Genomic DNA, 109,842 nt, shown 5'->3' with positions numbered 1-109,842 from the left:
CCGGCCTGGCGGAGGCGGCGGATCGGCATGGCTTCATCGTCGCCGCGCCCGACGCCGGCATTCCGATCGATCAAGGGTTCGTCTGGAACATCCCCGGCGTGCCGACCGTCACCGGCGCGGTCCCCGGTCCCGGCGATGCAGACGACGTCGCCTATCTGACGGGAGCCATCGATTATCTGGCCGACCAGGGATGCGTCGATGACGGCCGCGTCTATGCGACGGGCCTGTCGGGCGGCGGGCGGATGGCTTCCTGGCTGGGTTGCGTCGCCGCCGACCGTTTCGCCGCCATCGCCCCGGTCGTCGGCTTGCGCGCCGGCAATCCCAGAAAGGACCGTCCGCAGGAGCCGGATCCCGCCACCTGCCGCCCTTCGCGCCCCATGCCGGTCATCGCCTTCGCCGGCGACGCCGACACCACCAATCCGATTCAGGGCGGCGGCGCAGGCTATTGGAGCTACACCATGCACGCCGCCGAACAGCGCTGGGCCCAGTTGAACGGCTGCACCCAGGTGCGCGACACCCGCTGGATCGCCGACAAGGTCTATGAAGAGGGCTACGCCGTCTGCCGCGACGGCACCGACGTGGTGGGCCGCATCACGGCCGGCGGCGGCCACAGCTGGGTCGCCGACAACGACGCCCTGTGGGCCTTCTTCGCCGCCCGCACCCGCCCCCAGCGCTGAGCGCTGAGCGCTCCACGCACCACACCAGCGCCCGGCCTCAAGCAGCGCTCCGCGCAATAGGCCAACAAAAAAGACCCGGCGGTTTCCCGCCGGGCCTTTCCGATCTTCAGCAAATGCCGAAAGTCAGATCTTACTTGATCTGGACCTTGGCGCCGGCTTCCGTCAGCTTCTTGGCGACTTCGTCGGCTTGTTGCTTGGAGACGTTCTCGACGACGTTCTGCGGAGCGCCTTCGACCAGGTCCTTGGCTTCCTTCAGACCCAGGTCCGAACGGACGCCGCGGACTTCCTTGATCACGTTGATCTTCTTGTCGCCGCCGTCGACCAGGACGACGGTAAATTCGGTTTGCTCTTCGGCAGCTTCAGCCGGAGCGCCGCCGCCGGCGGCCGGAGCAGCCATGGCGACCGGAGCAGCGGCGCTGACGCCCCACTTTTCTTCCAGCAGCTTGGAGAGTTCAGCAGCTTCGAGGACGGTCAGAGCGGACAGGTCTTCGACGATCTTGGCGAGGTCAGCCATTGTCAGTTTTCCTTCGGAGGATTGGTTTTAGAGAGTGATGCAGAGATGAAAGGCTGGGCCGCTTACGCGGCTTCCTTGGTGGCGTAGGCGTTGAACACGCGAGCCAGCTGACCGGCGGGTGCTTGCAGCACGCCGGCGATACGGGTCGCAGGCGCGTTGAGCAGGCCGATGAGTTGACCGCGAACCTCGTCGAGCGTCGGGAGCTTGGACAGTGCGTCCACGCCCTTCTGGTCAACGACGGTCGAGCCCATGAAGCCGCCGACGATCTTGAAGCGATCGTTGGCCTTGGCAAACTCGGTGGCGACCTTGGCGGCCGTACCGGGGTTCTCGGAATAGGCGATGCCCACGGGACCCTTGAAAAGGTTGTGGTATTCGCTGCCTTCCTCGGCTTCGAGCGCCTTCAGCGCCAGGCGGTTCTTGACCACCTTGAACGCGCCGCCTTCTTTACGAAGACGGCCACGCAGATCTTCCATTTCCGCAACGGTCAGACCCAGGTTGTGGGTCACGACCACGCTGCCGGCGTCGGCGAAAACGCCCTTGAGCGATTCGATAGACTCGGCTTTTTGAGCGCGATCCATTGCGGTCTCCAGTCTTGGTATTCGCCGCCGGGCTTATTCCCGACGACGGATTGGCCAAAGCGCGTCGCATCGCTGCGAAACGTCGGGCCGGTCTTATTGTCCGAAGGATGCGTCTGACGGCGTCCATCCCGGAATGCGGGCTGACAGCGCAAGGTCGCGTCCCCATCTCCCCACGGCGTCAGAGGGCTCTCTGACAGTTATGGCCTGGGTGACCCCCACGCCCCGAAGTTCTCGGACAGGACCGTCAGAAGATGAACCTCCGACGGGAAGCGGCGCTCTTACAGGCGCCGCCGTTGGAAATCAACCCGGCTTAACGCCGGCTAGGCTTGGCCCCGGTCTGCTCGCCCTCGCCGCAATCGAACCGGGCGCAATATTTGCTCTCGAACTCCTCCAGAAGGTTCGTCATCGCTGCGGTCTCGACCTCCTGTGAGGCCATGCTCAAGGGTATCGTCTTGGCCGCGACAGAGCGCCCGACAGCCGTGCGATAAAATGCGATCTGAGCGACGAGTTCTTCTTCTGTGAAGACGGAGCCGTAGACCGGGGCCAAGTCATCCATGAACCGCTCGATCATTCTGCTCGCCATGGACGGCATGTTGGTGCGCACCCAAATCGCTTCTTCGCCGCCCTTCTTATCCAGTTCGCCCATCTGCGCGACGATGAAGCGCTCGAACTCCTTCATGAAGTTCGGGCCGACGGACAGGTCGACCAGTTCGCGCGCCAGGGCGCTGCGGCGCGCCAGGCCGGCGTCCTGCAGCGCCGGCTCGACGCGCGTGACGACGACCGTTTCGGACTGAGCCGCCTGCGCGTGCGCGCCTGTCGCGCTCAGACCCAGCGCCAGACCCAGCGACGCGGCCAGCGCCCGTTTTCGTGTGATGATCATGATGGCCTCCCCCGCCCTCTTATCGGAAGGCTCAAGCCCGCAGACCAGTCGAATTCGACCGACGGTTGCTTAATCTTCCAGCGGCGTGGCGTCGAAGTCGCGGATCAGCGCGGCCAGATCGGGCTCATGAACCAGATCCGCCGCCTCGCTCAGACTCATCCAGCGGCGCTCGCGCTGATGCGCTTCGGGCCAGGCGCCCATCTGGATCAGCACTTCCAGCGGATAGACCGACACCACGCACTGGCGCACGCCGCCGTCTTTCAAACCCTTGGCGTAGCGGAAGACGCCGATGGACTGGGTGTCGACATCCCCCTTGACCCCCGCCTCCTCCATCGCCTCCTGGGCGGCGGCCTCGGGATCGCTCTTGCCGACCATCCGCCCGCCCTTGGGGATCACCCAGCGTCGCGTTTCGCGCGAGGTGATCATCAGGATGCGACGCTCGCCGTCCTCCAGCCGCCACGGCAGGGCCGCGACCTGCCGGGTCTCGGAGCGGGTGGTGCGTTTCGACCGGGCCTGAGCCACGCCTCAGCCCTCGCCCATCGCGTGAGCGGTCCTGACGATTTGTGCTGGCGCTCGCCCAATCTTCACGTCTGGTTCCAGGTCTGCCGGTCGCGGCCGCCCTCGAAACGGGATCGCGAAGCCTGCGTCAAGTTGTCAGACCACGGACGGTCCCATTTATTTCTCGCCGGGCGCCTTGGCCTTCGGATCGCCCAGCACGTCCTGACGATAAAGCATGGTGATCAGGGTGTGCAGCACCAGCGCCAGCGGCGTGGCGAACAGCACGCCCAGCGGCCCGAACAGGGTGCCGATGCCCACGACGGCGAAGATGCCCAGCACGACGGGCAGGTTGGCCACGTTCTTCTGCACCATCGGCGTGATGAAGTTGCTCTCCAGCTGAGACACAACGACATAGAGCGCCAGCGTCATCAGGGCCGTTTGCCACCCTTGCGTGGCGCCGACCAGCACAGCCGGCACGGTGGAGACGATGGGTCCCACGATCGGCACGAACTGCGCCAGTCCCGTCAGCAGACCCAGCCCCAGCGCCGACGGCACGCCGATGATGGCCAAACCGACCCCGGTCAGCGTCCCGACCAGAACCATCGAGAACAGCTGCGCCTTCAGCCAACCCTTCAACGCCTTGCCACAGCTGTTCAGCACTTCGCGCATTCGCGGCCGCCGATCCATGGGCAGCATGGACAGCAACCCCTCACGCGACTTGGCGGGTTCGATCGCCAGGAAGACGCCCGCGACCACGACCAGAACCAGGGTGGTGACGCCCGATGCGAAACCCAGGGCGAACTTCTGAGCGACCTGCAGCGCTTGACCGGCGCGCCCGCCCAGCCCCTGCAGTTGTTCCAACAGCTGCGCGGCATAGGGCTGGGCCTGGATCCAGGACTGAACCTGCTCCCACCCTTGCGGCACCACGGCGGACAGGGCCACGACCTGTTCGGTGATCTGGGTTCCAAACAAGGTCAGCACGCCTGCCAGCACCGCAATCACAATCAGCAGCGACAGAAAGACGGCCAGCGGATCCGGCGCCTTCAGCCAGCGCACGATGGGATCGGCCAGGGCGCGCAGGATCACCGACACCACGATGGCCCCGAAGATCAGCAGCCACAAAGTCTGCAAGGTAACGATCAGCTGGACCGCGAAATAGGCCGCCACCAGCACGATGGCGCCGAACGCGAGGCGCCCCTTCCACGGGTCGTGGCCGCCCACACCAGGCTTGTCGCCCATCAGTTTTCCCAGTCCGAACATATCGCCCCCTTCAAGGTCGCGACAGGAACGCGGGTCGAGCGTGGCCGTTCGCCGCACACGATAAAAAAGTCAGTGGTCGTCGGAGGATCGCTGATCATAGGCCGTTTGCGCAGCCGCAACTTCCGGCATCCGGGTCTCGGCCCAGTCGATCATGGACTGCATCGCCGCCATCAGGGTCCGGCCCAGCGGCGTGACCGCATAGGTCACCGACACCGGCACGGTGGCCACGACCGAGCGCGACACCAGCCCGTCGCGCTCCAGCGACTTCAGCGTCTGGCTCAGCATCTTCTGCGACACCCCATCGACCCGCTGCTTCAGGGCGTTGAAGCGGATCGGCCCCTCGCCCAGCACGATCAGGATCAGGGTGCTCCATTTGTCGGCGATGCGGTCCAGCAGTTGCCGCGTCGGACAGTTCGCTGCGAACACATCGCCGCGCAGCCAGGTTTCTTGAAGGTGACCAGGTGTCTGAGAGGTGCCGTCTTGCATGGGCGCACCCCATAGCGCACCTGGTATCCATTGGATACCTACAGGAGCCTTCCATGAAAGTCGCAGTCCTCGGCGCCAGCGGTCGCGCCGGCTCGGAAATCACCAAGGAACTGGCCGCGCGCGGTCACACGGTCACCGCCACCGCCCGCAAGCCGGAAGCGATCCCGGCCGTCACCGGCGTCACTCCTGTCGCCGGCGACGCCTCGGACGCCGCCGCGCTCGCCGACTTAATCAAGGGTTCGGACGCGGTCATCAGCGCCCTGCACTTTGATGTTCCCGCCGCGACGATCCTTGACGCGTTGAAGACCGCCGGCGTCCCGCGCCTGCTCGTCACCGGCGGCGCCGCCAGCCTGGAGGTCGCGCCCGGCGTCCTCTTGTTCGACACGCCGCAGTTCCCGGCGGAATGGAAGCCCATCGCCAAGGGCGGGCTGACCTTCCTGGACGACCTGCGTCAGGAAACGGACATCGACTGGACCTTCTTCTCCCCCGCCGCCCTGATCGAGGAAACGCCGCGCCTGGGCCGCTATCGCACCGGGACCGACCAACTGGTCGTGGACGCCAAGGGCGATAGCAAGATCGGCTTCTCCGACTACGCCGTCGCCATGGTCGACGAGCTGGAGAACCCCAAGCACAGCCGCGCCCGCTTCACGGCGGCTTATTGATTCCTATTTGGCCGCCTGGCCCAGCGCCGCGTTGGCCATGGCGGCCTTCACCTCACGCCTTTGTTCTGGCGTGCATTCCAGACGATTACAGAGCTGGTCTCCCATGTCGGCCATAAGCTCCGGCATGATGGCCTGGATCGCCGCACCGATCCGAGGCGTCGCCGCATAGCTCTTGCTCATCATCGAGCGGCCGACATCGCTCTGATAAAAATCGACCAGCGCTTGCAGTTCTTCCAGCGTGAAGATGTCGGCATAGATTGGCGCGATGGCCTCGAACATGCGGGGCAGCATGCTCGCGGTCGCCTCCGCCATCACTTCGCGAAATTCGGCCGCCTGCTCAGCCGACATCGTCTCCGATCGCGGCATCATCATCGCCGTCATCTGACCCAGCGAAGCGCCCATCTGTTCGCCCTGGATCAGGGCGATGAACTTGTTGGCCAAGGCCAGCTTCTCGGCCGACACATCGTTTGTCCCGGCCGTGGCCGCAGGCGCGGTCATCAACGCAAGGGCCAGCACCAGCCCGCCGAATAGTTGTTTCATGTCATCCCCCGATAGACGCGCATCCTGACGGCAGTGACGATCTCCGGGCAAGAAAAAACGGCGGGGATCGCTCCCCGCCATTCTTCAGTGTGGCTTGTCTTTCGACTTAGGCGCCCAGCGAGGCTGGGTCGACCTTGAAGCCCGGGCCCATCGTCGAGGATAGGCTGATGCGCTTCACATAGGTGCCCTTGGCGCCCGACGGCTTGGAACGCACCAGGGCGTCCACGATGGCCTTCACGTTGGCTTCCAGGGCGTCCTGGGTGAACGAGACCTTGCCGATGCCGGCGTGGACGATGCCCGCCTTCTCGACGCGGAACTCGACGGCACCGCCCTTGGCGTCCTTGACGGCCTGGGCCACGTTCGGGGTCACGGTGCCGACCTTGGGATTCGGCATCAGGCCGCGCGGGCCCAGCACCTTACCCAGACGGCCGACTAGGGCCATCATGTCCGGCGACGCGATCACGCGGTCGAACTCCATGAAGCCGCCGGCGATCTTTTCGTACAGATCTTCGGCGCCGACGTGTTCGGCGCCGGCTGCGGTGGCTTCGGCGGCCTTGGCGTCCTTGGCGAAGACGGCGACGCGAACGTCACGGCCGGTGCCTGACGGCAGGTTGACGACGCCACGGACCTGTTGGTCGGCGTGACGCGGGTCGACGCCCAGGTTGACCGAGATTTCCAGCGACTCGTCGAACTTGGCCTTGGCGTTTTCCTTGGCCAGCTTGATGGCGTCGGAGAACGGCAGCAGGTCCTGGGTCACGCCGGTGCGGGCCTTGAAGGCCTTGGTTTGCTTGGCCATGGTTTAGCCCTCCACCACTTCGAGGCCCATCGCGCGGGCGGAGCCTTCGATGATCTTGGCCGCCGCGTCGAGGTCGTTGGCGTTCAGATCCTTCATCTTCTTTTCGGCGATCTCGCGCAGTTGCGCCTGCGTGATCTTGCCGGCGACTTCACGGCCGACCAGCTTCGAACCCGACTTCAGGCCCGTAGCCTGCTTCAGGTACCAGGTCGCCGGCGGCGTCTTGGTGATGAAGGTGAACGACTTGTCCTGATAGACGGTGATCACGGTCGGAAGCGGGGTGCCCTTGGCTTCCTTCTCGGTGCGCGCGTTGAACTCCTTGCAGAAGCCCATGATGTTCACGCCGCGCTGACCCAGAGCCGGGCCGATCGGGGGCGAAGGCGTGGCCGAACCGGCCGGCACTTGCAGCTTGATATAGCCGAGAATCTTCTTGGCCATTGGTCTCTCCTATGAATGACCCCGGACGTGATCCGGGACCGGTGAGCCGTGGTGCGGCATGGCTGCCTCCCACGGATTTGACGCCCCACGAACCGAAGGCCCGCCGAGCGAAGGCGCGCGTGTAACAGAGGGGGGATGGAATGGCAACGCACCGCCCCGCCCTCGCCGCAGAAACGAAAAAGCCGCGCCCTTTCGGACGCGGCTTAAATCTCGACAGGGGCGTGAGCCTCAGCCCGCGACCTTCTCCACCTGGGCGTATTCCAGTTCGACCGGCGTGGCGCGACCGAAGATGGACACGGCGACGCGCAGGCGGGCGTGTTCTTCGTCCACGCTCTCGACCGAACCGTCGAAGCTGGCGAACGGGCCGTCGATGACCTTGACCTTCTCGCCGATGTCGAAGCGGATGGTGGGCTTGGGACGCTCGACGCCCTCTTCCACGGCGCCGATGATGTTCTGAACTTCACGCTCGGAGACCGGCAGGGGCTTGGTCCCGCCCGCGGCGCCCAGGAAGCCCGTGACCTTCGGCGTATTCTTGACCAGGTGATAGGCCTGGTCGGTCATTTCCATCTTCACCAGCACATAGCCGGGGAAGAACTTGCGTTCCGAGTTCACCTTGCGGCCGCGACGGATCTCGACGACGTCCTCGGTCGGAACCAGGATTTCGGAGAAGGCGTCTTCCAGGCCCTGTTGCTTGGCCTGATCGCGCAGCTGCTCGGCGACCTTCTTTTCGAAGTTCGAGTAGGCGTTGACGATGTACCACTTGTGGCGCGGATTGGCGGGCTTTGCGGGCGCTGCATCGGTCATGGGCGCGTCTTTCTCAGGATCCGAGAGCGATGATGTAGCGGAAGGCGTAGCCCAGGCCGGTGTCCACGATCCAGAAGAAGATCGAGGCGATGATGACCATGATGAAGACCATCACCGAGGTGATCCAGGTCTCCTTGCGGCTGGGCCAGACGATCTTGCGGCCTTCGGCGCGCACCTGGCTCAGGAACTGGCCGGGGCTGGTGCGGGGCTTCTTGGGCTCGGGCGAATCGACCGTGATGGCGGCGGCGCCGGCCGCCTGAGGCTTGGCGCCCATCTGGGGCTTCGCGCTGCCTTGAGGCCGCTTGCCGGGAGTTTTGGCCTTGGCCATCAGTTGCTCTTCACACAATTGTTCCTGTCGCCCCAGATGGGAAGTCCCATCCGGAAGCGACAGGGGGGATTGGCAGGAGTTGGGGGACTCGAACCCACGACCCCCGGTTTTGGAGACCGGTGCTCTACCAGCTGAGCTAAACTCCTAGACTACCGCGCAAACCCGAGAGGTCCGTGCGTTCGCCAGAGGGGGGCGTATGCCCGACACCGCCCGCCATTTCAAGGGCGATGTGACACTTGCGATCAGTCTTCCAGATGCGCGGCGATGGCGTCCCGCTCGTCCTCGGCCTTCACCAGTTCCTTGAAGATCAGCTTGTCGATACGGCGGTCGTCCATATCCACGACCTCGACCTCGAATCGACCCACCTGCAGCACTTCGCCCTCGTCCGGGACGCGCGAGATCTGGTGCAGAATCAGGCCGGCGACGGTGTGGAAGCCTTCATGCTCGCCGAAGTCCTCGCCCAGGGTGTCGGCGAGATCGTCGAGGTCGGTCTGGCCGTCCACCAGCCAGGTGCCATCCGCGCGTTGATGGATCCAGGCCTGCTCTTCGTCATGGCCCTCGTCGAAGTCGCCGGCGATCATCTCCAGGATGTCGGTCGCCGTCACCACGCCTTCGAAGGCGCCGTATTCGTCGACGATGAAGGCCATGTGGACCCGCGAGCCCTTCAGGATTTCCAGCGCCTTCAGCACCGAGGTCGACTGAGGAATGAAGGCCGGCTCGGCGACAAGCGGCTCCACATCGATCTTGCCGGTCGTCAGCAGAGCGTCCAGCAGGTCCTTCTTGTGCACCAGGCCGAGCGGATTATCGACGTCGTTCTCGCGCGCCACGACGATGCGCGAATAGGGGCAGGTGCGGATTTCCTCGCGCACCACCTCCTCGGGGTCGTCAAGGGCGATCCAGAACACCTCGTGGCGCGGCGTCATGGCCACCCGCACCGGACGGTCGCCCAGGCGCATGATCTCCTCGATCATCTCCTGCTCTTCCGGTTCGATCAGGCCGGCCGAGGTGCCCTCGGCCAAAATGGTGGCCACCTCTTCCTGGGTCACGTCCGATCCGTCGCGATCCTTGACGCCCAGCAGCTTCAGAATGCCCGAGGTCGAGGCGGTCAGCAGCAGGACGAAGGGCTTCAGCACGATCGCCAGCGTCGAGATCGGCTTGGCCATCTTGGACGCCACCGTCTCGGGAAAGATCAGCGCCAGGCGCTTGGGCACCAGTTCGCCGATGATCAGCGAGACATAGGTGATGCACACGACCACCACGGCGGTCGCGAAGAATTCGGTGTATTGCGCCAGCGCCGGGAAGGCGGCTTCCAGAATGCGATCAAGTTCGCCCGCGATGGTCGCCTGACCATAGGCGCCCGCCAGAATGCCGATCAGGGTGATGCCCACCTGAACGGCGGACAGGAACTGGGTCGGTTCTTCCGACAGCTTCAGCGCCGCCCTGGCCCCCCGGTCTCCTCGTTCCGCCCTCGCCTGCAGCTTGGATTTCCGAGAGGAGACGACCGCCAATTCAGTCATGGCGAACAAGCCGTTGAGCACCACCAGGAGCAGAACGACAGCAATAGCGATGAGTAACATCTAGGGGGTTTTGGGGACCGACGCGGCGCGACAGACGGCGTCCGCAGCGCTACACTAGGGCAGGATCGCGACCAGCGCCATGTTTTCCTTTGCGCTCAGCCCGCCGGCCCGGCTTCGACCGAGCCGTAAGCGCCCGAAACCGGCCGGCCATTGGCGTCATACTGGGTCGCACAGGCGCTCATGCCCAGCACGGTGCCGATGAAGATACCCAGTCGAATGGCGCGTCGCATTTGGTTACCGAAAGATTAACGTCCGATCCGAACGTAAATCCCGGTCAACGGTTGCAGGCAATCGTGCTCGCCTTGGGCGCGAACAAAAAGGGGGACGCCGCGAAGCGTCCCCCATTCTTCGTCCTTGATCAGACCTCGCCGATCACACCTTGATCGGCAGCGCCGTGCGGATGTGGACATCCTTCAGCTGGCGCTCCTCGGCCTCGGTCGGCGCGTTCATCAGTAGATCCTCGCCCTGCTGGTTCAGCGGGAAGGCGATGACCTCGCGTATGGCCGTCTCGCCGGCCAGCAGCATGACGATGCGGTCGATGCCGGGGGCCAGGCCGCCGTGCGGCGGGGCGCCGAAGCGGAAGGCGTTCAGCATGCCGCCGAACTGCTCCTCGACCACCGAGGCGTCATAGCCGGCGATCTCGAACGCCTTCAGCATGATCTCGGCCTTGTGGTTCCGGATCGCGCCCGAGCACAGCTCATAGCCGTTGCAGACGATGTCGTACTGATAGGCGCGGATGGTCAGCGGATCCTGGTTCTCCAGGGCCTCCAGTCCGCCCTGCGGCATGGAGAAGGGGTTGTGGCTGAAGTCGACCTTCTTCTCGTCTTCCGACCATTCGAACATGGGGAAGTCGACGATCCAGCAGAATTTGAACTGGTCTTCGTCCACCAGCTTCAGCTCCGTGCCGACGCGAGTGCGAGCCAGGCCGGCGAACTTGGCGAAGGTCGCAGGCAGGCCGGCGACGAAGAAGGCGGCGTCGCCCTGGCCCAGACCGAGCGACGACATCAGGGCCTTGGTCGGTTCCTGACCCAGGTTCTTGGCGATCGGGCCGCCCCAGGCGCCCTGGTCCTCGGACCAGAAGATATAACCCAGGCCCGGCTGGCCCTCGCCCTGCGCCCAGCTGTTCATGCGGTCGCAGAAGGCGCGCGAACCGCCCGTGGGGGCCGGAATGGCCCAGACCGCGTTCTTGTCGTCCGCACCCAGGATCTTGGCGAACAGGCCGAAGCCGCCGTCGCGGAAATGGTCCGACACCACCTGCATCTTGATCGGGTTGCGCAGGTCCGGCTTGTCCGAACCGTACCAGGCCATCGACTGGGCGTAGGTCAGGCGCTCGAAACCCTTGTGCTCGAACGTCTCGCCGAAGTCGTTGGTGAAGGTATGGACGCCGTCGATGGCCGAGACCGGCTTGCCGTCGCCGAACTCCTCGAACACGCCGTGCATCAGCGGCTCGATGGCGGCGAAGACGTCTTCCTGGGTCACGAAGCTCATCTCGACGTCGAGCTGATAAAACTCCAGCGACCGGTCGGCGCGCAGGTCTTCGTCACGGAAGCACGGCGCGATCTGGAAGTAGCGGTCGAAGCCCGAGACCATCAGCAGCTGCTTGAACTGCTGCGGCGCCTGGGGCAGCGCATAGAACTTGCCCGGATGCAGTCGCGACGGCACCAGGAAGTCGCGCGCGCCTTCCGGCGACGAGGCCGTCAGGATCGGCGTCTGATACTCCAGGAAGCCCTGATCGACCATGCGACGGCGGATCGAGGAAATCACCTTGGAGCGCAGCACGATGTTCTTGTGCAGTCGCTCGCGGCGCAGATCCAGGAAGCGGTTGGCCAGGCGGATATCCTCGGGATATTCCTGATCCCCAAAGACCGGCATCGGCAGTTCGGCGGCTTCGGACAGCACCTCGACGCCCTGGACGCGCACCTCGACCTCGCCGGTCGGCAGGTTGGGGTTCACCACCGAGGCGTCGCGCGCGACCACCTCGCCATCGACCTTGATCACGCTCTCGGCGCGCAGACGCTCCACGGCGGCGAAGCCCGGCGTCTCGGGGTGCAGAACCAGCTGCGTCAGGCCGTAGTGGTCGCGCAGGTCGATGAACAGCAAACCGCCGTGGTCGCGCTTGCGGTGAACCCAGCCCGACAGGCGAACAGCGGAACCGGCGTCAGAGGCGCGCAGGGCGCCGCAGGTGTGGGAGCGATAGGCGTGCATGAAACGAACCGTCTGGAGTCTCTGGGCGGTGGAATCCGACGCCGTCGGCGCCCGAAATCGAAGCGGCGTAGGGCGCATCATCGCCCCGGAAAGTCAAGGTTTCAGCCGTTGCAAAGCCTGCCGCCGCGCATGATATCTGGCGCTTCCATCCCGCCCGAGGCCGCCATGTTCATCGTCACCATCACCTACACCCAGCCCATCGAAGCCATCGAGGCGCGGACGGTCGAGCATCGCGCGTGGCTGGATCAGCATGTCGCCAGCGGCCTGATCATCGCCGCCGGGCCGATGGTGCCGCGCACCGGCGGCATTCTGGTGGTGCGCAGCGGCGGGACCAAGCAAGAGCTGGAGACCCTGCTGAAGGACGATCCGTTCCAGGTTGACGGCCTGGCCGATTACACGGTGACCGAGTTCAAGGCCGGCAAGCTGAACCCCGCCCTGGCCGAATTCGCCTGATTCATCCACAGGGGCGCGGTTCGCTCCCCGCAACCAACAGAGCGGGCCTGACGCGGTTAACGCCGGGCTCTGCTATGAAAGACGCATGTCCGCGCTGAGCGCCCTGCCCCCGACGACGACCGACCAGCTGCGTCTGCCGCTGGAGCGGCCGGTTGCGGGCGAGGCCTTCGTGACCTCCGACAGCAACGCCGAGGCCGTGCGCGTCCTGGCCCGCTGGCCCGATGGCGTGGGCGCGGTGCTGGCGCTGCACGGCCCCCCGGGATCGGGCAAGAGCCGCCTCGCCGCCGACTGGGCCGAGCGGGTCGGCGCCGTGCCGCTGAACGGCGCCGAGGCCGCGCTGATCGATCCGCTGGAACTGGAAGGCCGGCCGGTCCTGCTGGACCGTGCTGCGGACGCCGACGACGAAAGCCTGTTTCATCTGATCAACCTGGCCAACTCCGGCGGCGGCGCCCTGCTGCTGGTGTCGCGCTCGACCCCGCGTCAGTGGTCGGTCGATCTGCCCGATCTGCGTTCGCGGCTGGACGCCGTGCGCGCCGTGGCCATCGCCGCGCCCGACGACGCGGTCCTGTCGGCCATCCTGCGCGCCCGCTTCGCCGAACGCAGCATCACCCCGTCCGACGACGTGATCGACTATCTGGTCCGCCGCCTGGACCGCTCGGCCGAGACCGCCGCCGCGGTGGTCGAACGTCTGGACGCCCTCCACCGCCCCGTCACCCGCGTTCTGGCGCGTCAGGTGCTGGACGCCATGGACGCCGCCGCCGACTGACCCGCGACATTTTCTCGGCGCCCGCTTGCGGCCGTCACACGCGCGCGCGAGAACCGGTTCATGACCGACGCCGCGATCCATGACGACACCCGAGGCGAAGAGGTTCCCGCCTCTCGCGCCCCCCAACTGGCGCTGAGCGAAGAGCTGATGGCCTCGCCCAGCCGGTTCTTCAATCGCGAAACCTCGTGGCTGGCGTTCAACGAACGCGTGCTGGAAGAAGCGGCCAACGCCAACCACCCGCTGCTGGAGCGGCTGCGGTTCCTGTCCATCTCGGCCAATAACCTGGACGAGTTCTTCATGACCCGCGTCGCCGGCCTGAAGGGTCAGTTGCGCGAACGGCTGCGCGTCCTGTCCGCCGACGGCCTGACGCCCGCCGAACAGCTGGAGCGGATCAACATCGCCGCCGGCGAGCTGATGGCCGAACAGCAGCTGCGCTGGCGTCAGCTGAAGAAGGAGCTGACCGTCGCCGGCATCGAGATCGTCGATCGCCAAAAGATCACCAAAACCGAGCGCGAGCGTCTGGAACCCGAGTTCCTGAACCAACTCTTCGCCGTCCTGACGCCGCTCGCCATCGACCCGGCCCACCCCTTCCCCTTCCTGCCCAACCTGGGCTTCTCCCTGGCGCTGAAGCTGAAGCGCAAGGGCGAGACCAAGACCTTCTACGCCTTGGTGCCGGTGCCGACCCAGGTGCGCCGGTTCTGGGAACTGCCGACCGACGGACGCTCCACGCCGGGGCACAAGCGGTTCATCACGCTGGAAAACGTGCTGCTGCTGTTCATCGATCACCTGTTCCCCGGCTGCGAGGTTCAGGAAAAAGGCGTCCTGCGCCTGATCCGCGACTCGGACATCGAGATCGAGGAAGAGGCCGAGGACCTCGTGCTGGAGTTCGAGGAGGCGCTGAAGCAGCGTCGCCTGGGCTCGGTGGTGCGGGTCAAGATCGAGGCGTCCATGCCTGTCGATCTGCGCGACTTCATCGTCAGCGAGCTGGAGGCCGCGCCCCAGGACGTGGTTCTGGTCGACGGCATGCTTGGTCTGGCCCAGCTGTCGGACCTGATCCCCGGCGGCCACCCGGACCTGAAGTTCAAGGGCTATGAACCCCGCTATCCCGAACGCGTCCGCGACAATGGCGGCGACGTGTTCGCGGCCATCCGCGAGAAGGACCTGCTGATCCACCACCCGTTCGAGAGCTTCGACGTGGTGGTTCAGTTCCTGCGTCAGGCGGCGCGCGACCCCAACGTCATCGCCATCAAACAGACGCTGTATCGCACGTCCAAGGACAGCCCCATCGTAGCCGCCCTGATCGAGGCGGCCGAGAACGGCAAGAACGTCACCGCCCTGGTCGAACTGAAGGCCCGCTTCGACGAAGAGGCCAATCTGCGCTGGGCGCGGGCGATGGAGCGGGCCGGCGTCCACGTCGTCTTCGGCTTCGTCGAATACAAGACCCACGCCAAGGTCAGCGTCGTCGTCCGGCGCGAGGGCGAGGGCCTGCGCACCTACTGCCACTTCGGCACCGGCAACTATCACCCCGTGACGGCCAAGGTTTACACCGATCTGTCGCTGTTCTCCTGCGACCCCGTCCTGGGGCGCGATGCGACGCGGGTGTTCAACTACATCACCGGCTATGCGACGCCGGACCACCTCGAAGCCCTGGTCGTCTCGCCGCTGAACATGAAGGCCACGCTGATCGAACTGATCGGCAAGGAAATGTCGGCCGCCGCCATGGGCAAGCCCGCCGCCATCTGGGTCAAGCTGAACGCCCTGGTCGACGTCGAGATCATCGACGCCCTGTACCGGGCCAGCCAGTGGGGCGTGCGGATCGATCTGGTCGTGCGCGGCATCTGCTGCCTGCGTCCCGGCGTGCCGGGCCTGTCGGAGAATATCCGGGTCAAGTCGATCGTCGGCCGCTTCCTGGAACACAGCCGCATCGTCTGTTTCGCAAATGGCAAGGACCTGCCGCATGACAAGGCTAAGGTCTTCATCTCCTCGGCCGACTGGATGACGCGCAACCTGGATCGCCGGGTCGAGCTGATGACGCCGATCCGAAACGCCACCGTCCACGATCAGGTGCTGGACCAGATCATGGTCGCCAATCTGAAGGACGATGCACAAAGCTGGGTGCTGGACGCCGAAGGGCGCTATACACGCGTCACCCCCGCCGATCCTGAGCGGCCCTTCTCGGCCCACAAATACTTCATGACCAACCCCAGCCTGTCCGGGCGCGGCCGCAAGGCCAAGAGCCTGCCCGCCGTCCTGCGCTACGAGCGTCCAGGCCGCTGATGCCCGACATCATGCTTACCGACCGCGACATCGCCGCGATCGACATCGGTTCAAACTCGGTTCGTCTGGTCCTGTACCGGCTGGAAGGCCGCGCGATCTGGACCGTCTATAATGAGAAGGTTCTGGCCGGCCTGGGCCGCGACCTGCCGACGACCCGCAAGCTGTCGCCCGAGGGCGTGGTCATGGCGATGACGGCGCTGCGCCGTTTCGCCGCCGTTCTGGAGGGCGTGCGGCCTGACGCGACCCTGATCGCCGCCACCGCCGCCGTGCGCGAAGCCTTGGACGGGCCGGAGTTCTGCGAGCGCGTCGCCGCCGAGACCGGCCTCCAGATCCGCGTCCTGTCGGGTGAGGAAGAGGCCAAATACGCGGCCATGGGCGTCTTGGCCGGCGCGCCCCTGGCTCACGGCGTCTCGGCCGACATGGGCGGCGCCAGTCTGGAGCTGACCCGGCTGAACGGAGACGGCGTCGAGAACGGTCTGACCCTGCCGTTGGGTCCGTTTGCCTTGGCTGACGGCAAGGCCTTCGACGCCGAGCGCATCAAGGCCCGTATCGATCAGGCCCTGAAACCGGTCGCAGCCCAGTTCAAGAGCGAGCGCCTCTACGCCGTGGGCGGCGCCTGGCGCACCTTGGCCCAGGTCCATATGGGTTTGAAATCCTATCCGCTGAAAGTCGTGCATCAGTATCAGATGTCGGCCGATGAGGCTTTGGAGACCGCGCGTCTGGTCGCGCAACAGTCGGCGGCCAGCCTGGCCAAACTGCCCGGCGTGTCGAAGAAGCGCGCCGAGACCCTGCCCTACGCCGGCCTGGTGCTCGAGGCCTTGATCAAACATCTGGGTCTCAAACAGATCGAGATGTCGGCGTGGGGCGTGCGCGAGGGCCTGCTGTTCGAGACGCTGGATGAGGCGACGCGGACGGCCGATCCGCTTCTGGCCGGCTGCACCGCCCTGGGCGGTCGTCAGGGCGTGGCCCCCGCCCTGCCCGGCGCGCTGAACGGCTGGATTTCCGAAATCGTCGCCGCCCTGCCCGAGGTGTTCGGCGAGAAACGCGACGCCGTGCTGGTCAGCGCCGCCTGCCGTCTGGCGGATCTGGGCGCGCGACTGCACCCGGATCACCGGCTGGAGCTAGTCTTCGACCAGGTGCTGCGCGCGCCCGTCGCCGGCATCAGCCACACGGAACGCGCCTTTTTGGCCAGCGCGATGAACGCCCGCTACGGCGGCGCGCCCGCCACGCCTCAGCCCGAGGTCATCGACCGCCTGCTCGACGCCGCCGCCGCCAAGCGCGCCCGCGCCATCGGCCTGGCGATCCGTCTCGCCTGCGATCTGTCCGGGCGCTCGCCCCAGCTGATGGCCAACGCCGCCGCCAAGGTCAAAGGCGGCGACCTGCGGCTGACGGCGACCGAAGGCTACGCCGACGTCCTCCTGGGCGAACAGACCAAGAAGCGCGCCAAGGCCCTCGCCGAGGCGATGGACCTGGGGCTGAAGATTTAGGCGACGCGTCTCCTTCCCACTTGGCGGGGAGGTGGCGCGGCGCTTCTTCAGCGCCGTGACGGAGGGGTTCTAAGCCGCAGCGCAGGCGGCTGTGAGACTTCAAGAGCCCCTCCACCGCTCAGCCTGGTATCGGGCTCGCCTTTGGCGAGACCCCGGGGCGGTCCCTTTCTCCATTGCATGGGGAGGAGACGTTCTCCCTACTCGATCTCGACGACTTCCACCCGCGCGCCGTTCAGCACCAGGGCGATCTCCCCGCGCTTCAGCTTCAGCGCGTCCTCACCGAAGATCTGGCGGCGCCAGCCCTTCATGGCGTCAATGTCGGCATCGTCGCTGATGGCGATCTTTTCCAGGTCCGACACGGTGGCGATCAGCTTGGAGGCCACGCCGGCGTTGTCGCTCTTGGCCTTCAGCAGCACCTTCAACAGCTCCACGACCGACGGCGGCGCCGGCTGGCGGTGGGCGGGGCGCTCCATCTCGGGCGCAAAGGCCTCGGGATCGGCCAGAACCCGCTTCAACTCCTCGGCCAGTTCCAGACCCAGCCGTGACCCGCCGAAACCCTTCGGCACCGAGCGCAGGCGATTGAAGGCCTCGACATCCGTCGGGGTCTGTTGGGCGATCTCGTCGATGCCCTCGTCCTTCAGGATGCGGCCGCGCGGCTGGTCGCGCTCCTGCGCCGCCCGCTCGCGCCAGACGGCGACGGCCTTGAACGCCGCCAGATATTTGGCCGAGAACTTCTTGGGCTTCAGCCGCTTCCAGGCGTTTTCAGGATTGGTGTCGTAGAGGGCCGGATCGGTCAGGCTCTCCATCTCCGACATCACCCACTCCAGCCGGCCTTCCTTCTGCAGCCGGTCGCGCAGCTTGGGATACAGCGCCGCCAGATGGGTCACGTCGCCCAGCGCATAGACCAGCTGGTTGTCCGACAACGGCCGGCGCGCCCAGTCGGTGAAGCGGCTGCCCTTGTCCACCTCGATGCGCAGCATCTGCCGCACCAGCGAATCATAAGCGACCTGCTCGCCGAACCCGGCGGCCATGGCGGCGACCTGAGTGTCGAACATCGGCTTGGGCATGGCCCCAAGGCGCACGAAGATTTCCACGTCCTGGCGACAGGCGTGGAAGACCTTCACGATCTTCTCGTCGCGCAGCAGGTCCAAGAACGGCTCCAGATCCAGCCCCTCCGCCATCGGGTCGATGATGGCGGCGTGATCGGCCGAGGCCGCCTGGATCAGGCAGAGCTTCGGCCAATAGGTCGTTTCCCGCATGAACTCGGTGTCGACCGTGATGAAGGGAGCGTTGGCTACGCGGGCGCAGAAATCGGCCAGCGCCTCGGTGGTGGTGATCGGCGTCATTCCGATGCTATAGCCCCGCGCATCCTACCTGTGGCAAGAGCCGCGCTGCATTTCCGCCCCGATTCAGGCCCGAGATCCCATGAGCGACACCCAAAAGCCTCTCGAAAACGGTCTGACCTACGCCGATGCGGGCGTGGATATCGACGCGGGCGAAATGCTGGTCGAACATATCAAGCCGCTGGCGAAATCGACGGCGCGCCCCGGATCGGAGCCCTCACTGGGCGGATTCGGCGCCCTGTTCGACCTCAAGGCCGCCGGCTTCGAAGATCCGTTGATCGTCACGACGACGGACGGTGTCGGCACCAAGCTGAAGATCGCGATCGAGACCGGTCGTCATGACGGCGTCGGCGTCGACCTGGTCGCAATGTGCGTCAACGACCTGTTGGCCCAGGGCGCCGAGCCCCTACTGTTCCTCGACTATTACGCCACCGGCCGGCTTGAGATCGACGCCGCCCGCCGCGTGGTCGCCGGCATCGCCGAGGGCTGCCGTCAGGCCAGCTGCGCCCTTGTCGGCGGCGAGACCGCCGAAATGCCGGGCATGTACACCGAAGGCGACTATGATCTGGCCGGCTTCAGCCTGGGCGCCGTCGAGCGCGGCCACGCCCTGCCCTATCTGGATCGTCAGGCGGCCGGCGACGTCATCATCGGCCTGGCCTCCACCGGCCCGCACTCCAACGGCTATTCGCTGGTGCGCAAGGTGGTCGAGAAGTCCGGCCTGGCCTGGGGCGACGACGCCCCCTTCGCCAAGGACCGTTCGCTGGCCCAGGCCCTGATGGAGCCGACCCGCATCTATGTGAAGCCGGTGCTGCCGATCATGAAGGCGGGCCTGGTCAAGGGCGCGGCCCACATCACCGGCGGCGGCCTGATCGAAAACCCGCCCCGCTGCATCGCCGAGGGTCTGCAGGCCCGCTTCGACTGGAACGCCTGGCCCATGCCCGCCGTCTTCCAGTGGCTGGCTGAAACCGGCGGCATCAGCGACCACGAGATGCGCCGCACCTTCAACTGCGGCGTCGGCTTCATCCTGATCGTCGCGCCCGAGAACGCCGAGCCAGTTTTGGCCGCCCTGCTCAACGCCGGCGAAGTCGCCTTCGTCTGCGGACAACTGGAAGCGGCCTAAACCGCTCCCAGTTCGCGCGGGGCTTACCGCGCCCCGCCGTTCGCCGTCTCGGCGTAGAAGCGCGACAGGTCGGCGTGTAGCTTCACCAGGGCGTCGTGGCTAAGGTACATCATGTGCCCGCCCTCATAGTAGGTGAACTCCAGGTTCGGCCGCAGGCTGGGCTCCAGCATCATCTGGGCCAGGTCGAACTCGGTCGAGAAGAAGGGCGTGGCGGCGTCGTAATAGCCGTTCAGAGACATCACCTTCAGATACGGATTGCGCCGCATCGCCGTGGCCAGATCAATGGCCGTGTTCGGCGTCGTCTGCGGCCCGCCCACCGGCGGACGGTGGCTCCAGTTCCAGTTGAAGCCCGGCAGACCGCGCGCCGACATCCGGTATTCAACGTCGGTCTTGTAGTTCAGTTGGTTTGCCACATAGTCGCGGAAGATGCCGAAATAGGCCCCCGTCACGGCCGAGCTGGACGGATCATCCTCCGGCTCGCCGCCCGCCGCATCCTCGTCCAGACCCATGTAGCGGGTGTCCAGCCGCCCGATCGTCTGGCGCCGGTCGCGCAGCAGTTCCTTGCGGAAGGCGCCGAGGTCCACGCGCATATTGGCGTTGTCGATGAAGGTGGTCGACAGGCCGGTCAGTTCGCTCATCTGGCGCACGATATCGGCGCGCTCGGCGTCAGAGATCATGTGCCCCTTGGCCAGAGCTGATGCATATGGCCCCAACGCGAAGTCACGCGCGTGCTGAACCTGTTCCTCGACCGTCGCGGCCGGGTTCGCCAGCTTGCGATGATACCAGGCCGTCGCCGCATAGGTCGGCAACAGGGTGACGAAGTTCTGCGGATACCCAGGCTGACGCACGCCGTAGTTCATGATCGACGACAGCAGCACCACGCCGTTCAGCGACATCCCGCGATCTTCAAGCTGGAACGCCACCGCACCGGTGCGCAGCGTGCCATAGGATTCGCCGATGATGTATTTCGGGCTGGACCAACGGCTGAACTTGGTCGTGTAGCGCATGATGGCGCGGGCGAAGGCGTCGGCGTCTCCGTCCACGCCCCAGAAGGTCGAGCCCGGCGTCTCGCCCAACGGACGCGAGAAGCCCGCGCCAACCATGTCGATGAAGACCAGATCCGTCTGATCCAGCAGAGTCTGGTCGTTCGGGCCGAAGGCGAAGGGCGCCGGCCGCACCACGGTCGGCTCATCGGTCTGGACCCGCATCGGCCCAAACGAGCCCATATGCAGCCACACGGTCGGCGAGCCTGGTCCGCCGTTGTAGAGATAGGTCACCGGCCGCGTCCCGACCGGCTGACCCTCCAGTGTATAGGCGGTGTAGAACAGGCTGGCGGTCGGCATCCCCGCGTCATCGCGGATCGTCAGGGTGCCCGCCGTCGCCTTGTAGCGCAGGGTCTTTCCGTGCGCATTGACCGAATGGGCCGTCGTGACCTCGGTCTCCTCGACCGGTGCGCGCGCCCAGTCCTTTTCGATCGCCTCGGCGTTGGCGTTGCGGAACCGGTCGGTTGCGGAGCGCATCGCGGCGCCCCCGCCATTGTTGCTGCTGCTGTTGGTCCCGCTTTCCTGGGTCAGCGCCGCCGCGGGCGCGCCCAGCATCGCGGCGATGGCCGCGAGGCAGATCAGTCTTTTCATGCGATAGTCCCCTGTACACGCCAACCCACGACCCCTCGCCATGCGGTCGGCGTTACACGCTAACGCCCGAATCCAGCCGACAACAAGGGTGGATCGCGTTTGAACTTGCCAAGCGTCGCCCGCGCCGTCATGCGAGGCGCCATGTCGCCCCAAGCCGCCCCGCCCGTCCGCGTCGCCGTCCTGATCTCGGGGGCGGGCTCCAACATGGCGGCTCTGATCGACGCCGGTCAGGCGCCGGACAGCGGCTATGAGGTCGTGCTGGTGCTGTCGAACATCGAGGGCGCGGGCGGTCTGGCGATTGCGGCGGCCAAGGGCGTGGCGTCGGCGACCGTGGCGCATAAATCGTACGGCAAGGACCGTGAGGCGCATGAGCGGGCGGTGGACGCCGTCCTGCGTGACGCCGGCGTCGAGGTGGTGGCGCTGGCCGGCTATATGCGCGTTCTGACGCCCTGGCTGGTCGGCGGCTGGCGCGAGCGGATGCTGAACATCCACCCCAGTCTGCTGCCCCTCTATCCGGGTCTGGACACCCACGCCCGTGCGATCGCCGCCGGCGACGCCGAGGCCGGCTGCACGGTCCATTTGGTGACCGAAGGCGTGGATGAAGGTCCGATCTTGGGCCAGGCGCGCGTGCCGATCGTCGAAGGCGACACGGCCGAGGCCCTGGCCGAACGCGTCAAGACCGCCGAGCATCAGCTTTACCCGCGGGCGCTGGCCGACTTCTGCCGAGACCTGCCTCGCCGTTAGCGGCGCGAAGATTACAAAAACGTCATGCGACAGACCGCCGCACCGGCGCAATGGTGCGCCGACCTCAATCGGGACCCTCTGTATCCATGACTCGCATTCGTCTGATGGCCGCCTGCTCGGCCTGTATCGTCGTCGCCCTCACCGGCGGCGCGGCCTCGGCCCAGGACGCTTCGGCCCAGAACGCTTCGGACCAGCATTCGCACGGCATGCCTGGCGCGGCCCACAGCCCCTTCGGCGCCTGGGGCTTCGATCTGGCCGGTCGCAACACCTCGGTGAAACCCGGCGACGACTTCAACGAATACGCAAACGGCACCTATCTGCGCACGACGGAGATTCCGGCCGACAAGTCGCGCTTCGGCCCGTTCGACGTCCTGTATGAGAACGCCCAGTCCCAGCTGAAGTCGATCATCGAGACCAGCGCCGCCAATCCCGCCAACGAGAACGCCCGCAAGGTCGGCGCCCTGTACGCCAGCTTCATGGACGAGGCGAAGATCGAGCAGCTGGGCGCAACGCCGCTGGCCGCCGACCTCGCCGCCGTCAAGGCGGTCACCGACCACGCCGGCATGGCGCGCCTTATGGGCGAGAGCCATTCGGGCTTCGGCGGCTCCCTGTTCGGCATCGACGTGTTCGAGGACCTTAGGAACCCCAATCTGAACTCGGCCTATCTGGGTCAGGGATCGCTGGGCCTGCCGGACCGCGACTACTATCTGAAGCCCGACTTCGCCGCCCAGCGTGAGGCCTATCTGGCCTATCTGACGACCACCTTGACCGCCATCGGCTGGGCCGATCCGGCCAAGACCGCCGCCGACATCCTGGCCTTCGAAACCAAGGTCGCCGACAAGCAGTGGACGACGGTCGAGCGTCGCCAGATCGATAAGCTGTACAACCCGGCCAAGGCCTCGGACCTGGCGACCCTGGCTCCCGGCTTCGACTGGGCCGGCTTCCTGGCCGGCGCCCAGGTGTCGGATGTCGACACCCTGGTCCTGATGGAAAACACCGCCATCCCCGCCATCGCCCAGGTGTTCGCCGACACCCCGATCGAGACGCTGAAGGCCTGGCAGGCGTTCAATGTCGTCGATCAGGCCAGCCCCTATCTGTCCAAGGCCTTCGTCGACGCGCGCTTCGACTTCCGCGGCAAGACGCTGCGCGGTCAGCCCGAGAACCGTCCGCGCTGGAACCGGGGCGTGGCCCTGGTCGATGGTCAGCTGGGCGAGGTCCTGGCTCAGGAATACGTCCGCCTGCACTTCCCCGCCTCCTCCAAGGCCCAGATGGAGGCCCTGGTCGGCAACATCCGCGACGCCATGACCGAGCGGCTGAAGACCCTGGACTGGATGAGCGAGCCCACGCGCGAGCAGGCCCTGTACAAAATGTCCAAGTTCGGGGTGAAGATCGGCTATCCCGACAAGTGGCGCTCGTATGACGGGCTGGAGCTGAAGGCCGACGACCTGTACGGCAACGTCGAACGCTCTTCGGCCTTCGAATGGGCCTACAAGCGCGGCAAGATCGGCAAGCCGGTCGATCCGCTGGAATGGGGCATGACGCCCCAGACGGTGAACGCCTACTATAACCCGCCGCGCAACGAGATCGTCTTCCCGGCCGCCATCCTGCAGGCGCCCTTCTTCGATCCGAACGCGGACCCGGCCGTCAACTACGGCGGCATCGGCGCGGTCATCGGCCACGAGATCACCCATGGCTTCGACGATCAGGGCCGCAAGTCGGACGGCGACGGCGTGCTGCGCGACTGGTGGACGCCGGAAGACGCTGCCCGCTTCGAGGCGCGCGCCAAGGTGCTGGGCGACATCTATGACAAGCTGGAGCCGATCCCCGGCGTGCACGTCAACGGCGACCTGACGATGGGCGAGAATATCGCCGACCTGGGCGGCCTGCTGCTGGCGCTGGACGCCTATCACAAGTCTCTGAACAGCCAGCCGGCGCCGGTCATCGACGGGCTGACGGGCGATCAGCGCGTCTTCCTGGGCTGGGCGCAGGTCTGGCGCGAGAAGTCGCGCGAGGCGGCTCTGAAGGAGCAGCTGACCACCGACCCGCACTCGCCCGGCCCGGTGCGCGCCGCCACCTCGCCGCGCAACATCGACGCCTGGTACGCGGCCTTCGGCGTGTCCCCGGACCAGAAGGAATATATCGCGCCCGAGGCCCGCGCCCGCATCTGGTAAGGGCGCCGGACGTCAGACGTAGAAAAGGCCCGGAGCGAACGCTCCGGGCCTTTTTGTCATCCGGGCTTTCGCCCCAGTGACTTAGCCTGATTTAGCGGGGCTTGGTCGCCGCGCCGGCGACGGCGCCGATGGCGGCGCCGGCCACGGTCGAACCCGTGTTGCCGCCGATGACCTGACCGGCGACGGCGCCGCCCAGGGCGCCCGTGGCGGCGCGTTGTTCCATCGTCTGGCCGCAGGCGGCCAGCAGGGCCACGACGCCGATGACGGGGGCCAGTTTGATCATGGTCTTCATGGGTCTTCTCCGGGAGACGAACGAGATAATGACCACCAAACGACAAGGCCCGCGTCCGGTTCCGGGCGCGGGCCTATATAGTCACGCTATGCGAGAGCTGACGCTCTCGCATAGCTCCTCTTTTTTGCGCTACGCTCGGAACGCGGTTCCTTGCGACTTGAGCGCTTGGTGCTCGTGCTACGCTCGGGACGCGGTCCCTCGCGACTTGAGCGCTTAGCCGACGATCTGGTCGTCGGTGAAGAACTGGGCGATTTCGATCTTGGCGTTGTCCTGGCTGTCCGAACCGTGGACCGAGTTTTCACCGATCGACAGGGCGAACTGCTTGCGGATGGTGCCTTCGGCGGCCTGCTCCGGGTTGGTGGCGCCCATGACTTCACGATAGGCGGCGACGGCGTTGTCGCCTTCCAGCACCTGAACGACGACCGGCTCGGCCGTCATCTGCTCGACCAGTTCGCCGTAGAACGGGCGCTCGGCGTGCACTTCGTAGAATTTCTTGGCCTGTTCAGTCGTCAGCTTGACGCGGCGCTGGGCCACGATGCGCAGGCCGGCGCCTTCGATCACGGCGTTGATCGCGCCGGTCAGGTTGCGGCGCGTGGCGTCGGGCTTGATGATCGAGAAGGTACGTTCGGTCATGGGAATTGACTTCTTGTTGGGAGATTGAGTGTCGCGGGCTTATAGCGACCACCTCCCACGTTTCCAACCGTCCCTTTTTGCATCCCTGACGCACGCCGCATGGCGACCTGCCGATTGAGGGACGCCGACCAATCGAAGAACCTTCGCTGCAATGCTCCAGATCACCGACCTGACCTTCAACGCCTGGGGCCGCAAGTTTCTCGTGGACGCCTCCGTCAGCCTGCCGCCCGGCTCCAAGGTCGGTCTGGTCGGCCGCAACGGCATCGGCAAGTCGACCCTGTTCAAGCTGATCCTGGGCGAGCTTCACGCCGCCGGCGACGAGATCAGCCTGCCCAAGACCGCCCGTATCGGCTCGGTCGATCAGGAGCATCCGGCGACCCCCGTCAGCGTCATCGACACTATCCTAGAGGCCGACGTCGAACGCCATACCCTGCTGGGCCGGCTCGAGACCGCAGAGCCGGAAGAGATGGGCGAGATCTGGTCGCGCCTGATCGAGATCGACGCCGACGCCGCGCCCGCGCGCGCCGCCGAAATCCTGGTCGGCCTGGGCTTCGATCAGGAAAACCAGGCCCGGCCGATGTCGGAGTTCTCGGGCGGCTGGCGGATGCGCGTCGCTTTGGCGGCGGCCCTGTTCGCCGAGCCGGACATGCTGCTGCTGGACGAACCGACCAACTACCTCGACCTGGAAGGCGCCCTGTGGCTGGAGGCGCGGCTGAAGAAATACCCGCACACCGCCCTGATCATCTCCCACGACCGCGAGATGCTGAACGAGGTCTGCACCCACATCCTGCACCTCGCGAACCACACCCTGACCCTCTACACCGGCAACTACGACGCCTTCGAAAAGGCCCGCGCGGAAAAGGCCCGGCTGCAGTTGTCGGCCAAGGCCAAGCAGGACGCCGAACGCGCTCACCTTCAGGCCTTCGTCGATCGCTTCAAGGCCAAGGCCTCCAAGGCCGCCCAGGCCCAGTCGCGCATGAAGCGGCTTGAGAAGATGCAGCCCGTGGCCACCACGATCGAGGAGCGCGTCGCCCCCTTCACCCTGCCCTCTCCGCCGCGCCCGCTGGCCCCGCCGCTGATCCGGCTGGAGCGGGCCAATGTCGGCTATGAGCCGGGCAAGCCGATCCTGCGCAATCTGAACCTCCGCATGGATCTTGACGACCGGATCGGCCTGCTCGGCGTCAACGGCGCCGGCAAGTCCACCTTCGCCAAGATGATCGCCGGCGCTCTGGACGTGTCCGAGGGCGAACTTCACCGCGACAGGAAGATGCGCGTCGGCTGGTTTCACCAGCACCAGATCGAGGCGATGGATCCGACCGACACGCCGCTGGAGATCATCCGCCGCGCCATGCCCGACGCGCCCGAAAGCGCCCGCCGCTCCAAACTGGCCCAGTTCGGCCTGGGCTATGAGAAGCAGGAGACCACGGTCGATAGCCTGTCGGGCGGCGAGCGCGCGCGCCTGCTGCTGAACATGGTGGCGATGGATGCGCCCCACGTCCTGATCCTGGACGAACCGACCAACCACCTGGACATCGACAGCCGCCGCGCCTTGCTGGATGCGCTGAACGACTACAACGGCGCCGTCATCCTGATCACCCACGACCGCTCGCTGATGGAAATGGTGGCGGATCGCCTGTGGCTGGCCGCCGACGGCACGGTCAAGCCGTTCGACGGCGACATGGACGACTACGCCAAGTTCGTCCTCGACCGCGCCAAACAGGCCATCGCCAAGCCCAGCCAGATCAAGAAGGAAGAGGCCAAAGCGAGCTCAGGCGCCCCTCAAGCAGAGAGCGCCAATTCTTCAAAAGGCGGGGGCGCGAACGATAGGGGCAACAAGAAGCGATCCGGCCCTTCGCCCTCAACCCTGCGTCACGCGGTCAAGAAGGCGGAGGAGACCATGACCCGCCTGACGGCCGAGATCGCCCGCATCGACGACGACATGGCCACCGCCTCGGTCAGCAATCCCAAGGCCCTGGAAGGCCTGACCCGCGCCCGCGCCAAGACGGAGGCTGATCTCGCCGCCGCCGAAGCCGCCTGGGTTGCCGCCGAAGAAGCCCTGGCCGAGGTCGCATGAAACCGATCGAATTCTCCAGGGAAGAACGCGCGGCGATCACCGCCAAACTGCGCGACTATTTCGCCCGCGAACTGGATCAGGAACTCGGCCAGCTTCCGGCCGAGATGCTGCTGGACTTCATCGGCAAGGAGATCGGCGGCGCCTTCTACAATCGCGGCGTCCACGACGCCCAGCAACTGGTCCAGCAGAAGGCCGAGGACATTGTCGAGGCGCTCTATGGCCTCGAACGCGCGGCCCCCACGCGCTGACCGGCCCGTATCGCTGAACGGGTCGGCGCAAACGAAAACCGCCCGGCGCATTCACGCCGGGCGGTCGGATCGGTCGGCGGTTAGGCCGGAAGGTCTTCGGCCAGGATCGCCATTTCAAACATGAACGAGCCTTCCTCGTCCTCGTCCTCGAAGACGATGCCGATGAACTCGTCGCCGACATAGACCTCGGCCGAGTCATTCTGCTTGGGGCGGGCCTTCACGATGATGCCGCCGGTGTTGAAGGTGCGCTTGAGGTGGGCCTCGATGCGCTTCAGGTCGGTGTCTTTCACGGGGGGGCCTCATGGTCTGAACGTTGGCGGCGGACCCTAGAGACATCGGTGGTTCAGGGAAACTGGCGTCGCGCATTTTCCCGTCTCAGAGATACTTCATCCACCATTGCGAACTGCGCCGCTTGACCCCGCCGAACCAGCGGCAGGCGAACCAGCAGGGCACGGCGACCACGGCCGCCAGCAACCACACCCAGCCAACGCCGGGCACGCCGAAGCCCTCGCCCTGATTGGCGCCGAACAGCATCAGGGCCGCCAGGTTCAGCAGATGCAGCCCGTAGAGGTGGATCAGATAGAAGAACAGCGGCGCTCCGCCAAAGACCGCCAACACGCCGACCAACCGATCGGGCGCCTTTTCCAGCCCCGCCAGGATCAGCGCCCCGACGGCCAGCGTCAGCAGCAGGAAGTCGGCCGACGGCGGATATTTGGTCAGGTTCAGCACGCTCATCACCGTCTGGATCGGCGTCGCCTGCACGGCCCACGGCGCATCCCCATAGACATCGATCGCCCGCAGCACGATGAATAGAGCCAGCGCGCCCACTCCGATCAGCACCAGCCGCCTCAGCCGCGTCCTCTGCTCGCCTGCGAACCACGGGCCGATGGCATAGCCCAGGGCCGCCACCCCGATCCAAGGCAGCAGCGGATAGGACGTCCTCGCCTGACCGCCCCAAGGTAAGTCTATAAATCCGCGATCATGCAGCACAGCCCAGATCGCATGGCCCGGCTGTCCCGCCGCGATGGTGATCGGGTCCAGCAGATTGTGACCCAACACGATGACCAGCCCAACGGCGATCAGCACCGGGCGCTGCAGATGCACCAGGGCCGCCAGCGCGATCATCGACAGGCCAATGACCCAGATCACCTGCAGGTAGATCAACTCGGGCGTGATCGAGAAGGTCCAGGCGAAGTTGACCACCGTCAACTCCAGCACGACCAGAAACAAACCGCGCTTCAGCAGAAAGGCCGATGCCGCGCCGGCGCCGTTCCCGCCGCCCGCCTGCTTGTTTCCGTACAGCCAGGCCCCCAACCCCGTCAGGGCCACGAACACCGGCGCGCACAAATGGGCCGACAGCCGGGTGAAGAACAACGCCGGCGAGGTCGTCTCCACATTCATCGGGTCCGAGACCTGGGCGTGGATGAAGAAGAACTCCCGCGCGTGATCGACCAGCATCAGCAGGATGACCAGGCCTCGCAGGGCGTCGATGGATCGGATCCGACCGACCGCACGGCGGGGCGCGGCAGTCGAAGAATCGGAGGCGGGAACAAGCGTTGCAGCGGTTGACATCATCAGGCGGAAGCGGATAGCCGATACAGTATAACATTTCAAACGGAGCCTGCCTTGTCCCTCCTTCTGAGCTGCGCCGGCGCGTGCCTGCTGGTCGCCGCCAACGCCCCCGCCCCCGTCGCTGTCGCGGCGGTCGAGCCTGAAACGGTAGGGGAGATCGTCGTTCTGGGCCGCCGCTCGGCGCCGCGTGACCTGACCCTGGGCGCAGGACCGATCACCGAGGCCATGTCGCCGTCCAGCCGCGCTATCGAGAACGATCTGATCAAGGCCGTGGGCGCGACGCGCCTGGCCGATGCGCTGGAACTAGTCAGCTGCGTCAGTCAGCAGAACAATCGCGGCGGCGTCATGGACAACTTCGCCATTCGCGGCTTCCTGGGCACGCCCGACGGCGGGGCGGAATATTATGTCGACGGCTTTCTGGCCAATCGCGGCATGGCCCCGCCTCGTGACCCGGCCACATCCGAGCGGATCGAAGTGCTGAAGGGGCCGTCCGGCGCGCTGTTCGGCGACATCGATCCGGCCGGACGCATCAATATCGTGTCCAAGACACCGCGCTTTGCCACCGCCGCCGCCTTTACCGCCACGGTGGGATCGTTCGGCCTGCGTCGCGGCGAACTGGACCTGACCGGTCCGGTCAACGACACCCTGGCCGGACGGCTTGTGGTGGCGGGCGAGACCTCAAACGGCTGGCGCGACTATGTCGGCCTGGACCGCACCGTGGTGGCGCCGTCCCTGACCTGGCGTCCAAACGATGATCTGCGCCTGACCTATGTGGGCGAGTTCACCACCTTCACCGCCCTGTTCGACCGAGGAATGCCGGCGATCAACGGCGACGCGCTGTTCCTGCCGCCCTCGAACTACTACGGCGAGCCCGGCGACGGCGTGACCCGGTTCCGGAACGAACGGCATCAGATCACCGGCGAGTACCGGATCAATGACGACTGGAGCCTGAACGGCGGCGTCGCCTGGCGCGGCGGCTCGCTAAAGGGTCTGTCGAGCGACCATTCGCGCCTGGTCGGCGATCAGTTGTGGCGCCAGCGCCGCGGACGCGACTTCTCGGTCGAGGACCTGTCGGCCCGGCTGGAGCTGAACGGCGTGCTCCAGACGGAACTGGGCGTTCACAACCTCGGTTTCGGGGTGAAGGCCTATCAGCTGACCTATGGCGAGAAGTGGCTGCGCATCAATCCGACTGCGGCCAATCCCTATCCGATCAATGTCCTCAATCCCGTCTATGGCGCGGTCACGCCGCCGACGCCCCTGCCTTTTACCGACAATCTGGAAACGCGCGACGTCGTCACCCTGTACGCCCAGGATCTGTGGGAGGTGAACGACCGCCTCAGCCTGCTGGCCGGGCTGCGGTTCGACGACTACGATCAGACCATCCGAAACAACCGCACCGGCGCCGTCGGCGAGGCCCGCGACACGCCCCTGAAATACCGTTTCGCCGCCCGCTATCGCCTGACCGACAACCTGACCGCCCACGCCAGCTATGGTCAGTCGTTCGTGCTGAACTCGGGCACGGGCCGCGACGGCTCCAGCTTCGCACCCGAGGATGGCAAGGGCTATGAGATCGGCCTGGCCGGCGCCTGGGACGGTCTGGACCTCGCCGCCACCGTCTTCGACATCGAGAAGTCGAACATTCTGACGACCGATCCGGTCGATCCCAATTTCCTGGCCCCGGTCGGCAAGCTGACGACGCACGGGATCGAACTGGACGGCGCCTTGAAGATCGACGACGCCTGGCAGGTGGTCGCCAACTACGGCTGGACCGACGCCAGGGCCGACGACCGCGCCTTCGCCACCGACGCCGTGCTGAACGTTCCCGAACATTCCGGCTCGCTGTTCGTCATCGGTCGCTTCCCCACGACCCACGGCACGACCTGGTCGTTCATGACCGGCGCGGCCTACGTTGGTGATCGGGCCGGCGGCCTGGCGCTCGGCGCGCCCGAACTGCCCGCCTACTGGAAGGCCAAGGCGGCGCTGGACTATGGCCTGACGCCCCAGGTCACCGCCCGCGTCGAGGTCGACAACCTGTTTGACGCGCGTTACGCCGCCAGCTCCTACAGCGCCCTGTGGATCTACCCCGGCGCCCCGCGCAGCGTCCGCGCCTCGCTCAGGATCGCCTTGTGAGACGTCGGCTCAGATGACGAAGTCGTACACCACATCGGCCAGTGTGTGATCCATGGTGCGGGCCGGTTCGGCGTTGGTCGGGCAGTTGACCAGCCGGGCCGGCACCCCCGCCACGGTGCAGCCGGACGGCACGGCCTTCAGCACCACCGAGCCGGACGCCACCTTGGCGTAGTCGCCGACGTGGATATTGCCCAGCACCTTGGCCCCGGCGCCCAGCAGGACGCCTTTGCCGATCTTGGGATGGCGATCGCCGCGTTCGGCGCCCGTCCCGCCCAGGGTCACCCCGTGCAGCATCGACACGTCGTCGCCAACCACCGCCGTCTCCCCGATCACGATGCCCGTGCCGTGATCCAGAAACAGCCCCTTGCCCATCTGCGCGGCCGGATGGATGTCCAGCTGGAACAGTTCGGAGATCCGGCTCTGGAAATGGAAGGCCAGCGTCTCGCGCCCCTGCCCCCACAGCCAATGCGCCACGCGCCAGCCCTGCAAGGCCTGGAAGCCTTTGAAATACAGGAAGGGCTGCAACAGGTTGCGGATCGCCGGGTCGCGTTCGGCCACGGCTTGAAGGTCCGCCTCCGCCGCCTCGACCATCGACGGATCGGCCTTGAACGCCGACAGGCAGACCTCGCGCACCGACATGGCGCTCATCTCGCCGTCCGCCAGCTTGCGCGCGATCTGGAAGCTCAGCGCGCCAGCCAGGTCGTCGTGCGACAGGATCACCGCATTCATCTGCGAGCCCAGTTGCGGCTCCTCGCGCGACGCCGCCTCGGCCGAGGCGCGCAGCTGACGCCACACGCTGTCGATTTCGGTTTCCGCAACGACTTCCAGCTTGGCCATGACCGGCTCCTTCGGCGACATCATACGCGCCCCAGCAAGGCGCGCGCCAGCGCCTCGGGCAGTTCGCCGTTCATCGCCATATGATAGGCCTTGTAGGCCGTCGCCACCGTCAGGCTGTCACGCACCGTTCCCCGCCCGATCTCGTCCAGCAGATCCACGAACGGCACACGCACCACGGCGATGATCTCGGTCGGGTCCGGGTCGGTCGGCGCGGGCGACAGGCCCCAGGCGATCCAGGTCATGGCGATCTCGTCGGTGATGGAGTTCGACATCTCGACCTTCAGCGCCGGCAGCCAGTGTTCGGCCTGCAACCCCGCCTCTTCGGCCAGTTCGCGCCGGATGCCGTCGAACGGATCTTCGTCCAGCGGCGCGCCGCCCTCGGGCATTTCCCAGCTGTAGTTGGCGTGGGCGAAGCGCTGCTGGCCCACCAGAGTCACCGTCCCGTCCTCGTGCACGGGCAGGACGCCCGTCCCGACGTTCTTGAACCGCACGACGGCATAGTCGGCCTTCATCCCGGTCGGCGCCGTCGCCGGATGCCGGGTCAGCGCCATCCAAGGGCTGTCGAACACCGTCTCGGTTCCGTCGCTGCGCCAGGCCGGCGGTTTCGCCAGCCCCTCGGCCCATTTCGGTTCGTCGGATTTGCGCATGGGCCACCTATGGCGAAGACGCGGATGAAAGCCTAGCTAGACGGCATGGTCGCGCTCAACGAACCCCTGCCCCCGCCCGTTCCGTCGAAAGATTTCCGGGACCGCCTGGCCCAGCGGCGCTCCGCCCCGGCCCAGGCCCTGGTCGCACCCGGCCCGTCCGAGGCGGAGCTGGACGAGATCCTGACCCTGGGCGCCCGCACGCCCGACCACGGCAAGCTGTTCCCGTGGCGGTTCGTGGTCCTGGGTCCCCAATCGCGCGCCGACATCGCCGCGCGCCTCGCCGTGCTGGTCGAACTGCGCAACGGCCCGGCCAAGGATCAGGCGGTCCTGGCCAAGCTGACCGCCGCACCCGTCACCATCCTGGTCGTCTCGACACCGGTCGAAGGGTCCAAGCCGATCTGGGAGCAGCACCTGTCAGCGGGCGCGGTCTGCATGAACCTGGAACACGCGGCTTCCAGCTTCGGCTATTCGTCCAGCTGGATCACCGACTGGTACAGCTACGACCCGCAAGGCGTCGCCCTGTTCGGCCTGACCGAGGGCGAGAGCGTCGCCGGCTTCATCCACATCGGCACGCTGAAGGAACCCGCGCTGGAACGGCCGCGTCCCGACCTGGCCGCCAAGGTCACACGCCTGCCGTAAGCGGGTGACATAAGGTCGCCCTACGTCGGTTTGCCCTCGACCGACCCCGCCTTCCTCCCCCAAGGCCTTCGTATGGATTCCCTGTTGCAAGCCGTGGGCGATTTCATCGCCCGCAACCATATGTGGGCCGGCGTCATGCTGGGTCTGGTCGTGTTCGTCGAGTCGCTGGCCGTCGTCGGCGCCTTCGTGCCCGCCACCGGCCTGCTGGTCGCGGCGGGCGGCCTGATCGCGGCCGGCGTGCTGGATCCCGTCAACGTCATCGTCGGTTGCGTCATCGGCGCGGTCATCGGCGACGCCATCTCCTACTGGGCCGGACGTCGGCTGGGCGTGCGCTTCCTCCAGCGCCCGATGTTCAAGGCGCACCGTCGCCGCATCGCCTGGACGCGTCTGTACTGCCGCCGCTACGGCGTCATGTCGATCTTCGTGGGCCGCTTTTTCGGGCCCTTGCGCGCCTTCGTGCCCCTGACGCTGGGCATGCTCAGGATGCGTCAGCGCGCCTTCCAGTTCGGCAATGTCACATCCGGGATCGTCTGGGTGATGGCCATGCTAGCGCCGGGCTATCTCGCCGCCCAGGGCCTGGCGAAGATGGAAGTGCTCAGCGAGGCCCACGGCCCCACCCTGCTGATCGGCGGCCTCGCCGTCACCATCCTGATCGTCGCCGTGGTCTATCGCCTGGTGAAGGCTCGCATGAGCCGCAAGTCCGCCGTCATGCGCGGGGCGCTACAGGGCCGCTGACCTCCTCTTCCGGTCGATGCACCAGCGAGACCAGCACCACCGAGATGATCATCAGCAGGAACCAGCTGCCCAGCTTGGCCAGGGACACCATCTCCCACCCGTCGGCCTGCCCCGGATAGACCCAGGCCCGCCCCAGCGTGCCCAGGTTCTCGGCGAACCAGATGAACAGGGCCACCAGGAAATAGCCCAGCAGCAACGGCATCGACCGCCGCTTCCGGTCCGCCGTGAAATAGAACCACCCCCGCCCGAACAACACGGCGGTCGCGATGAACAGCGCGACGCGCACGTCCGGCAGCCAGTGATGGGCGAAGAAGTTGACGTAGATCGCCGCCGCCAGCACCCAGGTCGTCCACAGCGGCGGATACCCCCGCACCCGGATATGGAAGATCCGCTGCACCCGCGCGATATAGCTGCCGACCGCCGCATACATGAAGCCGGAGAACAGCGGCACCGCCCCAATCCGCAGCAGACTCTCCTCGGGATAGACCCACGACCCGTGCGCCGTCTTGAACAGCTCCATGATCGTCCCCGCCACATGGAACAGGAAGATCACCCGCGCCTCTTCCCAGCTCTCCAGCCGGAAGATCAGCATCGCCGCCTGGATCACCACCGCCCCGACCGCCAGAAAGTCGTAGCGCGACACCGGCGCCCCCTCCGGCCAAAGCAAACACGTCCCCAGGATCAGGGCCAGCATCAGCCCTCCGAACAGACACGCCCACCCCTGCTTCAGTCCGAACCACAGGAACTCATAGGCCTGGCGCCGCGCCCGCGACCCATCCGCCCACGCCTCCGCCCGCGTCATCAGACGACGGCCCCAGGCTTCGAGCGGAAGTGCGTGGTTCATCGCACTACCCGTGACGGGCCAGCGCGAAACTTCAAGAGCGGACCGCTCCAACGCCGCAGCGTTTCAACCGAACGAAAGGAACCTGGTGACGAATTTCCTCTTCGACATCAGTCTTTAACGCCTGCTGCCTTAGACTTATCGGCCAGTAGGAGAAGCTTATGTCTTGTATCGGCTGTAAGGATGGGGCGGGTTTTGACCTGCCGATCACCATGGCGTTCCAGCCGATCGTCGATGTGACGAGCCACACGGTCTTCGCCTACGAGGCGCTGGTGCGCGGCAAGGACGGCCGGGGCGCGGGTCAGGTTCTGTCGCACATCTCGCCCGACAACCGTTATGCCTTCGACCAACTGTGCCGCACGACCGCCATCGATCTCGCGGCCGGTCTGGATATGACGGGGGACGGCGCCAGCCTGTCGATCAACTTCCTGCCCAACGCCGTCTATGAGCCGCGCGCCTGTATTCGCGCCACCCTGGCGGCGGCGATGCGCACCAACTTCCCGGTGGATCGGATCATCTTCGAGTTCACCGAGAGCGAGGTGATGGACACCGACCACATCCTCAACATCCTGCGGTCCTATCGCGCCATGGGGTTCAAGACCGCCATCGACGACTTTGGCGCCGGCTATGCGGGTCTGGGCCTGCTCACCCTGTTCCAGCCCGACATCGTCAAACTAGACATGGCCCTGGTTCGCGACATCGACACCAACACGGTCAAGCGCACCATCGTGCGCAACACGTTGAACATGCTTCGGGACCTGGGCATCCAGCCGGTCTGCGAGGGCATCGAAACCCTGGCCGAACACGATGTCCTCCGCGATCTCGGCGTCGATCTGATGCAGGGCTATCTGCTGGCGAAGCCGGCCCTGGAAGCCCTCTCGCCTGTCGCCTGGCCTGATCAGGTCGCGCCTGCGGCCCTAAGCGCCTGATCGCCGAGCGCCTGATCGCTACGCGCCGCCGCTAAACGGCGGACGCGCGCTTTCTGACTATCCCCGCCCGCGATAGGTCGGCACGCCTTGGTCCGGCAGCCACAGCCCCTCGGGCGGCGCGCAGGTCTGCCAGAAGACGTCGATCGGGATGCCGCCGCGCGGATACCAGTACCCGCCGATCCTCAACCATTTGGGCTCAAGCAGGTCGGCCAGCTTGCGGCCGATCGCGACGGTGCAGTCCTCGTGGAAGGCGCCGTGGTTGCGGAAACTGGTCAGATACAGCTTCAGGCTCTTGGACTCGACCAGCCAATCGCCCGGCGCATAGTCGATGACGATGTGGGCGAAATCCGGCTGGCCCGTCACCGGGCACAGGCTGGTGAACTCCGGCGCCGTGAACCGGGCCAGATACAGCGTGTCCGCATGTGGGTTGGGCACCCGCTCCAGCACCGCCGTCTCTGGACTGGTCGGAGCGGCGGTCTGGGCGCCGAGCTGGCTGAGGTTGTCGGTATAGTGGGTCATGCCGGGCATTTAGGCGCTTGCGACGCGTATGAAAATCCTCCCCCACTCCACTTCCCTCTCCCATTGGGAGAGGGCTTGAGCGCACGGCGGCGTCAGCCGGCGTCATTGCGCGAAAGGGTGAGGGTTGGATTCTATGATCCTAACCCAAGCGCCCGACCCTCATCCGGCCCTCCGGGCCACCTTCTCCCAACGGGAGAAGGGGAGAAGACCAGCTAGCCATCCTATTTCCCGATGACTTCTCCCGCCCGTTCAACGCCTTGGCGCAGACCAGCGTCAATCGACCGATCCCCCATCCGAACCCTCGTATGATGGCCGGTTTTCACCCGACGCCGACCACTGCCCGCTTTCACCCCGCCTCCGACCCGAGATTAGACGAATTAGACTCATTTTTTCGCGCCACCGTCTGAAATCCCCGCGATTGCCTTCCCCGGCGACAGCCCGCTAAGCGTAGCGAAAGAAAACCAAAGGAGACGCCCGTGGCCATTCCCGCTTCGCTACAAAAAGGTCTGATCCTGCCGATCATTTCGGCGCCGATGTTCCTGGTGTCAGGACCGGATCTGGTGGTCGAGGCCTGCAATGCGGGCGTGATCGGCACCTTCCCGTCGCTGAACCAGCGCACGACCGAGGGCTATCGCGACTGGATTCACGAGATCAAGGGCCGGCTGAAGCCCGAGGCCGCGGCCTTCGGCGTCAACCACATCGTCCACCCGACCAACCCCCGGCTGATGGCCGACATGATGGTGTCGGTCGAGGAGAAGGTGCCGCTGATCATCACCTCCCTGGGGGCCGTGCGCGACGTGGTCGATGCGGTCCACGGCTACGGCGGTCAGGTCTTCCACGACATCGCCAACATTCGTCATGCGCGAAAGGCGGCCGAGGCGGGCGTCGACGGCCTGATCCTAGTCGCCAACGGCGCGGGCGGCCATGCGGGCATCATCAACCCCTTCGCCCTGGTCAATGAGGTTCGCAGCTTCTTCAAGGGCACCATCATCCTATCGGGCGCGCTCTCGACGGGTCAGGACGTGGCGGCGGCAATGATGCTGGGCGCCGACTTCGCCTATATGGGCACGCGCTTCATCAACACGACCGAGGCCATGGCCGCCGACGCCTACAAGCAGATGGTCATCGACAGCGGCGCAACTGACATCGTCCACACGCCCGCCGTGTCCGGCATCCCCGCCAACTTCATGAGCAAGTCGCTGATCGAAAACGGCATCGATCCGAAGACCCTGCCCGAACACAAGCTGGACATGGGCGACGAGGCCAAGGCCTGGAAAACGGTCTGGTCCGCCGGCCAGGGCGCGGGCGCCATCCACGACGTCCTGCCGACCGCCGAACTGGTCGCGCGCCTGCGACAAGAGTTCGCTCAGGCCACGGAGGAATTCGCCATCAAGGCCGGAGCACGCTAAAGGCGGCGCCAATCCGCACCTCGCGCGTTGGAGCCCCCCATGATCCGCACGACCATCCTCGCCGCCCTGTCCGTATCCGCGCTCGCCGTCGCCCTGCCGGCCGCCGCCCAGTCGGCGCCTGCCGCGCGCGACGCCTGGTCCTTCGAACTGGGCGCAGGCACGGACAACCGCTCCAAGGATGCGTCCAAGTCCGGCAACGACGGCTACGCCTTCGGCTCGGCGACCTGGGAAAGTGCGGATGGCCTGTTCTACGTCGGCCCCGGCTTCCAGACGATCCAAGCCGGTGGCTCCAACGTCGAGGCCGAGTTCGTGGTCGGCTATCAACCCGAGGCCTTCGGCTATCGGTTCGACTTCAACGTCGCCTACAAGAACCGCCTCGACGCCGAGGCCGGCTATGATCAGGACGCCTGGGAGATCACCGGCAACGCCAGCCGCTCGATCGGCCCGGCCAGCGCGCGACTGCAGGTCCAGTATTCGCCCGACGCCGCCGGCTCGACCGACAGCTTCACCTGGGTCGAGGGCCGCCTGGGCTGGGACTTCACGCCCCAGCTGAACGGCACGGTCGCCGTCGGTCGCCGCGAACAGAACGGCGCGCCCGACTACACCGGCTGGAACGCCGGTGTGACCTACGCCCTCACCGACGCCCTGGAGCTGGACCTGCGCTACTACGATACTGACGCCCACACCTTCGGCGAACAGTATGAGGACGCTTTGGTCGCCAAGGTGGCCTACGCCTTCTGATCGTCAGGTCCTTGCGTAACGGTTGTCGGGCGCCCATCTAGGTCTGGTCGATCTCTCTGCGTAACGCCGCTGCTCCCTTTGCATCACGCACCGAGGTCCAAAAGCCGATCCCATTCAGACCCGACAGGCCGACCAGGGATCCCTCCCTGCGGTCAACGCCAGACGGAGGTCTCCAAATGGCTACCGGCACTGTAAAATGGTACAACCCCACCAAAGGCTACGGCTTCATCGCGCCAGATGACGGCGGCAAGGACGTTTTCGTCCACGCCTCGGCCGTCGAAACCTCGAGCGTCGGCTCGCTGAACGAAGGCCAGAAGATTTCCTACGAAATCGAGCGCGATTCGCGCTCCGGCAAAGAGTCCGCCGGTCGCCTTACGGCGGCGGAGTAGGACACGCTTCTGAACGCTCACGCCATCGCCTTCGACGGCGAGGTGACGAAGCTTCTGCCTCTGGGCGGCCGCAAGGTCCGCCTCGACAACGGCCACATCGTCACGGTCCTGCCGACCTTGGGCGCGCCGAACGGCGTGTCCCTGCTGGGCGACCGCGTCGTGGTCGAAATCGCCTTCAATCAGCTAAAGGGCTGGCGCCTCGCGCGCCAGCCCTGATGCCTATTTTCGCCAAGGACGCCCGCATGACCCCGCTCGCCGACATGATCCCCGCGATGACCGACGCCGACCTGACGACGCTGCGCGCCAACGCCGCCCGCCTGGTCGAACACGGCGCCTCGACCCAGGTCATGGCCGCCAGCGACATTATCCCGGTCATTGACACCGAAATGGCCCGCCGCGCGGCCCTGCCCAAACCCGCAAAGGCTCCGGTCAAGCGCGCCGCCCCCAAGAAGAAGCTGCCGCCGGTCACCGGCCACCAGACCGCCCTTCCCTCAAGCTGAGATCAGCCCAGGGCCTGATCCAGATCCGCGATCAGGTCCTCGACGTTCTCGACCCCGACCGATAGCCGGATCAGGTTGTCGGTCACGCCGCCCGCCTCGCGCACCTCCTTGGGCACGCTGGCGTGGGTCATGATCGCCGGGTGGTTCACCAGGCTTTCGACCCCGCCTAGCGACTCCGCCAAGGTGAAGACCTGAACCCGCTCCAACACCCGCTTCGTGCGCTCCAGATCGCCCTCCAGGATCACCGTCACCATCCCGCCGAACCCGCCGTGCATTTGGCGCGCGGCCAACTCATGCTGCGGGTGGGCGATCAGGCCGGGATAGATCACCTTGGCGATCCCCGCGCGCGTCTCAAGCCAGCGCGCGATGGTCAGCGCGTTCTCGCAGTGCGCCTTCATCCGCAGCGCCAGGGTCTTCAAGCCCCGGTTGGCCAGGAAGGCGTCGAACGGCCCCATGATCCCGCCGACCGAGTTCTGCAGGAACTTGATACGCGTCGCCAGCGCGGCGTCGGCCGTCACCAGCACGCCGCCGATGATGTCCGAATGGCCGTTCAGGTATTTGGTCGCGGAGTGCATCACCACGTCCGCCCCCAGGCTCAGCGGCTGCTGGCAGAAGGGGGTGGCGAAGGTGTTGTCCACGACCAACAGCAACCCATGCGCCTTGGCCACCTTCGACAGGGCGGCGATGTCAGCCAGCTTCATCAGGGGATTGGTGGGCGTCTCGACCCACAGCATCTTGGTCTTCGGGGTGATCGCCGCCTCGACCGCCGCGATGTCGCTCAGGTCCACATAGGCGAAGTCCAAGCCCATGGTCCGCCTGCGCACCCGCTCGAACAGTCGCCACGAGCCGCCGTACAGGTCGTCGCCGGTGACGATGTGGTCGCCCGCATCCAGCAACTCCAGCGCCGTCGAGGTCGCCGCCATGCCCGAGCCGAAACCGAACCCGTGCGTGCCGCCCTCCAGGTCCGCAATACAGGCCTCGAACGCCTCGCGCGTCGGGTTCTTGCCCCGCGCATACTCATAACCCTTGTTCACGCCCGGGCTTTCCTGGGCGTAGGTCGAGGTGGCGTAGATCGGCGTCATCACCGCACCCGTCGTCGGGTCAGGATGTTGCCCCGCATGGATGGCGCGGGTCGAAAAGCCCTGGCTGTTCTTCTTTTCGCTCATGGACTTACCGGTTCAGGCTGAGGTGGTTGATCAGGTCGGTGCGTGTGATCAGACCGACGAACCGCTCGCCGTCCAGCACGATGGCCACGCGGTCGCGATCGAAGACGGGGATCAGCGCGTCCAGCGGCTCATTGACCTGAAGCGTGTCCAGATCGCGCGTCATGGCCGAGGCCACGGGCTTGGCGAACCGTTCCTTCCGCGTAATCTCGTCGGTGTTCATGATGCGGATCAGGTCGCTTTCGTCCAGGATCCCGACCAGCCGGCCGTCTTCGATGATCGGCAGTTGCGATACGTCGGCGCCCTTCATCCGCTTGAAGGCGGTGTCCAGGGTGTCGCCCGGCCCGGCGACGACGACGTCGCCCTTCTCGTATTTGCGATTGATCAGATCCGACAGGTCGCCGTGGATTTCCCGCTCGCCCAGGCCCTGATCCGCCAGCCAGGCGTCGTTATAGACCTTCGACAGATACTTGGCCCCGGTGTCGCAGACGAAGGTCACGCAGGTCTTCGCTTCCGTCTGCTCGCGGCACCAGCGCAGCGCCGAGGCGATCAGGGTGCCGGACGACGAGCCGGCCAGGATGCCTTCCTTCAGCAGCAGTTCGCGCGCCGTGGCGATCGCCTCGGCGTCGGGGATCGAATAGGCCTTGTCGATCAGGCTCATGTCCGCCGTGTCGGGCACGAAGTTCTGACCGATTCCCTCGACGGTGTAGCTGCCTTCCGGTCCCGGCACGCCGTCGTTGACGATGCCGGCCAGGGTCGAGCCGACCGGATCGGCCAGGATGATCTGGGCCTTCGAGCCCACGCTCTTCAGAAACTGCGCTGTGCCGGTGATCGTGCCGCCCGAACCGATGCCGGCGACGAAGGCGTCGATGTCGCCGCCCGTCTGCTCCCAGATTTCCGGACCCGTCGTCTTCACATGGGCCTCGGCGTTGGCGGCGTTGGCGAACTGGTTGACGTAGAAGCCGCCGGGAATGCCCTGGGCCAAACGCTCGGCCATGTCGGTGTAATATTCCGGGTGGCCATGCGGCACGTCCGAACGCGTCAGACGAACATCGGCGCCCATCGCCCTGAGATGCTGGATCTTTTCCTTGGACATCTTGTCCGGGATGACCAGAAGCACCTTATATCCCCTGGCCCGACCGACCAGCGTCAGCGCCAGGCCCGTATTGCCCGCCGTCGCCTCCACGATGGTGCCGCCCTCCTTCAGGAAGCCTTCGCGCTCGGCGGCGTCCAGCATCGAGATGGCGATCCGGTCCTTGATCGAACCGCCGGGGTTCTGGGACTCCAGCTTCAGCAGCAGGCGGCACGGGCCGGTGTCGATCTTCGTCACCTCCACCATCGGCGTCTTGCCGATCAGATCCAGCGGCGACGAGACGGTCGCGCTCAGGGCGGGGGCGGTCAGAGACATCGAAAACTCCATTCGGGGCGGGCGGAAGCTGAAGCCCCGCCTTCACGCGGTCAACTCACGCAAGATTTGACCCCTCAAGATTTACTCAAGGGCGCGGTTCCGCGCTACGAAAGACATAATGACCAAATCATCCAAGAGGCCGCCCGCCGGTCTCCCCGACAAAGATACCCTCGTCGCCTTCCTGCGCGAGGCCGGATCGGCCGAGAAGACCGACATCGCGCGCCATTTCGGTCTGAAGGGCGGCGACCGCCGGGCCCTGCGCGAAATGATCCGCGAACTGGAAGCCGAAGGGCGACTGGGCAAACGCGGTCGCAAGGGCTTTTCCGAAGCCGGCGCCCTGCCCCCCGTCGGCGTCGCCGATGTGATCGAACGCGACGGCGACGGCGAACTGTATGTGCGCCTGGTCGAGGCCAGTCCCGACGCCCCGCGCGCCCTGCTGATGCCCGACAAGTCCAAGGCCGCCCCTGGCCTGGGCGATCGCGTGCTGGTGAAGTTCCAGCGCGGCGCCGAGGGTTGGGAAGCCCGGCTGATCAAGAAGCTGGACGTGGGGACCAACCGCGTCCTGGGCGTCATCCGCAAGTCGGCGCGTGAGACCCGCGTCGAGCCGGTCGACCGCCGGTCCAAGGACGTGCTGCTGGTGCCCCAGGCCCAGTCCGGCGACCTGCGTGACGGCGACCTGGTTCTGGCCGCCATTGAGAAAGGCGACCACCGCTACGGTCCCAAGCGCGGCAAGATCCTGGAGCACATCGGCAAGGAGGATGATCCCCGCGCCGCCTCCCTGATCGCCATCCACGCCCACGGTGTCCCGACGGGCTTCTCCGAAGCGGTCGAACGCGAGGCCGAGGATCAGGCCCTGCCGACGCTGAAGGGCCGCGAGGACCTGCGCGAGGTCCCCTTCATCACCATCGACCCCGCCGATGCGCGCGACCACGACGACGCCGTCTATGCGGCGCGCGATGAGGATCCGAAGAATGAGAGCGGCTGGATCGTCTGGGTCGCCATCGCCGACGTCGCCGCCTACGTCCGCCCCGGCAGCCAACTAGACCGAGAGGCGCGCGACAAGGGCAACTCGACCTATTTTCCCGATCGCGTCGAACCGATGCTGCCGGAAGTGCTGTCAAACGGTCTGTGCAGCCTGAAGGAGGGCGAGAACCGCGCCTGTCTCGCCGTGCGAATGGTCTTCGACAAGGACGGCGGAAAGACCGGCCACAGGTTCGTGCGCGGTTTGATGCGGTCGCACGCCAAGCTCAGCTATGAGCAGGCGCAGGCCGCCATCGACGGGCAGACTGACGACACGACCGGCCCGATCATGGAGGCGATCCTCTATCCGCTGTGGAACGCCTATCACGCCATGCTGAAAGGCCGGCTGAAGCGCAGTCCGCTGCAGATCGAATCGGCCGAACGCCGCATCCGCATGGCCCCGGATGGCGGCATCGCATCTATCGAGAAACGAGCCTCGCTGGAGGCGCATCGGCTGATCGAAGAGATGATGATCCAGGCCAACGTCTGCGCCGCCGAAACGCTGGAGCAGAAGAAGACGCCGCTGATCTATCGCGTGCATGACGCGCCCAGTCAGGAGAAGATCTTCAACCTGGCTGACTTCCTGTCGACCATCGGCAAGCCCTGGAACAAGGGCGAGCCGGGTACGACCAAGCGGTTCAACAAGCTGCTGGACGAGACGCGCGACACCGAACACGCCGACGTGGTCAACGAGGTTGTCCTGCGCAGCCAGATGCAGGCGATCTACTCTCCGGAGAACATCGGCCACTTCGGCCTGAACCTGGATCGCTACGCCCACTTTACCTCGCCGATCCGGCGCTATTCCGACCTGATCGTCCACCGCGGCCTGATCCGGGCGCTGAACCTGGGCAAGGATGGGCTGACGGATCGCGAGATCGCCGAACTGCCGGCCATCGCCGAGGGCGTGACCATGACCGAGCGCCGGTCGATGGCCGCAGAGCGCGACGCCATGGACCGCTACATTGCCGCCTATTTGGAGGAGCACGTCGGCGCGACCTTCGCCGGACGGATCACCGGCGTGACGCGGTTCGGCCTGTTCATTCGTCTGGAGGACACGGGCGCGGACGGCCTGGTGCCTGTCTCGACGCTCGGCAGCGAATACTTCACCCATGACGATCGCGCCCACGCCTTGGTCGGCGAACGCACCGGCAAACGGTTCACCCTGGGCCGCATGGTCGAGGTCAAGCTGCGCGAAGCCACGCCCGTCACCGGCGGTCTGGTGTTCGAAATGCTCAGCGAACCCGAACCCCGCGATCCCAACGCCCCGGCTCCACGCTACGGAATGCGCGGACGCGGCGGCGACGGTCCGCCGATGCGCGGCAAGAACCGGCCAGGCGGCCCCAAGCCCCGCAACGGCTCCAAACCCTCCGGCGGCCTGAAGGGCGTCAGGAAGGGCAAGCGGAAGTGACCCCATTCGACGCTGCTCAGGATCTGGCCGACGCTCCGCGTGTCGGCGGGGCTCAGCGGCCGAAGGATGCGGCTACGCTGATCCTGACGCGCGGCGGCGAGCGGCCCGAGGTGTTGATGGGGCGGCGCGCGCCGGGCCATGTCTTCATGGCTTCGAAATGGGTGTTTCCGGGCGGGCGGATCGATCGCAGCGACTTCAGCGCCGCCGCGACGGGTGAGTTGTCGGGCGAGGTTGCGCGGCGGCTGGAAGGCGAACTGCCCGCTCGGCGTGCGCGGGCCCTGGCGCTGACGGCGGTGCGCGAGACGTTCGAGGAGACTGGGCTGATTCTGGGGCGGCCCGCGCCCCGCGCCTCCGTCGCCGGTCCGTGGCGTGAGTATCGCCAGGCGGGCGCCCTGCCCGATCTGTCGGTTCTGTCCTATATCGCGCGCGCCATTACGCCGCCCGGCCGGACCCGGCGGTTCGACGCCCGGTTCTTCATGGCCCGGGCCGAGGCCCTGCTGAGCCCGGAGCCGACCACAGGGTCGGGCGAATTGGACGAAATCGCCTGGCTGCCGTTGGACGAGGCGCGCGCATTGGACCTGCCGGCCATCACACGGTTCGTGCTGGGTGAACTGGCCGAGCGGTTGGAACACCCGAACCGCCCCCTGCCCTTCGTGCGGATGGTACGGGGTCGGCACACGGTGGAACACAGGGACTGACATGGCCGGAACGACGATCACCCTGCGCCTGACGATCGCCGACCCCGTCGCGGGCGTCGCCTACAGTCTTCAGGACAAGGCGAACGTGCCGGTCGAGCCGTGCATCGCCGCCGAAGGCCCGATCAGCTTTGACGCGCCCGTCACCCTGTCCGACGATGGGCGCCTGACCGGCCCCTTCGTGCGGCGCGAGGGCGCGACGCGGCGGTTCGTCTATATCGCGATCGGCACGTCGGCAGGCCAGCACGCCAGCGAATGGAGCCGACGCGCCAAGATCGACGCCCACGACATTCCCGCCGACCTCTTGGCCCAGGCGCGCCAAGGTGAGGTGCTGGAAGTGGTCTTGCCCGGCCGCGCCAAGGACGGCGGCCCCGCCTGCGCGACCGTGCGGCCGATCCAGACCTGGCGCGTCGTTTGATCCTTCAGTCGGCGATCGGCCTGGCCAGGTCGAACTCGACGCGGAAATGCCGGTTCGGACGACGCAGTTCATAGGCGAACATGCGATCGGGATGGACCTCCATCGCCCAGACATTGGTGGTCGAGACGGCCGCGTCGTTTTCGTTGAACAGGGCGATCGATTCGGCGTCGACCGGGAATTCCTGACGCTCGGTCGTCCCGGCGTTGGCCGTGTCTCCGCCATACCAGTGCAGTACGTCGGTCGTCCCATCCGCGTGTCGGTGATCGTGCTTCAGTCGAAGGCCCGCGTCCGTCTTGGTCACGACCCAGGTCCGCGAACGATCCAACCCCACGGCGAAGGGAATACGCACTTCGTCCGGCGAGCAGTCGCGGACATGCATGACCAACCGCTCGCTGGCGAACCTGGCGTCGGCGGCGTCGGTGGTGACGACACGACCTTCGAATCGTTGGCCGCACAGGACGTTCAAGCGCGCCAGGAAATCGTCCTGGGACTGAGCCGGATCGGCCGTTGCGACGCCCACGCATGACACGGACATCAGGGCCGCGGCGGCCAGCAGGGATGCGATTTTCATGCGGTCAGACTATATGTGCGTTGCGCCTCATCAACGTGGCATCGCGCCCGTTGACTTTGGGGCGATCCTGAGTATGTTCCGCGCCTCTTATTTTAAGCGGCTTTCGCCGTCGCAGAGGTAATTCCGATGGCCAAACCGGCTTCCATCAAGATCCGCCTGAACTCCACGGCCGACACCGGCTTCTTCTATGTCACCAAGAAGAACGCCCGCACCATGACCGAAAAAATGGTCGTCAAGAAGTACGACCCCGTCGTGCGCAAGCACGTCGAGTTCAAGGAAGGCAAGATCAAGTAAGTCCTTGATCGGCTGAGATTTGAAAACGCCCGGCTGGTCTCCAGCCGGGCGTTTTTCGTTGTCTGGACGCCAGCGTCACGCCGCCTTGGCGATGACCTTGTTGCGGCCGGCGGCCTTGGCCTCATAGACCCCCTCGTCGGCGCGCTTCAGCAGGCCTTCGGGCGTATCGCCGTCACCGGTCGTGGCGGCCACGCCGATCGAGATGGTGATGGTGATCTGCTCCTTGCCGCCCATCACGCGGAACGGCGCGGAGGCGACGTCTCGGCGAATCCGTTCGGCGACGCGGCCGGCGTCTTCCAGGCTGGCGCCCGGCATGACCACCACGAACTCCTCCCCGCCCATGCGGCACGGCAGGTCCACGGCCCGGACATTGGTGGCCAGGCGCACGGCGAACTCCACCAGCACCTCGTCGCCAGCATCGTGGCCGAAGCTGTCGTTGACCGACTTGAAGTGGTCGATGTCCAAAACCAGCACGGCCACCTGGGCGCCGCCCTGGGCCGCACGACCCACGAGCGCCTGCAACTGGCCGGTCATGTAGCGCCGATTATGCAGGCCGGTCAGGGCGTCGGTGACGGCCATTTCCATGCTGCTGTCCAGCTTTTGGCGCAGGAAGTCGGTGTAGCGTTTTCGCCGGATCTGGGTGCGAACCCGCGCCGACAGTTCTTCGGTATCGACAGGGCGCGGCAGGATGTCAGCGGCGCCCAGTTCCAGCGCCTTGATCATGCGCGGCCGTTCGGTCGGCTCCACGATCGCCAGAATCGGCGCGCGGCGCGCATCGCCCGACTTGGCTTGGGCGACGATCCGAAGGCCGTCGAAGCTGGCGGCGGCGACGTTGACGATGATCAGGTCCAGCGCGCCCTTGGCCGCGACCAGCGCCGCCTCGGGATCGGTTTCGATGGCGACGCGATGTTCGCCGCCCAGTTCCTGGGCGATCTTCTCGGCCTGACGCTGGTCGTCATCGACGATCAGAACCCGCCCGCCCTCGCTACGCAGCCGCGCGGCATTATCTGAATCGACGCCCAGGCGACGGCCGCTTTCCTCGCGCTCGCGCAACTCGTCCATAACGTGCTTCAGCCGCGTCAGCGACTTGACCCGTGCGAAAAGGATGACGTCGTCGATGGGCTTGGTCAGGAAATCGTCGGCGCCGGCCTCAAGCCCCTTGATCCGATCCTCGCGCCCGTCCAGCGCCGTGACTAGCACGACGGGAATATGGCGCGTCTCGGCCTGGGCCTTCAGCCGTCGGCAGGTCTCAAACCCGTCCATGCCAGGCATCATGACGTCGAGCAGGATTAGGTCCGGCTGGTGCTCGGCGGCGATGGCCAAGGCCGACGCGCCGTCGTTGCAGGTCAGCACATCGTAGTATTCGATGGTCAGCTTGGCTTCGAGCAGGCGGACGTTCACGTCCACATCGTCGACGACGAGGATACGGGCGCTCATCCGAGGTGCTGCCGGATAGTTTCGAGGAAATGCATCACCGAGATGGGCTTGGAGATATAGGCCTCGCAGCCGCCCTGACGGATCCGCTCCTCATCGCCCTTCATGGCGAAGGCGGTGACGGCGATGACGGGGATGTGGTTCAGTTCCTCGTCGTCCTTCAGCCATTTGGTGACTTCCAGGCCCGAGATTTCCGGCAACTGGATATCCATCAGGATCAGGTCGGGATGATGGGCGCGCGCCAGGGCGAGCGCCTGCAGGCCCTCGCGGGTCTGCAGGGTCTCATAGCCCTGGGAATCGAGCAGATCATGAAAAAGCTTCATGTTCAGCTCGTTATCCTCGACGATGAGGACTTTCTTGGACATCATCACCTGACCTGCGCGCCCCTCGAACGCGGGACGCCTCGTTGGTCGCATTCGTAGGCGCCCAGTCTTAAGTTGGGGTGAAGCCAACCTTACGGAGACCTTAAGCGTGGCCATCAAGGCCATCTGTCGCGACTGCCTGTGGACCGGCGAAGATCCCGCCGGGCCGCGCGAGCGCCGCTGTCCGGCGTGCGGATCGCGGCGCGTGGTCGCAGACGCCGAACTGGACCAGCTGTCGATCGCCCACATGGACTGCGACGCCTTCTACGCCTCGGTGGAGAAGCGCGACCGGCCAGAACTGCGCGATAAGCCGGTCATCGTCGGCGGCGGAAAGCGCGGCGTAGTCTCCACCGCCTGCTATGTCGCGCGCCAGTATGGCGTCGGCTCGGCCATGCCGATGTTCAAGGCGCTGAAGGCCTGTCCCGATGCCGTGGTGATCCGGCCGGATTTCACCAAATACGTCTTCGAATCGCAGCGCATTCTGGGGGCGTTGGGGCAGCTAACGCCTTTGATCCAGCCGTTGTCGCTGGATGAGGCCTGGGTCGATCTGTCGGGCACGGAACGGCTGAACGGTGGCCCGCCGGCGCTGCAGTTGATCCGCTTTCAGAAGCAGATCGAGGAAGAGACCGGCCTGACCGTCTCCATCGGCCTGGCCCCCAACCGCTTCCTGGCCAAAATGGCGTCGGAGATGGACAAGCCGCGCGGTTTCTCAGTGGTCGGGGCCGCCAACGCCCAGGCCCTGCTGGCGCCGCGCCCCGTCACCGCCTTGCCCGGCGTCGGGCCGGTGTTCGGCAAGGCATTGCGCAGCGATGGCTATTCGACCATCGGCGATCTGGCGCGGGCCGACGTGCGCGACCTGGTCAAACGTTACGGCGAATCCGGTCTGCGCCTGCACGATCTGGCCCATGCCCGCGACGCGCGCGCCGTGAATCCCGAACGCGATCGCAAGGGGATGAGCGCCGAAACCACCTTCAACGAAGACCTGACGTCGGCCGAGGCGCTGGAGGCCGAGCTGTGGCCACTGTGCGAGAAACTGGCGTCCAAGGCCCGGCGCGACGGTGTCGCCAGCCGAGTGCTGGTGCTCAAGCTGCGCCGCACCGACTTCAAGATCGTGACTCGACGAGTCACCCTGCCCGACCCGGTGCAGACCGCGCGCGCCCTGTTCGCCGCGGGGCGCGATCTGCTGAAACCTGAGCTGGGCCGCCCCTATCGCCTGATCGGCATCGGCATGTCGGACGTGCAGGACGCCGAGGACGCGCCCGCCGGCCTGTTTCAGACCACCGAGACGCGCGCCTTGAAGACAGAGCGCGCCATCGATGTGCTGCGCGAAAAGTTCGGCAAGGATGCGGTGGTGGCGGGCCGCGCGCTGAAGCCGTAGGACAGGGCATGGATCTCGCCAAACGCGCCTATGACCATGGCTTTCGCCTGGACCCGATCGTCCGCAGCCTGCTGGACACGGACTTCTACAAGCTGCTGATGCTGCAGATGATATGGCGCGAGCATCGCGACGTGCCGGTCGTCTTCCAGGTCATCAACCGCACCAAGACTGTGCGTCTGGCCGACGAGATCGATATCGACGCGCTGCACGAACAGCTGGATCACGCTCGCACCTTACGTTTCACCAACAAGGAACTGGTCTGGCTGGCGGGCAACAGCTTCTATGGCGTGAAGCAGATCTTCTCGCCCGACTTCATCGCCTGGCTGACCGATTATCGCCTGCCGGACTACGACCTTTCGGTTCAGGATGGGCAGTATGTGCTGACCTTTTCGGGCGCCTGGGCCGAGGTGACGCTGTGGGAGATCCCGGCGCTGGCGATCCTGAACGAGCTGCGCTGCCGGGTCGGGATGCGGCGGCTCGGCCGGTTTGAGCTGGATATCCTGTATTCGCGCGCCAAGACGCGGCTGTGGTCCAAGGTCGAGCGGCTTCGCGCTCTGCCCGACCTCGCCCTATCGGATTTCGGCACGCGGCGGCGGCATGGCTTCCTGTGGCAACTCTGGTGTATTCAGGCGTTGAAAGAGGGGCTGGGCAAATCCTTCATCGGCACGTCCAACGTCCTGCATGCAATGGAGAACGATCTGGAGGCCATCGGCACCAACGGCCACGAACTGCCGATGGTTCTGGCGGCTCTGGCGCCCGACGACGCGGCGCTGGCCCAGGTTCCGTATGCGGTGCTGGACGAATGGCGCAGGCACTATGCGGGCAATCTGCTGATCGTCCTGCCCGACGCCTTCGGCACCGAGGCGTTTCTGGAGCAGGCGCCCGACTGGGTCGCCAACTGGACCGGTTTCCGACCCGATTCCGCCCCGCCCATCCCGGCCGGCGAGCGGTTGATCGACTGGTGGAAATCGCATGGGCGCGATCCGAGGGAGAAACTGCTGATCTTTTCCGACGGCATGGACATCGACGGGATCGAGGCGACGCACGCCCATTTCCACGGCCGCGCGCGTCTCAGCTTCGGCTGGGGCACCAATCTGACCAACGATTTCCGTGACTGTTCGCCCGCCTTCGCGCCCGAACTGAAGCCGATCTCCCTGGTCTGCAAGGTGGTCGAGGCCGGCGGTCGCCCCGCCGTCAAACTGTCGGACAATCCGGCGAAAGCGGTCGGTGATCCTGTCGAGATCGAACGCTATCGCCGCGTCTTCGGCGTGCGCGGTCTGACCACCCAACCCGTCATGGTCTGAAACCCGCCCTTAAGCCCGTCGTGCGACAAGGCGGGCATGAGCGCCTTTTTCGACAAGATGCGCCGCCGCGCCGGCCGCTATCTCGATGTTCGTCCTGCCGACGTGCGACCTGCGCGCGGCGTCCTCAGCCTGTCGTTCGACGACATCCCGGCATCGGCCTGGACCGAGGCCGGACCGATCCTGGCTCAGCACGGAATCAAGGCGACCTACTATGTCTGCGGCGGACTGTCGGGCGGTCGCAATCTGGACCTGCCCCAGTTTGAGGTGGAGCACCTGCAAGCCCTCCATGAGGCCGGGCACGAAGTCGGTTGCCACACCTATGAGCACGTCTCGACCCTGACCTTCTCGCCGGCGGAACTGGATGCCAGCCTGGCGCGCAACGCCGCCTGGGTCGCCGAACGGCTGGACGGATACGAAATGCAGACCTTCGCCTATCCGTTCGGCGACTGCGCCCTGGGGTCCAAGCCGGTGATCGACCGCCGCTTCCTGTGCGGGCGGGGCGTTCGCGACGGTATCAACGCCGGGCGTTCGGATCGCAATCTGCTGCAAGCCATCGGCCTGGAGAGCCGTCGGCTGCCCGGCTACGACCTGAAGGCGCTGGTCGAGGAAACGGCTTCATCCAGAGGCTGGCTGATCGCCTACGGCCACGACGTCAGCGACGCGCCGACGCCGTATGGTTGCCGTCCGGAGGATATCGATCGGTTGATCCGACTGGCCAAGGCGGCCAACCTGAACATTCAGCCGGTCGCGGCGGCGTGGCGGATGGCGACAGCCTGAGGGATCAGGCGGCCTTGCGCCGGTCCGCCCAGGCGATCAGCTCTTTGCGGGGCCAGATCATCAGCCATGACCGCGCGGTGTATTCCCCGCTGTCGATCAGCGCTTTCCTCGACGCAGACGCCGTCGCCGCCCGTTCGGTGTGGATCTCGCCCGGTCCTTGGTGGACCATGAAGGCCCCGCCCTTCAACGGGTTCAGGCGCAGGTGCGCCAGACGGGGGCTGATCTCGGTCAGTGGCGGATCGTAGAACCAGCTCGAGCCGATCATACCCGCCAATTCAGGCCGCGCGCGGCACAGCTCGGCCGCTGTCGCCCAGGCCTCGTTCCAGCCGTCCTCATTGAAGCCGCGCAGCCAGCGGCTCTCGGTGTGAACCTCCAGCCACGGCTCGCGCTTTGCGCCGGCCGCCAAATAGCGGAACAGCGGTTTGACGCCCCAGCCGTCGCGGACGTGTTTGACGATCTGGCCCGGCCCGACGGGCGAACTCAAGTCGATCACCTGGCTTTTGGCCCCCGGCACGCTGAGCGCCAGGGTGAAGCGCACGTCCTTGGACCAGTGGTCGAAAACATAGTCGCCCTCGGCCTTGTCCAGAAACGCCGCCAGTTGTTCGATCCAGTAGGGATAGAGGGCCATGACCTCGGCCGGCAGGTTCATCGCCGCCGCTCGGTCGGGCAGTTGCAGCGCCCAGGCGGCGACCAGGCCGCGACGCACATCGTCCGATGCATCAGCGCCCAACAGCGCATCCACCGCCTTGGCCGGCATTTCGAAATCCCAATGCGGCGCGGCCTCGGCGGCCTTTTGCGCGGTCGGGACGACGGCGGCGTCCACGCGCGCGCGGTCGCCGGGGGACAACCGCGCCAGCACGGCATGGAAGGCGGCGACGTCGGGGGTCAGGTGCATATCCATGATCGCACCATGACACGGCGCGGTTGGCGAACCTTTAAAGCGCGCCGAACGGGTGACGCCGCCCTTGCCCCGCGCTAAACCGCGCCCAGATAAACAGGAGCCCCCATGAGCATCGAAGCCCGCATCGCCGAACTCGGCCTCACCCTGCCGGAACCCGCCAAGCCGGTGGCCAGCTATGTCTCCTATGTCCGCTCGGGCCATCAGGTCACCATCTCGGGCCAGCTGTCGAATGACGCGAACGGCGGCATCAAGGGCACGGTCGGCGTCGACGTGACGCCGGAGCAGGCGCTGGAAGCCGCGCGTCTGTGCGGTCTGAACCTGATCGCCCAAATCAAGGCCGCCTGCGATGGCGATCTGGACCGGGTGGTCCGCATCGTCAAACTGGGCGGTTTCGTTCAGGCCGGCCCCGACTTCACCGCCATTCCCGCCGTCATCAACGGCTGCTCGGACATGATGGTCGAGGTCTTCGGCGACGCCGGCAAGCACGCCCGCTCGGCCGTCGGCGTGTACAAGCTGCCGCTCGGCTTCGCCGTCGAGATCGATGCGATCGTGGAGATCCGCTGATCTTTCAGATCTCGGTTCACGAAGGGATCGCCGACATCGGCCGAGAGGCCTGGGACGCGTGCGCGCTGCCCACCGGCGACCCCTTTGTCTCCTATGATTTCCTGCTCGCGTGCGAGGCCTCAGGCAGCGCCGCGCCGCGCCAGGGCTGGGCCCCACGCCACCTGGCCCTGAGGGGTGAAGACAACGCGGTGCTGGGCGTCATGCCCCTCTATCTGAAGGGCAACAGCCAAGGCGAATATGTCTTCGACCATAGCTGGGCCGACGCCTATGACCGGGCCGGCGGCCGGTATTATCCCAAGCTGCTGGGCGCCGTGCCCTTTACGCCCGCGACCGGCCCGCGCTTCCTGAACCATCCCGAGACCGACGCCGCGACGGTGCGTCAGGCCCTGATCCACGGGGCGGTGACCCTGGCCGAACGGCTGGGCGTCTCGTCCCTACACATCAACTTCCCGACCGAAGCCGATTGGTCGGCCATGACCGAGGCGGACCTACTGCCACGCCAGGACATCCAGTTCATCTGGCGCAATGACGGCTATCGGACCTTCGACGACTTCCTGGCCGCCCTGTCGGCCAATCGCCGCAAAACCATCAAGCGCGAGCGTCGCGACGCCCAGGCCGATCTGGATATCCGCATCCTGACCGGCGCCGACATCACCGAGGCCCACTGGGACGCCTTCTTCGCCTTCTACATGGACACCGGCTCGCGCAAATGGGGCCGGCCCTATCTGACGCGCGACTTCTTCAGTTGCATCGGCGCCACCATGGCCGACCGAATCGCCCTGGTGATGGCATTTCGAGACGCGACGCCCATCGCCGGCGCTCTGAACTTCATCGGCCGCGACGCCCTGTACGGCCGTCAGTGGGGCACGCTTGAAGACGTGCCCTTCCTGCATTTCGAGCTTTGCTATTATCAGGCTATCGAATTCGCCATTTCGCGTGGCCTGTCCCGCGTTGAAGCCGGGGCCCAAGGCGACCACAAGATCGCGCGCGGCTACCTGCCCTCCCCCGTCTATTCCGCCCATTTTATCGCCGACCCCGCCCTGCGCGATCCCGTCGCCCGCTATCTGGACGGCGAACGCCCGGCCGTCGCTGCGGAGATGCGGGTGATGATCGAAGAACTGTCGCCCTACAAGCAGGCATAGAAAAAGGCCCGGCTGCTGCCAGCCGGGCCTTTCACTGTCACCCTTTCGAGGATCAGGCCGTCTCTTCTTCCTCGGCCTTCGCGGGCGCGGTGGCGCTCGTGATGTCGAAGTCGATCTTGCCGTCTTTCAGTTGGACCCTGACGTGTCCGCCGCGCGTCAGGCGGCCGAACAGGATGTCGTCGGCCAGCGGCTTCTTGATCGAGTCCTGGATGACCCGCGCCAGCGGACGCGCGCCATACAGTTCGTCGAAGCCGTTCTTGGCCAGCCAGTCGGCGGCTTCGTCGGTCAGTTCAATGGTGATGTTGCGGTCCGCCAGCTGGGCTTCCAGCTGAAGGATGAACTTGGTCACCACCGAGCGGATCGTGTCGGCCTGCAACGGCTTGAAGGCCACGATGGCGTCCAGGCGATTGCGGAACTCCGGCGCGAACAGGCGCTGAATGGCCTTGTCGTCTTCGCCCTCGACCTTGCCCCGGCCAAAGCCGATGGAGGCGCGGGCGTTGTCGGCAGCCCCGGCGTTGGTCGTCATGATCAGGATGACGTTCCTGAAATCAACCTTCTTGCCGACCGCGTCGGTCAGCATGCCGTTGTCCATCACCTGCAGCAGGATGTTGTAGACATCCGGGTGAGCCTTCTCGATCTCGTCCAGCAGCACGACGGCGTGAGGATGCTGATCGACGGCGTCGGTCAGAAGCCCGCCCTGGTCGTGCCCGACATAGCCGGGAGGCGCCCCGATCAGTCGGCTGACCGTGTGACGCTCCATATACTCCGACATGTCGAAGCGCTGCATCTCGATGCCCAGGGTGGCGGCGAGTTGCTTGGCGACCTCGGTCTTGCCGACGCCGGTTGGGCCGCTGAACAGGAAGCTGCCGATCGGCTTGTTTGGATCACGAAGACCTGCCCGCGCCAGCTTCATGGCCGCTGACACCTGTTCGATGGCCTGTTCCTGACCGAAGACGGCGCGCTTCAGGTCGGTTTCCAGCTCGCGCAGGCTTTCCGTGTCAGACTTGGACACCGACTTGGCCGGGATGCGGGCCATCTTGGCGATGACGGCCTCGACCTCCTTCTGGCCGATGACCTTCTTCCTCTTGGATTCGGTCAGCAGCATCTGCGACGCCCCGGCCTCGTCGATCACGTCGATCGCCTTGTCCGGCAGTTTGCGGTCGGTCATGTAGCGCGCAGACAGCTCCACCGCCGTGCGCACGGCGCTGTCGGTGTAGCGGACCTTGTGGTGCTGCTCGTAGTAGGTCTTCAGACCCTTCAGGATCTTCACCGTATCCTCGACCGTCGGCTCGTTGACGTCGATCTTCTGGAAGCGACGCACCAGGGCGCGGTCCTTCTCGAAGTGCTGGCGATATTCCTTGTAGGTCGTCGATCCCATGCAGCGCAGGGTCCCTGACGCCAAGGCCGGCTTCAGAAGGTTCGACGCATCCATCGCCCCGCCCGAGGTCGCGCCCGCGCCGATCACCGTGTGGATCTCGTCGATGAAGAGCACGGCGTTGTCGTGGTTCTCAAGTTCCTTGACCACCTGCTTCAGGCGTTCCTCGAAGTCGCCGCGATAGCGGGTGCCGGCCAGCAGCGCGCCCATATCGAGCGAATAGATGGTGGCGTCCTTCAGGACGTCGGGCACCTCGCCGTTGACGATCTTGCGGGCCAGACCTTCGGCGATAGCGGTCTTGCCGACGCCGGGATCGCCCACCAGAAGCGGGTTGTTCTTGGTCCGACGGCACAGGATCTGGATCGAGCGATCGACCTCGGCCTGACGACCGATCAGGGGATCGACCTTGCCCTGGCGCGACTTCTCGTTGAGGTCGACGCAATAGGCTTCCAGCGCCTCGCCGCCCTGTTTGACGGCGGACGCATCCTCGGCCTCTTCGGGCGAAGCGCCCTTGGCCGGACGCGCCTCGTTGGCCCCCGCCTTCTTGGCGATGCCGTGGGCGATGAAGTTGACCGCGTCATAGCGCGTCATGTCCTGCTCTTGCAGGAAGTAGGCGGCGTGGCTCTCGCGCTCGGAGAAGATGGCGACCAGCACATTGGCGCCAGACACTTCCTCGCGGCCGGACGACTGGACGTGGATCACCGCGCGCTGGATCACGCGCTGGAAGCCGGCCGTCGGCTTGGCGTCCTCGCCGTCACTGGTGGCCAGGGCGGCGAGATCGTTGTCGACATAGAGGGTCAGCGCCGCTTTCAACGCCGACAGATCGACGTTGCAGGCCTGCATGACGCCGGTCGCGTCGGGATCGTCGATCAGCGCGAGCAGCAGGTGCTCAAGCGTCGCATACTCGTGCCTGCGCGCATTGGCGTATCCCACCGCGCGGTGCAGGGTTTCTTCGAGAGGACGGGAAAATGAAGGCATAGGGAGGCTCCTCTCAGTCCTTTTCCATTGTGCATTGCAGAGGGTGCTGGTGTCGGCGCGCCGTCTCGATGACCTGCGCGACCTTGGTCTCGGCGACCTCGTAGGTGAAGACGCCGCAGACGCCGACGCCATGCTGATGCACATGCAGCATGATGCGGGTGGCCTCTTCCCGGCTCTTCTGGAAGAACCGCTCCAGCACATAGACGACGAATTCCATCGGCGAATAATCGTCGTTCAGAATCAGCACTCGATAGAGCGAGGGCTTTTGCAGCTTCGGCTTTGTTTCGGTGACAACGGCGGTTCCTTGACCGCCGCCGGTCTCACCGGGCCTTTGAATGGGCATTCGTGTTCCGTAATCGGGGAGTCGTCTTGGCTCTCAGATAGGGAATGATGGCCTGAATTGAAGCGGCGTCCAGTCACGGCTTTCGTGAAGGGCGTCTGACAAAGATTTCACGTGATCCAAGGCAGTCAACGGCTCAGGTTGAGCGCCTCAGTTGAATAGCCCCCGATCGCCATGCCCGCCGCCCTCGTCGCCGCCCTTTCGCTCGTCGCCTTCGCCCAGCCCACGCCGCTGGAAACCGCCGTCTTGGCGGCCGACGCCAAACTGTTCGCTGTCTTCTTCGAAGGCTGCGATCCGGCCGGACTTCGGGCCATGCTGACCGATGATTTCGAGTTTTTCGATGACCGAGGCGGACGGGTGGCCACTGACGCCGACGGCTTTGTCGCGCAATACGCCGCGCGCTGTCAGGACCGCAGAACGCCCGACGCCTGGCGGACCCGGCGCGAGGCTCTGCAGAACGGTCTGGCCGTCTATCCCATCAACAACTACGGCGCAGTCGAAACGGGCGAGCACGTCTTTTACGAGCGACAGGGCGATGGCCCCGAACGGCGCGTCGGTCGCGCCCGCTTCACGCAGATGTGGAAACAGGAGGGGACCGAGTGGAAGCTGGCGCGGGTCTTCAGCTACGACCATTCCGCCCTGCCCTGACGGCAAAAAGGCCCCGGAGCGAACTCCGGGGCCTTCTCGATTCTTCAGGCGGTTCGCTGGTTTAGCGAGCGGCCTGGAAGGTTTCGACCGAGGCGGTGACGCGCTCGTTGATCGGCTTGATGCTGTCCTTGACCGTGGCGGTGACGATCTCGTTCGTCTTGGTCAGCTCGGCGACATAGCGTTCCATCGACTTCTTGGCCCAGGCGGTCTGGAGCTCGAAGAACTCCTGCACCGAACGGGCGGTCGACAACTCCTTGGAGGCGGCGACGCCGTCTTCCCACGAGGTCTTGGCGAAGCCCAGCGCCTGTTGCGACAGGGCCTCGGCGCCCTTCTGGGCGACGGTGACCGACTCGACCATGGCTTCCAGGGTCTTCTTGCTGTGCGCGTTCAGCTCGGCCATCGAGGCCGTCGATTTGTCGATGCCTTCACGGAAGGCCTGCGTGCCGGCGGCCTGCATCGTTTCGGCTTGCGCCTTGATCTTGGCGGTGGCCGAAGTCGCAGCGGCGGTGGCTTGGTCGGCGGTTTTCTTCACGGTTTCAGCGGCGTCGGCCATGATCGTCTCTCCGGTAGAGGGCCCTTGGGGACGGGCTTGAGGGCGGAAATAATGACGCGAGAGGATCTCGCAGACCCACAATATGCTGCAAGTGCGAAGGTTTTTCAAGCATTTTGTGCAATGCACAATATTATCGACGATAACCTTGATCGGCCGGTCAAATTTGCGTTGACGCGCGGTTAACCACCACGAAACCCGCGCTTCCTATGCTAGCTGTTTGTTCGTGACGGCCGGGGGGCCTGTCGCACCCTGCTCACCGAGGGGTTGTCCCGCCCATGATCGCTTTTCTCCGCCGTGGCCTGTTCGCCTTCCTCGCGCTTTCGCTGGTTCTGGGCGCGAACGTCAGGCCGATCGAGGCCCAGACCGCCTACTCGGCCCAGGAGAACAGCCGCTACGCCGCCATCGTGATCGACGCCGCCACGGGCGAGGTTCTGTTCGCGCGGAACGCCGACAGCCGTCGCTATCCAGCGTCGCTGACCAAGATGATGACGCTGTATCTGACGTTCGAGGCGCTGTCTCAGGGCAAGGCCAATGTGAACGACGTGCTGACGATCTCGCCGCGCGCCGCGTCCCAGCCGCCGTCGAAGCTGGGTCTGGCCGCCGGTCAGACCATCACCCTGGACAACGCCATGCGCGCCACCGCCGTGCGGTCCGCCAACGACATGGCCCTGGCCATCGGCGAGCACATCGGCGGATCGGAAGCCCGTTTCACCAATATGATGACGCAGAAGGCCGCGCAGCTGGGCATGACCCAGACCCGCTACTACACCGCAAATGGCCTCCCGGACGCACGTCAGGTGACGTCCGCGCGCGACCAGGCCATTTTGGCGCGCGCGATCATGCGTGATTTTCCGCAGTATTACAGCTACTTCGGCCTTCACGACTGGGCCTACAACGGCCGCAACTATCGCAACACCAACGGCCTTCTGCCGACCGGGCGCGGCTACGACGGGATGAAAACCGGCTACACCAACGCCTCGGGCTACAACCTGGCCGCCTCGGCCGTGCGCGACGGAAGACGCCTGATCACCATCGTCCTGGGCGGCCGTTCGACCGCCAGCCGCAACGCCCACGTCGCCGAACTGATGGACACCGGGTTCGAGGTCGAGCGCCGCCGCGCACAAGGCGAGCGGATCCAGGTCGCGCAGACCTTCTTCGAGCAACGTGGTTTCGGTGTGGGATCGGCGATCGCCGACGCCCCGATCGCCTATGCTTCGGTCAATGACGACGAGGACGGCGTCGGCGCGGAATCCACCGCTGTCGCCTATACGGCCGCGCCGGCGCCCGCCGCTCTTCCGACGCGTGTCGCCCCCGCGCCGTCGGAGCGCGCAGCCAGCCAGCGGGCCGCCGCAACGCTGCCGCCCATCGGTTCGACGCCGGCCGCCTCCGCCGCTCCGCGCGCGCCCCGCAATGTCACCGCCTCTCTGAACGGCGCGCCGGCCAATGCCGCTGTCGCGCCGTCCACCACGCCCCGTCGTTCCGCGTCATCTGCAACGCGAGAACCCGCCCGCGCCACGCCTCGCACGCCGGCAGGTCGCTGGGCGGTGCAGGTCGGCGCCTTCCGCGAAGAGAAGGTGGCGACCGACTGGCTGACCGAGGTCAACCGCCGCTTCCGCGATCAGTTCGCCACCGCCGAACGCAACGTCCAGACCGCCGGCGACTGGTATCGCTCGCGTTTCGTCGGCCTGACCGAAACCGGCGCAAAGTCCGCCTGTGAGGCGCTGGCTGCGCGTCGCGTGACCTGCATGGTCATCGGCCCCGACTGATGCCAACGCGGCGAGAACAAATGTTCTTGCTTTGTTCCTTTTGATATCGCATCGTCCTTCCCATGGAAACCGCCAAGGGAAGAGGCGCGCGTTCGAATGCCAGCGGCCGCTACGAGCCTGAGCAGCATCAGTCGTTCGATGACGGCTGGACGCAGGATGACGCCGAGGCCGCGCCGCTGCGCACCACCCTCACCCCTGAACACGCCCGCACCATCATCGCCCGGAACGACAGTCCGGACATCGGCTTCGACCGCTCCATCAACCCGTACAAAGGTTGCGAACATGGCTGCATCTACTGTTACGCCCGTCCGTCCCATGCCTGGATGGGCCTATCCCCGGGTCTGGATTTCGAGAGCCGGATCTTCTTCAAGCCCCAGGCCGCAAGTCTGCTGGAACAGGCGTTCCTCGCACCCCGATACCGATGCAAGCGCATCCACATAGGCGGGAACACCGACCCCTATCAGCCGGTCGAACGTGATCTGAAGTCGACGCGCTCGATCCTGGAGGTCATGCAGCGGTTCAATCACGCATTCAGCATCATCACCAAGTCGGTTTTGATCGCGCGCGACGCCGACATTTTGGGCCCGATGGGCAAGGCGGGGCTGGCCTCGGCCTTCGTTTCCATCACCACGCTGGATCGTGGTCTGGCGCGGGCGATGGAGCCCCGCGCCTCGACCCCCGCCAAACGGCTGGAGGCCATCAGCCGCCTGGCGGACGCCGGTTGTCCGGTCGGGGTCGGGTTCGCCCCCGTCATTCCCGGTCTGAACGACCACGAACTGGAATCCATCCTTGAGGCCGCCGCCAAGGCCGGGGCCACGCGGGCTATGTATGTCACCCTGCGTCTGCCGCTTGAGATCAAGGACCTGTTTCGCGAATGGCTGGCCGACGCCCGGCCGGATCGCGCCGCGCGCGTCATGTCGCTGATCCGCCAGACGCGCGGCGGCAAGGATTATGACGCCGACTGGTCCCAGCGGATGAAGGGAACCGGCCCTGTCGCCGAACTGATCGGAACGCGGTTTAAGGCCGCCGTCAAACGCTACGGCCTCGACACGCCGCATCGCTTGCTGGACGAAACCCAGTTCCGCGTGCCCGCAGACGCCCGGCCTCAGATGGACCTGTTCGATCCGCCGCTCGACAAGATTGCCTGATCAACCGCCTTCGGTTTAGCGTCGCAAATCTTGGGGGACGTCATGATCAAACGTTTGTCGGCGACCGCTGCCGCCATTGGCCTGTCCACCATCCTGGCCGGCTGCCTAACCGTCAATGTGCCTGAAGGGCAGTTCTTCTATCCCGACACGCGGGTTCAGGCGGAGAAGCTGATCTTGGCTCCCGGCCCTGCCATTCCTGGGGCTGAAATCCTGTCATTACCTTTTGCGGGAGGCGCTGTCGCTGCAACCCGCGTGCGGACGGGACGCGCCGACGCGCCGCTGATCTTGTATTGCGGGGGCAATCTGTTTCGGCGTGGTGTTTCGGGCGCGCAGGTTGCGACCGAACTCGCGCCGTTCAGCGATGTGCTGATGTTCGACTATCCGGGGTCCGGCGACACGCCGGGGCAGGCCAGCTTCGCGACCTACAGGGATGCAGGCGAGGTCATCGCGGCAACCGCCCGCACCCAGGCTGACGCCGAAGGGCGCAGGCTGATCGCATGGGGGCATTCCCTGGGCGGTCCGATCTGCGCCGAGGCCGCGCGTGTCACCCGCGCCGACGCCCTGGTGTTGGAGGCGACCACGCCGACCGCCCGCGCCGCCGTTGATTCAATGGTGGGACTGTGGCGGCCGATCGTCCGCGTTCAGTTGGCCGAGCCCCTAACCACTGTGGATGTGCCCGCGACGCTGGACGGCTATTCAGGCAAGGTCGTCGTGCTGGAAGCCTCTCGCGACACGACCCTGCCGCCCGTACTCAGCCGCAAACTTGCTCATGATCTTCGGGCGAGAGGCGTGAACGTCGAGCGTCTTGTGTTCGCGAGAGCAGACCACGGCGACATCCCCTCGCAGCCGGATTTCGTCACTCGCGTCGGCGCAGCTCTAAATTAGTCGTCCGCCGCCGAAGGATCGATGGCGCGCGTGACCAGATCGCGCCAGGTCGGGTCTGTGTCATCGACCAGATCGACGTCCTGCATCAGAGCCACCGCGCCCTCGCCGTCCGGCAGGATCAGACCCAGGACTTCCATCTCCTCGCCATCGGCGCCGAGATGGCTTTCGGCCTGGACGACCACCGCCGCCTGTTCGCCGTCCTCTTCCCACCAGATGACCGGCTGGGGCAGGTCCATGACGATGGGACGCGGATCGTCGGTCTCGCCCAAAGCGAAGACGGCGCGTCGGGCCTGAACGTCGTCCAGCGTCGCCACGGCGCCCGTGAACGGTTTCAGCCGCATCCAGTCGTCGGCGTCGAAACCGCCGCCGTCTTCTTCGCTCGTGTCGTCCAAGGTCATCGTTTGAAAACCCCCACCAGTTCGACGTGCGAAGACCACAGGAACTGATCCACCGGCGTCACCGTCTCCAGCCGGAAACCGGCGTCGATCAGCACCCGCGCATCACGCGCAAAGGTCTGAGGATTGCACGATACGCCCAAGACGACGCCGGCCTTGGTGTCCGCGATCTGAGCCGTCTGGTCGATCGCGCCGGCCCGCGGCGGGTCGAACACGATGGCGTCGCATCCCTTCAAGTCATAGGGATTCATCGGCCGACGAAACAGATCGCGTGCCTCGGCCGTGATGGCCTTCATCCCTTTGGCCGAACCGACGGCGGCCTTCAGCGCATTGATGCCCGGCTTGGATGCGTCCGCTGCGATCACCGGCGCGACCGTGGCCAACGGAAAGGTGAAGGTTCCCGCGCCGCAGAACAGATCGGCGATTTTCTTGGCACCCTTCACCGCGGCCAGCGCGCGAGAGACCATCGCCGCCTCGGCCTGAGGGACCGCCTGCAGAAATCCACCCGCCGGCAGGGACACGGTCGCAGGACCGAACCCCACCTTGGGTTGGCGCGCCATCACCAGGGTGTCGCCCGCCAAGCTGAGGCGCGCCAGGTCGGCCCGGTGCGCCGCCTGAATCGCCTGCATCTGGGCGTCGGCCGACAGGCCGCCGCCCGAGCGGCGTTCGACCCCGGTCACATCAACGTCCAGCCCCGACAGGGTCCAGGTGACGTGCAGGGTCGGGGCCGATTTCGGATGTTCGAAAAAGGCGGCCGCGACCTGGATCAGCGCCGGAATGGCCGCCATGATTCGGGGATCGGCGACAGGACAGGCCTTCACCTCGACCAGCCGCCAGGAGCGGCGCGCCTTGAAACCCAGTAAGACCCGTCCATCCGGCGTGCGCCGGGCGTGAAGCGCCAGACGGCGACGGCTGGCTGGCGGGGTCGCCACCGTCGCTTCGATCTCGGTCTCGATCCGCTCGCGCGCCAAGGCCAGACGCACCTGTTCCCGCTTCCAGTCCAGATACGGACCCTCGGACCAATGCTGGAGCGAGCAACCGCCACAGTCGCCATACTGGGGCGAGACCGGTGCGATCCGGTCGGGGCTGGGCGTGATGATTTCGACCTCTTCCAGCCGCCCGTCCACGACGACGCCGCGCACCGTTTCGCCGGGCAAGGTCAGGCCGGCGAACACCGGGCCGGACGGCGTCTGGGCGACGCCGTCGCCCTGGCCGCCGACGCGGTCGATGGTGAAAATCTCCATCGGCGGGCTTCTAGCCGGGCGTCCCCTTTCGCTCAAGCCACAGGGCTGCAACGGCGTATCGGCTGAACATGAACGAAGATGAACGAACCGATCAATTGCCGTTCAGCTTCGCCGTCGTAAATCCCATTGCAACGAGAAACGAGGCTTTGCCGTTAACGTTTGACGGAAATCGTTCGGTCCTCAGAGGGTTGGAAAATGCGTCTCACGAAAACATCGATCGCCGCCGTCGCCGCCCTGGCGTTCGGCGTCACGGCCGCCCCGCTCACGGCGTCGGCCCAGAACTATTACGGCAGCGGCTACAGCCAGAACTACGGCACCGGCGCCTACAGCCGCTCTTACGATTACAACAGCGGCCGCTATTACGATCCTTGCGCGCGTGAGCGCCAAGGTCGCACCGGCGCTGGCGCGGTGATCGGCGGCGGCGCGGGAGCCGTCATCGGCTCGCAACTGGCCGCACGCGGCCGTCGCACCGAAGGCAGCATCCTGGGCGGCGTGCTCGGCGCTGTCGTCGGGTCCCAGGTCGGTCGTTCCAGCTCGGACGCCTGCCGCACCTATCAGAGCAGCTATGGCTCGAATGGCTACTACGCCCAGGGCTACAGCCAACCGAGCTACGGCTATTACGATGATCGCTACACCGGCGACCAAGGCTATCGCTACGACGACTACGATCGTCGCAACGACTACGCCTACAGCCGTGGCGGCTACTACGACGACCGCTCGCGCCCGGTCGATTCCTATCAGAATTCAGACGGATGCCGTCTGGCCGAAAGCCAGATCCGTCTGCCCGATGGTCGTACGGACACCCGCTACGTCCGCACCTGCCCGGACCAGTACGGCCGCTATCGCGTCGTCGATTAATTTTCAGCCCCCCTGTCGATCGACGACGTGACGGAGCCGCCGGAGGAGTAATCCTCCGGCGGTTTCTCTTTGTTTTCGGGCTATCGGCCTTTGGCCTACTTGAGCCCGTTTGGGGCTATCGGCCGTTGAGCTGTTTGAGCCCGTTTTGGGGTTACGGCCTTAGCCCGGCTTCTTGCCCCAGAGCAGGAACTCGACATTGCCGTCGCCGCCGGTGATCGGGCTTTCGGTCGTCGCCTGAACCGCCCAACCCAGCGCTTCCAGCCAGTCGCGCACGCGCTCTACAGCGGCTGCATGCGCCGCCGCATCCTTGATCACGCCCTTTTTGCCGCCGCCCGGACCATCGGCCTCGAACTGTGGCTTGACCAGGGTGACCAGATCCGCGCCAGGCATCGCCAGGTCGAGCGCAACCGGGAGAACCTTGATCAGGCTGATGAAACTGGCGTCGCAGACGACCAGCGACGGCGGCTGCGGGATCAGATCTGGCGTCAGGTCGCGCGCATCGGTGCGCTCCAGATTGACCACGCGGGGATCGGACGACACCCGTGCGTGCATCTGGCCGAAGCCGACATCGATGGCGAACACCTTGGCTGCGCCGCGGTTCAACAAAACCTCGGTAAAACCGCCGGTCGATGCGCCGACGTCCAGCGCCACCCTGCCCTCGACGAGGACGGGCCACAGGGTCAGGGCGTGGTCCAGCTTCAGCGCGCCGCGTCCGACCCACGGGTGGGCGGGTTGGGCCTCCAGCGCGATGTCGTCGGCGAACTGTTCGGACGCCTTCCGCACGAGCGCGCCGTCGGCCAGAACCAGCCCCGCCTCGATCGCGGCGCGCGCTTGCGAGCGGCTGTCGAATAGGCCGCGTGCGACCAGAAGCTGATCAATCCGCGTCTTCACAGCCTTGCTTTCATCAGGGCGTTAAAGCGACGCCAGACGCGCCAGCGCCGCCTGCAGCTTGACCTTGCCCGCCTCGGCCTCGGCCAGCTTGGCGCGCTGTTCGTCAACGACTTCCGGCGCGGCGCGGGACACGAAGTTGGGGTTGCCCAGCTTCTTGTTCACATGGCCGATGTCGCTGTCGAAGGCGGCGATTTCCTTCTCCAGACGCGCCCGTTCGGCGGTCAGGTCGATGATGCCGGCCAGCGACAGGGCGACGGTCGAACCGCCGGACACGAAGGTAACGGTGCCGGTTGGGGCCGCGTCCGCCGATCCGACCTCGGACACACGGCCCAGGGTCAGGATCAGGTCGCGGTGGCGGGCGATGCGTTCGGCGGTCACGGCATCGGGGGCGACGAAGGCCAGCGGCGGCTTGGCCGACGGCGGCACGTTCATTTCGGCGCGCAGGCCCCGGATTTCACCGACCAGATCGACCAGCCAGCCGATTTCGGCCTCGGCCGAGGCGTCGATGAAGGCGTCCGGCAGCACAGGCCATTCGGCGCCGATCAGCAGACCGTCGCGCGCCGGCCCTTCTTTGCCGAGTTCGGCCCACAGTTCCTCGGTGATGAAGGGCATGACCGGATGCAGAAGCTTCAGCGTCTGGTCCAGCGTCCAGGCGGTCATCGCCCGCGTCTCAGCCTTGGCGGCTTCATCGGCGCCTTGGAAGACAGGCTTGGCCAGTTCCAGATACCAGTCGCAAAAGACGTTCCAGACGAAGCGATACAGGGCGCCGGCCGCATCGTCGAAGCGTCCGCCTTCGATGGCTTGCGACACCGCGCGTTCGGCCTTGGTCAGCTCGCCTCGGATCCAGCGATTGATCGTTTGGTCGACGGTGGCGGGGTCGAAGCCCTCGACGCGGCGCGCCTCGTTCATCTGGCTGAAGCGCGCGGCGTTCCACAGCTTGGTGCCGAAGTTGCGATAGCCCTCGATCCGCTGTTTCGACAGTTTGATGTCGCGCGTGCCCGACAGGATGGCCATGGTGAAGCGCAAGGGATCAGCGCCCAGCTCGTCGATGATGCCCAGCGGATCGATGACGTTCCCCTTGGACTTGCTCATCTTCTGGCCCTTCTCGTCTCGGACGAGGCCATTGATGATGACGCGCTTGAACGGGACTTCGCCCATGAAGTGCTGGCCCATCATCATCATCCGGGCGACCCAGAAGAAGATGATGTCCGCCGCGGTGACCAGGTCGCTGGTCGGATAGAACCGCTCAAGATCCTCGGTCTTCTCGGGCCAACCCATGGTCGAGAAGGGCCACAGAGCCGAGGAGAACCAGGTGTCGAGAACGTCCTCGTCCTGGGTCAGGGCGACCTCGGAATCATAGTCCGCCATCGCCTGTTCGCGGGCGTCCTCTTCCGTCTCGGCGACATAGATTTCGCCGTTCGGGCCGTACCAGGCCGGGATGCGGTGCCCCCACCACAGCTGGCGCGAGATGCACCACGGCTCTATGTTGCGCAGCCATTCGAAATAGATCTTCTCGTACGACTTGGGCTCAAACACCGTATCGCCCTGCTCCACCGCCTTCAGCGCGGGTTGGGCCAAAACCTTGGCGTCGACGTACCACTGGTCCGTCAGCCACGGCTCGATGACCACGCCGGAGCGGTCGCCGTGCGGCACGACGTGTTTGGTCTTCTCGATCTCGCGCAGCCAGCCCTCTTCCTCGGCGCGGGCGACGATGGCCTTGCGCGCGGCGAAGCGGTCTTGCCCGACGTAGTCCGCGGGCACGTCGGGCGTATCGACGTCGGTGATGCGTCCGAAAGCGTCGAGGATATTCAGCGACGGCAGGCCCGCCCGCTTGCCCACGCCGAAGTCGTTGAAATCATGCGCCGGCGTGATCTTCACCGCGCCCGAGCCCTTGGTCGGATCGGCGTAGTCGTCGGCGACGATGGGGATGCGACGACCGGTGATCGGCAGGGTCACCAACTTGCCGACCAGTCCGACATAGCGTTCGTCATCCGGATGCACCGCCACACCTGTGTCGCCCAGCATGGTCTCGGGCCGGGTCGTGGCGACGACGATGAAGTCGCGCGTCTCCCACTCCGTCGCCTTGCCGTCCTCGTCGAAGGCGACCGGATGCTCATAGGTGACGCCATCGGCCAGCGCATAGGCGAAGTGCCAATAGGCGCCGTCCACCTCGCGCTGCTCGACCTCCAGGTCCGAGATGGCGGTTTGGAAATGAGGGTCCCAGTTCACCAACCGCTTGTCGCGATAGATCAGGCCTTCCTTGTGCAATTGCACGAAGACCTTGCGGACGGCGGCGTTCAGCCCCTCGTCCAGAGTGAACCGCTCACGCGACCAGTCGCACGATGCGCCGAGACGGCGCAGCTGACGCACGATGGTCCCGCCGCTTTCGGCCTTCCATTCCCAGATTTTCTCGATGAAGGCGTCGCGACCCATGTCGCGACGGCCGATATTGCCGGCGGCGGCCAGCTGACGCTCGACCACCATCTGGGTTGCAATGCCGGCGTGGTCCGTGCCGGGCAGCCACAGCACCGCCTTGCCCTTCATCCGGTGATAGCGGGCCAGGATGTCCTGCAGCGTGTTGTTCAGCGCATGGCCGATGTGCAGGCTGCCGGTCACATTGGGTGGCGGAATGACGATCGAATAGGCCTCGGCGGCGCCGTCGGTGCTGGGCGCGAACAGGCCGCTTTCTTCCCACTGGGCGTAAAGGCGGGGCTCGGCGGCCTGGGGTTCGAAGGTCTTCTCAAGCATCGTCATTCTTTGTTGCTAATGCTCCGCGCGATACGCGTCGCTACATGAGCATATCGAAAATGCAGAAAGGCGGCCCCTTCAGGAGCCGCCCCTCGGATTAGTCTGGGCTGAAGCGAAGGGTTAGGCGCTGCGCGCGATGCGTTCGACTTCCTTTTGTACCGCCGCCTGAACGATGCCGGGCAGATTGTTGTCCAGCCAGTCCTTCAGCAGCGGGCGCAGCATCTCGGCGACCATCGCCTCGACGGTGTTGCCGCTGACGAAGGGCAGGTCGCCCGAGGCCGACGGAGCCGGCTCAGGCTTCTTGAAGCTGGCGGCCAAGCCCGCAAAGGCCGAGGCGGCGCTGGCGGCGGCGCTGTCGCCGACCAGCGTGTCGTAGGCAGGCGCCGGCTCGGGAGCCGATTCGTAAGCCGGCGCGGGTTCAGGCTCGGGCTGATAGGGCGCGGGCGAATGTTCGACCACGTCCAGATCGCCGATGGTCTCGGCCGGCGCCTCATAGCGGTCGGTCAGTTCCAGCACGTCGTCTTCGACGGCGGCGGGTTCCGGCGTCGGCTCGACCGGGGCGGCGAAGATGGTTTCGGCGGCCAGCGGCTCGGGAACCGGCTCAGGCGTGGCTTCCGGCATGGCGGCGGCCGGCGTTTCGGCCGGGGCCTCGTCTTCAGAGATGATCCGGCGAATCGACGCCAGAATCTCTTCCATGGTCGGTTCCTGGGCGGACTGATCGGTCATGGCGCAACCTTGGGCGAGGCCTGGGTAGAAGGGGTGGGCGCCGAACGACGGATCGCTCGAAACCTGTGCCTTGTCGTCGCATCTTCGCCCGTCGGAATCAACGGGCGGTTTCCGTCCGTATTCGACGCGGTCAGTTCTGCGGCGCCGTGCGCACGACCTCGCCCTTGAGCTGAGCGTCGATCGGCGCGTCGGCGGTGTCAGGCGTGGTCACGATCGGCGGCGAGGCCACGCGGTCCAGCGTCTCGATCACGCCGTCCCACGGCAGGCCGCCGCGTCCCTTGACCTGGTCGTAGTTCGCAGCCGGATCATAGGCCTCGATCGTCGGGTTCAGCGCCGGGCCTTCCAGCTGGCCCATGGCGGCCAGCAGCGAGGCGCGGGCGACATATTCAGCGGCGCGGGCGCTGGCGACCGCCGTCTGGGCGTTGCGCAGCGCCAGTTCCTGGTTCAGCACGTCCAGCGTGGTGCGCAGGCCGACTTGGGCTTCCTGGCGCACGCCTTCGGCCGCGACCGATGCAGCGCGAACCGCTTCGGTGCCGGCCGCGACCGTAGCGCGGGTCGACAGCACCTGGGCGTAGGCCGAGCTGACGTTCTGAAGCACCGTGCGGCGCTCGCCCTCGATGCCGATCTGGGCCGCGTTGGCGCGCTCCAAAGCCTGGGCGACGCGCGAGCGGTTCAGACCGCCGGTGAAGAGCGGCACGGAGAGGGTGGCGCCGGCCGTGAAGCTGCGGCGATCAGCCAGTTCGCCCAGATCGCCCAGATCGTTGGTCGAACCGCCATAGGAGGCGGTGGCGCGCACCGACGGCAGATATTCCGAACGGGCGGCCGCGACGGCGGCCTCGGCGCTTTGCAACTGATAGGTCGCGGCCAGGACAGCGGGATTGCGCTGCAACGCCGTCTCGATGGCGACGTCGAAGTCGCTGGGCACTTCCGGCAGAACCGGCGCGGCTTCCAGATCGGACGGCGATTGGCCGACGACGGCGGCATAGGCGGCGCGCGACGTGGACAGTTGGGCCTGGGCGTTCGCCAGATCGGCTTCGGACTGCGCCTGCGAGGCTTCGGCCTGGGCCACGTCGGTGCGGGTGATCTCACCGACCTCGAAACGGGCGCTGGTTTCCTCCAGCTGGCGTTGCAGCACCGTCAGGTTCTCCTGGCGGATACGCAGGATTTCCATGTCACGGGTGACGTTCACATAGGCCTGGATCACCGACAGCATGACCGACTGCTCGATCTCACGCAGGTTCTCACGGCCGGCCAGGACGCTGGCGCGGGCCTGGTCGATGGCGCGCGAGGTGCGGCCGGCGGTCCAGACGTTCTGGCTGACGCTGACGCCGACATTGGCGCCTTCGGTTTCGGACGACGAGGTCGTGACCTGGGTGTCGGGTATGCCGTCGCCGTTCGTGTCGACGAACTGGGTCACGGCGGGGAAGTCGCTGCGGGTGTAGTCCACGCCTGCCGAAGCGCCGATGGTCGGGCGCAGGCCCGACCGCGCCTGAACCACCGTCTCGTCCAGCGCACGCTGGTTGGCGCGCTGGGCCAGCAGGTTGGGATTGGTCCGATAGGCCAGGGCGATGGCGTCCTGCAGCGTCTCAGCCCAGGCCGGTGCGCCCAGACCGGTCATCACGGCGACCACAGCGGCCGAAGCCAGCACACGCGAGCGTTTCAACATTGTCCGTCCTTGCGTGACGCTCCGAAGAACGCCCGAATGTTTTCTCAAGCGTAACTGCGGCCTGACCGAACCACACGCCAGTTAAGTTTTCTTCACGGTTGCGAACGGGATTTCCGTCGCAACCGCGCGTCTCTTTGATCTTACAGCGCGAAAGTGGGGGTCGGCTTCAGCTCGGCAAGGACCGCAGGCGACGAATCGAACAGTTCGCGGCGCGACAGGCCTTCGCGCGTCTGAACGTAGAGGGCCGCCTTGCCGATGGCGCCGCGACGTTCGACCACGACGATCCGGCCGCCGGGACGCAGGGCCGCGCCCCACGATTCGGGCAGGCTCTCGACGCCGCCTTCGGAAATGATCAGGTCCCATCCTTCGCCGGTCGGCTGAGCCAGCGGCGCGACGACGGTCGCCACGCCCGCGTCCGATAAGGCCTCGCCGACCACGGCGAACACGGCGTCGTCCGATTCCTGAGCCGTGACGCTGACGCCCATTTGGGCCAGCAGGGCAGCGGCGTAGGGCGCGGCGATGGCCAGGGCCTTCTCGCCCTCGCGCGCATCGGCCGCTTGCAGCAGCTTGGCGACGTCGCGCGCCGGCATCAGGCGGCGCTCGCCCGCGATCATCACCGCTTCCTCGGAATAGGCGGCGAAGGCGCGGTCGGGCGCGCAGTACTTTTCACGCGGCACAGCCATCATGGCCAGGTGAATCGCGCGATCCGTCACGTCGTTCACCCGCACCTGCGAGTCGACCATGGCCTTGCGCTCTGCGGTGAAATCCATCTGTAGGCAGCCTTCAACGATAATCCGGGAGGAAATCTCGCGCGCTTATAGGTCCGTGCGTTGCAGCGGACAATCCGATCTGATAGCGAACGCCCCTCGCGATGACCGCCCCCGAGAAATCGGGGACAAAAAGCGGCCTGATGGCGGAGTGGTGACGCAGAGGACTGCAAATCCTTGCACCCGGGTTCGATTCCCGGTCAGGCCTCCATCGCGACGATACGGACGAAGGCCGCCCCTCGGGGCGGCCTTCGCGTTTTCAGCTTCCAGCAAGCGCCGTCGTCGTCAGATGATGAAGCGCAACAGCACTCGTCGCCGCGACATTCAGCGAATCGAAGCCGCCCGCCATTGCGATGCCGATCGGCCGGCAACGGTCGATCAAATCCCTGGGCAGCCCCGGTCCTTCCGACCCCAGCATCAGAGCGACCGGTCCGACGCGCCTGTAGTCCGAAAGCCGCTCGGTCGCCGAAGGCGTCAGCGCCAAGACCTCGACGCCGGCCCGCTGCAGGGCTTCGATAATGTCCGTCGCGGCGGCGACAACAAACGGCGTACGCAGCACCGCGCCGACCGAAACGCGAATCGCCTTGCGGTAGAAGAGGTCGCAGCAGGTCGGATCAAGCAGCACCGCCCTGGCGCCAAACGCGGCGGCGTTCCTGAACAGGCCGCCGACATTGTCGTGGTTGCCGATCCCGCTGGCCACGACGACCACGTCCTGCGGCCCGATATCCGCCAGCACATCGTCCAACGACAGCGGCTCGGGCTTTTTGCCCAAGGCCAGAATTCCCCGGTGCAGGTCGAAACCCGCAATCCGGTCCAGCACGGCCTGGCCTGCGACATAGACGGGCGTCGCGGGCGGCAGAGACGTAATGACATCGCACAAAGCCGCAACGCGCTTTTCCGCCAGCAGCAGCGACAGGGGCCGGCAGCGCGACGCCGTCGACGCCAGTCCACGCACCACCACCTCCCCTTCCGCGATGAACAACCCCTGACGCCCCGTCAGATCGCGTTCGCGGATATCGCGATAGGCCGCAACACGCGGGTCGTCGGGGTCGTCGATAAATATCGTTTCGATTGGCTCGTTTTCCCATTGCAAGATCGGAACGGCCGCTGCTATACGCCCGCCTCCCGAGCAGATGTTCCGCAGTAGCTCAGTGGTAGAGCAGCCGACTGTTAATCGGCTGGTCGTAGGTTCGAATCCTACCTGCGGAGCCACTCGGGGTAAAGACTGAGGCCAGACAAGGCGTTAGGTCAGAAACCTTCCAGACAATCTGATCTGTTTGAACGGCGGCCGAGCTATTGGGCGTCGGCTACCGCGCTCTGGTGTCGCTTTGACGCACCCTGCCCCTGTCCGTAGGTCCAAGCGAACCTTGGCCAACCTTGAGCGTTGGCAAAGCGATCCCTTGCGATCCAGGAGAGACGCCCCGCCTCGATGTCCATCAGTTTTCTTCTCGTCGTCATCCTGGTCCTGCCGTTCCTTGGCGCCATCGTCGCGTCCGGCTTGCCGCGTCACGCACGCACCTCGGCCGCCATTCTGTCGTGGGTCGTGTCCCTGGTCAGCTTGGGGTGTCTTGCCGCGCTATGGCCAATGTTCCAGGACGGCGAGACGCTGCGCTACGAAATCCCGTGGCTGCCGTCGCTCGGCGTAAATCTGGTGCTGCGACTGGACGGACTGTCGTGGCTGTTCAGCGCCCTGATCCTGGGGATTGGCGCCTTGGTGGTGTTGTACGCCCGCTACTACATGTCGCCGAAGGACCCTGTGCCCCGGTTCTTCTCCTTCCTGCTGGCCTTCATGGGCGCGATGCAAGGCGTGGTGCTGTCGGGCAATCTGATCCAGCTGGTGGTCTTCTGGGAGCTGACCAGCCTCTTTTCCTTCCTGCTGATCGGCTATTGGCACCAGAACCCCGCCGCGCGCGAAGGGTCGCGCATGGCGCTGACGGTGACGGCCATGGGCGGCATCGCCCTGCTGGTCGGCATGATTTTGATTGGGCGGATCGTTGGCAGTTACGATCTCGATGTCGTCCTGGCGTCACGAGAGGCGATCCAGACCAGCCCGCTGTATCTGCCAGCGCTGATTCTGCTGCTGCTCGGCGCGATGACCAAGAGCGCGCAGTTTCCGTTCCACTTCTGGCTACCCCGCGCCATGGCCGCGCCGACGCCGGTCAGCGCCTATCTACACTCCGCCACCATGGTGAAGGCTGGAATATTCCTGCTGATCCGCTTCTGGCCCGTTCTGGCGGGGTCCGAGAGCTGGTATCTGATCGTCGGCGGCATGGGCCTGGCGACGCTGCTGCTCGGCGCCTGGTGCGCCATCTTCCAGCATGATCTCAAAGGCCTGCTGGCCTATTCGACGATCAGCCATCTGGGCCTGATCGTGCTGCTGTTGGGGCTGGGCAGTCCGCTGGCCTGTATCGCGGCCATTTTCCACACGGTGAACCACGCCACCTTCAAGGCGTCGCTCTTCATGGCCGCCGGCATCATCGACCATGAGGCCGGCACGCGGGACATGCGCAAACTCAGCGGTCTGTTTCGCTTCATGCCCTTTACGGCGACCCTGGCCATGGTGGCCGCAGCCGCAATGGCGGGCGTGCCACTGCTGAACGGTTTCCTGTCCAAGGAAATGTTCCTGGCCGAGGCGGTGGCCAGCGCTCATACGCACGGCCTGAACATGCTGCTGCCAGCCCTAGCCACCTTGGCCAGCGCCTTCAGCGTTCTGTATTCCCTCCGTTTTATCCACGCGACCTTCTTCGGCCCGACTCCGACCGAACTGGATCGCATCCCGCACGAGCCGCCTGCCTGGATGCGGCGCCCCGTCGAGGTGCTGGTCGCGCTGTGCCTGGTGGTCGGCATCTTCCCGGCTGTGACGGTGGGGCCGTTCCTGAAGAGCGCCGCCGTTTCGGTGCTGGGCTTCGACCTGCCCTACTACAGTCTGGCCCTGTGGCACGGGTTCAACTTGCCGCTGGTGCTGAGCCTCATCGCCCTCGCCGGCGGCGTGGGCCTCTATGTCGTCTTCGGCAAGCGCATCAACGCCAATCCGCGCGGCGGACCATGGGGCTGGAAGCGTCTGAACGGCGGTTGGTTGTTCGAGCGAACCATGACCGGCCTTTTCAAGGGGTCGGAGGCGATGGTTCGCCTGTTGGGCGCCACACGACAACAGGCACAGCTGAGGGCCATCGTCTTGGTCGCCCTGCTGGCGGGCGGGCTGGCAGCGATCGGCGCCGGATTGGTGATCCGCCCGATCATGCCGACATTCACCCTGTCCAACTGGGCCTTCGCTGGTCTTTGGCTGGTCGGCGCCAGTTGTGCAGTCGCAGCGGCATGGCAGGCGAAATATCACCGGCTGGCGGCCGTGGTTCTGATGGGCGGCGCAGGTCTAGCCAGCTGCCTGTCCTTCGTCTGGCTGTCGGCGCCGGATTTGGCCGTGACCCAGTTGCTGGTCGAGGTCGTGACAACCGTCCTGCTGCTGCTGGGCCTGCGCTGGCTGCCGAAACGGCTGGAGACCATTCGCCTGCCAAAGGCCATGGAGAAGCGGTCTCGCCGCCGTCGCCGCATCGACCTGATCATCGCCGCCGCCGTCGGCGCATCGTTGGCGGCCATTTCCTACGCCATCATGACGCGTCCATCGATCGAGGGGATTTCGCGCTTCTTCGTAGAGCACGCCTATAAGGACGCGGGTGGGCGCAACATCGTCAACGTCATCCTGGTCGACTTCCGCGCTTTCGACACCTTTGGGGAAATCACAGTTCTGGGCATTGTCGGCCTGACGATCTTCGCCCTGCTGCGCCGCTTCCGCCCCGCCGACGACACCCTGTCCAATCCCAGCCAGCAGAGCGTGCAGGACGCCTCCGACCGCGATCATGAGACGCGATCGGAGGGCGACACGCTCAAGGAGACCATGCTGATCCCCCGCGTGGTGATGCGCTGGATCTTCCCCTTCATCATCCTGCTCGCCGTTCACCTGTTCCTGCGCGGGCATGACCTGCCGGGCGGCGGTTTCGCGGCGGGCGTGGTCCTGTCGATCGCCTTTATCCTTCAATATATGGCCTCGGGCGCCCGGTGGGTCGAAGAGCGGCTGGCGATCCGGCCCATCTTCTGGATCGGCGCCGGCCTGGTGGTCGCCGCGCTTAGCGGGATCGGATCGTGGCTCTTCGGCTATCCCTTCCTGACGTCCTGGTTCCAGTATGCCGACCTGCCGATTCTGGGTCGCGTGCCGCTGGCCAGCGCCGTGCTGTTCGACTTTGGCGTGGTCGTTCTGGTCGTTGGCGCCACGGTCCTGACCCTGGTCGCCTTGGCGCACCAGTCGCTGCGCAAGCCCAAGCAAAGAGACGCCGAAGATGGAGAGCCGTCATGATGGAGCTGGTTCTCGCCCTCGCCATCGGCGTGTTGTCGGCCTCCGGTGTCTGGTTGCTGCTCCGCCCGCGCACCTTCCAGGTGATCATGGGGCTGTCGTTGCTATCCTATGCGGTCAACATCTTCATCTTCGCGATGGGACGGCTGAGGTCGGGCGCGCCGCCCGTGCTGGCGGGCGAGGTCTCCGATCCCGCGCGCTACACCGACCCGACGCCGCAGGCGCTGGTCCTCACCGCGATCGTCATCAGCTTCGCCCTGACGGCGCTGTTCCTGGTCGTCATCTTGGCGGCACGTGGCATCACCGGCAGCGATCATGTCGATGGCAAGGAGCCGGACGCATGATCGACTGGAACGCCCATCTGATCATCGGCCCCATCGTCCTGCCGATGATTATCGCCGCCGCCATGCTTCTGCTGGACGAGCGTCGCCGAACGCTGAAGGCGGCGCTCAGCTTGAGCGCTATGGCCGCCATTCTGGTCATGGCTCTGGTTCTGCTGCACGAGAGCGCGAACGGCGCCGTGGGCGGCGGCGATACTGCGCGTGTTTACCGCCTGGGATCCTGGGCCGCGCCTTACGGCATCGTCCTGGTGGCCGACCGTCTGTCGACGATGATGGTCGCACTGACCAGCGTTCTGGGTGGATGCGCGCTGATCTTCGCCCTGGCGCGATGGGACCGAGCAGGACCGCGCTTCCACGCCCTGTTCCTGCTTCTGATCATGGGCGTGAACGGCGCCCTGCTGACCGGCGACCTGTTCAACCTGTTCGTCTTTTTCGAAATCATGCTGGCCGCGTCGTACGGACTGGCGCTGCATGGGTCGGGCGAGGCGCGGGTGCGGGCGGGCGTGATCTATATCGCCGTCAATCTGACCGCATCCCTGCTGTTCCTGATCGGCGTCAGCCTGATCTACGGGGTGACCGGAACGCTGAACATGGCGGATATTGCGACGCGGGTTGCGACCGTCGCAACGGATGACTTGGGCCTGTTCCATATCGGAGCGGCGGTGCTGGGCACGGCCTTTCTGATCAAGTGCGCCATGTGGCCCTTGGGCTTCTGGCTGACGCCGACCTATTCGGCGGCGAGCGCGCCTGCGGCGGCGGTCTTCGCCATCCTGTCCAAGGTCGGGGTCTATGTGGTCATCCGCCTCAGTTTGCTGCTGTTTGGCGCCGACGCGGGGGCCTCCGCCGGATTTGGCCTGACCTGGCTGTTCGTCGGCGGACTGGCGACCATAGCGTTCGGCACATTCGGCCTGATCGCCTCTCGCGATTTGTCGCGCGCCGCCGGGTTTGGCGTGATGATTTCTTCCGGCACCGTTCTGGCCAGCCTGGGCGTCGGCGATGCGGCGACGCTCAGCGGCGCGCTCTTTTACCTGATCGGCTCCACCCTGGCCTGCGCAGCCCTATTTTTGCTGGCCGAAATCCTTCAGCGCGGGCGTGAGCCTGACGTCGGCGAGGCGCGCGCTGTTTTCGATGACGAATATCGTGATCCGTTCGACGACGAAGAGCGCAACGAGCCGGGCCTGGTCATCCCGGCGGCCGTCGCGGCCCTGGGCGGCGCCTTTCTGATCTGCACCCTGATGGTCGCCGGCCTGCCGCCCTTGGCCGGCTTCGTCGGAAAACTTTCGATGATCAGCGCCTTGGTCGGCGTTGGCGATGCGGCGGCCTGGACGCTGGTAGCAGTACTTTCCGTGTCCAGCCTCGGCGCCTTGATCGGCCTGACGCGCCTGGGCGTCGGCGCGATCTGGACGCGCGACGAGGATGCGCCAGCTTTCGTGGTGGGTGCGGCCGAGCTGACGGCGGTCGCAGCCCTGCTTGGCGCGTGCGTGTTCTTGGCCATCTTCGCTGGCTCCGCCCTGATCTACACCGACCACACGGCGGCCTGGCTGGCTGACCCGCAAGGCTACATCCACGCGGTGCTGGGCGGGAGCGGGCGATGAGACGCGTCCTCCCTTACCCCGTCCTGTCTCTAGGCCTGTTCGTCGCCTCGATCCTGCTCAGCGCCTCGGTCGCGCCGCCGTCCCTGGCGCTCGCGGTGTTGCTGGCCCTGCTGGCGCCGATCATCATGTTGGCGCTGGGCGTGGATCGCGTGCGGGTGAAGGCGCCGATGGCCATAATGCGCCTCGCCATCGATGTCGTCGGCGACATCGTGCGCTCCAACTGGGCGGTGTCGCACATCATTCTGGGGCGGCGACGGCATGAGCGCACATCCGGCTTCATCCACATCCCGCTGGACCTGCGCGACCGATATGGTCTGGCGGTCCTGGCCATCATCATCACCTCGACGCCCGGCACCCTGTGGGTCGAATACGAAGCCGCGACCGGCCGTCTGCTGCTGCACGTGCTGGATCTGGTGGATGAAGAGACCTGGGTGCGGCTGATCAAGGATCGCTACGAACGTCGGCTGATGGAGATTTTCGAATGACGGCGGCGGTGCTGACCTGGGGCCTGGGTCTGGCCCAACTGATGCTGATCTGCGCCATGGGCCTGGCAGCATGGCGGATCATTCACGGTCCGCGCGCCCAGGATCGCGTCCTGGGCATGGACACCCTTTATCTGAACGGCATGCTGCTGGTGGTGGTGTTCGGCATCCGAACAAGCAGCCAGCTCTATTTCGAGGCCGCCTTGGTGATCGGCATGTTGGGCTTCGCCGCCACTGTAGCCCTGGCTAAGTTCCTGATGCGCGGCGAGGTGATCGAATGACCGAGGCTGATGTTCCCGCATGGGCCGCCATCATCGTCGTCGGCCTGGCGGTCATCGGGTCGGCCCTCTCGCTGCTGGGCGCGGTTGGGCTGGTTCGGCTGAAGACCTTCTATGAGCGCGTTCACGCTCCGACACTCGGGGCCACGCTCGGCATGGCGCTGGTCCTGCTGGCCTCAATCGTCTGGTTTACGGCCGTCGAGCGGCGTTTCATGCCGCGCGAGATCCTGATCGGCCTTTTCCTGACGGTCACGACGCCAGTCACCCTGATCCTGCTGGCCCGCGCCGCCCTGTTCCGCGATCGCACCGAGGGCGCCGAAGACACGCCGAGAAAGGGCTGATCGACCCGCAAAAAAGAAGCCCGGCGGGGGCGCCGGGCTGCAAGCAGGTTCGGTGATGGTGTCCCTGAGGACAACCCCATTCCTTAACCGAAATGGTTTCCAGATCGTTAACCGCCTTCAGTCCGGCAGCCATGTCGTCTGACGCCCTGCTGGCTCGACAGGCCAAGTGATCCGCCAGCCTGCCCCCGCCCGCTCGACGACGAAGCTCCCAGCCGCGCCCGCGCCCGGATAGTCGAAGCGCTTGCCATTCACCGTGATCGTCGCCGCACCCGACTGTTCGATGACGGCCCGCCAGCGGCCGCGCCCGATCGCTGTCGGCGCCATATCTGCACCGTTGATATTGAGCGAGGGAGCCGCCCCATTTGTTCGACCCGACGCCATCAAAGTCGCGCCGTCCGAATCTACAGCGTCCAGCCCATTGCCGCCATCGAGGCGAACCGTCGGCTGGCCCGCTGCAATCAGGGCGACCGGACCGGCCCCGCCATTGATCACCACTAGGGTCTCGGGCGAGACGGCGGCGTCCTCGCCCACCTGCACCTCGGGCGTAAAACGCACATCGCCGCTCAGAGGCGGCAGTCGCAGTTCGAAACGCCCCGCGCCGTCCGCCGTCGTCGCCACGGCCGCAGTATCCGGCGCACGCAGCACGACACGCGCATTGGGCCCCGCCCCGCCGCGCAGCACCAGGACGCCGCCGTCTCGCGTCACGCCATCGATCTGAGGCGGGCGAACCCAGGGCGAGGCCTCGTCGGCCCCCGTCGGCCCCGCCACGCCGCCCTGCTGATCGGAACAGGCTGCGGCAGCCAGGACCGCGACACACGCGACCATCATCCGACGTTTCATCCTGCGCCTCTACGATATAGGACTGGCGACCCAGCGGCTCGAGCCTGTGTTAGCTTGAGCGCCGTCGGTTTGGCCATGGCCAGGCCGCCTATTCGTTTTCTTCGAGGCTCCATGTCCCTGCCCCCCGTTTCGTTCCTGCCCTTCGACGGCTCTTCCGTCTGCCTGTTCTGCGGCGCCTCCGAGACCGCCGATCCCTCCTATACCGAGGCGGCCTACGCCTTCGGCAAGGCGGCGGCTGAGGCCGGCTGGCGGCTGGTCTATGGCGGCGGCGGCGTGGGTCTGATGGGAGCCTCCGCGCGTGGCGCGCATGAGGCGGGTGGCCGGGTCGTCGGCATCATGCCGGCCTTTCTGCGCAGCCGCGAACGCCTGTTCGACGAGGTCGAAACCGTCGTCGTCACCTCAATGCACGAGCGCAAACAGCTGATGTACGACCAATCCGACGCCTTCGTGGTCGCTCCCGGCGGCATCGGCACCCTCGAAGAGGTTGTGGAACTGCTGTCCTGGAAGCGTCTGGACCTGCACCACAAGCCGGTCGTGTTCCTGAACCTGAACGGGTTCTGGAACGGGTTCTTCGACCTGATGAAGCACAGCGTCGCAGAAGGAATGACGCCGCCGTCGTTCCTGGACGCCTGGACCGTCGCCGAAACCGTCGAAGAGGCGATGGCGCAGGTTCAAGCCGGCGGCGATGCGCCGCAATTGAAACATGATCATCGATAAGTGATCATCGCTCATAATCCGCTGCGCGCGTCTTGACAGTTTTTATCGAAAACTGACATGGGAGCGTAGCGGCATGACGCCGTTCTTCATTTCGGAGAGTTTTCCATGCGCGCTCTGCTGATCGCCGCCGCCCTGTTCGCCGCCGCCCCTGCGGTCGCCCAAGCCCCCGCCGCCACCAGCCTGACGCTGGCCGACGCCGCCAAGGCGCCCGCACGCGCCACCATCATCGACGGCGCTCGGTGGTCCTGCGAAGGCGCGACCTGCACCGCTGCTGGCGGCACGGAACAGCCCGCGACGCGCGCCTGCCGCCGCGTGGTTCAGAAGTTCGGTCCCGTGACCGCCTTCTCGTACAAGGGTGTCGCCCTGAGCGCCGACGAACTGGCTGTCTGCAACGCCTAGACTGCGTGAGGCGGCTTAGGCCGCCTCGCCTCTCAGCCGCCGCTGGATGGTTTCGCGACCGATCAGCGGCGCCATGGCCGCCATGTCCGGCCCGTGCTGCTGGCCCGTCAGCGCCAGACGCAGCGGCATGAACAGCGCCTTGCCCTTCGCGCCCGTTTCGGTCTTGACGGCCGAGGTCCACGCCGACCAGGCGTTCTCGTCGATCACTTCCGGCAGCAGACGCAGCGCTGTTTCGATGAAGGTCGCATCTTCGATAACAGGTTGGATCGGACCACGGACGATCTGCGCCATGTCCGCGACGTCGGCAAACTTCGTCAGATTGCCCCGCACCGTATTCCAGAAGGCTTCGCCCAGATCGGCGCCGAGAGCCTGAAGACGCGGCTGCGCCGTCGCATACTCCATGACGTGCAGCGCCTGGGCGTTCAGTCGGTCCAGATCGGCTGTGTCATAGCGCGCCGGCGAACGGCCCATCTTGGAGAAGGCGAAGCTCTGCCCCAGAGCCTCGACCGAGGCGCCGACTTCCAGGGGATCAGAAGTCCCGATCCGGCCGAGGTGGCTGGTGATGGCGATCGGCTCATAGCCTTGGTCGCGCATGTCGCTGATCGACAGCGATCCCAGGCGTTTGGACAGGGCCGCGCCGTCGGCGCCCACCAGCAACGGCATGTGGGCGAACCCCGGAACCGTCGCGCCTAGCGCCTCGAAGATCTCGATCTGCGCCCCGGTGTTGGTGACGTGGTCCTCGCCCCGGATGATGTGCGTGATGGCCATGTCGATGTCATCGACGACCGACGGCAGGGTGTAGAGGAACAGGCCGTCCTCGCGGATCAGCACCGGGTCCGACATTGAGGCGGTGTCCACCTCCGCATGACCGCGCGCCAGGTCTTCCCAGGCGACGCGCTTGCCGTCCAGCTTGAAGCGCCAATGGGGACGACGCCCCTCGGCTTCGTATGCGGCCTTCTGCTCTTCGGTCAGTTCCAGCGCCGCGCGGTCATAGATCGGCGGCAGGCCGCGCGACAGTTGCACCTTGCGGCGACGGTCCAGCTCGTCGGCGGTCTCATAGGCGGGATAAAGCCGCCCGGACGCCTTCAGCTTAGCGGCCGCTTCTTCGTAGCGATCGAACCGTTTGGACTGGTTGTAACGCTCGTCCCACGGCATCCCCAGCCAGGTCAGATCGTCTTCGATCCCCTGTTCGAACTCGGGCGTGGAGCGCGCCAGGTCGGTATCGTCGATGCGCAGGACGAACGATCCGCCCTGCCCCTTGGCGAACATCCAATTCACCAGGGCGGTGCGGACATTGCCGACGTGCAGCTTGCCCGTGGGCGACGGGGCGAAACGAACCTTGACGGACATGGATAGACGACCTCGAAAGCGAGGCGGCTAGGTCGCCCCGCAACCCGGCGAAGTCAAGGCGCGTAAGGCTTAAACCTCAGTCGTCGCGATGAACGCGTTCGCGGCGTTCGTGGCGCTCCTGGGCTTCGACCGACAGGGTCGCCGTCGGACGGGCTTCCAGACGCCCCAGGCTGATGGGTTCGCCCGTGTCCTCGCAGTAGCCGTAGGAGCCGTCCTCGATCCGGCGCAGCGCGTCGTCGATCTTGGAGATCAACTTGCGTTGGCGGTCGCGGGTGCGCAACTCCAGCGCGCGATCGGATTCCGAAGACGCCCGGTCCACCAGATCGGGGTGGTTCTCGGTCTCAGCTTTCAGATTGACGACCGTGCCCTTGGACTCGCGAAGGATCTCATCCTTCCAGGCCAGCAGCTTCTTCTTGAAATAGGCTTGCTGCCGTTCGTTCATGAACGGCTCGCTGTCAGACGGCCGATACGGGCCGGTTTCGTCGGACACAACGGACGCCAAGGCGCTCATCGATCTCACGCTCTCTAACACGCCCCCCTGTGGCGTAGATGGCCGTATAATCAGCCCGTCGAGTCGCGGCAACGCGGTTCTCGATTCCGTGATGAAAATAGGGCGACTAACCGCCTGACAGTGGCAAAAGTCACTCACTACCGAAGCTTAGCCGCCTGATGTCAGACGATTATTTCGTATCAGGGGCGGTTGCGGCGCATTTCCGCCTTCGCCAGTTCGACTGAAGCGCGCAGGTCGATCTGATCCAGCAAGGCGGCCAGGTCCTTGTCGTCGTCATCGGTGCGCTCTTCGCGCAGGCTCCGCGCCAGTCGATCCAGAGCCCCCTCGTCGGCGTCGCCGTTCAGCAGGGCCAGCTTGATTTCGTCGAGGCGATCCAGAAGACCGCTGCCGCGCCGGATCGCACGGCGTCGCTTTTCCAGAGGTCCCTCGACCCCTTGAAGGGCCATCAGGGCCGAGACGTCAGAGACCCCGGCCGTTGCCGCGCTGGCGGTCGTTGCAGCGGGCGCGGACGCAGCCGCGGCCTGCCCCAGCGAAAAGCCGCTGGCGGATCGCGTCGGACGTGTGCTCGCAGGCGTGCTGACGCCGTTGGGGCCGACAACCTTCATGTGCAGGTGCTCCACGTCATGAAACCATGGATGACGGGCGGCGATGACTGTTTGGTTAACGCCCCGGCAAATCCTGCCGCTTCTTTGGCCGTGAAAGGTCGATCGGCATTGAATTCACGTCGTTAATTCTCCGGCACGATCCTCGCACGGACGACAGCATAACGTTGCGTGGACGCCTGACCGATGCAAAATCTGCTTGCCCGCCTGATCGCCTCCGTCGCCGCGACGCTCGTCGTCGCCGGCGGCGCGACCTCGGCGCTGGCCCAGTCGCAATCGCGCATCAAGGACATCGCCGCCGTCGAGGGCGTGCGCGGCAACCAGCTGGTCGGCTACGGCATGGTCATGGGGCTGAACGGGACGGGCGATTCCCTACGCAACTGCCCCTTCACTCGCCAGTCGCTGGAAGGCATGACCGAGCGGCTGGGCGTCAACATTCGCGGCGCCAACGCCAACACCAAGAATATGGCCGCCGTCATGGTCACGGCCGACCTGCCCGCCTTCGCCACGCCCGGCTCGCGCATCGACGTGTCGGTGGCCTCCATGTGCGACGCAAAGAGCTTGCTGGGCGGTTCGCTGGTCGTCACCAGCCTGCAAGGCGCGGACGGTCAGGTCTATGCGGTGGCGCAAGGCTCGGTCCAGACCGGCGCCGTCTCGGCGTCGGGCGGGTCGGGGTCGTCGGTGACGCGCGGCGTGCCGACCGCGGGCCGCATCGCCTCGGGCGCTCTGGTCGAGCGCGAGACCGGCTTCCAGATGGCCAATATGAACGAGGTGCGCCTGAATCTGCGCAACCCCGACTTCACCACCGCCCAGCGCGTCGCCGCCGTCGTCAACGCCGCCTATCCGGGGTCGGCCCTGGCCGAGAACGGTACGGTCGTGTCCCTGCGCGCGCCCGGCGAACTGGGCATGGCGGGCTTCATCAGCCGGATCGAGAACCTGGCTGTCAGCGTCGATACACCCGCCAAGGTCATCATCGACGAGGTCAACGGCGTCATCGTGATGGGCGACGCCGTACGCATCTCTCGCGTCGCCATCGCTCAGGGCAATCTGACCATTTCCGTAGACGAACAACCGCAGGTCAGTCAGCCGGCGCCCTTCAGCCGGGGCCAGACCGCCGTCGTGCCCTCGACCCAGGTGAACGTCGAAGAGGATTTGGGCACCCAGATGCGGCTGGTTGGCGGTGGCGCCAACCTGTCTACCCTGGTCAATGGCCTGAATGCTCTGGGCGTCAGCCCGCGTGACATGATCAGCATCCTGCAAGCCATCAAGGCCGCCGGCGCCCTGCAGGCCGACATCGAGGTGATGTGAGCATGACCGACCTGACCGTCTCCGCCGATCTGCTGCGCCCCGCCGCGGCCGCGCCCACAGCCGTGAATCGCGACAAGATTGCGGAAACCGCCAAGGCCTTCGAGGCGACCTTCATCTCGCAGATGCTGAAGCCGATGTTCGAAGGCCTGTCGACCGACGGCCTGTTCGGCGGCGGCCAGGGCGAGGCGACATGGCGCAGCTTCATGCTGGACGAAATGGCCAAGTCGACGGTGAAGGCCGGCGGCATTGGCCTCAGCAATACGGTGATGGCCGAAATGTTGAAGATGCAGGAGGGCCGGCAATGAGCGACACCGAACTGGCCCAGGCGCGGGTTCGTCAGTTGACGACCCTGACCTTGCGCCTGACCGAGCGGCTGAAGGCCGAAACAGCCGCCTTCGCCGATGGCCGTCCTCAGGATGTGGCGGCTGGTCTGTCGGAAACGCAGGAGATGGCCAATCTCTACCGTCGCGATTCCGCCCATGTGAAAGCCAATCCGGCGCTGCTGAGCGGCGCTCCGCTCGAAGATCGAAAGACCCTGATCGACGCCACGCGTGAATTCGACGCGGCCCTGACGCGACACAGCCGCGCCGTCGACGCCGCGCGTCAGATTTCCGAGGGTCTGGTCCGCGCCATCGCGGCGGAGGTCACCGCCGCCCGCACCCCCGCTTCCGCCTACGCCGCCAACGGCCGCGCCTCGCAGGGCGACGGACGCGCTGTCGCCCTGAACCGAATGGCCTGAACAGGACAGCCTTTAGCCGTTCGCAAATCACGGTTCGCGTCCTAAGGGTCATTGCCTATTTTTTAAGCGACTGTGTGCCAGCATGGCCTCATGACGCTGACCACCCGCCTCCTAGGCCTGGCCTTCGCTTCCGCCGACACCCTGGTCGAGGTGGATCCAAAAGGCGTGGTCGCCTTTGCGATCGGCGCGGGCGCCGTGGCCGGCGAGGACGCGGGCGCAACCTGGACAGGCCGTCCCCTGCTCGATCTGCTGCACGACGGCGCCTCCACCCTGACCGCCCTGCAAGGCATGAAGGCCGGCGTGCGTATTCCGGCGACGTCGATCCTTGTGGCGGCCGGTCCCGACCGCGTGCGCCGCGCCTCGTTCCGCGCCTTCGTCCTGCCGCAGATGGCGCCGGCCGTCTCCTGCGCCATCTCCTACGAAGGCCCGGCCTTCGCGCTGGAGGATCTGGACACACGGCCGCTTCTGGAACCGGAAGATTTCCTGGCCGACGCCGGGCGCGTGCTGGAATCCAATCCCGACCTGGCCCTGTCCTTCCTCGACATCACCGGGTTGGAGAACGTCACCGGCGAAGCCGCCGACCGTCTGAACCGCCGCATCGAGGCCACGCTTCAGTCCGCCGCCGTCGAGGGATCGAGCGCGTCACAGGTCACCGGCGTCCGCTATGCCCTTCTCCGCCCCGCCAACGACCGTCGCGACATCGCCGCCGAAATCGTGGAAGCCGGTCGCGCCGAAGGCCTGTCGCTGGGTGCGGAGGCGTTCAGCTCGCCCGTGCCGCCCGGATCGGATTCCCTGTGCGTGCTGCGCGCCATGCGGTTCGCCATCGAAGGCTGCCTGAAGGGCGACGGCCTCGCCAATCCGCAGATCGCCTTCGCAGACTCCCTGAAGCGCACCTTCCGCGACGCCGAGACCTTCCGCAGTCTGGTCAAGTCGCGCGAGTTCCAGGTCCACTATCAGCCCATCGTCCATCTGGATTCACGAGCGGTCCATCACTTCGAGGCCCTGACCCGATTCAGCGGCAACAGCGGTCCCGCCGAAGCCATTCGCATGGCCGAGGAGCTGGACATGATCGAGTCATTCGATCTCGCCGTGGCGGAGAAGGTGCTGAAGCGGATGCGCCAGCCCGGCGCCGGCCTGCTGAAGATGGCGATCAATGTCTCGGGCGCCTCGCTGGGCGACGACACCTATGTCGAGCAGTTGCTGCGCATGACCGCCGGCGCGCCCGAGGAGCGTCGTCGCCTGATGGTCGAGGTGACCGAAACCTCCGCCGTCGCAGACATCGAAGCCGCCGACCGTCGCCTGGCTGCGCTGCGCGAAGCCGGCATCAAGGTCTGCATCGACGATTTCGGCGCCGGGGCCGCCGCCTTCGACTATCTGCGCAAACTGTCTGTGGACTCGGTCAAGATCGACGGGGCCATCGTGCGCGACATCCAGACCGACCAACGCTCCAAGGCCATGCTGCACAGCATCGTCGAAATGTGCCGCTCGATGAGGCTGGAAACCATTGCCGAGATGATCGAGACCGACGGCGTCGCATCCGAGCTCAAGGCGGCGGGCGTCGAATACGGCCAAGGCTGGCTGTTCGGCCGGGCCGAAGCCGAGCCGCGCACCCAACTATCCAGCCCGTCGATGGTTCGTCGCAAAGGCGCCGTCGAGGCCTGGGGCTGACCGACCTCAGAGCTGGACCGTGCGCGTGATCTTCAGCGCCGCCAGGAAATCCACGTCGTGGCTCACCACGATCAAGGCGCCGTCATAGGCGTTCAGCGCCTCTTCGACCGCCGCGATGGCGTCGAGGTCGAGGTGGTTCGTCGGCTCGTCCAGAACCAGCAACTGCGGCGGCGTCGCGCCTGTCATGACGCAGGCCAGGCCCGCCCTCAGCCGCTCTCCGCCCGAAAGTTCGCCGACCCGGCGCTGCGCCGCCGTGTTGCGAAACAGGAACCGCGCCAGCGCCGCCTGGGCGTCATTGACCGACCCTTGCGGGTTCAACCGTCGCCACTCCTCCACCAGCGTTTCGTCCGGGCTCAGGATCTTGACCTCCTGATCCAGCAGCACCGCCCGCACAGGCCGCTCGACGCGCCCTGTCGTCGGTTGCAGATCGCCGGTGATCAGCCGCAATAGGGTCGTCTTGCCCGCGCCGTTCGCCCCCGTGATCGCGACACGTTCCGGCCCGACCAGCTTCAAATCAATCGGCCCGACGATCGCCCGCCCCTCAGGTGTCGCCCAGCCTGCCTGGTCCAATGTGAGCACCGCCCGTCCCGCTGGCAGGCCGGTCGTCGGCATCGGGATCGCCAGCGTCCGCGTCCGCTCCACGCGCGCCTGGGCTGAGGCCAAGGCATCCTTCGCGGCCTCGGCCTGACGTTCGGCCAGCAGTCGGCCGCGCCCGCCGGTGTTTTCAGCGCGCTCGGCCCGTGCGCCCAGCAGGATTTTCGGCATGTCGCCCTTGTTGGCCTTGCGGCGGCCGACGGCGTCGCGGCGTGACTGGGCCTCCGCGCGGTGCTGAGCCTCGCCGCCGACACGCGCGAGGTCGCGTTGAGATTGGGCCAGATCCCGCGTCGCCGCCTCGCGTTCCAGCGCTTTTCGCTCGACATAGGCGTCATAGCCGCCGCCGTAGCTGGCGACGCCAAGGCTCGACACCTCAAGGATTCGGTCCATGCGGCGCAACAGGTCGCGATCATGGCTGACAACCACGACCCCGCCGTCCCAACGCGCGATGACATCGGCGACCAGCGGACGCGCTTGGGCATCCAGATGATTGGTCGGCTCATCCAGCAGGATCAGATCTGGCCGGCACAGCCTCAATCCCGCAAAGCGCAACCGCGTCTGCTCGCCCCCGCTGAGACTGGACGTCAGGCGTTCGAGGTCCACATCCGACAGCCCGACGTCGCGCAAGGCCTCCTCAAGACAAGTCTCTAACGTCCAGTCGGCCTCGGCCAGATCGTCAGCCGTTCCCTGCCCCGCCAAAGCCCGCGCCAAAACCGCCAGCGCTCCTTCGACGCCGAGGGTTTGAGCGACGGTCTCAGCAGGCGTCGGCTCATAGCGTTGATCCAGGACGCCGACCGTTCCGGCTCGCGCGACAGCCCCTTCGGCCGGCGCGGCTTCGCCCGAGATCAGGCGCAGCAGCGTGGTCTTGCCCGCGCCATTGCGGCCGACGACGCCGGTGCGCTCAGGCCCGAACGTCAGGCTCAAATCGTCGAAAAGAGTGGCGCCGTCCGGCGTCCTAGCGGCGACCCTGTCGAGTGTCGCGAGTGCGGACGGGGACGCGTTTCGGCTTGGGCTGATTGGCATTGAGGATCACGAGCAGCATGGCGGACAGGGCGGAACCGGTGGCCAATGCGATGATCATGATCGTCATACCTTCTGCAAAACGCGTCAGAGCAAGGAGGATGGGTCGTAATCCCGCAATGCGCAAGTCTGGCGTCGAACACGGCCGCGTGAGAAGCTTGGCATTGAGGAGACAATCATGAAAACCGTCGTCACCCCCGCGATCGTCTCCGCCCTCGCTTGCGCCGCCTGCGCCACCGCGCCGAACGCGCCGCCTCCACCCCCGAACTACAGCGCCGTGCCGACCCAGGCGCCGACGCCCAACGCGCGGCTCTATGCCGCCTGCCTGCAGCAGGCCGCCGCGGCCGGCACCTATCGCCGCGCGGACAACGGGGACGGCGCGGAATATATTCTGTTCACCTGCACGGGTGCGCCGGCCGCGGCCTTTGCTGCGGCCTTGATCCCGTGGAGCGAGAAGATCGGATCGACATTCCAGCGTGACGGCCGCACGTTCCGCTCGACCGCAAAGGTCGAGGCCGACCTGTACGGCGTCGATTCCTGCTCGACCGATGCGACGGGTGGTGACGCCATCTGCATCCTGTCGTTCAACGCCGGCGACTTTCTCGACCAATAGGCTGGCGGCGGCTAGACCAGCCGTCATGCAAACCCGTTTCCGCATCGAAGACCCCGCCGGCGCCGCCGCGCGGCGCGAGGCCGCGGTCCAGCGCCTGCGGGACGAAACGGGCATAGACGAAGCCATGATCGACGCCTTGGTCGAAGGCTTCTACGCCCGCCTCCGCGACGATGCCCTGATCGGCCCGATCTTCGCAGACAGGATCACGGACTGGGCGCCGCATCTGAAGCAGATGAAGCTGTTTTGGTCGTCGGTCGCCCTGTCGACCGGCGTCTATCAGGGCCGGCCGATGCCGAAACACCTGCCGCTTCCGATCGATGCGCGGCATTTCGATCGCTGGCTTGAGCTGTTCGCCGAAACCGCGCGCACCCTGTGTCCACCCGTCGCCGCCGACTACTTCGTCGAACGCACCCGCCGCATCGCCGAACGCCTGGAACTGGGCGTCGCCAACGCCAGCGGCGTGCTTCTGGCCAAGGGCGAGCGTTTCGTGCGGCCTACGCCGGCGTGGGCGCCGGAATGATGCGCCGGCAGCAATGTTCCTACATTGTTCTTGCTTCAATCCGGCAATTCGTCCCCATATAGCGATGTCGCGCCGGACCCGCCGGCCCTCCTCCGCGTTCTCCGGACAGCATGACCGAAAAGCATAACTTCATCCGCGTTCGCGGCGCCCGCGAGCATAACCTCAAGGGCGTGGATCTCGACATTCCGCGTGAGCAGCTGGTGGTGATGACCGGCCTGTCGGGGTCGGGTAAATCCTCGCTGGCGTTCGACACCATCTATGCCGAGGGCCAGCGCCGCTATGTCGAGAGCCTGTCGGCCTACGCCCGCCAGTTTCTGGAGCTGATGGGCAAGCCGGACGTGGATCTGATCGAAGGCCTGTCCCCGGCCATCTCGATCGAACAAAAGACCACCTCCAAGAACCCGCGCTCGACAGTCGGCACGGTGACGGAAATCCACGACTATATGCGTCTGCTGTGGGCGCGGGTCGGCGTGCCCTATTCGCCGGCGACCGGCCTGCCCATCGAGAGCCAGACTGTCAGCCAGATGGTCGACAAGCTAGTCGCCCTGCCCGACGGCGAGCGCATCCTGCTGCTCGCTCCTGTCGTTCGCGGCCGCAAGGGCGAGTACAAAAAAGAGATCGCCGAGTGGCAGCGTCAGGGCTTCCAGCGCCTGAAGATCGACGGCCAGTTCTACCCGATCGACGAAGCGCCCACCCTGGACAAGAAGTTCAAGCACGACATCGACATCGTCGTGGACCGGATCGTCACCAAACCGGATCAGGAAGCGCGCTACGCCGACAGCTTGCAGACGGCGCTGGGTCTGGCCGACGGCATCGCCAACGCCGAATGGGCCTCGACTGCGGAAGGCGAGACAGCGCCGCGCTCCATCCTGTTTTCCGAACGCTTCGCCTGCCCAGTGTCGGGGTTCACGATCAGCGAGATCGAGCCGCGCCTGTTCTCGTTCAACAATCCCTTCGGCGCCTGCCCGGTCTGTGACGGCCTGGGGGTCAAACTGGCGTTCGACGCCGATCTGGTGATCCCGGACCGCGACAAGACCCTGCACAAGGGTGCCGTGGCGCCATGGGCGCGTGGGCCGTCGCCGCTCTACACCCAGACGTTGCAGTCACTGAGCCTTCACTACGGCTTCTCGATGGACAAGCCGTGGCGCGACCTGCCCGCCCAGGCGCACAAGGCCATCCTGCACGGCACGGGGTCCGAGAAGATCAAGTTCGTCTATGACGACAACGCTCGAAAGTACGAGGTCTCCAAGCCGTTCGAGGGGGTGCTGCCGAACCTGGAGCGCCGCTGGCGCGAGACCGACAGCGCCTGGGTGCGCGAGGAACTGGCCCGCTATCAGTCCGAGACGCCCTGCGACGCCTGCCACGGCAAGCGGCTAAAGCCCGAAGCCCTGGCGGTCAAGGTCAGCGGCGAGGACATCGCCGACATCTCCACCCTGTCGATCTCCAAGGCCTATCTGTGGTTCTCGACGCTGGAAGAGAATCTGACCGAAAAGCAGATGGAGATCGCCCGGCGCATCCTGAAGGAAATCTGCGACCGGCTGCGATTCCTGAACAACGTCGGCCTGGACTATCTGAACCTGTCCCGATCCTCCGGCACCCTGTCGGGCGGCGAAAGCCAGCGTATCCGCCTGGCGTCGCAGATCGGCTCGGGCCTGACCGGCGTCCTCTATGTGCTGGACGAGCCGTCCATAGGCCTGCACCAACGCGACAACACCCGCCTGCTTGAAAGCCTGAAGGGCCTGCGCGACCTCGGCAACTCGGTTCTCGTGGTCGAGCATGACGAAGAAGCCATCCTGACCGCAGACTACGTCATCGACATGGGCCCGGCCGCCGGTGTTCATGGCGGCCAGGTCTGCGCCGAGGGCACGCCGGCCCAGGTCATGGCCAACCCCAAGTCCCTGACCGGCAAATACCTGACCGGTGAGCGCGAGATCGAAATCCCCGCCGAGGGTCGCCGCCCCATCAACCGCAAGCGGATGCTTAAGATCAGCGGCGCCAGCGGCAACAATCTGAAGAGCGTCACGGGCGAAATCCCCGTCGGCGTCTTCACGTGCATCACCGGCGTCTCGGGCGGCGGCAAGTCCACCTTCACCATCGAGACCCTGTACAAGGCCGCTGCGCGTCGGCTGAACAATGCATCGGAAGCCCCAGCCCCGTTCGACCGGATCGAAGGCCTGGAGCATTTCGATAAGGTCATCGACATCGACCAGTCGCCCATCGGCCGCACCCCGCGCTCGAACCCCGCGACCTACACCGGCGCCTTCGGGCCTATCCGAGACTGGTACGCCGGCCTGCCGGAATCCAAAGCGCGCGGCTACGGCCCCGGCCGGTTCAGCTTCAACGTCAAGGGCGGGCGCTGCGAGGCCTGCCAGGGCGACGGCGTCATCAAGATCGAGATGCACTTCCTGCCCGACGTCTATGTAACCTGCGACGTTTGCAAGGGCAAACGCTACAACCGCGAGACGCTAGAGATCGTGTTCAAGGGCAAGTCCATTTCGGACGTGCTGGACATGACGGTCGAGGAGGCCGCCAGCTTCTTCAAGGCCGTGCCGCCCATCCGCGACAAGATGCTGACGCTGGAACGGGTCGGCCTGGGCTACGTCAAGGTCGGCCAGCCGGCGACCACCCTGTCGGGCGGCGAGGCCCAGCGCGTCAAACTGTCGAAGGAACTGTCGAAACGCGCCACCGGCCGCACACTCTACATCCTCGACGAGCCGACGACCGGCCTGCACTTCGAGGATACGCGCAAGTTGCTCGAGGTGCTGCAGGAACTGGTCGAGGCCGGAAACACTATTGTGGTGATCGAACACAATCTCGATGTCATCAAGGTTGCCGACTATCTGCTCGACTTCGGTCCCGAGGGCGGCGACGGCGGCGGCGAGATCGTCGCGGTCGGCACACCCGAGCAGGTCGCCGACAACATGGCCAGCTGGACCGGCAAATACCTCAAGGAGGTGCTGGATCGGCACGAGGACCGCCGCAAGGCGCGTGTGGCGGCTCTGGGCGGGTCAGTCGATGCTCCGGCCAAGAAGAAAAGGGTGAAGGCGTCGGCCTAATCGTTAGGAAAGGACGTCGGTCGATTGACCCCCTCGAAGTCCATTCCAGGCCGCTGCGAACGGGGCATACAGGACCGCGAGTTGCAGCGCGGCCAGGAAGGCGTTGACGATCGACGACACCAGGATCGCAGGCCAGGCCTGCATCAGGATCTGACCCAGTCCCTCGCCGTCAAACCGCGCCAGCGTCTGGATGCCGCCGGTGGCGAGGTCTGCGGCTGCGCCGATGATCATGCCCAAGATGCTGACGATCAGGGACATGATGATGGCGATTACGGCCATGCCCAGCAGCGACCAGAAATGACCTTTTGTGGCGGCGAACGATTCCACGATGGTGATCTTGCGGCGATCGATCGTCATGGGAACCGCAAGGCTGAACTTGATCGCCAACCAGACGATCAGGGCAAAGACGGCGAAGATCAGCAGCACGCCGGCCAAAATCAGCAGCGCCTGCCCCGACGCCGCGCCGAAACCGATGGTCGCGCCGACCACCATCATGCCGACGCCCGACGCCGAACCGACAGCCAGGCTGACGATCAGGCTGACCGCCAGAACACGGACCTCATCCATGCCAAAACGCAGATAGCCCCAAGACGACTCGTCCGGCCGCAGAACCGAGCGCGCCACCGCCGCGCTCAGCACCGCGCCGACCAGCAGGCCAATGGGCGCGGCCCAGATCAGGGCTCCGGCGTAAGTCTGACCCAAGGCCTGAAACTCCGCCATCGACGGGTTGGCCGACTGTTCCAGCGCTTCACCCGCCGCCATCAGGCTGGCCCACTTGTCGGCGCCCAGGCCGAACATGGCGACATAGACGGCCAGATAGACCAGGCCCCATGCGACCGCGACGATCGGATGCCGACGAACGACCCGGAAGCCTTCGAAGGCCGCGTCGGTGGCGGAAAAACTCATGACAACTCCGGGAGCAGATTCGCGGCGCACCCTAGCGCATCCGCAAGTCTACGTCCCGCACCGCCACCCACGCGGCAAAATGCACACGCTCGCCTCAGTTCGCCGAAGCGATCGTCCAGTCCGCGATCTGGGTGTTGATGTCGCGGGTCGCCGTGTCGAAAGCTGCAACGATGGCGGACACACGGTTGTCGCCGGCGGGCTGGGTTACGGTGAATATCCGCTCCACCGAGCGGCCTTCCTCGGGACGAATGGTGCCGCCGCCCGCGCGCCGTTCCGGGGTGGAGCGCAGCTGCGCCCGCGCGGTCACGACGACGTCCGGCACGGCCCCCGGCGCGGCGTAACGCGCCTCGAACGTCGTGACCGTGACTTGAAGGATCAGCGGCGGCGTTCCCGGTTCGCGACGACCCAGCACGCGAATGCGGTCGGCCCGATTGGCGAACGCCGCTTTCAGGCTGTCGTCAAACAGGGTCGAGGCAGGCGACACCCAGCGTGCGCCGCCGATATAGGCCGTCTCCAGACCCGTCACGCCCAGGATTTTGTCGTCGCCGGTCGCATCAGGGAACTCGATGCGGCGGATGGATACCGTCAGGGGCGCCGGCGTGTCGCCCACCGCCGACGGCGCGGCCATCGGCAGGCCGAACCGATAGTTCTGCACCGGGTCCGGTGAGGACAGCAGGGCGCATCCGCTCAGCGCGGTCAGGACAGCGGCGGACACCGCCAGTCGAAGGACAGGACGAAGGATCACGGCTGCACCTCCAGCTCTTTGGATTTGGGACGACCGATGAAGTCGCGCGGGCTGGCGCGGACGTCGTCGATCAGGGATTGCAGAGACCGGGTGGCGTCCTGCAGTTCTTCGATCGTGCCGGTCAGTTGCGGCAGGCTGGTCGTCGCAAAGTCACCCAGCGGACGCTCCAGACCCGTGATCGAACGGTTGGCCGAGGCGATCGCCGTGCGGGCCTCCGCCGTCGCCGAGTTGATGTTGGCGATGGCCTGGCGACCATCCGTATTGATGATCTGACGCGTGTCGACGGCCAGGGCCTGGTATTCCTTCACCGCCGCGTTGGCGTTGGTCACGGCCTCTTCCAGCTGCTGGAAGATGGCCTTGCGGGCTTCCAGTTCGGTCGTCAGGGCCTCGACGTTCTTCACGCTGGTGGAGAAGCTGCGGATATTGTCGTCGGACATGACGCGGTTGATCCGGTTCAGCGCATCCACGGTCTGGGCCAGCACCGTGCCCGAACCGCTCAAGAGTTCGGCGATCGGCGACGGCTGGCTTTGCAGCACGGGCACGACATTGTCCGGATACTGCTCTTTCAACAGGGCGCTGTTGGGCGAGCCGGCGGTGATCTGGATGTAGTTCAGGCCGGTGATGCCTTGCGGCTCCAACTGTGCGCGCGAGGTCACGCGCACCGGGGTCGTGCCGTCCACGCGGACACGGGCGATGACCTGATCGCCGCGCTTGGTGTCGATGTTCAGATCGGTGACCTCGCCGACGCGGATGCCGTTGAAATGCACCTCGCCGCCTTCGGACAGGCCGTTCACCGGCCCATAGAAGACGATGTCGTACATGTCGTAGTCGCTGTTGAACTGCAGCCGGGCCAGCCAGATGGTGAACACCGCCAGGGCCGCCAGAAGGGCGACGGTGGCGATGCCGACGGCGGCGTAATGTGCGTCTCTTTCCATGATCCGCTCTCCTCAGGCGGCAGACTTGGTGGCTGCGCGTCCGCGCGGCCCCAGGAAATATTCTTTGATCCACGGATGGTCGGAGCCTTCCAGCTCCTGCACCGTGGCCTTTTCCACGACCCGCTTGTCCGCCAGCACCGCCACCTTGTCACAGATGGCGTAGAGCGTATCGAGGTCGTGAGTGATCATGAAGACGGACAGACCGAGGTCGTCCGCCAGTTGCCGGATCAGATCGTCGAACGCGGCGGCGCCGATGGGATCCAGGCCCGCCGTCGGCTCGTCGAGAAACACCAGCTCGGGATCCAGCGCCAGCGCACGCGCCAGGCCGGCGCGCTTCTTCATGCCGCCTGACAGTTCGGCCGGCTTCAGATGGTGATGCTCGGGCTTCAGACCGACCATGGCGATCTTCAACTCGGCCAACTCATAGATGACCGATTTTGGCAGTTTGGTGTGTTCGACCAGGGGAGAAGCCACGTTCTCCAGCACGCTCAGCGAAGAGAACAGCGCCCCTTGCTGGAACAGGATGCCGGTGCGCTTTTCGATGTCGGCCGCCTCGGCCTTGGTCAGGTTCGCCCGGTCGTAGCCGAGCACCTTCACCGATCCGCCCTCCGGCTCCTTCAAGCCGATGATGGTGTTCAGCAGCACGGTCTTGCCCGCGCCCGATCCGCCGACGACGCCCAGGACTTCGCCGCGCACCAGGTCGAGGTCGAGGTTCTCGTGGATGGTGCGCTCGCCGAACTGACTCAGCAGGCCGCGCACCTCGATCAGGTTTTCTGGCGCCTCGGTCATATGTTCAGCTCCAAGAAGACCAGGGCGAACACGGCATCCAGGAAGATGATGGCGAAGATGGCCTGCACCACGGCGGCCGTCACGCGGCGGCCCAGGCTTTCGACATCGCCGGCGACGGCCATGCCCTGACGACAACCGATGGCGGCGATCACCAGGGCGAAGACCGGCGCCTTCACCAGACCAACCATCAGATGCTGGGCCATGGTGCCATCCTCGACCAGACGCTGGAAGAAGAAGGACGGGCCGAGATTCAACGAGCTCCAGCACACGACCAGACCCCCTATAAGACCGCCGATCATGCCCATAAAGGTCAGCAGCGGCAGCATGATCACCAGCGACGCGACACGAGGAATAACAAGGGCCTGGAATGGATTGACGCCCATGACCTGCATGGCGTCGACCTCCTGGTTCATCCGCATCGACCCGATCTCAGCCGCAAAGGCCGAGGCCGAACGTCCCGCAAGAAGGACCGAGGCGATGACCACGGCGAACTCGCGGAACATGGCGACACCGATCAGCTGAACCGCGAACACCTGGGCGCCGAAGTCGGTCAACAGGTCCACGCCGATGAAGGCGATCACGGCCCCGATGAAGAAGTTGGTGATCATGACGATCGGGATGGCGTCCAACCCGGCGCGCTCGGCCTGACTGACCCACGCCGGCCAGCGGATGCCCCCGGGGCGTTTGGCGGCTTCCACCACAGCAGCCATCAGCCGACCCAGGAAGGCCAGCGACAACATGGCCTCGCCGCCGAAATCGTACACGCCTCGCCCGATCTTGGCGAAGGTGCGAACGAAGGCGCTGGGGCGTTTCGGCGCCGGAGCGCTCTGCCGCTCCAGCAGTTCGATCATGTGATAGATGCGGCCCGCCTCGGGTCGATCCTTCCACTGGCTCTTCGACAGCCGACCGCTTGAGGCCTGCACCAGAGCCAGCGCGCCTGCGGTATCGAAGCGACCGAGATCGGAGGTGTCGATGCTGGCGATTTCGCGGCCTTCCAGATCGCGGCTCAGTTCCGTCGGCAGACGGCCCAGCGCCGTGGTTGTCCAGTCGCCGGTCAGGCGCAGACGGGCTTCGCCATCACGATCGACGATTTCATATGCGGCCTGGTTCATCGGGCCTCTGATGACCGGTCTGACATCGCGATTTTCCCCTGACCCTCTGAACAGACAGCCGAAATCCCTGCCGCGCTAATGGTCAAGCCGGCATTCGATGTCAACGCGCGATGACATTTGCGCGGATGTTTGTCGATCGACCGTGTCGAGATCGCCTCCCCCGATGAAACGTCCAACGGTCACGCTGGCGCTGATGCCAAACGCGGCCGAACGGGATTCGTTCTCGCGTCACCTCATACGACGTTGCACGGCCGCCAGATCCTCAATGAACAACCGTCTCGCCTCGGACTTCGCGGCTTCGTCCGGCAGACGCAACAAATAGGACGGGTGAACCGTCAGTACGGCGGTCGATCCATCGCTCAGGTCGATCGGCGCGCCACGTTCCTGCATCACGGCCGGCTTTCGACCCAGCAACGCCAGACCCGCCGTCGCGCCAAGGGCCAGCACGACTTGCGGCTTGATCAGCCTTCGCTCCGAGTCCAGCCACCAGCGGCAGGCCTGAACCTCGCCCGCGTTCGGCGTCTTGTGCAGGCGACGCTTGCCGCGCGGCTCGTGTTTGAAGTGCTTGACCGCGTTGGTGACATAAACGTCGGATCGATCAATGCCGGCCTCGGCCAGGGCGGCGTTCAGCACCTGCCCCGCCGGCCCGATGAAGGCGCGGCCTGCCAAATCCTCCTGATCGCCCGGCTGTTCGCCGACGATCATCAGACGCGCCGACTTCGGCCCCTCTCCGCACACGCCCTGCGTCGCGTCGCGGTAAAGCGGGCAACGGCGGCAGGCCTGAACGCCGCCGGCGACATCGTCGAGGTTTTCGGGCACGGCCTCGGCGTCGGGACGCGCCAAATGGAGGTCCGGCGCGACGGCGCGCGCGAAACGCGGATTGGGCTGAGGCGACGGCGCAGCGACCATGGTCTCGGTCCGAACCGACGAAGCCGCGACCAGTTCCGGGATCAAGGCGGCTTCCGGCAGGTTCTTCCAATAGGACTTGGCCATCTCGCCCTGCATCGTCTTCACCTTCAGCCGCGCGGGATTGAAGGTCGAGGCGTAATAGGTCTTCCAGAAATCCTCGATCTCGTCTTCGGCCGGCGCCATGTCGCGGGTGGCGGGCGGCCCGAACCGAAGGGCGTCGCCATCCCAGAACGCCGAACCATCCGGCGTCAGGATCGACCAGCGCATGGTCGTGAACCGCCGTTGGAAAAAGGGCGCGGTCCTTTCCAAAACCCGATGCGGCGGCTCGAACCACGCCACCCAGGCCTCGCCCAGATCGTCATGCACCTGGCGAAAGCGAACGAAGGCCTTCATCTTGTGCGAGGCGCGGCTGACGTTCTTGACCCGCTCCAGCGCGTCGGCGACGTCCCGGTCCGAAATGACCTTCATCAGGTCCGACTCATCCTTCAGTCGCCACAGCAGCCGATACATCAGATCGAAACGGTCAGCGGATCGATGCAGGATCAGGTTCTGAGCCAGGTCCACGAATTCTTTCGGGACGGTGAAAGCTCTGCGGTCATCCGGCATCGGCGACGCCTCTTCGGCAATCGGGTGATCGAACAGCCCGCCCTGTTCCACCGCCCCCGCCACGACGAACTGCGCCGCCGCGGGCTCCACACCCGCCAAGCGAAACGCGCGCGCCGCCTTCCGCCAGCCGTCGAAGACGGTCTCACCGTCCAGCGTCGCCACCGCCATCACAACAGGCTCAACTGCTCGGGCCTGCGGCTGGTCATGCGCGCCTTCAGGTCCGCCGCATCCGTCAGACCGCCTGGCGTCCAATCCAACGCCGTGATGAAGGGCCGAATCTTGGCCACCGATCGCGTCAGCCGTCCGACATCCTCTAGCCGCAGGGTCCGATAGCGGCGCACCGCGACGATCCGGTCCACCGCCTTCACGCCCAGCCCCGGCACACGCAGCAGCATCTCGCGCGGAGCACGGTTCACATCGACGGGAAACTGCTCGCGCTTGTTCAGCGCCCAGGCCAGTTTGGGGTCGACCGCCAGATCGAGCATGCCGTTCGATGCGCCCTCGCCGATCTCCGGCGCGGAGAAGCCATAGAACCGCATCAGCCAATCGGCCTGATACAGCCGATGCTCGCGCATCAGCGGCGGCTTGGACAGCGGCAGGATCGAACTCGAATCCGGGATCGGGCTGAATGCCGAATAATAGACTCGGCGCAGGCCGTAACCGCCGTAAAGCGAGGCGCTGCGATCCAGGATTTCCGTGTCCGGCGCGCCGTCGGCGCCGATGATCAGCTGGGTGCTCTGGCCGCCCGGCGCGAACTTCGGCGGTTTGATCTTTTCACGTTTGGCCGGCTTGGCCGCCTCTACGCCAAGACGCACCTGGCTCATCGCCTTCTTGATGACCCCGACGTCCTTTTGCGGCGCCAGTCGCGCCAGCGCCTCGTCGCGCGGAAGTTCGATATTGGCCGACAGGCGATCGGCATACAGCCCCGCCATCTCCACCAGCTTCGGATCCGCCTCCGGGATCAGCTTCAGATGAATATAGCCCCGGAAATCGTGGACTTCCCGCAGCGTCTTGGCCACCAGGACCAGCTGCTCCATCGTATAGTCGCCGGATCGAATGATGCCCGACGACAGAAACAGGCCCTCGATATAGTTGCGTTTGTAGAAGTTGAGCGTCAGGTCGACGACCTCATCGACATCGAACCGCGCGCGCTCCACATTCGACGAGACGCGATTGATGCAATAGGCGCAATCGTAGATGCAGAAGTTGGTCAGCAGGATCTTGAGCAGACTGATGCACCGACCGTCTGGTGTATAGGCGTGACAGATGCCCATCCCCTCGGTCGAGCCGATCCCCTTGCCGCCGACGGAGTTTCGTTTCGACGTTCCGGACGACGAACAGGAGGCGTCATACTTGGCGGCGTCAGCCAAGACAGAAAGTTTTCGACGCAGATCGAGACGAGCCATCGTTCTTGATACGTTCCATAACGATGTTTGGTCCAGCGTTACCGTTTTCTTTTTTTGAAACGATGACTTAACGCAGCAGATTGAGCAGCGACGTGCTTTTCAGCGAGTTGATGATCTGGGCAGAAGCCTCGATCGCCACCTGCGCCATCTGCAGGTCGGTAATCGCCCGTGCCGGATCATAACCGGACTTGTCCTGCATCATCTTCTGCAGGGCGGTCTTCTGGTTTTCTTGGGCGTCCAGCGCCGTCTCAACGTGGTTCTGGATCAGACCGTTCTTGGCCGTCTGGTTCGTCAGGCCCGCATTCGCCTTGTCCAGTTCGCCCATCTGCGCCTTCAAAAACGCGGTGACGTTGGCGTCGGGCTGTCCCGTCAGCGTGCCCGCGCCAGCCGGCGTATAAGTCACGCCGCCGACGGTCACCGCAGTGCCGTTCTGGAAGGCCTGAATGTTGCGGAACACCTCGGTCAGCGGCCCGCCGATCTCGCTGGCCAAAAACCCGGTCTCGACCGTGGTCTTCTCGTCGATGCGCGACTTCTGCTTCAGGGTGTCGTTGGCGAAGGTCGCGGCGGTGGACGGCGCCGCCGTCAAATCGGCCATGGTTGCAGCCGTGGCGGGAGCGATGTCGCTTTGGCCGCCCGCAAACAGATAGGAGCCCTGGTGTTCCGAATTCAGTCCACCCTGCACCGTCTGATAGTTCAGACCGAGTTCGACCATCAGATTGTCGATCCGCCCGGCCGCCAGGCTGTTTGCAATGGCCTCGCGCGCCGCATTACCGCCTTCGTAGATTCGGCTCATGGCAAGATCCTGGGCGCTCAGCCGCGCCTTCACGGCCTCGCCGGTGGAGATGAAGCCTTCCAGCCGCGCCTGTGTCGACGTCAGGCTGGTCAGTTGCTCGGCGCCTCGGCCATAGCCGGACATGTCGGTGGCGATCTTCTCGCTATCGATCCGCTCCTGCGCCTGCTGCGCGCGGCCCTGCGCGTTCATCAGGCTGAGCAAGGCCGACTGGTAGTTCCCGTGGGTCGCGACGCGCGTCATTGCAGGATTCCGATCAGTACGTCGTACATGTCCTTGCTCGCCTGGATCAGGCGCGCAGAGGCGTTATAGGCTTGCTGGAAGGTGGTCATGTTGACCAGTTCCTCGTCCATGTTCACGCCTTCGGCCGATGTCCGGCGGCTGTCCGCCTCCTTGGCCAGGGCGCTTGCCGTTTCGCTGCGGGTTCTGGCGGCCGAGGCCTTGCCGCCGATCTCACCTGCGAAGTCCGCCGCATAGGACGACAGGGTCTTGGTCCCGCCGGCGTTGCCGCCGGCTGCGGCGAAGGCGACGTTCTTCTTGCCCACATCCCCCAGCGCCAGGCCGCCGCGCCCATCGTTCTTGCTCAGCGCTGGCGTCCCCGCCGCGGCCGACAGGTTCAGTTGCGCCAGGGCCAGCTTGCCGGGGTCCTGCTGAATATCGCTGCGCACCGTATAGGCGCCCGCCCGCGTCGATCCCGTCGCGCCCAGGCCGAACAGTTGCGACATCGAAACGCCGGACGGATCCTGGGTCGTATTGTCCTTCACGACGTTCATCGACATCGCAGACGGGTCGTAGGTCTTAAAGGACAGCTTGCCCGCCGCATCCAGGCTGAAGGCGCCATAGCGGCCGACGCCGGTGATGGGATCGTTCAGCGCGCCCAGCATCTCGCCCATCGTGCCCGCCCCGGCGGGTACGGACACGGTGATGTCACGAAGACGCGCCCCGGACGGACCGGCAAAGCGCAAGGTCAGGCTCTCGCCCGGATCGAACCCGTGCTGTGACGTCAGGGTCAGGCCCGTCTCGTAGAATGTCGGCGTGGTCGTGGTCACCAGGTCGTTGAGGCCAAACCAGTGCGAAAATCCGCGCCCGCCCTTGGCGCTGGGCGAGGTCGCATCGTCGGCGATGGCCACGCCGTTTCCACCCGCCCCGTCCAGGCGCAGTTGGCCATCCGAGAAACTCGCCGTAGCCGCGCCGCCCAGTTGGGCGTTCAGCACGCTGAGGAAGGTGGTCGGATCGGCGGCGGCGCCATTGATTGTCATCGTGCCGCCGGAAAAGACGATCCGCGCCGACGCCTGCACCACGCCGGACGCATTGACTGCCGAGATGGTGGTGGTGCCGGTGAAGCCGCTCAAAGCGTTCTCCAGCGACTGCCCGGTGTTGCGCCCCGCCAGGGTTGTCGGCGCGGGAACGCTGCTGTTGGCGTTGTGGGCGCGGTTCAGCTCGTCCGCGAGCTTGGCCGTCAACTCACCCAGGCGCGCGGCGGCAGCAGGCGCATCGACATCGCGCATCTCGACCAGACCCCGGATCTGACCGGACGACACGCCGTCCAGCAGCGGCCAGCGCGTGCCGCTGGGTTCGGTGATCATGATGTCGGAGAAGGCCGTCATGGCGTCCACGGTGCCGGCCGCCTGGTACGACAGCGTCGCTGCCCCCTCGCCCACCAGGATGGTCCCTGCGTTGGTGCGCAGCGTCACGCCGCCGTTGGAGCGGGCCTCGACCTTCACATCCATATATTTGGACAGTTCGTTGATCAGGCCCAGCTGGGCGTTCTGGGCGCCGGTCACATCCTCGTTCGTCACCGTGCCGGCGGCGATGGTCTTGTTCAGCTTGGCGATCTGTTCCAGCAGCGGATTGACCGTTTCGATCGCGCTCAGCAACCGGCCGTCCGCCTCCTGACGCGCCGACTGGATCTGCGACGCGATGCCGGCGGCCTCATTGAAGATCGCCTGGGTCTTGTAGATCGTGTCCTGACGCCCGGCCGAGGACGTGGGGCTTTCGGCCAGGGTCGCATAGGTGGCGAACAGCTTGTCGACCTGAGCGAAGAAGTTGGTGTCGCTGCTGGGATCGCCGAACTGGTTCTGGATCTGGTCGTACAGTTCATAGCGCACGGTCTGGCGCGCGGCGTCCGACCCGGCGCTGAGGCTGGCGGCCTGCAGGAACCGGTCTGTCGCCAGCCGCACCCGCGTGACGTCTACACCCGAACCATAGCCATTGGTGACCGCAGCCGACTGATCGGCGACCTTGCGGATGTATCCGGGCGTATCGACGTTGGCGATATTGTCGGCGGTGACACGCAACTGCGACTGGGCGGTCTTCAGCCCCGACGTCGCAATGTTCATGATCGAGTTCAGCGACATTGACGCGTCTCCCCCGCCCTACCCGGCAACCGCTGCATCGCGACGCGCAGTTCTTGCCCAGCCACGCGCCACGCCCGCTCGCACAAAGCGTTGTTTTTACACAGGATCGTTGATCGGGCGGCCGTCATGATGGGAGAGACGCGCAAAGGTCGGGCCAATCGGATGCCGGCAACCCGCGGGTTGATGATCGGCACCGCGCGACGCCGGGCAAAAAGTGGCGAGAGCGCGGCAATAACGACCGCCGCCCTTCGGCGCCTCAGCCCTCAAGGCCAGGTTTCGCATTGTTTTTGCTGAATTATTTTCTTGGCCCGACCCTTGCGTCGAGGGTGGCGAACTCTTGGGCGCAGCAGGCGCCGTCGTCGCTCCTTACGAAAGCCGCTGCGCTTCCATGTCCACCGCTTCCGCCCTGTTCGCGCCTGCTGCTCCGGTTTCGACCGGACCGTCGGCTGCCGCCCCGGGCGCAGAGGCCGTCGATGCGGGTCTGTTCTCCAGCAAGATCGCCGACGCGCTGAACGCGGGCGTCCACGGCGCGCCGGTCGAACGAACGACGCCCGACCGTCTGACGGGCGCTCGGTCGCTGGGTGTCATCATGGCCCAGCCGATGACGGCCGAGCTGGACGCCGACACGCCGACCGCGACGACCGACACCATTCCTGCGACCACGGGCGAGAGCGCAGACTCCGAAACGCAGGTCGTATTTTCCGACGAACAGCAGATCGGCACGGACACGGCCGCGAAGGACGACGATACCCCAGGCCTCGTCGCCGCAACGCCGTTCACAGCCGCGCAACCGACGCCGGCCGTTTCCGAGGACGCGACGGAAAGCCCTGTCGATCCACAAGCTCCCAAAAGTGTTGCGTCAGTCGCATTCGTTGCCCACGAAGCGATGACGACGACGGTCCCCACGGCTCCCCGCTCTGCAACTGATACGGCGGCCAAGCCTGCGTCGGCGCCTGCCAACCAGGACCTTGAAGCGAAGCCCGCGTTGGCGGCCGCGACCGCTCAAGCAGTCCTTTCGGAAATCTCCGAAATCCTGACGACCGAAGCGTCGACCTCTTCTCCCGCCGCGGCGAAGCCGGCTGAAGTCGAGGCCGCCGAGGCCTCGGTCACGCCCGTTCAGCCGACGACGACCGACGGTCCGAAGCCGACAGTCGCGCCCAAGCCTGCCGTTACGGTCAAGAGCGACGCAGCGCCTCGTCCGACCGACGCAGCGACGCCGGCGCCTGCCACGTCCGAAAGTGCGACCGGCACGATCCAGACCGCTGTCGCTAACACCGACAAACCGGCCGCACCGTCGCCTATCACTCAATCCCTTGCGGCCGCTCAAATCCCGACCGCCCAAGTCCAGATCGCCGTCACGTCGACGATGCCCAAGCCCTCGATCATTGTCCCCGCCGACGTCGTCGCTGCGATAACCGACACGGCGTCGTCTGTGACAGCCGAAACGGCCGACACGCCCGATCAGTTGGCAGAGGCGGCGGCTCCGTCCGACACGCCGAAGTCGTCGCCGACCGCGCTTCAACCCGCCACGCCCTTGCGCGGCAACCTCCATGCGGTGACGGACCGAACGGGCGACACCGCCGTTCCTGCGGTTCAGAACGCTATGGTCGAAGACGCCACCCCTTCCGACGCCGCGATCGAAGTCGTCGCCAAACCGACGCCCTCATCCGCCAAGACAGCCGAGCCCGTCATTACCGCCGTCGCCACGTCGGATCCAGCGTCGCCCGAAGCCACGACCGCAAGCCCCGCGCCGACCGATGCTCAGCCTGCTCAACAGGCCGCCGCGTCCAGCCATGCTCAGGGTGCGTCCACCCTGTCGCGCGCCACCGTCGAGACCACCGCTCAGCTCGCCGCACATATCGCTCGCAAACTGGACGGCCGTTCGACCCGGTTCGACATGGTGCTGACGCCCGAAGATCTGGGCCGCGTCGATGTCAGCCTTGAGATCGGCAAGGACGGCCAGCTGTCCGCTCGCCTGGCCTTCGACAATCCCGCCGCCGCCGCCGATCTGAAGGGTCGCGCCGACGAACTGCGTCGCCAGCTTCAGGAGGCGGGCTTCCAGGTTGCAGGCGACGCGCTCGACTTCTCGCAGCGCGATCCATCTGCCGGCGGCGGCGCCTTCGAGCGCCAGCAGCAGCGCAACGCCCTGTTCGCCGGCGGCTCTCGCCTTGCGGCCCAGGCCGACATGCCCATCGTCCCGGCGCCCGGCGCCTGGATCAATCATTCCCTGACGCCTGACCGCGTCGATCTGAAGGTCTGACCCCATGGTCGACGCCGTCACCACAAGCGCAGCAGCCGGCCGGGTCACCGGCGGCACCAAGGCCCTGGCCTCGAACTTCGAGACCTTCCTGACCCTGCTGACCACGCAGATGAAGAATCAGGATCCGCTGTCGCCGCTGGATTCCAACCAATTCACCGCTCAACTGACCCAGATGGCCGGCGTGGAGCAGCAACTGCTGACGAACGACCTGCTGACCAGCCTGCTGGCCGCCCAGGCCGGCGGCGGTCTGGACAACGCCGCCAACTACATCGGCAAGAGCGTCACCGCCGCCTGGACCGCCACCGAGTTTAACGATGGCACGGCCAGCTGGGCCTACGAACTGGGCGCCGACGCGGACAAGGCCACCTTGCAGGTCGTCGACAGCAAGGGCGTCGTCGTCTGGGAGGGCGCCGCGCCCGACAAGACGTCCGGCCTGCACACCTTCTCCTGGGACGGCAAGCTGAAGGACGGCGGCACGGCCGAAGACGGCGGCGTCTATACGCTGAAGGTCGCCGCCACCGACGCGACCGGCGCCAAGGTCGACGCCCAGGCCCTGATCCAGGGCCGGGTCACCGGCGTCGAGATGTACAACGGCGCGCCGTACTTGGTGATCGGCGACTCTATCCTTCCGCTTTCGACCGTGATCTCGCTGAACGAGATCAAGGCCCAGGCGGCCAACGATACCGACGATACGGAGAATCCGAACGTCCCCACCGAGGAGGCGGCCGCATGATGCGATCCGCCGCCTTCCCGATGACCTCTATTTAAGGTGCGTTCTTCATGAGCCTCAACAGTGCAATGCTGGCCGGCGTGTCCGGCCTGGCCGCCAACTCCGCCGCCCTGGCGGCGATCTCCCAGAACATCGCCAACGTGAACACCGTCGGCTACAAGCGCACGGCCAGCGAGTTCCAGACCCTGGTCAACAGCCAGACCGCATCGGGCGGCAGCTATTCGGCCGGCGGCGTCACCACCAACACCCGCTCCTATGTCAGCCAGGAAGGTCAGCTTCAGCGCACGACCTCCAGCACCGACCTCGCCGTCAACGGTCAGGGCTTCTTCGTCACGACGACGCAGGCCGAAAACGTCGGCGCGACCGATACCCGCCTGTTCACCCGCGCCGGCGCCTTCACCGTCGACAAGCAGGGCTATCTGAAGAACAGCGCTGGCCTGTATCTTCAAGGCTGGCCGGTGGACTCCAACGGCGAGATCTCGACCGATCCCTCCGACCTGTCGCGCCTGCGCTCGATCAACATCGGATCGGTGGGCGGCACCGCCGAACCGACCACTCGCGTCCAGATCAACGCCAACCTGCGTTCGAGCCAGGAATCGTCTTCGGCCGCCAGCGGCCAGTCCTACAAGGGCGTGTCCGATACGGCGACGCCGGCCGTGACCCACGACGTGTCGGTCCGCTACACCCGCACCGGCGCCAACAGCCACGATCTGGTGATCAAGTCCGGTTCGCAGAAGATCGACGCCTCGGCGACCTTCGACCCGACCACCGGCGCCATCACCAGCCTGACGATCAACGGCGCGAACGCCGGCTCGGCGACCGCGATCGGCACGCCGCCGACCCAGATCCAGTTCACGCCGGCCAGCGGCCCCGCCTATACGATCAACCTCTCGGACGTCGGCCTGGGCAACGAAAACGTCGCCAAGACGAAGTACGACCCGTCGGTCAACTCCATGGCGATGTACAACGCCGACGACGACAACCCCGTCGGCGTGAAGCCCGACTTCAAGATGAACATCCCGGTTTCGGACTCCAAGGGCGGCCAGCGCAATCTGGAACTCCGCTTCCTGAAGAGCGACGAGCCGAACATCTGGTACGCGGAAATCGTGTCCGTGCCGGCCAGCGACGTCATCGCGGGGGCACCCTACGCCAACGGCCAGATCAAGACCGGCAAGATCGCCTTCACGCCGTCGGGTCGTCTGGACGTCGACACAATGAAGGCCTGGCCGGCTGGCACGGGCCTGTTCGACGACCCGACCATGGCGACGCTGGACTTCGGCAAGTCCGACCCCGCCAACTTGACCATGCCGGCCGGCCAGGTCGCCTGGGCCGACGGTCTAGGCATCGCCGCCCAAGCCGTCACGCTGGACCTCAACACGTCAGCTGGCGGCCTCAGCCAACTGAACACGGCCTCGGTCGTCCAGTCGACGGTCACCAACGGCACGGCGTTCGGCAATCTGAGCGAAATCAAGATCGACGAGGGCGGCTTCGTCACCGCCATCTTCGACAACGGCGTCATGCGCCGCATCGCCCAGGTCGCGGTCGCCACCTTCCCCAGCCCCGACAGCCTGCGTGAAGTGTCCGGCAACGCCTACGCCGTCAGCCTTCAGTCTGGCACCTTCAACCTGAAGGCGGCGGGAACGGGCGGCGCGGGCGAGATCGCGGCCAAGCAGTTGGAGTCCTCGACCGTCGATCTGTCGGCCGAGTTCACCGGTCTGATCACCACCCAGCGCGCCTATTCCGCCTCGTCCAAAATCATCACCACGGCCGATGAAATGCTGGCCGAGCTGATCAACATCAAACGCTGATCGGCGAGTAAGTAAGCGTTAGTCTCGATGAATCGTCGCGCAAGCAAGGTTTACAGAGTCGTTCAGGGAGGGGCGGAAGTTATCCGTTCCTTCACCACGACGCTTAAACGGACCTTAGTCGGGGACGCCTACCTTCATGACACTACGGTGTTGGTGAAAGAGGCATAAGCCCATGTTGCAAGAGCGACGCCTTAATAGCAAAGGCGAACAATACGTGGTCGGACCGACTGGCACGCCCCTGACCCTCAACGACCTGCCGCCGTCCAACACGGACCGGTGGGTGATCCGGCGCAAGGCCGAGGTCGTCGCCGCCGTTCGCGGCGGCCTGCTCAGCCTCGACGACGCCCTGGCGAAATATCGCCTGACGGCCGAAGAGTTCCTGGCCTGGCAGAAGGCCATCGACAAATGGGGCATGCAGGGTCTGCGCACGACGCGGATCCAGAGCTACCGCTCCTGAGGGTTTCCCCGAAGACGTTAAGGGCCGCATCCGGCGACGGGTGCGGCCCTTTTCGTTTGCGGGCCTCGAAATCGCGCCGGTTCCGCACTAAATGGCCGCGATGACCCTGGTCGAAGATTTCTGCCCCGTTCCCGACATCGCCCGCAACGACATGGATGCGGCGGTCGAGAGCGCGCGGGCGGCGGTCGGCCTGCCGGTCGGCGCGCGCGTGGTGGCCGCCATGTCGGGCGGTGTGGATTCCACCGTCGTCGCGGCCCTGCTGCACAAGGCGGGCTACGACGTCGTCGGCGTGACGCTTCAGCTCTACGACCACGGCGCGGCGCTGAAGAAGAAGGGCGCCTGCTGCGCGGGTCAGGACATTCACGACGCGCGTCTGGCCGCCGACATGATCGGCATTCCCCATTACGTTCTGGACTATGAAAGCCGGTTCAGGGACGCGGTGATCGACCAGTTCGCCGACAGCTATCTGAAGGGCCAGACGCCGGTCCCCTGCATCCGCTGCAATCAGACCGTCAAGTTTCGCGACCTGCTGGACGTGGCGCGCGATCTGGGCGCCGAGGCGATGGCGACGGGTCACTACGTCCGCCGCGCGGTCGCCGGCAACCGCTCGCAGATGCGCAAGGCCATCGACCATTCGCGCGACCAATCCTACTTCCTGTTCGCCACGACCCAGGACCAGTTGGACTATCTGCGTTTCCCGCTGGCCGATCTGGAAAAGCCCCAGGTGCGCGGCGTCGCCGCCGAATTGGGTCTGAAGATCGCCGCAAAGCCGGACAGCCAGGACATCTGTTTTGTGCCTTCCGGGGACTATCGCACCCTGATCGACCGCCTGCGTCCGCAAGGGCGTGAGGCCGGCGAGATCGTGCATATGGACGGTCGGGTGCTGGGCCGGCACGCGGGCATCACGGACTATACAATCGGCCAGCGCCGCGGCCTGAACGTCGCGGTGGGCGAGCCGCTGTTCGTGACCCGGCTGGAGCCCGAGACCCGTCGCGTCATCGTCGGCCCGCGTGAAGCCCTGCTGACGGCCAGCCTGACGCTGGAAGAAACCAACTGGCTCGGTGACGAGGCGACCATCATCGAGGCGGCCGAGGCCAACATCCCGGTCCTGGCTCGTGTCCGCTCGACTCGCCAGCCCTCACCTGCTCGCCTCGGCTTGATCGACGGCGATATCCGCGTCGTCTTCGACGAGGGCGAAGAGGGCGTCGCGCCGGGCCAGGCCTGCGCCCTGTACGACCCGACAGACACCGAACGCGTTCTGGGCGGCGGCTTTATCCGCGACACGACGGCGGTCGTCGTCTAGCCCCGACCCAAGTGTGGAGACGATGTGGAGGCGGGGTGGACCCTGATTGCAGGTCTCTCTCAACCTCGGACATCAAAGATGCACCGGGCTGTTGCACGGCTGTAAACTGCGCATCGCAATGACAGCGTAATCCCCGCCCCGACTAAGCAGGGGATAAAAATGCATCGTCAGACCAAACTGCGCCTTCAGCTGCTGCTGGGGACCGCCCTTCTC

Annotated in this window: 111 protein-coding genes and 3 tRNA genes (2 of these 114 running past the window's edge); 57 read left to right on the top strand and 57 right to left on the bottom strand. The window is 65.8% G+C overall.

Going from position 1 to position 109,842, the window contains the following annotated elements:
* A protein-coding gene (locus tag KAK88_RS07155; RefSeq protein ID WP_242078441.1) for an alpha/beta hydrolase family esterase crosses the window boundary here: on the top strand, positions 1 to 677 show its 3' portion. It extends 241 nt beyond the left edge of the window; the window shows 677 of its 918 coding nt (coding positions 242–918); its start codon lies beyond the left edge, outside the window; its stop codon occupies positions 675 to 677.
* Positions 678 to 807: 130 nt separating this feature from the next.
* On the opposite strand, the gene rplL is transcribed toward KAK88_RS07155, so the two are convergent.
* The 6 genes from rplL to KAK88_RS07125 form a co-directional block, all read right to left on the bottom strand.
* Positions 808 to 1,191 carry a 50S ribosomal protein L7/L12 gene (gene rplL / locus KAK88_RS07150; RefSeq protein ID WP_017506702.1) on the bottom strand — a complete coding sequence of 128 codons (384 nt, stop codon included), beginning with the start codon at positions 1,189 to 1,191 and terminating at the stop codon, positions 808 to 810.
* 62 nt (positions 1,192 to 1,253) lie between these two features.
* Positions 1,254 to 1,769 (bottom strand): 50S ribosomal protein L10, encoded by a 516-nt coding sequence (rplJ, locus tag KAK88_RS07145; RefSeq protein ID WP_242078440.1) that lies wholly within the window; start codon positions 1,767 to 1,769, stop codon positions 1,254 to 1,256.
* Positions 1,770 to 2,079: 310 nt separating this feature from the next.
* Positions 2,080 to 2,649, bottom strand: coding sequence for a DUF2059 domain-containing protein (locus KAK88_RS07140; RefSeq protein WP_242078439.1), 570 nt, complete (start codon positions 2,647 to 2,649; stop codon positions 2,080 to 2,082).
* Between the two features lie 69 nt (positions 2,650 to 2,718).
* On the bottom strand, positions 2,719 to 3,171 hold the full coding sequence (locus tag KAK88_RS07135) for an NUDIX hydrolase (protein ID WP_055804563.1): 453 nt from the start codon (positions 3,169 to 3,171) through the stop codon (positions 2,719 to 2,721).
* A 153-nt stretch (positions 3,172 to 3,324) separates the two neighbouring features.
* Positions 3,325 to 4,407 (bottom strand): AI-2E family transporter, encoded by a 1,083-nt coding sequence (locus KAK88_RS07130; RefSeq protein ID WP_153923670.1) that lies wholly within the window; start codon positions 4,405 to 4,407, stop codon positions 3,325 to 3,327.
* A gap of 69 nt (positions 4,408 to 4,476) precedes the next feature.
* On the bottom strand, positions 4,477 to 4,893 hold the full coding sequence (locus tag KAK88_RS07125; protein ID WP_242078438.1) for a winged helix-turn-helix transcriptional regulator: 417 nt from the start codon (positions 4,891 to 4,893) through the stop codon (positions 4,477 to 4,479).
* 53 nt (positions 4,894 to 4,946) lie between these two features.
* On the opposite strand from KAK88_RS07125, the gene KAK88_RS07120 reads away from it, so the two are divergent.
* Complete coding sequence (locus tag KAK88_RS07120) at positions 4,947 to 5,555, top strand: NAD(P)-dependent oxidoreductase (RefSeq protein WP_242078437.1); 609 nt, start codon at positions 4,947 to 4,949, stop codon at positions 5,553 to 5,555.
* Positions 5,556 to 5,558: 3 nt separating this feature from the next.
* Here KAK88_RS07120 and KAK88_RS07115 read toward each other — a convergent pair whose 3' ends face one another.
* From KAK88_RS07115 to aspS, 9 genes are all read right to left on the bottom strand, one after another.
* Complete coding sequence (locus KAK88_RS07115; RefSeq protein WP_242078436.1) at positions 5,559 to 6,095, bottom strand: DUF2059 domain-containing protein; 537 nt, start codon at positions 6,093 to 6,095, stop codon at positions 5,559 to 5,561.
* Between the two features lie 106 nt (positions 6,096 to 6,201).
* Positions 6,202 to 6,891 (bottom strand): 50S ribosomal protein L1, encoded by a 690-nt coding sequence (gene rplA / locus KAK88_RS07110; RefSeq protein ID WP_017506695.1) that lies wholly within the window; start codon positions 6,889 to 6,891, stop codon positions 6,202 to 6,204.
* A gap of 3 nt (positions 6,892 to 6,894) precedes the next feature.
* Positions 6,895 to 7,326, bottom strand: a complete 432-nt coding sequence (gene rplK / locus KAK88_RS07105) for a 50S ribosomal protein L11 (protein ID WP_008259841.1) — start codon at positions 7,324 to 7,326, stop codon at positions 6,895 to 6,897.
* A 228-nt stretch (positions 7,327 to 7,554) separates the two neighbouring features.
* Complete coding sequence (gene nusG / locus KAK88_RS07100; RefSeq protein ID WP_017506694.1) at positions 7,555 to 8,130, bottom strand: transcription termination/antitermination protein NusG; 576 nt, start codon at positions 8,128 to 8,130, stop codon at positions 7,555 to 7,557.
* A gap of 13 nt (positions 8,131 to 8,143) precedes the next feature.
* The gene (gene secE, locus KAK88_RS07095; RefSeq protein WP_017506693.1) at positions 8,144 to 8,458 is read right to left on the bottom strand and encodes a preprotein translocase subunit SecE; all 315 of its coding nucleotides are present in this window, start codon (positions 8,456 to 8,458) and stop codon (positions 8,144 to 8,146) included.
* Between the two features lie 70 nt (positions 8,459 to 8,528).
* Positions 8,529 to 8,604: transfer RNA gene (locus KAK88_RS07090), tRNA-Trp, on the bottom strand.
* A gap of 96 nt (positions 8,605 to 8,700) precedes the next feature.
* On the bottom strand, positions 8,701 to 10,035 hold the full coding sequence (locus KAK88_RS07085; protein WP_242078435.1) for a hemolysin family protein: 1,335 nt from the start codon (positions 10,033 to 10,035) through the stop codon (positions 8,701 to 8,703).
* 95 nt (positions 10,036 to 10,130) lie between these two features.
* A complete protein-coding gene (locus KAK88_RS16035) occupies positions 10,131 to 10,265 on the bottom strand; it encodes a hypothetical protein (protein ID WP_277928843.1) in 135 nt (44 codons plus the stop codon).
* Between the two features lie 142 nt (positions 10,266 to 10,407).
* Positions 10,408 to 12,240: an aspartate--tRNA ligase gene (aspS, locus tag KAK88_RS07080; RefSeq protein ID WP_242078434.1), complete on the bottom strand. Its 1,833-nt coding sequence runs from the start codon at positions 12,238 to 12,240 to the stop codon at positions 10,408 to 10,410.
* Positions 12,241 to 12,369: 129 nt separating this feature from the next.
* On the opposite strand from aspS, the gene KAK88_RS07075 reads away from it, so the two are divergent.
* The 4 genes from KAK88_RS07075 to KAK88_RS07060 all read left to right on the top strand — a co-directional run bounded on the left by KAK88_RS07075 (position 12,370) and on the right by KAK88_RS07060 (position 17,223).
* Entirely contained in the window at positions 12,370 to 12,693 is a 324-nt protein-coding gene (locus tag KAK88_RS07075; RefSeq protein ID WP_242078433.1) for a YciI family protein, read from the top strand.
* 85 nt (positions 12,694 to 12,778) lie between these two features.
* Complete coding sequence (locus KAK88_RS07070) at positions 12,779 to 13,459, top strand: DnaA/Hda family protein (protein ID WP_242078432.1); 681 nt, start codon at positions 12,779 to 12,781, stop codon at positions 13,457 to 13,459.
* A 60-nt stretch (positions 13,460 to 13,519) separates the two neighbouring features.
* Positions 13,520 to 15,736 (top strand): RNA degradosome polyphosphate kinase, encoded by a 2,217-nt coding sequence (locus KAK88_RS07065; protein ID WP_242078431.1) that lies wholly within the window; start codon positions 13,520 to 13,522, stop codon positions 15,734 to 15,736.
* The gene (locus KAK88_RS07060; RefSeq protein WP_242078430.1) at positions 15,736 to 17,223 is read left to right on the top strand and encodes a Ppx/GppA phosphatase family protein; all 1,488 of its coding nucleotides are present in this window, start codon (positions 15,736 to 15,738) and stop codon (positions 17,221 to 17,223) included. Before KAK88_RS07065 ends, KAK88_RS07060 begins: the two co-directional genes overlap by 1 nt.
* Before the next feature lie 197 nt (positions 17,224 to 17,420).
* On the opposite strand, the gene rnd is transcribed toward KAK88_RS07060, so the two are convergent.
* Positions 17,421 to 18,569 carry a ribonuclease D gene (rnd, locus tag KAK88_RS07055; protein ID WP_242078429.1) on the bottom strand — a complete coding sequence of 383 codons (1,149 nt, stop codon included), beginning with the start codon at positions 18,567 to 18,569 and terminating at the stop codon, positions 17,421 to 17,423.
* 79 nt (positions 18,570 to 18,648) lie between these two features.
* On the opposite strand from rnd, the gene purM reads away from it, so the two are divergent.
* Entirely contained in the window at positions 18,649 to 19,686 is a 1,038-nt protein-coding gene (gene purM / locus KAK88_RS07050) for a phosphoribosylformylglycinamidine cyclo-ligase (RefSeq protein ID WP_242078428.1), read from the top strand.
* Positions 19,687 to 19,709: 23 nt separating this feature from the next.
* Here purM and KAK88_RS07045 read toward each other — a convergent pair whose 3' ends face one another.
* A complete protein-coding gene (locus tag KAK88_RS07045) occupies positions 19,710 to 21,320 on the bottom strand; it encodes a S10 family peptidase (protein ID WP_242078427.1) in 1,611 nt (536 codons plus the stop codon).
* A gap of 141 nt (positions 21,321 to 21,461) precedes the next feature.
* On the opposite strand from KAK88_RS07045, the gene purN reads away from it, so the two are divergent.
* Both purN and KAK88_RS07035 read left to right on the top strand, forming a co-directional pair.
* Positions 21,462 to 22,064 carry a phosphoribosylglycinamide formyltransferase gene (gene purN, locus KAK88_RS07040; protein WP_242078426.1) on the top strand — a complete coding sequence of 201 codons (603 nt, stop codon included), beginning with the start codon at positions 21,462 to 21,464 and terminating at the stop codon, positions 22,062 to 22,064.
* A gap of 86 nt (positions 22,065 to 22,150) precedes the next feature.
* A complete protein-coding gene (locus KAK88_RS07035) occupies positions 22,151 to 24,235 on the top strand; it encodes a M13 family metallopeptidase (protein WP_242078425.1) in 2,085 nt (694 codons plus the stop codon).
* A 91-nt stretch (positions 24,236 to 24,326) separates the two neighbouring features.
* Here the strand turns inward: KAK88_RS07035 and KAK88_RS07030 are convergent, their stop codons facing one another.
* Positions 24,327 to 24,527: a YMGG-like glycine zipper-containing protein gene (locus KAK88_RS07030; RefSeq protein WP_017504673.1), complete on the bottom strand. Its 201-nt coding sequence runs from the start codon at positions 24,525 to 24,527 to the stop codon at positions 24,327 to 24,329.
* Between the two features lie 213 nt (positions 24,528 to 24,740).
* On the bottom strand, positions 24,741 to 25,160 hold the full coding sequence (gene ndk, locus KAK88_RS07025; protein WP_017504672.1) for a nucleoside-diphosphate kinase: 420 nt from the start codon (positions 25,158 to 25,160) through the stop codon (positions 24,741 to 24,743).
* A 151-nt stretch (positions 25,161 to 25,311) separates the two neighbouring features.
* Between ndk and KAK88_RS07020 the strand changes: the two genes are divergently transcribed.
* Complete coding sequence (locus KAK88_RS07020) at positions 25,312 to 27,234, top strand: ABC-F family ATP-binding cassette domain-containing protein (protein WP_242078424.1); 1,923 nt, start codon at positions 25,312 to 25,314, stop codon at positions 27,232 to 27,234.
* On the top strand, positions 27,231 to 27,482 hold the full coding sequence (locus KAK88_RS07015; protein WP_242078423.1) for a DUF2164 domain-containing protein: 252 nt from the start codon (positions 27,231 to 27,233) through the stop codon (positions 27,480 to 27,482). The genes KAK88_RS07020 and KAK88_RS07015 overlap by 4 nt, the downstream gene beginning before the upstream one ends.
* 80 nt (positions 27,483 to 27,562) lie before the next feature.
* On the opposite strand, the gene KAK88_RS07010 is transcribed toward KAK88_RS07015, so the two are convergent.
* Both KAK88_RS07010 and KAK88_RS07005 read right to left on the bottom strand, forming a co-directional pair.
* Positions 27,563 to 27,772 carry a DUF3126 family protein gene (locus tag KAK88_RS07010; protein ID WP_017504669.1) on the bottom strand — a complete coding sequence of 70 codons (210 nt, stop codon included), beginning with the start codon at positions 27,770 to 27,772 and terminating at the stop codon, positions 27,563 to 27,565.
* Between the two features lie 85 nt (positions 27,773 to 27,857).
* Positions 27,858 to 29,057 (bottom strand): DUF1624 domain-containing protein, encoded by a 1,200-nt coding sequence (locus KAK88_RS07005; protein ID WP_242078422.1) that lies wholly within the window; start codon positions 29,055 to 29,057, stop codon positions 27,858 to 27,860.
* 51 nt (positions 29,058 to 29,108) lie between these two features.
* Between KAK88_RS07005 and KAK88_RS07000 the strand changes: the two genes are divergently transcribed.
* Complete coding sequence (locus tag KAK88_RS07000) at positions 29,109 to 31,184, top strand: TonB-dependent siderophore receptor (RefSeq protein ID WP_242078421.1); 2,076 nt, start codon at positions 29,109 to 29,111, stop codon at positions 31,182 to 31,184.
* Positions 31,185 to 31,193: 9 nt separating this feature from the next.
* Here KAK88_RS07000 and cysE read toward each other — a convergent pair whose 3' ends face one another.
* Both cysE and KAK88_RS06990 read right to left on the bottom strand, forming a co-directional pair.
* Positions 31,194 to 32,021: a serine O-acetyltransferase gene (cysE, locus tag KAK88_RS06995; RefSeq protein WP_039243758.1), complete on the bottom strand. Its 828-nt coding sequence runs from the start codon at positions 32,019 to 32,021 to the stop codon at positions 31,194 to 31,196.
* Positions 32,022 to 32,041: 20 nt separating this feature from the next.
* A complete protein-coding gene (locus KAK88_RS06990) occupies positions 32,042 to 32,668 on the bottom strand; it encodes an NUDIX domain-containing protein (protein WP_242078420.1) in 627 nt (208 codons plus the stop codon).
* Positions 32,669 to 32,713: 45 nt separating this feature from the next.
* On the opposite strand from KAK88_RS06990, the gene KAK88_RS06985 reads away from it, so the two are divergent.
* Both KAK88_RS06985 and KAK88_RS06980 read left to right on the top strand, forming a co-directional pair.
* Positions 32,714 to 33,307 (top strand): nitroreductase family protein, encoded by a 594-nt coding sequence (locus tag KAK88_RS06985; RefSeq protein WP_242078419.1) that lies wholly within the window; start codon positions 32,714 to 32,716, stop codon positions 33,305 to 33,307.
* A gap of 72 nt (positions 33,308 to 33,379) precedes the next feature.
* A complete protein-coding gene (locus tag KAK88_RS06980) occupies positions 33,380 to 34,042 on the top strand; it encodes a DedA family protein (RefSeq protein ID WP_242078418.1) in 663 nt (220 codons plus the stop codon).
* On the opposite strand, the gene KAK88_RS06975 is transcribed toward KAK88_RS06980, so the two are convergent.
* Positions 34,014 to 34,886, bottom strand: a complete 873-nt coding sequence (locus KAK88_RS06975) for a DUF817 domain-containing protein (RefSeq protein ID WP_431307210.1) — start codon at positions 34,884 to 34,886, stop codon at positions 34,014 to 34,016. The two genes, KAK88_RS06980 and KAK88_RS06975, sit on opposite strands and share 29 nt — an antisense overlap.
* A 158-nt stretch (positions 34,887 to 35,044) precedes the next feature.
* On the opposite strand from KAK88_RS06975, the gene KAK88_RS06970 reads away from it, so the two are divergent.
* Positions 35,045 to 35,812, top strand: a complete 768-nt coding sequence (locus tag KAK88_RS06970) for an EAL domain-containing protein (RefSeq protein ID WP_242078417.1) — start codon at positions 35,045 to 35,047, stop codon at positions 35,810 to 35,812.
* A gap of 57 nt (positions 35,813 to 35,869) precedes the next feature.
* On the opposite strand, the gene queF is transcribed toward KAK88_RS06970, so the two are convergent.
* Entirely contained in the window at positions 35,870 to 36,331 is a 462-nt protein-coding gene (queF, locus tag KAK88_RS06965) for a preQ(1) synthase (RefSeq protein ID WP_242078416.1), read from the bottom strand.
* A 476-nt stretch (positions 36,332 to 36,807) separates the two neighbouring features.
* Here queF and KAK88_RS06960 point away from each other — a divergent pair, with 476 nt between their 5' ends.
* The 5 genes from KAK88_RS06960 to KAK88_RS06940 all read left to right on the top strand — a co-directional run bounded on the left by KAK88_RS06960 (position 36,808) and on the right by KAK88_RS06940 (position 39,370).
* Positions 36,808 to 37,740, top strand: coding sequence for an NAD(P)H-dependent flavin oxidoreductase (locus KAK88_RS06960; protein WP_039247523.1), 933 nt, complete (start codon positions 36,808 to 36,810; stop codon positions 37,738 to 37,740).
* A gap of 39 nt (positions 37,741 to 37,779) precedes the next feature.
* A complete protein-coding gene (locus tag KAK88_RS06955; RefSeq protein WP_242078415.1) occupies positions 37,780 to 38,481 on the top strand; it encodes a TorF family putative porin in 702 nt (233 codons plus the stop codon).
* Positions 38,482 to 38,657: 176 nt separating this feature from the next.
* Positions 38,658 to 38,870, top strand: coding sequence for a cold-shock protein (locus KAK88_RS06950; protein ID WP_008260450.1), 213 nt, complete (start codon positions 38,658 to 38,660; stop codon positions 38,868 to 38,870).
* 42 nt (positions 38,871 to 38,912) lie between these two features.
* Positions 38,913 to 39,086, top strand: a complete 174-nt coding sequence (locus KAK88_RS06945; protein WP_242078414.1) for a hypothetical protein — start codon at positions 38,913 to 38,915, stop codon at positions 39,084 to 39,086.
* Positions 39,086 to 39,370 (top strand): hypothetical protein, encoded by a 285-nt coding sequence (locus KAK88_RS06940; protein ID WP_242078413.1) that lies wholly within the window; start codon positions 39,086 to 39,088, stop codon positions 39,368 to 39,370. The genes KAK88_RS06945 and KAK88_RS06940 overlap by 1 nt, the downstream gene beginning before the upstream one ends.
* A 2-nt stretch (positions 39,371 to 39,372) precedes the next feature.
* Here the strand turns inward: KAK88_RS06940 and KAK88_RS06935 are convergent, their stop codons facing one another.
* A complete protein-coding gene (locus KAK88_RS06935) occupies positions 39,373 to 40,536 on the bottom strand; it encodes a cystathionine gamma-synthase (protein WP_242078412.1) in 1,164 nt (387 codons plus the stop codon).
* 4 nt (positions 40,537 to 40,540) lie between these two features.
* A complete protein-coding gene (locus KAK88_RS06930) occupies positions 40,541 to 41,941 on the bottom strand; it encodes a pyridoxal-phosphate dependent enzyme (protein ID WP_205195887.1) in 1,401 nt (466 codons plus the stop codon).
* A 118-nt stretch (positions 41,942 to 42,059) separates the two neighbouring features.
* Here KAK88_RS06930 and rnr point away from each other — a divergent pair, with 118 nt between their 5' ends.
* Genes rnr through KAK88_RS06915 form a run of 3 tightly spaced genes read left to right on the top strand, consistent with a single transcriptional unit; the run spans position 42,060 to position 45,482 of the window.
* Entirely contained in the window at positions 42,060 to 44,369 is a 2,310-nt protein-coding gene (gene rnr, locus KAK88_RS06925) for a ribonuclease R (RefSeq protein WP_242078411.1), read from the top strand.
* Positions 44,366 to 45,067, top strand: a complete 702-nt coding sequence (locus tag KAK88_RS06920; protein ID WP_242078410.1) for an NUDIX hydrolase — start codon at positions 44,366 to 44,368, stop codon at positions 45,065 to 45,067. The genes rnr and KAK88_RS06920 overlap by 4 nt, the downstream gene beginning before the upstream one ends.
* Position 45,068: 1 nt before the next feature.
* A complete protein-coding gene (locus tag KAK88_RS06915) occupies positions 45,069 to 45,482 on the top strand; it encodes a DUF5990 family protein (protein WP_242078409.1) in 414 nt (137 codons plus the stop codon).
* 4 nt (positions 45,483 to 45,486) lie between these two features.
* Here KAK88_RS06915 and KAK88_RS06910 read toward each other — a convergent pair whose 3' ends face one another.
* On the bottom strand, positions 45,487 to 46,053 hold the full coding sequence (locus tag KAK88_RS06910; protein WP_242078408.1) for a hypothetical protein: 567 nt from the start codon (positions 46,051 to 46,053) through the stop codon (positions 45,487 to 45,489).
* Between the two features lie 126 nt (positions 46,054 to 46,179).
* On the opposite strand from KAK88_RS06910, the gene rpmG reads away from it, so the two are divergent.
* The gene (gene rpmG / locus KAK88_RS06905) at positions 46,180 to 46,347 is read left to right on the top strand and encodes a 50S ribosomal protein L33 (RefSeq protein ID WP_003164451.1); all 168 of its coding nucleotides are present in this window, start codon (positions 46,180 to 46,182) and stop codon (positions 46,345 to 46,347) included.
* 75 nt (positions 46,348 to 46,422) lie between these two features.
* Here rpmG and KAK88_RS06900 read toward each other — a convergent pair whose 3' ends face one another.
* A complete protein-coding gene (locus KAK88_RS06900; protein ID WP_242078407.1) occupies positions 46,423 to 47,784 on the bottom strand; it encodes a PleD family two-component system response regulator in 1,362 nt (453 codons plus the stop codon).
* A complete protein-coding gene (locus KAK88_RS06895) occupies positions 47,781 to 48,146 on the bottom strand; it encodes a response regulator (protein ID WP_164952723.1) in 366 nt (121 codons plus the stop codon). The genes KAK88_RS06900 and KAK88_RS06895 overlap by 4 nt, the downstream gene beginning before the upstream one ends.
* A 106-nt stretch (positions 48,147 to 48,252) precedes the next feature.
* Here KAK88_RS06895 and KAK88_RS06890 point away from each other — a divergent pair, with 106 nt between their 5' ends.
* From KAK88_RS06890 to KAK88_RS06880, 3 genes are read left to right on the top strand one after another with little or no spacing between them, the layout of a single operon-like run.
* Positions 48,253 to 49,521, top strand: a complete 1,269-nt coding sequence (locus tag KAK88_RS06890; RefSeq protein ID WP_242078406.1) for a DNA polymerase IV — start codon at positions 48,253 to 48,255, stop codon at positions 49,519 to 49,521.
* 8 nt (positions 49,522 to 49,529) lie between these two features.
* A complete protein-coding gene (locus KAK88_RS06885) occupies positions 49,530 to 50,825 on the top strand; it encodes a nicotinate phosphoribosyltransferase (protein WP_242078405.1) in 1,296 nt (431 codons plus the stop codon).
* Between the two features lie 36 nt (positions 50,826 to 50,861).
* Positions 50,862 to 51,602, top strand: a complete 741-nt coding sequence (locus KAK88_RS06880) for a polysaccharide deacetylase family protein (RefSeq protein WP_242078404.1) — start codon at positions 50,862 to 50,864, stop codon at positions 51,600 to 51,602.
* Positions 51,603 to 51,606: 4 nt separating this feature from the next.
* On the opposite strand, the gene KAK88_RS06875 is transcribed toward KAK88_RS06880, so the two are convergent.
* Entirely contained in the window at positions 51,607 to 52,497 is an 891-nt protein-coding gene (locus KAK88_RS06875) for a hypothetical protein (protein WP_242078403.1), read from the bottom strand.
* Positions 52,498 to 52,608: 111 nt separating this feature from the next.
* Here KAK88_RS06875 and KAK88_RS06870 point away from each other — a divergent pair, with 111 nt between their 5' ends.
* Positions 52,609 to 53,067, top strand: coding sequence for a RidA family protein (locus tag KAK88_RS06870; protein ID WP_161640218.1), 459 nt, complete (start codon positions 52,609 to 52,611; stop codon positions 53,065 to 53,067).
* Positions 53,064 to 54,209: a GNAT family N-acetyltransferase gene (locus tag KAK88_RS06865; RefSeq protein WP_242078568.1), complete on the top strand. Its 1,146-nt coding sequence runs from the start codon at positions 53,064 to 53,066 to the stop codon at positions 54,207 to 54,209. The genes KAK88_RS06870 and KAK88_RS06865 overlap by 4 nt, the downstream gene beginning before the upstream one ends.
* Positions 54,210 to 54,261: 52 nt before the next feature.
* Here the strand turns inward: KAK88_RS06865 and clpA are convergent, their stop codons facing one another.
* Together clpA and clpS are read right to left on the bottom strand one after the other, a co-directional pair.
* Positions 54,262 to 56,562, bottom strand: coding sequence for an ATP-dependent Clp protease ATP-binding subunit ClpA (clpA, locus tag KAK88_RS06860; protein ID WP_242078402.1), 2,301 nt, complete (start codon positions 56,560 to 56,562; stop codon positions 54,262 to 54,264).
* A gap of 13 nt (positions 56,563 to 56,575) precedes the next feature.
* Positions 56,576 to 56,905, bottom strand: coding sequence for an ATP-dependent Clp protease adapter ClpS (clpS, locus tag KAK88_RS06855; protein WP_017504641.1), 330 nt, complete (start codon positions 56,903 to 56,905; stop codon positions 56,576 to 56,578).
* 171 nt (positions 56,906 to 57,076) lie between these two features.
* Here clpS and KAK88_RS06850 point away from each other — a divergent pair, with 171 nt between their 5' ends.
* Entirely contained in the window at positions 57,077 to 57,550 is a 474-nt protein-coding gene (locus tag KAK88_RS06850; protein WP_242078401.1) for a nuclear transport factor 2 family protein, read from the top strand.
* A gap of 61 nt (positions 57,551 to 57,611) precedes the next feature.
* On the opposite strand, the gene KAK88_RS06845 is transcribed toward KAK88_RS06850, so the two are convergent.
* Positions 57,612 to 58,103, bottom strand: a complete 492-nt coding sequence (locus KAK88_RS06845) for a phasin family protein (protein ID WP_242078400.1) — start codon at positions 58,101 to 58,103, stop codon at positions 57,612 to 57,614.
* Positions 58,104 to 58,378: 275 nt separating this feature from the next.
* Here KAK88_RS06845 and KAK88_RS06840 point away from each other — a divergent pair, with 275 nt between their 5' ends.
* From KAK88_RS06840 to KAK88_RS06830, 3 genes are all read left to right on the top strand, one after another.
* Positions 58,379 to 59,869, top strand: a complete 1,491-nt coding sequence (locus KAK88_RS06840) for a serine hydrolase (RefSeq protein ID WP_242078399.1) — start codon at positions 58,379 to 58,381, stop codon at positions 59,867 to 59,869.
* A 62-nt stretch (positions 59,870 to 59,931) separates the two neighbouring features.
* Positions 59,932 to 61,017, top strand: a complete 1,086-nt coding sequence (locus tag KAK88_RS06835; protein WP_242078398.1) for a PA0069 family radical SAM protein — start codon at positions 59,932 to 59,934, stop codon at positions 61,015 to 61,017.
* A 42-nt stretch (positions 61,018 to 61,059) separates the two neighbouring features.
* On the top strand, positions 61,060 to 61,902 hold the full coding sequence (locus KAK88_RS06830; RefSeq protein WP_242078397.1) for an alpha/beta hydrolase family protein: 843 nt from the start codon (positions 61,060 to 61,062) through the stop codon (positions 61,900 to 61,902).
* On the opposite strand, the gene KAK88_RS06825 is transcribed toward KAK88_RS06830, so the two are convergent.
* Together KAK88_RS06825 and KAK88_RS06820 are read right to left on the bottom strand one after the other, a co-directional pair.
* Positions 61,899 to 62,294: a hypothetical protein gene (locus KAK88_RS06825; protein WP_242078396.1), complete on the bottom strand. Its 396-nt coding sequence runs from the start codon at positions 62,292 to 62,294 to the stop codon at positions 61,899 to 61,901. The two genes, KAK88_RS06830 and KAK88_RS06825, sit on opposite strands and share 4 nt — an antisense overlap.
* Positions 62,295 to 62,296: 2 nt before the next feature.
* Positions 62,297 to 63,541, bottom strand: coding sequence for a class I SAM-dependent RNA methyltransferase (locus tag KAK88_RS06820; RefSeq protein WP_242078395.1), 1,245 nt, complete (start codon positions 63,539 to 63,541; stop codon positions 62,297 to 62,299).
* 195 nt (positions 63,542 to 63,736) lie between these two features.
* Between KAK88_RS06820 and KAK88_RS06815 the strand changes: the two genes are divergently transcribed.
* The gene (locus tag KAK88_RS06815) at positions 63,737 to 64,399 is read left to right on the top strand and encodes a glycine zipper 2TM domain-containing protein (protein ID WP_242078394.1); all 663 of its coding nucleotides are present in this window, start codon (positions 63,737 to 63,739) and stop codon (positions 64,397 to 64,399) included.
* 159 nt (positions 64,400 to 64,558) lie between these two features.
* On the opposite strand, the gene KAK88_RS06810 is transcribed toward KAK88_RS06815, so the two are convergent.
* From KAK88_RS06810 to KAK88_RS06790, 5 genes are all read right to left on the bottom strand, one after another.
* Positions 64,559 to 65,290, bottom strand: a complete 732-nt coding sequence (locus KAK88_RS06810; protein ID WP_242078393.1) for a TlyA family RNA methyltransferase — start codon at positions 65,288 to 65,290, stop codon at positions 64,559 to 64,561.
* Positions 65,291 to 65,311: 21 nt separating this feature from the next.
* On the bottom strand, positions 65,312 to 68,038 hold the full coding sequence (locus tag KAK88_RS06805) for a valine--tRNA ligase (RefSeq protein ID WP_242078392.1): 2,727 nt from the start codon (positions 68,036 to 68,038) through the stop codon (positions 65,312 to 65,314).
* 120 nt (positions 68,039 to 68,158) lie between these two features.
* Positions 68,159 to 68,764, bottom strand: coding sequence for a DUF2497 domain-containing protein (locus tag KAK88_RS06800; RefSeq protein WP_242078391.1), 606 nt, complete (start codon positions 68,762 to 68,764; stop codon positions 68,159 to 68,161).
* A 130-nt stretch (positions 68,765 to 68,894) separates the two neighbouring features.
* Positions 68,895 to 70,430 (bottom strand): TolC family outer membrane protein, encoded by a 1,536-nt coding sequence (locus KAK88_RS06795; protein ID WP_242078390.1) that lies wholly within the window; start codon positions 70,428 to 70,430, stop codon positions 68,895 to 68,897.
* 140 nt (positions 70,431 to 70,570) lie between these two features.
* The gene (locus KAK88_RS06790) at positions 70,571 to 71,200 is read right to left on the bottom strand and encodes a protein-L-isoaspartate O-methyltransferase family protein (RefSeq protein ID WP_242078389.1); all 630 of its coding nucleotides are present in this window, start codon (positions 71,198 to 71,200) and stop codon (positions 70,571 to 70,573) included.
* Between the two features lie 134 nt (positions 71,201 to 71,334).
* Between KAK88_RS06790 and KAK88_RS06785 the strand changes: the two genes are divergently transcribed.
* Positions 71,335 to 71,408 (top strand) — tRNA-Cys (locus KAK88_RS06785).
* Positions 71,409 to 71,456: 48 nt separating this feature from the next.
* Here KAK88_RS06785 and KAK88_RS06780 read toward each other — a convergent pair.
* A complete protein-coding gene (locus tag KAK88_RS06780) occupies positions 71,457 to 72,290 on the bottom strand; it encodes a TrmH family RNA methyltransferase (RefSeq protein WP_242078388.1) in 834 nt (277 codons plus the stop codon).
* A gap of 44 nt (positions 72,291 to 72,334) precedes the next feature.
* Here KAK88_RS06780 and KAK88_RS06775 point away from each other — a divergent pair.
* The 7 genes from KAK88_RS06775 (at position 72,335) to mnhG (ending at position 78,579) form a co-directional block, all read left to right on the top strand.
* Positions 72,335 to 72,409, top strand: a tRNA-Asn gene (locus KAK88_RS06775).
* 217 nt (positions 72,410 to 72,626) lie between these two features.
* The gene (locus KAK88_RS06770) at positions 72,627 to 75,545 is read left to right on the top strand and encodes a monovalent cation/H+ antiporter subunit A (RefSeq protein ID WP_242078387.1); all 2,919 of its coding nucleotides are present in this window, start codon (positions 72,627 to 72,629) and stop codon (positions 75,543 to 75,545) included.
* Positions 75,542 to 75,886: a Na+/H+ antiporter subunit C gene (locus KAK88_RS06765; protein ID WP_210416180.1), complete on the top strand. Its 345-nt coding sequence runs from the start codon at positions 75,542 to 75,544 to the stop codon at positions 75,884 to 75,886. Before KAK88_RS06770 ends, KAK88_RS06765 begins: the two co-directional genes overlap by 4 nt.
* Positions 75,883 to 77,478: a monovalent cation/H+ antiporter subunit D gene (locus KAK88_RS06760; RefSeq protein WP_242078386.1), complete on the top strand. Its 1,596-nt coding sequence runs from the start codon at positions 75,883 to 75,885 to the stop codon at positions 77,476 to 77,478. The genes KAK88_RS06765 and KAK88_RS06760 overlap by 4 nt, the downstream gene beginning before the upstream one ends.
* Positions 77,475 to 77,963 carry a Na+/H+ antiporter subunit E gene (locus tag KAK88_RS06755; RefSeq protein WP_242078385.1) on the top strand — a complete coding sequence of 163 codons (489 nt, stop codon included), beginning with the start codon at positions 77,475 to 77,477 and terminating at the stop codon, positions 77,961 to 77,963. Before KAK88_RS06760 ends, KAK88_RS06755 begins: the two co-directional genes overlap by 4 nt.
* Positions 77,960 to 78,241, top strand: coding sequence for a K+/H+ antiporter subunit F (locus KAK88_RS06750; RefSeq protein ID WP_242078384.1), 282 nt, complete (start codon positions 77,960 to 77,962; stop codon positions 78,239 to 78,241). The genes KAK88_RS06755 and KAK88_RS06750 overlap by 4 nt, the downstream gene beginning before the upstream one ends.
* A complete protein-coding gene (gene mnhG / locus KAK88_RS06745; RefSeq protein ID WP_242078383.1) occupies positions 78,238 to 78,579 on the top strand; it encodes a monovalent cation/H(+) antiporter subunit G in 342 nt (113 codons plus the stop codon). Before KAK88_RS06750 ends, mnhG begins: the two co-directional genes overlap by 4 nt.
* A 117-nt stretch (positions 78,580 to 78,696) precedes the next feature.
* On the opposite strand, the gene KAK88_RS06740 is transcribed toward mnhG, so the two are convergent.
* Positions 78,697 to 79,419: a hypothetical protein gene (locus KAK88_RS06740; RefSeq protein ID WP_242078382.1), complete on the bottom strand. Its 723-nt coding sequence runs from the start codon at positions 79,417 to 79,419 to the stop codon at positions 78,697 to 78,699.
* A gap of 111 nt (positions 79,420 to 79,530) precedes the next feature.
* Here KAK88_RS06740 and KAK88_RS06735 point away from each other — a divergent pair, with 111 nt between their 5' ends.
* Together KAK88_RS06735 and KAK88_RS06730 are read left to right on the top strand one after the other, a co-directional pair.
* A complete protein-coding gene (locus KAK88_RS06735; RefSeq protein ID WP_039246470.1) occupies positions 79,531 to 80,136 on the top strand; it encodes a TIGR00730 family Rossman fold protein in 606 nt (201 codons plus the stop codon).
* Positions 80,137 to 80,241: 105 nt separating this feature from the next.
* The gene (locus tag KAK88_RS06730; protein WP_017504618.1) at positions 80,242 to 80,535 is read left to right on the top strand and encodes a CC_3452 family protein; all 294 of its coding nucleotides are present in this window, start codon (positions 80,242 to 80,244) and stop codon (positions 80,533 to 80,535) included.
* Between the two features lie 15 nt (positions 80,536 to 80,550).
* Here KAK88_RS06730 and gltX read toward each other — a convergent pair whose 3' ends face one another.
* From gltX to KAK88_RS06715, 3 genes are all read right to left on the bottom strand, one after another.
* Positions 80,551 to 81,885: a glutamate--tRNA ligase gene (gene gltX / locus KAK88_RS06725; protein WP_242078381.1), complete on the bottom strand. Its 1,335-nt coding sequence runs from the start codon at positions 81,883 to 81,885 to the stop codon at positions 80,551 to 80,553.
* A 76-nt stretch (positions 81,886 to 81,961) separates the two neighbouring features.
* Complete coding sequence (dksA, locus tag KAK88_RS06720) at positions 81,962 to 82,396, bottom strand: RNA polymerase-binding protein DksA (RefSeq protein WP_017504616.1); 435 nt, start codon at positions 82,394 to 82,396, stop codon at positions 81,962 to 81,964.
* Between the two features lie 179 nt (positions 82,397 to 82,575).
* On the bottom strand, positions 82,576 to 83,001 hold the full coding sequence (locus tag KAK88_RS06715) for a flagellar assembly protein FliX (protein ID WP_242078380.1): 426 nt from the start codon (positions 82,999 to 83,001) through the stop codon (positions 82,576 to 82,578).
* Between the two features lie 183 nt (positions 83,002 to 83,184).
* Here KAK88_RS06715 and KAK88_RS06710 point away from each other — a divergent pair, with 183 nt between their 5' ends.
* The 4 genes from KAK88_RS06710 to KAK88_RS06695 all read left to right on the top strand — a co-directional run bounded on the left by KAK88_RS06710 (position 83,185) and on the right by KAK88_RS06695 (position 86,713).
* Positions 83,185 to 84,306, top strand: a complete 1,122-nt coding sequence (locus KAK88_RS06710; protein ID WP_017504614.1) for a flagellar basal body P-ring protein FlgI — start codon at positions 83,185 to 83,187, stop codon at positions 84,304 to 84,306.
* A 2-nt stretch (positions 84,307 to 84,308) separates the two neighbouring features.
* Positions 84,309 to 84,611, top strand: coding sequence for a rod-binding protein (locus KAK88_RS06705; protein ID WP_066623075.1), 303 nt, complete (start codon positions 84,309 to 84,311; stop codon positions 84,609 to 84,611).
* A complete protein-coding gene (locus tag KAK88_RS06700) occupies positions 84,608 to 85,045 on the top strand; it encodes a flagellar basal-body protein FlbY (protein WP_242078379.1) in 438 nt (145 codons plus the stop codon). Before KAK88_RS06705 ends, KAK88_RS06700 begins: the two co-directional genes overlap by 4 nt.
* A 90-nt stretch (positions 85,046 to 85,135) precedes the next feature.
* A complete protein-coding gene (locus KAK88_RS06695; RefSeq protein ID WP_242078378.1) occupies positions 85,136 to 86,713 on the top strand; it encodes an EAL domain-containing protein in 1,578 nt (525 codons plus the stop codon).
* A gap of 6 nt (positions 86,714 to 86,719) precedes the next feature.
* Here KAK88_RS06695 and KAK88_RS06690 read toward each other — a convergent pair whose 3' ends face one another.
* Both KAK88_RS06690 and KAK88_RS16030 read right to left on the bottom strand, forming a co-directional pair.
* Positions 86,720 to 88,231: an ABC-F family ATP-binding cassette domain-containing protein gene (locus KAK88_RS06690; protein WP_242078377.1), complete on the bottom strand. Its 1,512-nt coding sequence runs from the start codon at positions 88,229 to 88,231 to the stop codon at positions 86,720 to 86,722.
* A 31-nt stretch (positions 88,232 to 88,262) separates the two neighbouring features.
* Positions 88,263 to 88,388: a hypothetical protein gene (locus KAK88_RS16030; protein WP_277928840.1), complete on the bottom strand. Its 126-nt coding sequence runs from the start codon at positions 88,386 to 88,388 to the stop codon at positions 88,263 to 88,265.
* Positions 88,389 to 88,505: 117 nt separating this feature from the next.
* Here KAK88_RS16030 and KAK88_RS06685 point away from each other — a divergent pair, with 117 nt between their 5' ends.
* From KAK88_RS06685 to uvrA, 3 genes are all read left to right on the top strand, one after another.
* On the top strand, positions 88,506 to 88,940 hold the full coding sequence (locus KAK88_RS06685) for a hypothetical protein (RefSeq protein ID WP_242078376.1): 435 nt from the start codon (positions 88,506 to 88,508) through the stop codon (positions 88,938 to 88,940).
* A 25-nt stretch (positions 88,941 to 88,965) separates the two neighbouring features.
* On the top strand, positions 88,966 to 89,460 hold the full coding sequence (locus KAK88_RS06680; protein WP_242078375.1) for a group III truncated hemoglobin: 495 nt from the start codon (positions 88,966 to 88,968) through the stop codon (positions 89,458 to 89,460).
* Between the two features lie 110 nt (positions 89,461 to 89,570).
* A complete protein-coding gene (gene uvrA, locus KAK88_RS06675) occupies positions 89,571 to 92,516 on the top strand; it encodes an excinuclease ABC subunit UvrA (RefSeq protein WP_242078374.1) in 2,946 nt (981 codons plus the stop codon).
* Positions 92,517 to 92,519: 3 nt separating this feature from the next.
* Here the strand turns inward: uvrA and KAK88_RS06670 are convergent, their stop codons facing one another.
* The 9 genes from KAK88_RS06670 to flgK all read right to left on the bottom strand — a co-directional run bounded on the left by KAK88_RS06670 (position 92,520) and on the right by flgK (position 103,053).
* On the bottom strand, positions 92,520 to 93,422 hold the full coding sequence (locus KAK88_RS06670; RefSeq protein WP_242078373.1) for a hypothetical protein: 903 nt from the start codon (positions 93,420 to 93,422) through the stop codon (positions 92,520 to 92,522).
* Between the two features lie 94 nt (positions 93,423 to 93,516).
* Entirely contained in the window at positions 93,517 to 94,167 is a 651-nt protein-coding gene (locus tag KAK88_RS06665; RefSeq protein WP_242078372.1) for an ABC-type transport auxiliary lipoprotein family protein, read from the bottom strand.
* On the bottom strand, positions 94,164 to 95,102 hold the full coding sequence (locus KAK88_RS06660) for an MlaD family protein (protein ID WP_039246448.1): 939 nt from the start codon (positions 95,100 to 95,102) through the stop codon (positions 94,164 to 94,166). The genes KAK88_RS06665 and KAK88_RS06660 overlap by 4 nt, the downstream gene beginning before the upstream one ends.
* Positions 95,103 to 95,114: 12 nt before the next feature.
* Positions 95,115 to 95,891 (bottom strand): ABC transporter ATP-binding protein, encoded by a 777-nt coding sequence (locus tag KAK88_RS06655; protein ID WP_039246447.1) that lies wholly within the window; start codon positions 95,889 to 95,891, stop codon positions 95,115 to 95,117.
* Positions 95,888 to 97,003, bottom strand: a complete 1,116-nt coding sequence (locus KAK88_RS06650; protein ID WP_039246445.1) for an MlaE family ABC transporter permease — start codon at positions 97,001 to 97,003, stop codon at positions 95,888 to 95,890. The genes KAK88_RS06655 and KAK88_RS06650 overlap by 4 nt, the downstream gene beginning before the upstream one ends.
* A 228-nt stretch (positions 97,004 to 97,231) precedes the next feature.
* Positions 97,232 to 98,686, bottom strand: a complete 1,455-nt coding sequence (locus KAK88_RS06645) for a UdgX family uracil-DNA binding protein (protein ID WP_242078371.1) — start codon at positions 98,684 to 98,686, stop codon at positions 97,232 to 97,234.
* A complete protein-coding gene (locus KAK88_RS06640) occupies positions 98,686 to 99,924 on the bottom strand; it encodes a putative DNA modification/repair radical SAM protein (RefSeq protein WP_242078370.1) in 1,239 nt (412 codons plus the stop codon). The genes KAK88_RS06645 and KAK88_RS06640 overlap by 1 nt, the downstream gene beginning before the upstream one ends.
* Positions 99,925 to 99,991: 67 nt before the next feature.
* Positions 99,992 to 100,957, bottom strand: coding sequence for a flagellin (locus tag KAK88_RS06635; RefSeq protein WP_066623110.1), 966 nt, complete (start codon positions 100,955 to 100,957; stop codon positions 99,992 to 99,994).
* Positions 100,954 to 103,053 (bottom strand): flagellar hook-associated protein FlgK, encoded by a 2,100-nt coding sequence (flgK, locus tag KAK88_RS06630; RefSeq protein ID WP_242078369.1) that lies wholly within the window; start codon positions 103,051 to 103,053, stop codon positions 100,954 to 100,956. The genes KAK88_RS06635 and flgK overlap by 4 nt, the downstream gene beginning before the upstream one ends.
* A 406-nt stretch (positions 103,054 to 103,459) precedes the next feature.
* On the opposite strand from flgK, the gene KAK88_RS06625 reads away from it, so the two are divergent.
* The 6 genes from KAK88_RS06625 to KAK88_RS06600 form a co-directional block, all read left to right on the top strand.
* The gene (locus KAK88_RS06625) at positions 103,460 to 105,331 is read left to right on the top strand and encodes a flagellar hook-length control protein FliK (RefSeq protein ID WP_242078368.1); all 1,872 of its coding nucleotides are present in this window, start codon (positions 103,460 to 103,462) and stop codon (positions 105,329 to 105,331) included.
* Positions 105,332 to 105,335: 4 nt separating this feature from the next.
* Positions 105,336 to 106,064: a flagellar hook assembly protein FlgD gene (locus KAK88_RS06620; protein WP_242078367.1), complete on the top strand. Its 729-nt coding sequence runs from the start codon at positions 105,336 to 105,338 to the stop codon at positions 106,062 to 106,064.
* A gap of 47 nt (positions 106,065 to 106,111) precedes the next feature.
* Complete coding sequence (flgE, locus tag KAK88_RS06615) at positions 106,112 to 107,869, top strand: flagellar hook protein FlgE (protein WP_242078366.1); 1,758 nt, start codon at positions 106,112 to 106,114, stop codon at positions 107,867 to 107,869.
* Between the two features lie 172 nt (positions 107,870 to 108,041).
* Positions 108,042 to 108,326, top strand: coding sequence for a DUF1153 domain-containing protein (locus tag KAK88_RS06610; protein WP_026108337.1), 285 nt, complete (start codon positions 108,042 to 108,044; stop codon positions 108,324 to 108,326).
* A 91-nt stretch (positions 108,327 to 108,417) separates the two neighbouring features.
* On the top strand, positions 108,418 to 109,629 hold the full coding sequence (mnmA, locus tag KAK88_RS06605) for a tRNA 2-thiouridine(34) synthase MnmA (RefSeq protein WP_242078365.1): 1,212 nt from the start codon (positions 108,418 to 108,420) through the stop codon (positions 109,627 to 109,629).
* Between the two features lie 159 nt (positions 109,630 to 109,788).
* Positions 109,789 to 109,842: the 5' portion of a TonB-dependent receptor gene (locus KAK88_RS06600; protein WP_242078364.1), read on the top strand. 2,280 nt of this gene lie beyond the right edge of the window; 54 of the gene's 2,334 nt are visible here — the first part of the coding sequence; it begins with the start codon at positions 109,789 to 109,791; the stop codon falls past the right edge of the window.

Source organism: Brevundimonas diminuta (assembly GCF_022654015.1).
In the GTDB taxonomy this organism is placed as follows: domain Bacteria; phylum Pseudomonadota; class Alphaproteobacteria; order Caulobacterales; family Caulobacteraceae; genus Brevundimonas; species Brevundimonas diminuta_C.
The sequence above is the reverse complement of the archived record's forward strand: the minus strand, read 5'-3'. Positions and strand labels throughout refer to the sequence as shown.

Excerpts from the sequence above, each read along its gene's own strand:
- KAK88_RS07130 (WP_153923670.1), bottom strand. The coding sequence starts at position 4,407 with ATGTTCGGACTGGGAAAACTGATGGGCGACAAGCCTGGTGTGGGCGGC.
- KAK88_RS06975 (WP_431307210.1), bottom strand. The coding sequence starts at position 34,886 with ATGAACCACGCACTTCCGCTCGAAGCCTGGGGCCGTCGTCTGATGACG.
- KAK88_RS06955 (WP_242078415.1), top strand. The coding sequence starts at position 37,780 with ATGATCCGCACGACCATCCTCGCCGCCCTGTCCGTATCCGCGCTCGCC.
- KAK88_RS06790 (WP_242078389.1), bottom strand. The coding sequence starts at position 71,200 with ATGGATTTCACCGCAGAGCGCAAGGCCATGGTCGACTCGCAGGTGCGG.
- KAK88_RS06750 (WP_242078384.1), top strand. The coding sequence starts at position 77,960 with ATGACGGCGGCGGTGCTGACCTGGGGCCTGGGTCTGGCCCAACTGATG.
- mnmA (WP_242078365.1), top strand. The coding sequence starts at position 108,418 with ATGGCCGCGATGACCCTGGTCGAAGATTTCTGCCCCGTTCCCGACATC.
- KAK88_RS06985 (WP_242078419.1), top strand. The coding sequence starts at position 32,714 with ATGGTCGCGCTCAACGAACCCCTGCCCCCGCCCGTTCCGTCGAAAGAT.
- secE (WP_017506693.1), bottom strand. The coding sequence starts at position 8,458 with ATGGCCAAGGCCAAAACTCCCGGCAAGCGGCCTCAAGGCAGCGCGAAG.
- mnhG (WP_242078383.1), top strand. The coding sequence starts at position 78,238 with ATGACCGAGGCTGATGTTCCCGCATGGGCCGCCATCATCGTCGTCGGC.
- KAK88_RS07140 (WP_242078439.1), bottom strand. The coding sequence starts at position 2,649 with ATGATCATCACACGAAAACGGGCGCTGGCCGCGTCGCTGGGTCTGGCG.
- KAK88_RS07060 (WP_242078430.1), top strand. The coding sequence starts at position 15,736 with ATGCCCGACATCATGCTTACCGACCGCGACATCGCCGCGATCGACATC.
- KAK88_RS06650 (WP_039246445.1), bottom strand. The coding sequence starts at position 97,003 with ATGAACCAGGCCGCATATGAAATCGTCGATCGTGATGGCGAAGCCCGT.
- KAK88_RS07020 (WP_242078424.1), top strand. The coding sequence starts at position 25,312 with ATGCTCCAGATCACCGACCTGACCTTCAACGCCTGGGGCCGCAAGTTT.
- aspS (WP_242078434.1), bottom strand. The coding sequence starts at position 12,240 with ATGCACGCCTATCGCTCCCACACCTGCGGCGCCCTGCGCGCCTCTGAC.
- nusG (WP_017506694.1), bottom strand. The coding sequence starts at position 8,130 with ATGACCGATGCAGCGCCCGCAAAGCCCGCCAATCCGCGCCACAAGTGG.
- KAK88_RS06900 (WP_242078407.1), bottom strand. The coding sequence starts at position 47,784 with ATGAGCGCCCGTATCCTCGTCGTCGACGATGTGGACGTGAACGTCCGC.
- KAK88_RS06770 (WP_242078387.1), top strand. The coding sequence starts at position 72,627 with ATGTCCATCAGTTTTCTTCTCGTCGTCATCCTGGTCCTGCCGTTCCTT.
- clpA (WP_242078402.1), bottom strand. The coding sequence starts at position 56,562 with ATGCCTTCATTTTCCCGTCCTCTCGAAGAAACCCTGCACCGCGCGGTG.
- KAK88_RS06735 (WP_039246470.1), top strand. The coding sequence starts at position 79,531 with ATGTCCCTGCCCCCCGTTTCGTTCCTGCCCTTCGACGGCTCTTCCGTC.
- rnr (WP_242078411.1), top strand. The coding sequence starts at position 42,060 with ATGACCAAATCATCCAAGAGGCCGCCCGCCGGTCTCCCCGACAAAGAT.
- KAK88_RS06700 (WP_242078379.1), top strand. The coding sequence starts at position 84,608 with ATGAGCGACACCGAACTGGCCCAGGCGCGGGTTCGTCAGTTGACGACC.
- KAK88_RS07125 (WP_242078438.1), bottom strand. The coding sequence starts at position 4,893 with ATGCAAGACGGCACCTCTCAGACACCTGGTCACCTTCAAGAAACCTGG.
- KAK88_RS06760 (WP_242078386.1), top strand. The coding sequence starts at position 75,883 with ATGATCGACTGGAACGCCCATCTGATCATCGGCCCCATCGTCCTGCCG.
- KAK88_RS06795 (WP_242078390.1), bottom strand. The coding sequence starts at position 70,430 with ATGTTGAAACGCTCGCGTGTGCTGGCTTCGGCCGCTGTGGTCGCCGTG.
- KAK88_RS06710 (WP_017504614.1), top strand. The coding sequence starts at position 83,185 with ATGCAAAATCTGCTTGCCCGCCTGATCGCCTCCGTCGCCGCGACGCTC.
- KAK88_RS06815 (WP_242078394.1), top strand. The coding sequence starts at position 63,737 with ATGCGTCTCACGAAAACATCGATCGCCGCCGTCGCCGCCCTGGCGTTC.
- KAK88_RS07015 (WP_242078423.1), top strand. The coding sequence starts at position 27,231 with ATGAAACCGATCGAATTCTCCAGGGAAGAACGCGCGGCGATCACCGCC.
- KAK88_RS07120 (WP_242078437.1), top strand. The coding sequence starts at position 4,947 with ATGAAAGTCGCAGTCCTCGGCGCCAGCGGTCGCGCCGGCTCGGAAATC.
- rplL (WP_017506702.1), bottom strand. The coding sequence starts at position 1,191 with ATGGCTGACCTCGCCAAGATCGTCGAAGACCTGTCCGCTCTGACCGTC.
- KAK88_RS06950 (WP_008260450.1), top strand. The coding sequence starts at position 38,658 with ATGGCTACCGGCACTGTAAAATGGTACAACCCCACCAAAGGCTACGGC.
- KAK88_RS06875 (WP_242078403.1), bottom strand. The coding sequence starts at position 52,497 with ATGCACCTGACCCCCGACGTCGCCGCCTTCCATGCCGTGCTGGCGCGG.
- KAK88_RS07115 (WP_242078436.1), bottom strand. The coding sequence starts at position 6,095 with ATGAAACAACTATTCGGCGGGCTGGTGCTGGCCCTTGCGTTGATGACC.
- KAK88_RS06625 (WP_242078368.1), top strand. The coding sequence starts at position 103,460 with ATGTCCACCGCTTCCGCCCTGTTCGCGCCTGCTGCTCCGGTTTCGACC.
- ndk (WP_017504672.1), bottom strand. The coding sequence starts at position 25,160 with ATGACCGAACGTACCTTCTCGATCATCAAGCCCGACGCCACGCGCCGC.
- KAK88_RS06870 (WP_161640218.1), top strand. The coding sequence starts at position 52,609 with ATGAGCATCGAAGCCCGCATCGCCGAACTCGGCCTCACCCTGCCGGAA.
- KAK88_RS06835 (WP_242078398.1), top strand. The coding sequence starts at position 59,932 with ATGGAAACCGCCAAGGGAAGAGGCGCGCGTTCGAATGCCAGCGGCCGC.
- KAK88_RS06695 (WP_242078378.1), top strand. The coding sequence starts at position 85,136 with ATGACGCTGACCACCCGCCTCCTAGGCCTGGCCTTCGCTTCCGCCGAC.
- KAK88_RS06885 (WP_242078405.1), top strand. The coding sequence starts at position 49,530 with ATGGATCTCGCCAAACGCGCCTATGACCATGGCTTTCGCCTGGACCCG.
- KAK88_RS06915 (WP_242078409.1), top strand. The coding sequence starts at position 45,069 with ATGGCCGGAACGACGATCACCCTGCGCCTGACGATCGCCGACCCCGTC.
- KAK88_RS07045 (WP_242078427.1), bottom strand. The coding sequence starts at position 21,320 with ATGAAAAGACTGATCTGCCTCGCGGCCATCGCCGCGATGCTGGGCGCG.
- KAK88_RS06655 (WP_039246447.1), bottom strand. The coding sequence starts at position 95,891 with ATGACCGAGGCGCCAGAAAACCTGATCGAGGTGCGCGGCCTGCTGAGT.
- purN (WP_242078426.1), top strand. The coding sequence starts at position 21,462 with ATGTCGCCCCAAGCCGCCCCGCCCGTCCGCGTCGCCGTCCTGATCTCG.
- KAK88_RS16030 (WP_277928840.1), bottom strand. The coding sequence starts at position 88,388 with ATGATCATCGCATTGGCCACCGGTTCCGCCCTGTCCGCCATGCTGCTC.
- KAK88_RS06850 (WP_242078401.1), top strand. The coding sequence starts at position 57,077 with ATGCCCGCCGCCCTCGTCGCCGCCCTTTCGCTCGTCGCCTTCGCCCAG.
- KAK88_RS06980 (WP_242078418.1), top strand. The coding sequence starts at position 33,380 with ATGGATTCCCTGTTGCAAGCCGTGGGCGATTTCATCGCCCGCAACCAT.
- KAK88_RS16035 (WP_277928843.1), bottom strand. The coding sequence starts at position 10,265 with ATGCGACGCGCCATTCGACTGGGTATCTTCATCGGCACCGTGCTGGGC.
- KAK88_RS06880 (WP_242078404.1), top strand. The coding sequence starts at position 50,862 with ATGAGCGCCTTTTTCGACAAGATGCGCCGCCGCGCCGGCCGCTATCTC.
- rpmG (WP_003164451.1), top strand. The coding sequence starts at position 46,180 with ATGGCCAAACCGGCTTCCATCAAGATCCGCCTGAACTCCACGGCCGAC.
- KAK88_RS06620 (WP_242078367.1), top strand. The coding sequence starts at position 105,336 with ATGGTCGACGCCGTCACCACAAGCGCAGCAGCCGGCCGGGTCACCGGC.
- KAK88_RS07070 (WP_242078432.1), top strand. The coding sequence starts at position 12,779 with ATGTCCGCGCTGAGCGCCCTGCCCCCGACGACGACCGACCAGCTGCGT.
- KAK88_RS06930 (WP_205195887.1), bottom strand. The coding sequence starts at position 41,941 with ATGTCTCTGACCGCCCCCGCCCTGAGCGCGACCGTCTCGTCGCCGCTG.
- gltX (WP_242078381.1), bottom strand. The coding sequence starts at position 81,885 with ATGTCCGTCAAGGTTCGTTTCGCCCCGTCGCCCACGGGCAAGCTGCAC.
- KAK88_RS06805 (WP_242078392.1), bottom strand. The coding sequence starts at position 68,038 with ATGCTTGAGAAGACCTTCGAACCCCAGGCCGCCGAGCCCCGCCTTTAC.
- flgE (WP_242078366.1), top strand. The coding sequence starts at position 106,112 with ATGAGCCTCAACAGTGCAATGCTGGCCGGCGTGTCCGGCCTGGCCGCC.
- KAK88_RS06730 (WP_017504618.1), top strand. The coding sequence starts at position 80,242 with ATGCGCGCTCTGCTGATCGCCGCCGCCCTGTTCGCCGCCGCCCCTGCG.
- KAK88_RS06830 (WP_242078397.1), top strand. The coding sequence starts at position 61,060 with ATGATCAAACGTTTGTCGGCGACCGCTGCCGCCATTGGCCTGTCCACC.
- KAK88_RS06705 (WP_066623075.1), top strand. The coding sequence starts at position 84,309 with ATGACCGACCTGACCGTCTCCGCCGATCTGCTGCGCCCCGCCGCGGCC.
- KAK88_RS06685 (WP_242078376.1), top strand. The coding sequence starts at position 88,506 with ATGAAAACCGTCGTCACCCCCGCGATCGTCTCCGCCCTCGCTTGCGCC.
- KAK88_RS06645 (WP_242078371.1), bottom strand. The coding sequence starts at position 98,686 with ATGGCGGTGGCGACGCTGGACGGTGAGACCGTCTTCGACGGCTGGCGG.
- queF (WP_242078416.1), bottom strand. The coding sequence starts at position 36,331 with ATGACCCACTATACCGACAACCTCAGCCAGCTCGGCGCCCAGACCGCC.
- rnd (WP_242078429.1), bottom strand. The coding sequence starts at position 18,569 with ATGACGCCGATCACCACCACCGAGGCGCTGGCCGATTTCTGCGCCCGC.
- KAK88_RS07005 (WP_242078422.1), bottom strand. The coding sequence starts at position 29,057 with ATGATGTCAACCGCTGCAACGCTTGTTCCCGCCTCCGATTCTTCGACT.
- KAK88_RS06660 (WP_039246448.1), bottom strand. The coding sequence starts at position 95,102 with ATGGAAAGAGACGCACATTACGCCGCCGTCGGCATCGCCACCGTCGCC.
- KAK88_RS06740 (WP_242078382.1), bottom strand. The coding sequence starts at position 79,419 with ATGAAACGTCGGATGATGGTCGCGTGTGTCGCGGTCCTGGCTGCCGCA.
- KAK88_RS06840 (WP_242078399.1), top strand. The coding sequence starts at position 58,379 with ATGATCGCTTTTCTCCGCCGTGGCCTGTTCGCCTTCCTCGCGCTTTCG.
- clpS (WP_017504641.1), bottom strand. The coding sequence starts at position 56,905 with ATGCCCATTCAAAGGCCCGGTGAGACCGGCGGCGGTCAAGGAACCGCC.
- KAK88_RS06635 (WP_066623110.1), bottom strand. The coding sequence starts at position 100,957 with ATGACGCGCGTCGCGACCCACGGGAACTACCAGTCGGCCTTGCTCAGC.
- KAK88_RS06640 (WP_242078370.1), bottom strand. The coding sequence starts at position 99,924 with ATGGCTCGTCTCGATCTGCGTCGAAAACTTTCTGTCTTGGCTGACGCC.
- KAK88_RS07075 (WP_242078433.1), top strand. The coding sequence starts at position 12,370 with ATGATATCTGGCGCTTCCATCCCGCCCGAGGCCGCCATGTTCATCGTC.
- purM (WP_242078428.1), top strand. The coding sequence starts at position 18,649 with ATGAGCGACACCCAAAAGCCTCTCGAAAACGGTCTGACCTACGCCGAT.
- rplJ (WP_242078440.1), bottom strand. The coding sequence starts at position 1,769 with ATGGATCGCGCTCAAAAAGCCGAGTCTATCGAATCGCTCAAGGGCGTT.
- cysE (WP_039243758.1), bottom strand. The coding sequence starts at position 32,021 with ATGGCCAAGCTGGAAGTCGTTGCGGAAACCGAAATCGACAGCGTGTGG.
- KAK88_RS06755 (WP_242078385.1), top strand. The coding sequence starts at position 77,475 with ATGAGACGCGTCCTCCCTTACCCCGTCCTGTCTCTAGGCCTGTTCGTC.
- KAK88_RS06610 (WP_026108337.1), top strand. The coding sequence starts at position 108,042 with ATGTTGCAAGAGCGACGCCTTAATAGCAAAGGCGAACAATACGTGGTC.
- KAK88_RS07085 (WP_242078435.1), bottom strand. The coding sequence starts at position 10,035 with ATGTTACTCATCGCTATTGCTGTCGTTCTGCTCCTGGTGGTGCTCAAC.
- KAK88_RS06970 (WP_242078417.1), top strand. The coding sequence starts at position 35,045 with ATGTCTTGTATCGGCTGTAAGGATGGGGCGGGTTTTGACCTGCCGATC.
- KAK88_RS07030 (WP_017504673.1), bottom strand. The coding sequence starts at position 24,527 with ATGAAGACCATGATCAAACTGGCCCCCGTCATCGGCGTCGTGGCCCTG.
- KAK88_RS06680 (WP_242078375.1), top strand. The coding sequence starts at position 88,966 with ATGCAAACCCGTTTCCGCATCGAAGACCCCGCCGGCGCCGCCGCGCGG.
- uvrA (WP_242078374.1), top strand. The coding sequence starts at position 89,571 with ATGACCGAAAAGCATAACTTCATCCGCGTTCGCGGCGCCCGCGAGCAT.
- KAK88_RS06845 (WP_242078400.1), bottom strand. The coding sequence starts at position 58,103 with ATGGCCGACGCCGCTGAAACCGTGAAGAAAACCGCCGACCAAGCCACC.
- KAK88_RS06895 (WP_164952723.1), bottom strand. The coding sequence starts at position 48,146 with ATGTCCAAGAAAGTCCTCATCGTCGAGGATAACGAGCTGAACATGAAG.
- KAK88_RS06820 (WP_242078395.1), bottom strand. The coding sequence starts at position 63,541 with ATGGAGATTTTCACCATCGACCGCGTCGGCGGCCAGGGCGACGGCGTC.
- KAK88_RS07035 (WP_242078425.1), top strand. The coding sequence starts at position 22,151 with ATGACTCGCATTCGTCTGATGGCCGCCTGCTCGGCCTGTATCGTCGTC.
- KAK88_RS06715 (WP_242078380.1), bottom strand. The coding sequence starts at position 83,001 with ATGAAGGTTGTCGGCCCCAACGGCGTCAGCACGCCTGCGAGCACACGT.
- KAK88_RS06765 (WP_210416180.1), top strand. The coding sequence starts at position 75,542 with ATGATGGAGCTGGTTCTCGCCCTCGCCATCGGCGTGTTGTCGGCCTCC.
- KAK88_RS06935 (WP_242078412.1), bottom strand. The coding sequence starts at position 40,536 with ATGAGCGAAAAGAAGAACAGCCAGGGCTTTTCGACCCGCGCCATCCAT.
- dksA (WP_017504616.1), bottom strand. The coding sequence starts at position 82,396 with ATGAGCGCCTTGGCGTCCGTTGTGTCCGACGAAACCGGCCCGTATCGG.
- KAK88_RS06800 (WP_242078391.1), bottom strand. The coding sequence starts at position 68,764 with ATGACCGATCAGTCCGCCCAGGAACCGACCATGGAAGAGATTCTGGCG.
- KAK88_RS06670 (WP_242078373.1), bottom strand. The coding sequence starts at position 93,422 with ATGAGTTTTTCCGCCACCGACGCGGCCTTCGAAGGCTTCCGGGTCGTT.
- flgK (WP_242078369.1), bottom strand. The coding sequence starts at position 103,053 with ATGAACATTGCGACGTCGGGGCTGAAGACCGCCCAGTCGCAGTTGCGT.
- KAK88_RS06910 (WP_242078408.1), bottom strand. The coding sequence starts at position 46,053 with ATGAAAATCGCATCCCTGCTGGCCGCCGCGGCCCTGATGTCCGTGTCA.
- KAK88_RS06990 (WP_242078420.1), bottom strand. The coding sequence starts at position 32,668 with ATGCGCAAATCCGACGAACCGAAATGGGCCGAGGGGCTGGCGAAACCG.
- rplK (WP_008259841.1), bottom strand. The coding sequence starts at position 7,326 with ATGGCCAAGAAGATTCTCGGCTATATCAAGCTGCAAGTGCCGGCCGGT.
- KAK88_RS07065 (WP_242078431.1), top strand. The coding sequence starts at position 13,520 with ATGACCGACGCCGCGATCCATGACGACACCCGAGGCGAAGAGGTTCCC.
- rplA (WP_017506695.1), bottom strand. The coding sequence starts at position 6,891 with ATGGCCAAGCAAACCAAGGCCTTCAAGGCCCGCACCGGCGTGACCCAG.
- KAK88_RS06940 (WP_242078413.1), top strand. The coding sequence starts at position 39,086 with ATGCCTATTTTCGCCAAGGACGCCCGCATGACCCCGCTCGCCGACATG.